This is a genomic window from Vibrio cincinnatiensis DSM 19608, assembly GCF_900167345.1.
In the GTDB taxonomy this organism is placed as follows: Bacteria; Pseudomonadota; Gammaproteobacteria; order Enterobacterales; family Vibrionaceae; genus Vibrio; species Vibrio cincinnatiensis.
In genome coordinates this window covers 185,880-291,673 of sequence record NZ_FUXB01000004.1, presented here as the reverse complement: position 1 = coordinate 291,673, position 105,794 = coordinate 185,880, and the positions used below count along the sequence as shown (strand labels likewise).

The following is a 105,794-nucleotide window of genomic DNA, read 5'->3' as shown; positions in this document are numbered from 1 at the left end:
GCGTTCCCACATCTTTGACCAGCTTAAGCGTTTGAAATCAAAACGTAAGATGTCATTCTGGTACGGTGCCCGCTCTAAGCGTGAAATGTTCTATACGGAAGACTTTGATGGCTTAGCGGCAGAGAACCCGAACTTTGTTTGGCACTGTGCTTTATCAGACCCCATGCCAGAAGATAACTGGGATGGTTACACCGGTTTTATTCACAATGTCTTATATGAGCACTATCTCAAAGATCATGATGCGCCTGAAGATTGTGAATTTTACATGTGTGGTCCTCCGATGATGAATGCTGCCGTGATTGGTATGTTGAAAGATTTGGGTGTGGAAGATGAAAACATTCTGCTGGATGATTTCGGTGGTTAATTTACAATAATCGTCTGTTGATGGCTGGCTCTGATGAGTCAGCCATTCTTTTTCTGCTATAGCAAAATGGATGTTTGTGAGAGGAAATAGGTGTGTTGGTTTTTGTAAAATAGACCTATTTTTTGTCACTTTAGCAAGAGGTATGAGAAAGTGAAAAAGTGGCTGTTTACATTAGTTGCGTTATTGCTGTTATCTGGGTGTGAAAAGTCGGTTGAATTGGTGCATTTATCTGGCCCAACAATGGGGACAACTTATAATATTAAGTACACTCAACAGGTTGGAATACCGTCATCGTCAGTACTTCAAGTCGAAATTGATCGTTTGTTAGAAGAAGTGAATGATCAAATGTCCACTTATCGTGAAAGCTCAGAGCTGAGTCGGTTTAACCGTTATTCAGGTAATGATCCTTTCTCGGTTTCTGAACAGACGGCGATAGTAGTGCAAGAGGCTATCCGATTGAATGAGCTAACGCTTGGGGCACTAGATGTGACGGTTGGGCCATTAGTTAACCTATGGGGATTTGGCCCAGAAGCTCGTCGAGATGTCGTACCGAGTGAGGAGGCTTTAGCACAGCGTAAAGCTAAAACAGGTATTGTACATTTATCTGTTGAGGGGCATACCCTGCGTAAAGATATCCCTGATCTGTATGTGGATTTATCTACAATTGCAAAAGGCTGGGGAGTGGATGTTATTGCCAATTATATAGAGTCTCAAGGGGTTGAGAACTATATGGTTGAAATCGGTGGGGAAATTCGTCTAAAAGGATTGAATCGAGAAGGCGTTCCTTGGCGAATTGCAATAGAGAAACCTGCGACAGAAGAGCGAACGGTACAAGAAATTATAGAACCAGGAGAGATGGCGATAGCGACCTCTGGGGATTATCGTAATTATTTTGAACGTGATGGTGTGCGTTATTCTCATATTATTGATCCTAAAACGGGCTATCCAATTAATAATTATGTCGTTTCAGTTACCGTGTTGGATAAATCCAGTATGACAGCAGATGGGTTAGCAACAGGGTTAATGGTACTGGGAGAGGAAAAAGGAATGGCGATTGCTGAGTTAAATCAAATTCCAGTATTGATGATTGTAAAAACAGAAGATGGTTTTAAGGAAAGGGTTTCCAGTGCATTTAAACCTTATCTCAATCGCTAAATGAATAAGTGAGTCGATATTATGAATACTTTTCTAATGACTTTTGCCATCTTTGTTGCTGTTATTGCGGCAATGGCAGTGGGCTATATTTTTCAAAAGAAAGTGGTGAAAGGTAGTTGTGGTGGCCTAGGGGCTGTTGGCATTGATAAAGTCTGTAATTGTCCAGAGCCTTGTGATGCGCGTAAAAAGCGTGAAGCCCGAGAAGCGGCGCGTGCAGAGCGCATGGCTGCTTGGGAAAAAGATCGTATTGTATAATACGCTACTCTGATCAGAAGTAGCCCAGCTTCGGCTGGGTTATTTTTTGTGTCAATGACGGTATTCCATCGGTATCAGGCACTATACTCAAAGAGTGTTCACCCTTTTGGGAGGTGTTATGGAACTTCATTACCATAGGATGAGTGAATTATTTGAGCAGTTAGGGCTCGGTAGTTCATCAAATGAAATTGAGTATTTTATCGAGACTCATCGCCATCAACGAGACTCAACTCCTCTGTACAAAGCGAATTTTTGGAATGATGCTCAGGCGAACTTTTTACGCCAAGCGATTGAAGAAGATGCAGATTGGTCGGAGCTAGTCGATCAACTCGATGTGATGCTACGCAAATAGCGTTTTTTATCTGGCTTTGCAAAAGCTGTAAACGCTTATATACTTGATACTGTGTTTTTAAACAGTGCTTGAGTGGCAAATGTCAGAGCTGATCAGAAAGATTATCCATATTGATATGGACTGTTTTTATGCTGCTGTTGAAATGCGGGATAATCCTGACTATTGTGGGCGCCCCATTGCCGTTGGTGGGCATGAAAAGCAGCGTGGTGTTCTCAGTACTTGTAACTATGAGGCGCGTAAGTTTGGCCTTCGCTCGGCAATGCCAACGGCACAGGCAATCAAATTGTGCCCCCATCTTTTGGTAGTGCCGGGTCGTATGCCTGTCTACAAATCTGTTTCTCGCCAAATTCATGCTATTTTTTATCGTTATACCGACATCATCGAACCTCTATCGCTTGATGAAGCTTTTCTTGATGTCACGAATGCCACTGCGTGTCATGGTAGTGCGACTCTCATTGCAGAGGCGATTCGCCGAGATATCTGGAATGAGCTCCAACTGACGGCATCGGCTGGTGTTGCCCCTATTAAGTTTTTAGCTAAGGTTGCTTCTGATATGAATAAACCTAATGGTATGTATGTGGTCACCCCTGATGAAGTGCAGGGCGTCGTGGATAAACTCCCGTTAGGAAAAATTCCTGGAGTAGGTAAAGTTAGCTTGGAAAAGCTTAATCAGGCCGGTTTTTTTCTGTGCGAAGATATTAAAAATACCGATTATCGTGAGTTGTTACGCCGTTTTGGCCGCCTAGGTGCTTCCTTATGGAAGAAAAGCCATGGTATTGATAACCGAGAAGTGATCACTGAGCGTGAACGTAAGTCGGTGGGAGTTGAACGTACTTTTAGTGAAAACATTGTCACCTATGATCAATGTTGGGAGGCTATCGAGCAGCGCTTATATCCTGAATTGGATATAAGACTGAGCCGAGCTTCTTCTCATCGGGCAATCATCAAGCAAGGTATTAAAGTAAAATTTGCTGATTTTCAGCTGACGACCATCGAGCATGGGCGCTCTCAGCTCGAATTAGAAGATTTTAAAACCTTATTAATGGAAGTGCTCAAACGGCAAAAGGGGAGAGAGATCCGCTTACTAGGCTTGCACGTGATGCTAAAACCTATACAACCTTTCCAGCAATTAAGTTTTTTTACTTAGCACCATAAAATGACAAAAGGCTAACTTATTTATATGATCTTTTCGATATGGTTATCGAAAATAGTTTTTGGATAAATTATGAATAAATCATTGTTAATACTCGGTTTGTTGTTTAGCCCTGCTTTGTGGGCTTTCCAGTGTCCGGTGGACGTTCAAAATGAACTGCACATCAAAAAATCACAGATAGAAATTCATACTTCCGCTGATGAGCAAGTAATACTGGATGAGGAAAACCAACTTTCTATCGCCGGAAAAAAGTTAACATTAACGGCAGATCAGCAGGCCGCATTAGCTTCTTATCGAGAACAGATTCAAGCGCTATTACCGGAACTTCAGCAGTTAGCCAGGAATAAGTTAGCGGTGGTTGATGAGCTATTGGATGACATGGCCCTTTCCCTAAATACGCCGCAAGCATTTAATAATGTTAAACAGACCATCCACTCTTTGGTGGGGAGTATTGAAGCTCGTTACTATCAAAATGAGGAGTGGATCTTTCCTGCTCATAGTTTTTCATCCATGCATCAAGAGTGGGAAAAAGAATTTGAGCAAGCAAAAGGATTCGTTAGCCAAGAATTTTTTACAGGGGCATTTACTGCATTGAGCCAAAAAATGCAGCAAGAGGGAGGGATTAATTTAACCGAACTTGCTGATCAAATGACTAAATTGAAAGTTCAACTTGAACAACGATTACAAGGATATGCGCAAGATGCTGAACAAGAAGCGAGATCATTATGTCTTTTATTCGATCAGATAAAGCAGCAAGAACAGGCGCTTCACCAGAAAATCCCTCAATTACAAAATTTTCCCGTCTTACTTAAGTAAGAGAGATTAAAAAAGCCCAACCGGAAGAAACGGTTGGGCTTTCTCCATTATTGGTCATTTGTTCTATTAGATAATGTCATTCTCTTTTCTTCTTACCATTGGATGCTTCAACTTTTTATTCTTTTTGATGGTTTTTTCAGCATCTCAACACTCCTACGTCACTAAAAATAGAGAATATGCTGGCTTTTCTCGATTCTGTTAGCAAAGTGTTCTATTAGTGATTGTGAAATCAATTTATTTCTATTATTGTACTAGCCTACTAGTTTGATGGTGTGTGAGTGGTTATGGCACAAAATAGTTCTCGTGAAACATTTGGCTCACGTCTTGGATTTATTCTGGCGGCGGCGGGGGCTGCGGTTGGGCTTGGTAATATTTGGGGTTTCCCTACTCAAGCGGCCAGCAATGGTGGTGGCGCTTTTCTACTGGTTTACTTGATCCTGATCTTTATCGTTGCTTTCCCTATGTTGGTGGTCGAAATGGCAATCGGCCGTTCAGGGCAAGCAAACCCTGTTGATAGTATGCGTTCATTAACGTCTCATTCCCTTGGGAAAAAAGCAGGAGCTTTGGTTGGTTGGGTTGGACTTAGCGTTCCTAGTGCGGTGCTTGCGTTTTATAGTATTGTCGGCGGATGGATCATTTGTTTCTTACTGGCTACCTTTACTGATTTATTGGGGATTGAAGCGGCAAGCCTCTGGCTGAAAGGCTTTTCTGTTGAACGAAACCTATTCGGTACACTTATCTTCTATTTTCTGACGATTTTGATCGTCCGAGGTGGGGTTAAGCAGGGCATTGAAAAGTGGTCAACTCGTTTGATGCCAGCGCTATTTGTATTATTTGGTATTTTGTTTATTTACATCATGATGCAGCAAGGAGCGATGGAGGGGTTAAAGCATTATCTGATCCCTGATTTTGAAAAAGTATTGGATAGAAAGTTAATTCTAGCGGCAATGGGGCAAGGTTTCTTCTCCTTGACGATTGGTGGCTGTTCCATGTTGATTTACGGTTCTTACTTAAGCAAGAAAGAAAACTTACCTAAAATGGCGATGAATGTCACTTTGGTGGATACTAGCGTGGCCTTTATTGCAGGCCTTGTGGTTATGCCCGCGATGTTTGTGGCGATGAATAAAGGTGTTGAAATTTATGCGCAGGATGGCTCACTACTTAGCTCAGATACTTTAGTGTTTACCGTATTACCCATGATGTTTGATAGCTTAGGAATGTTTGGTCAACTGTTCGCAATGGTCTTCTTTTTATTGCTCACCATTGCGGCATTAACTTCATCTATCTCTATGCTTGAGTGCCCAGTTGCGTTGGTAAGTGAACGCTTGAATACATCACGTGGCAGCACCAGTTGGGTTCTTGGTGGCATTATTGCATTTTTTAGTATCATCATTGTGTATAATTTTGCGAGCTTGTTTGGCCTTGTAGCTATGGCAGCGACTCAGTATTTACAACCAACCGCGGCATTACTGTTCTGTCTGTTTGGTGGTTGGGTGTGGAGCCGTAACGGTAAATTTAAAGAGCTGCAACAAGGTTACCCTGAGTTTTCTCAGAGCTTATTTGCGAAAATCTGGCCGAGCTATGTTCGTTTTGTTTGCCCTGTATTAGTTGTAACCGTAATTTGGGCTTCTTTTGCTTAATATTTGACAAAGCCCTTGGATGATAAACCAAGGGCTTTGGAGCTAGGCTGGAGATGGTGGCATGATTTGCCCGGTGGTTAGTGGCTCTAAATCGGTTTCGATGACTTCTTCTATAAAATCACCAACAACTTGCTCAACCATGTCATCACTTTGTCTGAAGTAAGCCAGATGGAAAATCGCATCCCCTTCATTGACCAGTGGTAAGGTTTGCTGGCCAATGACAATCCCTCCTTTATTTGCGGTAATTTCTACTTCTACATTACCAAGTGGAGAGTTGATATAAGCAAGGGTTTGCCCTTTCTCTACTTTGTCACCCAAAGAGACAACGGTTCGTAAGATGCCATCGGCTTCAGCACGTTGCCAACTGGTGGATTTAGCAATGACTGAACTTGGTGTTTTTTTGCGACTAGGGCGCAGCATACCGACAGCTTGCATCACTCGTTTTACCCCAACGATGCCAGCGTTAATGGCTATGGGTTCAAAGCGTAGTGCTTCACCCGCTTCATAAGTTAAGACGGTTATTCCTGCTTTTTCCGCTTCGCTGCGCAGTGAACCATTGCGTAATGGAGAATCAAGAATTACCGGAGTAGCAAAGGCTTGGGCGATACGCAGGGTTTCAGGGTTGCTGAGATCGGCTCGAATTTGTGGCAGATTGGTTCGATGAATAGCCCCTGTATGTAAATCAATAATGTAATCACAATTAAGGGCAACTTGAGAGAAAAAAGTGTGAGCCATTCGAGAGGCCAATGACCCTTTTTCACTACCAGGAAAGCAGCGGTTGAGATCTCGTCTGTCTGGTAAATAACGGGATTTATGGATGAAGCCAAATACGTTAACGATCGGAACTGTGATTAGCGTTCCTCTTAGTTTATTCGGATCAATCGTATTAATCAGTTGGCGTACAATTTCGACGCCGTTAAGTTCATCACCGTGAATCGCAGCATTGACCATGAGTACTGGTCCGGCGAAAGCACCATTAATAATTTCAATGGGGATGGAGAGTGGAGAGTGAGTATAGAGTTTGGCCGCTTCAAGTTCGATGACTCGTTTGCTTGCTGGGGGAATCGCTTCCCCCAAAAATGGATAAGCTTGGTTACGATTAGCCTTTGCCACGTGTTTTTGTCCTTTTACTGGCTGCATTTTTTTCAATAAATTCGACAATCATTCCTGCGATGTCTTTGCCTGTTGCTGCTTCAATACCTTCAAGGCCGGGAGAGGAATTGACTTCCATCACCAGAGGGCCACGTTCAGATCGAAGTAAATCGACACCAGCAACATTGAGTCCCATTATTTTCGCTGCCTCAATCGCCGTTTTGCGTTCCTGAGGGGTGATTTTTACCAGAGATGCTGTTCCACCACGGTGTAAATTTGATCGAAACTCGCCTTCTGCACCTTGGCGTTTCATCGCTGCGATCACTTTATCTCCAATCACAAAACAACGAATATCAGCACCGCCCGCTTCTTTGATATATTCCTGAACCATAATATTGGCTTTTAGCCCCATAAAGGCTTCAATGACACTTTCTGCTGCTTTACGGGTCTCTGCTAACACTACACCGATGCCTTGCGTGCCTTCAAGTAATTTGATCACAACGGGGGCGCCGCCTACCATATCGAGTAGGTCTTTTACGTCATCGGGTTTGCTCGCAAACCCCGTGATCGGCATTCCAATCCCCTTACGAGATAACAATTGCATTGAACGTAATTTATCTCGAGAACGGCTAATAGCCACCGATTCATTGGCTGGATAGACTCCCATCATTTCAAATTGACGTAGAACCGCTGTCCCGTAGAAGGTGACGGAAGCTCCAATACGAGGGATTACCGCATCAAAGCCGGCCAGTTCTTCTCCTTTGAAATGGATCTCCGGTTGTTCTGAATTGATATTCATATAACAGCGTAAAGCATCAATGACTTTGACTTCATGCCCGCGTTGTTTACATGCTTCAATCAAACGTTTAGTGGAATACAGTGAAGCATTACGCGACAGAATACCAATTTTCATTATTTCGACTCCTCGAAAGGGATTAAAAAAGATTGAGTAGGATCAACCATAATTCGATGATGCATCGCCGTTCGGCCTAACAGCATTCGAAATACCATGTTCTCACGATTGGTCAGCGTGATCTCAATAGGCCAAGTTTGCCCACCAAGAGAAATCTCTGATTCAATCACATAGCGTGATTCTTCATGTCCCCCTGAATCTCGTACAATACGCTCATCGATCACTTTTGCTTCACATACTGCAATTTTATCGGAATTATTTTGCAGCGGATGAATCCAAAAACGAACCCAGAGAGCCTCTTCTTTATGGAACGTCTCCATCTTAAAAGCATGGAGACAGGAAGTTCGAGCTCCGGTATCGATTTTGGCTTTTATTTTCTCAATACCTAACCCTGGAAGGCTTAATATTTCACGCCATCCGACAATGATTTTTTCATTCATGGTAATTTCATTTTTGTTGAGCATAGTAGATACGATGTTGGAATTGGTTTATATCAAGAAGTCATCGCCTTCTCCGATATATTCTTTATTCAGTCATCGCTTGAATCGAGTCGGGTGAATAACTCAGGGGAAATTCAAGGACGCGAACTCTAGCAGCAGACCGAGGGTATCGCTAATGAATAAAATTTTTCGTATCGATAAAAAACAGTAATAGGCTTGAGTTTTCTTTCAAGCCTATCTAGTCTAGCTTTTATCTTTAAGCTTTGGCAGGGATATTTTCCAGTAAAGCGATCATTTGTTCCCAGAATAAGGCAACGGTATCAATTTTCACTTTTTCATCCGGTGAGTGAGGGAATTTAATGGTTGGCCCAAAAGAGAGCATATCCATTTCTGGATAGGGTTTTTTGAACAATCCACACTCGAGCCCTGCATGAATGACCATGATGTTGGGTTTATGTCCGTAGAGATCTTGGTATATATCTCGGAAAATGTGCATGATTTCTGAGTCGGCGTCGGGCTTCCACCCTGGATAGCCTCCAGAGAAAGTAATGTGTGCTGCTGCGAGTTCTGCGATTGAAGACAACATGCTTTGTACTTGGCTGCGACCGGAATCAATCAGTGAACGAATCAGGCAGAGTACTTTCACTTGGCTCTCTTCTGTGGTGATGACTCCCACATTCAATGAGGTTTCTACCACACCGTCAATCTCGTCACTCATACGAATCACCCCATTAGGGCAGGCATTGAGTGCGGCAATGAAACGTTGCTGACTGTGCAGAGTAAAGATTGGATAAGTGGTATCAACGGCTTTGTTGAATATGATGATATCTGTTTCAACTTTACCTAATTCGGTCTTTAAGAGTTCACTATAGGTGGTGAACTGTTTATCCAATTGGCTCACCTTCTCAGCAGGCAGTGCCACCGTTACAAATGCTTCACGAGGGATCGCATTGCGCAAACTGCCGCCTCGAAATTCAATCAAACGAAGATCCAATGCTTGTGCATGTTCAGAAAGGAAGCGGATCAACAGTTTATTGGCATTACCTCGGCCAGTGTGAATATCGCAGCCTGAGTGACCACCTTTTAGCCCTTTAAGGGTCAGTTGACGGGTCACAAAACCTGCGGGTTGATCTTCTCGTTGAATATCAAAACTAAGGGCTGCATCGACACCGCCAGCGCAACCCATATAAACTTCACCTTCTTGTTCTGAATCTGTATTCAGTAGAATATCCCCTTCCAACCAGCCCGCTTGTAGGCCAAATGCCCCTGTCATGCCGGCTTCTTCATCGATAGTTAATAGCACTTCAAGAGGGCCATGCTTGATATCATTTGAGGCAAGAACGGCCAAACAAGTCGCCATACCGATACCGTTATCCGCCCCTAATGTGGTTCCTTTGGCGGTTACCCATTCCCCATCAATATAAGGTTGAATAGGATCTTGGGTGAAATCATGAACGGTATCTTCATTTTTTTGAGGCACCATATCGATGTGAGCTTGGAGTACGACTCCTTTTTTATGCTCCATACCTAAGGTGGCTGGTTTTGTGATAAACACATTGCCCGTCGGATCTCGACGAACGTTTAGTCCTTGGTTTGTTGCCCAATCAACAATGAATTGAGCTAAGGCCTCTTCATGTTTAGATGGGTGAGGAATAGAGCATATTTTATCGAAAAACTGCCATACGGGGCTTGGTGATAATTTGCTGATTTCAGAATGGAACTCAGACACAGGAGACTCCTTTTATGTGATTTTCCCGGTGAACATTAGGTTTCTTATTCTATTATTAGATTAATAGACTGAATTCGGGTGATAACATAGTGATGAGAAACAGCATACCACTATGTCCCTAGTGGGAGTAGCGCCTTTATGGATCAATTCTGTTTTTGTTTGCGATTACAAAAAAGCCGCTCACCTAAAAGACAACACCCGTTTCAGTCTGCTGCAAGGATAGGTGAAGTGGAGATAGTCCTTTTAAACATACTGACCATTTTGTAATTTAATTACCAAATAAATGAGATGTAGATCATTTTTATATTTTTATGTGACTTCAATCACGAAACTTGTTGTAATAAAATTTCTTAGTGGTATATTTATAACCAGCTTCATCAGTGAAGAGAAAATGCTCAAAGGATGAGTCCGATTTATCGCCTCCAAGGAACCGAGAAATCAATGAATAGTGTTTGATTTTAATGGTGATAGTTATGAATAAAGGTTTATCGTCTGTAATGTTCTGGAAAAATAACGCTGTATTTACTGGCAACTTTACATACCCATCAAGCTTTGGTTACTAAACTTAAGTTTGGATCTTGAACGGTTTTGTTCACCCCTATATTGGAATTTATTTTTAATCACATTTGATTAGTATAATTCACCGCCACCTACCGTTAGGTGGCGTTTTTTTATGCCTGCGATCTGGAAATACGTGATGATCATCGGTTGAACTTCGCTTCGCCAATAAAGTAACCTTCCTCATCAAACCGTTTGATCTCACCGTGCTCGTAAACGATCGTGATGTAACGGACATCAGAAAATTGCCATTTGCGCCACTGATAGACAAACTTGTCGTTCTTGACCCACCAGTAGCCTTCATCCACGTCGTTAGGGCGCTCAGAAATGCCGATTAGTTTGCCATCGGCTTGCAACGTAATGCGGTAGGGGATGTTAAAGCAGTCTTTGGTTAGCAGTGTCTGGTTGGTCAATAATGCGCGAATTTGCTGGCCATTGAGTGGTGGAGATTCGCACTCTTCCAACCGTTCATTGGGTAAGATCTGTTTGGCGATGCGAGCCAGCTGTTTGATGCCTTCTCGAATATTCTCGGTTCGGATCGACTGAAAGCTGAGCCGAAAACTATTGTTCTTATGGTCACAACAATAGTACTTGGCGCCGTTGTTGATCAAAATACCTTGTTCTTCCGCTAGTCGTTCAAAGCGTTCAGCATCAAATCCCTGTTTGTATTCGATCCAAAATGCCGTTCCCGCCAATGAAGCTACCACTCCAGATTGCGGAAAATAGTAGTTCATCGCTTTTTCCATTGTTAGCCACTTGTCGCGGTAGCGCTTGAGCAGCTTTTGCGCCAGTACATCGTAATAGCCTAGGCTGAGAAACAGAGCGAGTGTTTGGCAGTTACTTTTCGGCGGCAGGCTATGAGTGCGTACTTGGAGCGATTTGATCTGCGCGATCAGCGGCTCGGCGGCAACGATGAAACCGATGCGTAGCCCCGGAGCGATGCTGGAGGTAAAACTGGAGATATAAATGATGCGCTCGCTGTGGTATTCGCAGCGTAGCGGTGGGCAACTATTCTCGATAAAGCTGACGTCGTGCTCAAAATCATCTTCGATGATCAGAAAATCGTGCTGTTCGGCTTGGGTAATCAAAGCATGTCGCCGCTCCGGCGACATGCGTACCGTGGTGGGAAACTGATTGCTCGGTGTGGTGTATACCACATGGCAATCAGCAAGACGTTCATCGATGACTAAACCTTGTTGGTCGACTTCGATCGGCAATACGTTGGCTCGCCGAGCCTGAAATTGATGTAATGCTTCCGGATAACCGGGGTTTTCTATAGCGACCGTGCTCTGTTTGGTGATCAGCAGTTTGCTTAAATAATAGAGGCTGTTTTGGCAACCTAGCGTAATGGCGATGTTGTCTTTGGAGACAAAAATACCGCGTTTGGGGAGTACACGAGTACGGATTTGCTCGATCAGATCCTCGTAATCGTGATCATCGGAAGTCCAACTGCGGTGGTTGCTTTTGTTCAGCGATTGAATGCTGCATTTGCGCCATTCCGATACAGGAAACAGGTCTTCATCGACGATGCCATTGACGAACAAATATGGGTAATCATTGAGATCTTTGACCACTATATCCGTACAGGAGTGTTCGGCATTGAGGTAGTTAAACCAATCCAAACCACTGCTACTGGCGAGGAAAGACCGGTCTTGGTTGGCCGCTGGCGAGCCCAGTTCCAACTGTGGATTGACGTAATAGCCTTTACGTTCAATCGGCACCAATACACCTTCTTCGGCGAGCTGTTCATAGACCCGCAAAATGGTATTGCGTGACACTTTGAGTTTTTCTGCCAGACGACGGGATGACATAATGCTGGTTTGTTTGGGAACAAATCCGGCAAAGATGGCTTTCGCTATATCGCTTTTGATTTGATCTTGTAGCGTGCGCGAATCTTGGGGGTCGATATGAATAAATTGATACAGCATAGCTTTCCTGCACATCAAGCAGTCGCGTTTGATGAGTATCAACGAAGAGGAAGAGAAAACAGATGCACATCACTGCACATCTGTTCAAGGAATCGTTGACGGTCAGATTAGCGACAGCAGTTCCATTTTTATAATATCTAGGCCTTTTGTGATCAGCTCTGACTCGATAGTCAGTGGGGGAAGGAAACGAATCACGTTTGCCTTTACTCCACATGAGAGCAAAATCACGCCTTGGTGATGACACTTTAACACCAATTGTTTGGTCAGGTCTGCAAGTGGCTGACCAGTGGTTGGATCATTAAGTTCAATCGCAATCATTGCACCAACTTGGCGGATATCGCTGATTTTGGGGATTTCCTTCTGCATTTCGATCAAACTTTCTTTAAATTGCAGACCAACGTGTTGCGCTTTCTCACATAAGTTTTCATCTTTGATGATCTTAATGACTTCCAACGCAGCGCGGCAGGCTAGTGGGGAACCGGCATATGTGCCGCCAATACCGCCCGGAGCCGCTGAATCCATGATCTCCGCTTTACCGACGACGCCTGACAGTGGGAAGCCGCCAGCAATGCCTTTCGCCATGGTGATCAGATCCGGTTTGGCATCAAAGTATTCACAAGCAAACAGCTTGCCAGTTCGAGCAAAACCCGTTTGGATCTCATCACAGATCATCACGATACCGTGTTGGTCACACAGTTTACGAAGCGCGCTGACCCAAGCATTTGGCGCTTGGTAGAAACCGCCTTCGCCCTGAATCGGTTCAAAAATGATCGCGGCAACTCGTGAGGGTTCGATGTCGCAGGCAAACAGATCCTGAATCGCGTTGAGGCTCTGCGCTTCGCTGATGCCGTGGTATGCATTGGGATACGGTACGTGATAGATTTCGTTCGGGAACGGACCAAAGCCGATTTTGTACGGTGCGATTTTGCCCGTCAGGCCCATACACAAGTTGGTACGGCCATGAAAACCGCCTTTAAAGGCGATAATGCCGCTGCGCCCCGTGTATGCACGCGCAAATTTGATTGCATTTTCTACCGCTTCCGCGCCCGTGGTGACAAAGGCAGCTTTCTTCTCGAAATCTCCCGGTGCTATCTCAACCACGCTCTCCGCCAGTTCCACAAAGCTGGTGTAAGGTGTCACCATTGAACAAGTGTGACTGAACTGCTCGAGCTGCTCTTTTACCGCCGCGACGATGCGTGGGTGCGAATGACCGGTGTTGTTAACCGCAATACCGGCGGCAAAATCGATGTACTGTTTGCCTTCAATGTCGGTGATCAGCGCGTTTTCTGCTTTTGCTGCGTAAATTGGTGCGAGGTTAGCCATGCCTTTTGCGATGACTTTTTCCTTGCGAGTTTGCCATTCCGTATTTGTCATGTTTGCGTGTCCTAGTGGTGACGTTCGGCAGCTTAAAAGCCACCAAAGCAGAGGTATTTGATATTGAGGTATTCGTCGATACCTTGTTTGGCGCCTTCACGGCCAAAGCCAGACTGTTTTACGCCACCAAAAGGCGCAACTTCATTGGAAATCAGGCCTTCGTTAATGCCAACCATGCCGTATTCCAGCTTTTCGGCGATGTGGAATGCGCGGTGAATATTGGTGGTGTAGAAGTAGCTGGCGAGGCCATAAATGGTGTCGTTGGCGAAGGCCACCAGTTCTTCGTCATGGGTGAAACGGACAATCGGAGCGATTGGTCCAAACAGTTCGGTTTGGACAATGTCCATCTCTTGCGTGACGTTGGTGAGCACGGTAGGTTCTATAAATAGTCCACCAGCGGATTTACCGCCTAGCGCAATGCTAGCACCTTGTTCAACGGCGGTATCAATGTAGCCCAGCACGCTGTTTTTGGCCTTAATATCAATCAGTGGACCAATGTTGACGCCCGGTTCCAAACCATTGCCCATTTTTAGATCGGCAACGGCGACGACAAATTTGGTTACGAACTCATCGTAGACGGCATCTTGCACATAGAAGCGGTTGGCGCACACGCACGTTTGACCGGCGTTGCGGAACTTCGAGGCAATCGCACCTTGTACCGCGGCGTCGATGTCGGCGTCATCAAATACGATAAACGGTGCGTTGCCGCCCAGTTCCATTGACGTCCGTTTAATTGTGCCAGCACATTGAGTAATCAACTGACGACCGACTTGGGTCGAACCGGTGAACGAGAGCTTTTTGATGTCATTGTGAGCACAGAAAATATCGCCAACCACGACAGATGAGTGGTTGTTGAGCACAATCAGTAAATCTTTTGGTAGGCCTGCTTGATAGGCCAACTCGGCGGTAGCATAAGCTGACAATGGTGTTTGGTTGGCAGGTTTGACGATGAAGCTGCAACCGGCGGCTAGCGCTGGCGCGGCTTTGCGGGTGATCATCGCAATCGGAAAGTTCCATGGTGTAATTGCCGCCGCGACCCCAATCGGTTGTTTCACAGTCATTAAACGCTTATTGCCAGCCGGTGACGGAATGGTATCGCCATAGGTACGCTTGCCCTCTTCTGCAAACCACTGAATGAATGCAGCGCCGTACATAACTTCCCCTTTAGCTTCAGCCAGAGGTTTACCTTGTTCTAGAGTCATGATGCGTGCGAGATCGTCGACGTTATCCAACATCAAGTCGTACCAACGATTAAGAATCACGGCGCGCTCTGCGGCGCTTTTTTCTTGCCATGCAAGCTGCGCTTGTTTTGAGCGTGTGATCAATTCGTGGATGGTTTGGGTATCCAGTGAAGGAATGTAAGCCAGTATTTCATCGGTTGCCGGGTTGAGTACGGCAATGGTGTCGTCACTGGCCTCGCAAGTCGCACTCAGTAGGATTTTGTTAACAATGTGCTCCATATTTGTGTCTCTTTTGTAGGCTGATGATGGCATGTTAGACACAAAAGCGGAGCGTACGGAGTACCAGTTAGTCACTAACGTTGGTACCAGAGCGGTGAGTTTGACTGGTACCATAACAACTTTGCCACTGGCTCTATCGCATTCATTTTCCGTTCTTCATATTGAACTAGGAAACAAATCCACAACAAAAGTGTAACGATACAGGAAGAGGGACTTCTATGTTAAGTGTTAAGGGAACCAAACTGGCGAAAGCTTTTATGGCCGCGGCTGCAGGGGTGAGTTTACTGATGTGTTCAACCGCAACCATGGCCGCTCAATACAACTGGCGTTTTGCGAACTTATATGGACGTGGCACTGCGTTTGGTGAAGTGTATGAAGATCTGGCGAAGAACATCGAGACGATGTCTAACGGTCGCATCGCTGTGCAGGTGCTGTATTCCGGTGAAGGTGTCGGAACCAGCGGCATTCTGAGTGCGGTGAAATCGGGCTTGATCACTATGGGGGCTCCATTCCAACCGATGCATGCTGGTGAATTACCTGTCGGTGTGGTGGAAGTGGGCTTGCCGGGCGGTACGTCGGATGTGGCGGAACTGACCACTCTGTTCCACGACAGGGGCTGGGGAAAAGTCCTTAAACAGGCGTACGGCTCACAAGGGTTAGAGTGGTTGGACCCCTACATTCAGCCTCCGGTTTACATCATTACCAAACAACCCATCAATTCGATTGCGGATTTCAAAGGCCTGAAGATTCGAGCGCCAGGCGCGTACGGTAAGTTTCTGCGTAATCTGGGTGCATCGCCGGTGTCTTTGGCGTGGAGCGAAATCTATACCTCGCTGGCGACGGGCGTCATCGATGGTTCTATCGGTTCGAACATGATTGACCACCGCGATGGTAATCACGTGGAAGTGGCGAAATATATGTACCCAGTGCCACTGGCGGGCGCGCAAGTGCTGCCTGTTATCGTCAACAAGAAAGAGTGGAACAAACTGCCGGCTGACTTGCAGGCGATTGTGAAAGCAGCAACGGCGGCGCACGCTCAGAAGCAGATGTCAAAATCAAAACTGTGGGAATCTCAGGCTGTGTCTGAGATGGAAGCTAAAGGTCTGCAATGGAGTCCACAACCTTCAGAGGCGGATCTGAAAGTGTGGAAAGACGCCGGTATGTCACTGGCGAAAGAGTACGCAGCGGAAGACAAGTACTCGAAACAGTTGGTGGATATTCTCGAGCAACAATGATGGACGACACAGGTGAACCCGTTTGGATTCACCTGTTTTTTTATAGGGAGATTTCTATGCTTGAAGCCATTTTACTGAGGTATTGCCAGTTCACGAAGTACGTCGTCAGTCTTATTGGACGCTCAGTGTCGTATTTGCTTCCCGTGCTTGCCGCGATTGTGTTTTACGAAGTGTTTGCCCGTTACGTACTTAACCGCCCGACCATTTGGGGCTACGACACATCGCTGTTTCTGTTTGGCTACATTGCGGCATTAGGCGGCGCGTATGCTCAGCAACGCGAAGCGCACATTAACGTCGATATTATTCACGCCAAAGTATCGGAAAAAACCAGACGCATTTTTGATGTACTGACGAGCATTTTGGCGATGGGGTTTCTGGTTGTCATGGTTAAAACTTGTGGTGGTATGTTTATCGAAAGCCTTGAATTCAACTACAAGACCCAGAGTGAATGGGCACCCGCCATGCATCACTTCTGGTTGATGATTACGGTTTCGGCAGGGGTTTTTATTGCTCAATATTCCACGGAACTGATTGCTAATTTGTTTTTTTTGATCAAAGGCCGCGAATTAAATGGTGAGATTCACCAGCATGTTAATTTGATTGATCAGCCATTTAAGGTTGATAGCGACCAGCTGGATTCCATTTTTGACAAGGAGAGTCCAAATGGGAATTGAGATGTTAACCCTCGTTTTGTTGGGTTGTATTCTGATTGCGTTCGTGCTTGGGGCGCAGGTAGGCTTGGCGCTGGGTGGAATAGCGATGGGCGTTGGTTATCTGGTGTGGGGCGAATCGCTGTTTAATATCATTCCAACTACGGTCGAGAGTACTTTCTTCAATTTTATTCTGCTGGCTATCCCACTTTACATTTACATGGGACAGATTTTGACGCGCTCAGGGATCGGTAATGCGATGTTCAACGCCAGCCAACTGGTAATTGGTCGTGTACGCGGATCGCTGGCGATCAGCGTGATCGGAGTGTGTTCGATGATTGGCGCGATGGTTGGGATCATCGGCGCGGGTATCATGACATCAAGCTCGATTGCTCTCAAACCGATGTTGGATCGCGGTTACGATAAAAAGTTAGCACTTGGTGTAATCATGGCGGGGGGATCGCTGGGTATTTTGATTCCGCCAAGCATTCCAATAATAATGTTTGCTTCTTCGACTCAGAACTCGGTCGGAAAAATGTTTCTTGGGGCGATGGTGCCCGCGTTGATCACCATTTTGCTGTTAATCAGCTACGTAGTGATCAGCTGTAAGCTGCGTCCGGAACGTGCGCCGATGGACATCGACAATGATATCGAAATTCCCAAAGGTTATGAGCTGTTTAAAACCATTCGTGATGGCGCGTCATCGTTTGCGCTGATTGTAGTCGTGCTCGGCAGCATCATTGCTGGAATTGCGACACCAACCGAATCCGGTGCGCTGGGTGTGATGGGCGCGCTTTTGCTCTCGATTTTGTTTAAGCGTTTCAAACCGGAACTCTTAATGCGCTCGGGCATGCAAACGGCGATGCTGGTGAGTGTTGCTATGTGGATTATTTTAGGCGCGTCGGTGTTCAGTAACTTCCATCTATTAATGGGAATTCAAGGTATGGTATCGGGCTTTACCCAGAATCTCGATTTGCCTCCGATTGTTATCATCATTATGTTCCAAGTCATCATGATGCTGCTGGGCTTCATTATCGATGAATTTATCATTGTGTTGATGTGCGCCCCCATTTTTACACCGGTTGCTGTCGCACTCGGTTACGACCCGATCTGGTTTGGCGTGTTGATGATTCTTAACATCGTGATTGCGGTACAAACACCGCCTTATGGGTTCGCACTGTTCTATCTCAAAGGTATTGCACCGAAAGGGGTGACCATGATGGATCTGTATAAATCGGTGATGCCATTCATTCTGGTGCAGTTTGTGGTGCTGGTGATCTGTATGCTGTTTCCTGATCTGGTAACTTGGTTGCCAAACACGGTGATGAATGCCTAAACACGCCGTTTAACTCCGCGAAGATTCACAACCCCTTCCTGATGTGCAGCCAAGCAAAAGGGAGAGGTTGTGCTTATTTATGAATGGCGGTTTTTTGGCTGTTTTTTGGCCGAAGAACCTACTTTTTATGTGTAGCTGTGCATAAATGTTTCTGAGTTTCTGAAAATTCGACGCAAATTCCGTATGGAATTTGTGATTTGATAACTTTATAATCAGCGACCAATCGATTACGCAACCGTTTACTTTATTGTTATTAGGACTCGAACATGCTGGAAAGACTATTTAAACTCAGTGAATATGGCACGAATGTGCGCACTGAGATCATTGCTGGGATCACGACATTCCTGACAATGGCCTACATTATTTTTGTCAACCCGGCGATTCTTTCGGATGCAGGGATGGATCGCGGTGCGGTATTTGTTGCTACGTGTTTAGCGGCCGCAATTGGCTGCTTTATTATGGGGTTTGTGGCCAATTACCCTATTGCACAGGCTCCGGGGATGGGGCTAAATGCCTTCTTTACCTATGTGGTGGTATTGGGCATGGGTTATACGTGGCAAGTCGCACTGGCGGCTGTCTTTTGTTCAGGGATCCTCTTTGTTTTATTGAGCTTGTTTAAAATTCGAGAGTGGATCATCAACTCGATCCCAATGTCGTTACGAACGGGTATCTCTGCGGGTATTGGTCTCTTTTTGGCTTTTATTGCGTTGAAAAATGCCGGTATTGTTGTAGATAACCCAGCCACTTTGGTTTCTATGGGGGCGATTACTTCGTTACCCGCCGTGTTAGGTGCACTCGGCTTCTTCTTCACTATTGCTTTGGTGCATCGTGGAGTGCAAGGGGCGGTAATGATTGCTATTTTAGCGGTTACGGCGATGGGTCTGGTTTTTGGTGATGTGACTTGGGGAGGCGTTATTTCCACACCGCCAAGCCTTGCCCCGACATTCATGCAATTAGACTTCTCCGCCATTTTTGAAGTCGGTATGATTTCTGTTGTCTTTGCCTTTTTATTTGTTGACCTCTTTGATACTGCGGGAACACTCGTTGGCGTTGCCAATAAAGCTGGGTTTATTGGTAAAGATGGTAAAATTCCTCGCTTAAACCGTGCATTATTAGCCGATTCCACGGCCACTTCTGTGGGTGCATTACTTGGAACATCCAATACCACGTCTTATGTCGAAAGTGTTTCTGGTGTGGCCGCTGGTGGGCGGACTGGTTTAACGGCGGTTGTGGTTGGCATTTTATTCCTTCTTGCATTATTCTTTGCGCCATTAGCGGGAATGATCCCCGCTTATGCAACCGCTGGTGCACTTTTTTATGTGGCTATCTTAATGCTTTCTGGTCTTGTGAGCATTGATTGGCGTGATTTGACTGAAGCGGCACCAACGGTGGTAACCTGTTTACTAATGCCGCTAACTTTCTCTATCGCAGAAGGGATTGCACTAGGATTTATTTCTTACGCTCTGATTAAACTACTGAGTGGTAAAGGTCGTCATGTTTCGCTCAGTGTCTGGGCGATGGCGGCGATATTTATTATTAAATTTATTCTTGAGGCGTAAACATACCCAATTTCCAAACAATTAGGTTTAATTACAATGAGTAAAAAATTCGTTATCACTTGGGACAATATGCAGAAATTTTGTCGTGAACTTGCACAGCGCCAAATGCCTGCAGAACAGTGGAAGGGAATCCTAGGTGTCAGCCGAGGTGGCCTTGTTCCGGCAGCAATTCTAGCCCGTGAATTAGGTATCCGCTATGTCGATACGGTATGCATATCCAGTTATGATCATGATCATCAACGTGATATGAGTATCTTAAAAGCCCCAGAGCATGATGGCGAAGGTTTCTTAATTGTTGATGATTTGGTGGACAGTGGCGACACCGCTCGTCAGATTCGTCAAATGTATCCGAAGGCGAAATTCGTTACGGTTTGTGCAAAACCTGCGGGTAAAGATTTAGTTGATGAATATATCGTTGATATTGAACAAGATACTTGGATTGAGCAACCTTGGGATATGGCCCTCTCTTATGTTGAGCCAGTGAATCGTAAACAGAAGTAATAGAATTTTTTATCTGTCACAACTTTTCACTAAGAATGAGAAAATGGCCCTGCAAAGGGCCATTTTTTTGATTACTATGAAAGCTCAATGCCTTACTAACGAGATGTATTATGTCTGAATCAAGCAGTATCAACCTTTCTGAGACGTTATTCCAAAAACATAAACAAGCCAAAGAAACGTCCACTTTGACACAATACATGCCGAGCAGCCATGAGTTTCTTGAGCAAAAAAGGGAAAGCGATCCCTTTGCTTGGTATCGAAATTTACGTCGGTTACAGTGGGCTTGGCTTGGCGTCGATCCTATTGATCAAGAAGAAGTGCTCGCACATATCGCCTCTTCGCAACATTCAAGAACGCATGATAAATGGCTCGATACCGTGATAGGTTACCACAGCGGTAACTGGACCTATGAATGGATCCGATTAGGTTCTCGTTATCATAAACAGAGTGAAGCGTTATCCGGAGATTCGGCGGCAGAACGCATGTTCAGCGCTGCACTTTGCTATGGTATTGCTGGTTATCCACACTTAAAAAATGACACTTTGGCATTACAGGCGAGAGTGTTAGCCAATGAAGCTTATAAACGAGCGGCAGAGCTGACTAAATACACCATCAAAGAATTAGAATTTGAATATCAAGGTAAAAAAATTCTCGGGCATCTTCATTTATCTAACACGGATGAACCACAGCCGGTTGTGATGGTGAGTGCTGGGCTCGACAGTCTGCAAACCGATATGTGGCGATTATTTCGAGATTACCTAGCCAAACGTAATATTGCCATGTTAACCATTGACATGCCTTCTATCGGACATAGCCACCATTGGCCATTGACTCAAGACTCCTCCTGCCTGCATCAAGCGGTATTGAATCAATTATCGACGTTGCCTTGGGTTGATCATCATCGAGTCGGATTAGTCGGATTTCGATTTGGTGGTAATGCTATGGTGCGGTTGTCTTTTTTAGAATCAGACAAGATTAAGGCGTGTGTTTCTATTGGGGCCCCTGTGCATGATGTGTTGGTTTCGCAAACTAAAATGAAATTAATGTCAAAAATGTACTTAGATGTTTTAGCCTCGAGGCTGGGTAAGAATGTGGTAGACATTAATAGTTTATCTACTCAGTTAATGGCATGGTCGTTGAAAGTTCAGGGGATATTGGGTACTCGACGGATAAAAGTGCCTATTTTAGCGCTATCGATGGAAGGGGATCCTGTGTCACCAGCCAGTGATAATCACCTGATTGCGACATTTAGCCAAGGTGGGCAATCAAAGCGAGTAAAAAGTGAAAGTATTACACGAGGATATGAGCAATCCCTCGATTTAGCAATAAAGTGGCTAGAAGAGCAACTCTGTGGATGACTTTTATCATTAATTAGTTAAAAGTGAATGCCATGCATTTTTTAAATGTATGATTATTATAATGAATCGGCATTCTAAACATGGAGAGACAAAATGTCAGACGTGGCAAAGACCCCAACACACCATCGTTTACTTTCAGTATTGAAAGCCATTGGCCCTTATTTACGAGAAGGGCAATGTCAAGAAGGTGTCTACCTTTTTGATTGTTTGGCTGTTTGTATTAACGATAAAAAATCCCCTGAGAAGCGTGAATTTTGGGGGTGGTGGATGGAACTGACCGAAACCGATTCCGGGTTTGAAGCAAACTACCAGATTGGTCGATATAATGTGGCGGGAAACTGGGAAGTGTCATCTCTCCCAGAGCAAGCGATGAGCGATGTAGTAAGAACTCAGCAGGAGTTTCACCAAAAACTCGGGCAAACATTACAAGAACGTTTCTTATTAACCCTCTCTTTGCACCAACAATCTGTCGAATTTGCTTAGATTAATGCCAAGATGAATGAGAGAGTAAAAAAAGAGGCGGTTTAGCCTCTTTTTCCTCTTGTACAACCAGCGCTTGATTGCTAAAACATCACCTCTTAATGTTTTTCATTGCAGAAGAAATCATGACAACGAATCAACCATGCCAAATCACGCCACAAACAGTGGTAGTAAAGTTAGGTACCAGTGTATTAACGGGTGGTACTTTGGCACTTGACCGCGCACATATGGTGGAGTTAGTTCGCCAATGTGCTGAGCTCAGAAAACAAGGCCACAAAGTAGTGATTGTCTCATCGGGAGCCATTGCGGCGGGTCGAGAGCACCTCGGTTATCCAGCTTTACCCCATGCGATTTCCAGCAAACAGCTCTTGGCAGCGGTCGGTCAAAGTCAGTTGATTCAAGCATGGGAGTCTCTTTTTGCTCTGTATGGAATTAAAATCGGGCAAATGCTATTGACCAGAGCCGATTTAGAAGACAGAGAACGCTTTCTTAATGCCCGTGACACCATCAATGCGTTAGTGAATAACGATATTATTCCTATCGTTAATGAAAATGATGCGGTGGCCACCAATGAAATCAAAGTCGGTGATAATGATAACCTTTCGGCTTTGGTTGGGATTTTATGTGGTGCGGATAAGCTGTTATTGTTGACGGATCAAAAAGGTTTATTTACGGCTGATCCGCGTAAAGATCCGAATGCTGAATTGATCAAAGAAGTCAAAACCATTGATGACACCTTGAGAAAAATTGCAGGTGGCAGTGGTACCACACTCGGTACTGGTGGTATGGCGACCAAACTGCAAGCGGCTGATATTGCTCGCCGAGCGGGAATTGAAGTGATCATTGCGGCGGGCCGAGCTCAGAATGTTATTTTTGACTCCTTAAGTGAGCAACCGCAAGGTACACGATTCTTAGCATTGGAAGAGGCATTGGAAAACCGTAAGCGCTGGATATTGGCTGGCCCTGCGGCTTCTGGTGATATTATTATTGACCTTGGCGCAGCCAATGCACTACTGGAGAACGGCAGTAGTTTATTAGCGAAAGGGGTAGTTCGAGTTGAGGGGCAATTTGCTCGAGGGGAAGTGATTCGAGTAAAAGATCAACATCATCATTTAATCGCTCGAGGCATCAGTGCTTATTCAAGTCGTGATTTAGCTCAAATTGCGGGTAAACACAGTAAAATGATCATTGAGATTCTTGGCTATGACTACGGAGCTGAAGTGATCCATCGTGATAATATGGTCGTTATTCAAGAATAGGGAGAAATAGCGTGGATTTAATCCAAATGGGCCAAGCGGCGAAAGCGGCCTCTTTTCAACTCGCCACCACATCAACCGCACAGAAAAACCGTGCATTAGCCATGATTGCTGATGAACTTGAAGCCAATGCGACCGTTATTTTAGCTGCGAATGCACAAGATATTGCCTTGGGTAAAGAGGCGGGGTTGAGTGACGCATTGTTGGATCGCTTACTTCTGAATGAATCTCGCTTAAAGGCGATCGCCTGTGATGTGCGTAATGTGATCAGTTTATCTGATCCTGTGGGTAGCGAAATAGACAGTAAAGTATTAGAAAATGGGATGTCACTTGCACGGCGTCGCGTCCCCCTTGGGGTGGTTGGTGTGATTTACGAAGCGCGTCCTAATGTCACGATTGACATTGCAGCCTTGTGTTTAAAAACGGGTAATGCGGCTATTTTACGTGGTGGAAAAGAGACCTTTTTCTCTAATATGGAACTAGTCAAAGTTATCCAGTCGGCATTAGTTAAAGCACAGCTCCCCATTGCTGCCATTCAGTACATTGAAAACCCATCTCGTGAATGGGTTTCTCAGCTACTTAAGTTAGATGAGTACGTGGATATGATCATTCCACGCGGGGGCGCTGGTTTACATAAAATGTGTAAAGAAAATAGCACAATACCCGTTATTATTGGTGGTTTTGGGATAAGCCACATCTTTGTTGATGACAGTGCCGATCTCGATAAATCGGTTGATGTGATTGAAAATGCCAAAGTACAGCGTCCTTCTGCATGTAACTCTTTAGATACCTTATTGGTTCATGAAGCGATTGCTCAACCGTTACTCAATAAATTGGTGACAAAACTCAATGATAAGGTCACTTTTGTGGCAGAAAATCAAGCCAAAGCCTTGATGAGCGAAGCGAGAGATATTCGCTCAGCTGAGCTGGGTGACTTTGATACTGAGTGGTTGAGTTATACCTTAGGGGTAAAAGTGGTCAAAGATGTACATGAAGCCATTGAACATATGCGTACGCATAATGCTAGCCATTCTGATGCCATTATGACCAATGATCTCTTTAATGCTGAATTGTTTATTAATTCGGCTGGTTCTGCGGCTGTGTACGTTAATGCATCAACGCGTTTTACTGATGGTGCACAGTTTGGGTTAGGCGCTGAAGTGGCGGTATCGACTCAGAAACTTCATGCCCGAGGCCCGATGGGGTTAGAAGAACTGACCAGTTACAAATGGGTCGGTAAAGCCAATTATCTATCACGCCAGTAAACCAAGTAACGTGACGCTGCGTCAAGGTTAACACAATTGTGTTAATAGGTTGAGAAAAGGGGCAAATATGCCCCTTTTCCTTTTGTTCATATTCGCATTTCGGTACACTGAGTATCTTGTTATGGAGGTTATATGCATTGTCCTTTTTGTTCTGAAAACGATACGAAAGTGATCGATTCTCGCTTGGTCGCGGATGGCCATCAAGTGCGCCGTCGTCGGCAATGTTTAGCGTGTAGTGAACGTTTTACGACCTTTGAAACGGCTGAACTCGTGATGCCTAGAGTGATTAAATCCAATGGTAATCGAGAGCCATTTGATGAAGAGAAAATGGTGGGAGGCATGCAACGTGCGTTAGAAAAACGTCCGGTAAGTGCCGATGCGATAGAGCTGGCGATCAGCAATATTAAATCCAAACTGCGCGCCACTGGTGAGCGTGAAGTTCCCAGCCAACTGATTGGTAATTTAGTGATGGAACAACTTAAAGAGTTAGATAAAGTCGCTTACATCCGTTTTGCCTCTGTTTATCGTAGCTTTGAAGATATTCGTGAGTTTGGTGAAGAGATTGCCAAACTGGAAAATTGAACTTGAGGCGTAGTATGTCCAGCTTTACTCGTTTTGATTACCACATGATGGCTCATGCGCTGAAACTGGCGGAGCGTGGTCGCTTCACCACGTCGCCAAATCCTAATGTTGGTTGTGTGATCACGCAAGGTGACAACGTCGTGGGTGAAGGCTTTCACTATCGAGCGGGTCAACCTCATGCGGAAGTTCATGCGCTACGAATGGCAGGAGCGCTGGCGCAAGGGGCAACCGCCTATGTCACGCTAGAACCTTGTTCCCATTATGGAAGAACGCCACCTTGTGCCAAAGGATTAATTCAGGCAGGGGTGAGTAAAGTGATTTGTGCGATGCAAGACCCGAATCCCCAAGTTTCTGGCCGAGGCATTGCGATGTTACGGGAGGCGGGCATTGACGTTGCTGTTGGGTTGCTTGAAAGTGAAGCTAACGCCTTGAACCTAGGGTTCATTAAACGAATGCAAACAGGAATGCCTTTTGTGCAGTTAAAGTTAGCGGCTAGCCTTGATGGACAAACCGCTCTTGCTAACGGTCATAGCCAGTGGATAACCTCACCGCAAGCGCGGCAAGATGTTCAAGCTTATCGTGCTCAGGCTGGTGCCATTTTATCGACCAGTCAAACCGTAGTGAACGATAATGCCTCTTTAGCGGTTCGTTGGTCAGAATTACCCGCTCATATACAGTCAGACTATTCCCAGCACGAACTTCGCCAACCTGTACGTGTGATTTTAGACCGCCAACATCAACTGCACTCATCTTTACGCCTGTATCAAACCGAAGCCCCCGTGTTGCGTGTGGCTCAGCAGCAAGCGGAGGTGTGTGTCGCGTTGGATCCACAAGGTCGATTAGATCTTAGCCAAACCTTGGCAACGTTAGCACAGCAAGAAAATATCAACCATCTCTGGGTGGAAGCTGGGCCAACCTTAGCTAAAACGCTTCTAGAAGAAAAGCTCGTCGATGAGTTAATTATCTATTTAGCGCCTAAGATTATGGGCAGTGATGGACGTGGCTTATTTGGCGCATTAGGCTTAACGGAAATGGGCCAAGTCTTGGAGCTGAACATTAACGATTGTCGAATGATTGGGCCTGATCTTCGGTTAACCGCAACCTTAAAGCAATAAGATACGAAATTATGTTTACTGGAATTATTGAAGCGGTGGGGACATTAACCGCGATGACTCAGCAAGGCGAAGATGTTTCTATCACTGTCAATACTGGAAAGTTAGCGATGGATGATGTCAAGCTCGGGGACAGTATTGCGACGAATGGTGTCTGTTTAACAGTCGTTGCGATGACATCACACAGTTATAGCGCCGATCTTTCACTGGAAACCCTCAATAAATCGGCATTTGCGCATTATCAAGTGGGCGATAAGGTCAATTTAGAAAAAGCCATGTTGCCAACGACTCGATTTGGTGGACATATCGTTTCTGGGCATGTGGATGGTGTCGGGGAAATACTGGAGCAGAACCGTGTAGGGCGGGCCATAGAACTTTGGGTCAGCTTACCTTCTACGCTGAATAAATATGTCGCAGAGAAAGGTTCAATTACGGTTGATGGCATCAGTTTAACCGTTAATGCCTTACGTAAAGGGGCGTTTAAATTAACCATTGTCCCTCATACTTCACAAGAAACCACGATCGAGGCGTTTAAACCCGGCCATAAAGTGAATCTAGAAATTGATGTCTTGGCTCGTTATCTGGAACGATTACTTCGAGGAGACAGCCATGAAGTGGCTCCTCAATCTCGCTTAACGATGGAATTCTTACAACAAAATGGTTTTGCTTAATACCAATGCTGAGCGATGCATTGCGGTAAGCAAAGGCCTGTTCATAGGAAAAGAATGATGGCAATTAGTACCCCTCAAGAAATTATTGAAGATATCCGTTTGGGTAAAATGGTTATCCTGATGGATGATGAAGACCGCGAAAATGAAGGCGATCTGATCATGGCCGCCGAACATATTACCCCGGAAGCGATCAATTTCATGGCCACGCATGGCCGTGGGCTTATCTGTTTAACCATGACCAAAACCCGTTGTCAGCATCTTGGTCTTGCTCCGATGGTTCAAGATAATAATGCTCAATACACAACGAACTTTACTGTCTCTATTGAAGCTGCGGAAGGCGTTACCACCGGAATTTCAGCGGCTGATCGTGCCCGTACTGTTCAAGCGGCCGTCGCCCAAGAGGCGAAAGCTTCCGATTTAGTTCAGCCGGGGCATATCTTTCCATTGGCTGCCCAAGATGGCGGGGTTTTAACCCGTGCCGGGCATACTGAAGCGGGCTGTGATTTAGCGCGATTAGCGGGGTTAGAGCCAGCATCGGTGATTGTCGAAATTCTTAATGAAGACGGCACCATGGCTCGTCGTCCTGATCTGGAAATCTTTGCTGAAAAGCATGGCATCAAATTAGGGACGATTGCTGATCTTATTGAATACCGTAATCATACTGAAACGACGATTGAACGGGTGGCACAATGCCAGCTCCCTACCGAATTTGGTGAGTTTGAGCTAGTGACTTACCGTGATGTGATTGATAACCAGATTCATTTTGCCCTGAAAAAAGAGACCGCATCGACTCAAGCTCCTTTGGTAAGAGTTCATCTGCAAGATACCTTTACGGATTTACTACGGAGTGATCGAAGTGCTGAACGCAGTTGGAGTTTAGATAAAGCGATGAAGCGTATCGGCCAAGAAGGCGGAGTATTGGTGATTCTTGGTAATGAAGAGTCAACCGAACTCTTGTTGCATCGTGTAAAGATGTTTGAGCAACAAGATAAGGGTGAAGCACCGACCTTGGCGAAAAAGCAAGGAACTTCACGCCGAGTTGGGGTGGGCTCTCAGATTTTGGCTGACCTAGGGGTCAGCGAAATGCGCTTACTCTCTTCTGCGAATAAGAAATATCATGCATTAGGCGGTTTTGGCCTTAATGTGGTTGAGTACGTATGTGAATAAGTGAAGATCTTGTCATCATTCAAAAGATGGCAAGATTTCAATTCGACAAATAATGAACATTAAGTGATGTTCGTTGGCTTGAGACTTCTGGTGGTGTAGAGAGGCGTGTCAATTTCCATTAGATATCGCTCACAAATTTGTGCTAGAATCCGGCGATTCTCACTTGATGAATAGAGTTAAAGGAAAGCTTATGAAAGTGATCGAAGGTGGTTTCCCAGCACCCAATGCTAAAGTTGCGATTGTGATTTCTCGTTTCAACAGTTTTATTAACGAAAGTCTATTGTCTGGTGCCATCGATACTTTGAAGCGTCATGGCCAAGTGAGCGACGATAATATTACCGTTGTTCGTTGTCCTGGAGCCGTTGAACTTCCTCTTGTTGCACAACGTGTAGCAAAAACGGGTAAGTTTGATGCGATTGTCTCGCTCGGTTCAGTGATTCGTGGTGGTACACCACACTTTGACTATGTTTGTAGTGAAATGAATAAAGGTCTTGCCCAAGTTTCGATGGAATTTAGCATTCCCGTCGCCTTTGGTGTTTTGACTGTTGATACTATCGATCAAGCTATTGAACGCGCAGGAACCAAGGCTGGTAATAAAGGTGCCGAAGCCGCACTAAGCGCACTTGAGATGATTAACGTTCTTTCTGAAATTGATTCCTAATGGGGGCCAGCGTGAAACCAGCCGCACGTCGTAATGCACGCCAATTTGCACTACAAGCGATTTATTCATGGCAAATTACTAAAGAGAATGTGGCGACTATTGAAGAGCAGTTCTTATCCAGTGGTAAGTACGATGAAGAAGAACATCATGCTGCTGAGCCTGCTCTTGCAGCTCCAGAAACAGATGTTATCTATTTTCGTGACCTTCTAGCCGGTGTTGTTCTTAACCATACTGAATTGGATAGTAAATTGCGTCCTTTTGTTTCTCGACCAATGCAAGATCTTGATATGATGGAACTGGCATTGCTTCGCCTAGCGATGTATGAGATGACTCGACGTGATGATGTTCCCTATAAAGTTGTGATTAATGAAGCGATTGAATTGGCAAAAGTTTTTGCCGCTGAAGATAGTCATAAATTTGTAAATGGGGTGCTGGATAAAGCGGCTCCTCACGTACGAAAAAAAGCGTAAGATTATTAATGAAAGGTCAGCATCTGCTGGCCTTTTTTCTATAGCATGGGTATGGATAAGTGAACGCACATTCACCATTCCCTGTATTCGTAAATTCTATTCGCAAGCCTAGGGATTATTCCGATGTTTGGTGAATTCAACTTAATTGAAAAATACTTCTCTGATCGCCAACCTCAGCGTAAAGATGTTCATTTAGCGCTCGGGGATGATTGCGCCATTCTTCATGTACCTAATCATGTTCGAATTGCGATCAGTACAGATACACTCGTGGCTGGTACTCACTTTCTGGCCGATGCTAACCCTGCTTGGGTTGCTCATAAAGCTTTGGCTTCTAATATCAGTGATTTAGCGGCAATGGGGGCAACACCTGCTTGGGTGTCGATGGCACTGACTTTACCGAGTATTGATGAGCGCTGGTTAGCGCCTTTTTGTACGGCTTTTTTTGAGTTGGCGAATTACTATAATGTCCAATTGATCGGCGGTGATACCACCAAAGGGCCTCTTGCTATCACTTTGACAGTACAAGGATTTATTCCCCAAGATAAAGCATTACTGCGCGATCAGGCGAAGGTGGGCGACTGGATTTATGTCACCGGTGAACTTGGCGATAGCAAAGCCGGGTTAGATGTTATCCTTGACCCTAAGAAACGAGAGCACCCTTTTGCCGCCGAGTTAGAACGGCGCCATTATCTCTCGACTCCTCGAGTGTTGGTTGGTCAAGCCTTGTTGAATATTGCTTCTTCTGCGATTGATATTTCTGATGGTTTAATGGCTGACTTAGGGCATATTTTGCATCGTTCTCAAGTGGGGGCAAGTATTGATGTCAATGCCTTACCTCTTTCTAAAGAACTTAAGCAGTTTGTCGGTGAACTTTCTCTGGCTCAGCAGTATGCTTTGACCAGTGGAGAAGAGTATGAACTTTGCTTTACCGTTCCAGAAGAGAATCGAGGGGCTCTAGAAAGTGCATTAGCACATACCGCTTGTAAAGTGACCTGTATTGGTCAAATTCGTCCACAAGGCATCATTGAATTGACCAGACAAGGCAAGAAACTTGATTGGTCACTAATGGGGTATGATCATTTTAAGGAGCCTGTATGACTAATCCGATTTCACGCCTTTCTATGCGCAACCCTTGGCATTTATTGGCAACAGGATTCGGGAGTGGGTTATCTCCCATCATCCCGGGAACGGTGGGAACATTAGCATCGGTTCCTTTTTATCTGCTATTGGCGCATCTTTCTTTTTGGCCTTATGTGCTATGGGTTCTGCTTGCTTGCTTGATTGGAGTGAAAATTTGCCAAGTTACCTCCACAGATATGCAAGTTCATGATCATGGTTCGATTGTTTGGGATGAGTTTGCAGGTTTTTGGATCACCATGCTTATTGTGCCTTTTCTACAATTATCGGTTTGGGATTGGCGTTGGCCTGTAACGGGATTTGTGCTATTTCGTTTCTTTGATATGGTCAAACCGTGGCCGATTGGTTGGTTAGATAAACGTGTTGAAGGTGGGCTTGGTATCATGCTGGATGATATTGTCGCGGGTATGATGTCTGCAATAATGCTTATCATCGTGGGATCTTGGGCTGGCTGGCTTAACTAACCGGATGAATTTGTAGTATATTGCTGTTTATCAGCCTCAATATAGGCTAGGGGAACACTTCCCCCAGCCTATATTGTGATAAAACGCTTATCTTTAATATTGACCTTTTCTTTTAAGGCGCGAGTTTGGCTACGTTTTCAATTAAACGTTCACGCAGTGCTGTTTCTTCTTCTTCTGTCAATTTTCCCCCGCTGGCGCTAGTGAGAATAAATAAGTCTTCAGCCCGTTCTCCTATGGTGGTGATCTTGGCGGCATGGAGATCAATGCTGAGTTCTGAAAACGTCGCACCAACGGTTGCGAGCAATCCCGGTGTGTCTAACGCCACAAACTCCATTAAGGTGCGTTTCTTACTTTTGGTGGGGAGGAAATCAACCTGAGTACGTACTTTAAAGTGCTGTAAATTACGTGGTATACGTCGAGTTTTGATTTTTGTTGGGCGACCGTCATGTAACACATGCACTAGATGTTTTATTAAGGCTTTATGACGTATCTCTTCAATCGCTTGTCCGTTGTGATCTAAGACCATGAAAGTATCAAGAACGTAGCCATCTTTACTGGTCATGATCTGCGCGTCATGAACGTTAAGGTTACGCCTATCCAGTTCTGCCACTACGGTGGCAAATAATGCGGGTTGGTCTTTGGTGTAAACAAAGACCTCTGTCCCGCCTCGAGTGGCCTTCTTGCTGATCAAAACCAACGGCTGGCTTGGCTCATTATGTGTCAGTAGGTGACTGCCATGCCAAGCGATTTGCTTATGAGTATGACGTAAGAAATAATCGGCTTTGAAACGCTGCCAAAGTAGCTCAATGTCACGGCTTGCAAACCCTTCTTTACGCAGTAAAGCAGAAGCCATCTGTTGATTGTGGCGAATTCGTTCTCGGATATCGACCGGATATTCTAATCCGCGCCGGAGGGCTCGTTGAGTAGAATAGAACAGTTCTGCAAGTAAGGTTCGCTTCCAGCTGTTCCAAAGTTCAGGGTTAGTGGCGCAAATATCTGCAACCGTTAAGCACACTAAATATTCGAGATGTTCTTCATCGCGCACTTTTTTTGCGAACTCAATAATGACATCGGGGTCATAAATATCCCGTCTTTGGGCGGTGACCGACATTAATAAGTGATTTTGTACTAACCAAGCAACCAGCTTACCTTCGTGTTTAGAGAGTCCATGTTCAATACAGAAATCGTAAGCTTCTGCTGCGCCGATTTCAGAGTGATCGCCACCACGCCCTTTCCCAATATCATGAAATATGGCGGCAATAATCAATAGCTCTTTTTTCTGAATTTTAGGGTAGATTTCACAGCAAATAGGATGGTGTTGGTGATTTTTAGGATCGTTAAATAAATTGATGTGTTTGAGTAACCGAATACTATGTTCATCAACCGTATAAGCATGAAACAGATCAAATTGCATCTGCCCAACAATTTGGCTCCATTGAGGAAGATAAGCCGCCAAAACACCTAATTTATGCATCTGACCAAACGCTTTGTGCAGAGCATTGGGATGGCGAGTTAAGGCCATAAATTTTTTTCGTGCCGCTGGAATGGTGTGTAAAAATTTATTCAACCGACGGCGGGCAGTGCGCAGTTGGCGCATGGTAGAAGGAGCGACTCCCTGAATGGTGGAGTCACTCGCCATATGCAAGAACATATCCAAAATGGTTTCAGGCCGAGCTTGAAACAGGGCGGGTTTGCGCGCTTCAATTAATACGCCTCGGCGTTGGAAATCTTCATCGATAATCTCAGGCTCACTCTCTTCGCCATGATTTAAAATGGCTTGGTCAAATAGCTTAAGGAGCATTTTGTTGAGTTCAGCGACGCGTCGTAGCGTGCGATAAAACTCTTTCATCATCATTTCGACTGGGCGATTACCTTCACCAGTAAAACCGAGATGCTCAGCCACTTGTGCTTGATGAGCGAAGGTGAGTCGGTTGTCGTAACGTTTAAGCTCAAGGTGTAAGGCAAAACGGATGCGCCATAGAAAGTCTTGGCATTCGACTAACTCTCGATATTCAGCATCGGTGAGAAAACCAAAGCGGCTCATTTCATACAGGGATTTCGCACCAAAGTGGCGGCGAGCTACCCAGCTCAAGGTATGAATATCTCTTAACCCGCCGGGGGTAGACTTGATATCCGGTTCAAGATTATAGGTGGTGTCATGGTAGCGAGCATGGCGTTCCCGCTGCTCTTGAATTTTGGCTTGGTAGAATGTTTCGCTTGGCCAAAAAGAGTCAGAATCGACGATAGATTTAAGCTGCGAAAAGACCGCTTCACTTCCGCACAATAATCGAGCTTCTTGTAAGTTGGTGGCAACGGTTAAATCTTCACGGCCAATTTCAGCGCATTCGGATAATGTGCGTACCGCATGGCCTACTTCCAACCGTAAATCCCATAATAGAGTAATAAACTCGCTGATCTTACCGCCCAGTTCATCGGCCAGTTTGTGTTCTGACACCACTAAAATATCAATATCAGAGAGGGGATGAAGTTCTCCTCGACCATATCCTCCGACGGCAGCAAGGGCGATTTCTGGATGATGTTGAAAGCCTAAGAATTGCCAAAGTCGATGCAATAACAAATCCATGTATTCTGCACGTCCGAGTACGAGATCGTTAACCGGATGGCGAGCTAAAAATTCCTGACGTTGATAAAGGGAGAAACAGTCGAGTTGCTGCTTTAGTTCATCGACACTCAATTGAGCATCAGTAAAACGGAGAGGGGATAAATAAGGCATAGCATGCGGTCCGTGCAAGAGAGTGAACTCAGGTCTGTTACTGAATCTAACAGAGAACAATCCCCGAGCTCAAGCTCTCCTTTATATCATATCGATAGCGCTGACCGCTTTTTGCTATTAGGCGTTGTGAAAAATACTAGGCGTTGTGAAAAATACGTGGGATGGTTTCTTCTTCACGCAAGGTTAAAATCTCACAGCCATCGGCCGTGACTAACAAGGTGTGCTCCCATTGTGCTGAATTTTTGTTGTCTGCGGTATAAACCGTCCAATTGTCTTCATCATCTAGGCGGCAACCAAATTTACCTGCATTGATCATGGGTTCAATGGTAAAAATCATCCCTTCACGTAGGACGGTGCGATCATTGTTTCGGTAGTGCACCACTTGTGGTTCTTCATGGAATTCAGCCCCAATGCCATGCCCACAGTAATCACGCACAATCGAAAATTTTAAGCGCGGGTTATTTTTATTGTTGGTCTTGATGTGTTTTTCAATCGCCGTACCAATTTCACCTAATTGTACACCCGGTTTGACCTTCTTCAGCGACAGATATAGGCACTCTTGGGCAACCAAACAGAGGCGTTTATCAGCAGGAGAAACATCACCGACAAGAAACATTTTGGAGGTATCGCCATGGTAGCCATCTTTAATCACGGTGATATCGATATTCATAATATCGCCATCTTTTAGCACGGCAGGGCGCAGAATTTGACCAAAATGGCTGTCTTGTGTGGCGGGAATACCATGACAAACAATGTGGTTAATTGAGGTGCAAATGGACTTGGGAAAGCCATGGTAATTAAGTGGGGCGGGAATTGCACCTTGAACTTCAGTGATATATTGGTGGCAAATTTTATCCAGTTCTTCGGTGGTGACCCCTGGTTTGACATGGGGTTCAATCATTTCCAGAACTTGCGCGGCAAGGCGACCCGCGACTCGCATTTTTTCAATTTCTTCAGCATTTTTAATTTTTACAGACATCGGCTTTCTCTACTAATTTTTATGCACACCCGTGCTAATCGCAATATTGTAACAGTGCGAAAAGGAAGCGCAAGAACAGGGTGGAATAAGAATGAGAATGGTAGTGAATAAGTCTGTATTCTTGTTTACTTTCGGGGGGGGGATAGCGAACGACAATGTGAATGCCTTTGGCATAAAGTGAGGTTCAAACCGTAGCTATGATGGATGTTTTGCTCTTTCTCCACCAGAGTCGCGGTAATTTTTACTAGCCATATTAGGGCTAAATATGATATAAAGCGCGCCGGAATCTCGGTCTGTTTTCTTCATTTTGGCGAGATGGACTGGCTCCACACACATTTAACTTTAAATCACACACATTCCGACACGTGTTCCGGGGTGCTTCCAGTGTTTACTGAGAAGTCGGAGGCATGGGGGATGTGGAGGCCTAACCCCATAGAGGATTATATAATGGCAACTGTATCAATGCGCGATATGCTAAAAGCGGGTGTTCACTTCGGTCACCAAACTCGTTACTGGAACCCAAAAATGAAGCCATTCATCTTTGGCGCTCGCAACAAAGTTCATATCATTAACCTAGAAAAAACCGTACCAATGTTCAATGAAGCGCTTGCTGAAATGACTAAAATCGGTGAGAAAAAAGGGAAAGTTCTTTTCGTAGGTACTAAACGCGCTGCCTCTGAAGCTGTTAAAGAAGCTGCAATTGCAAGTAACCAATACTACGTAAACAACCGCTGGTTAGGCGGTATGCTAACTAACTGGAAAACAGTTCGTCAGTCAATCAAGCGTCTAAAAGATCTTGAAGTTCAGTCAACAGACGGTACTTTCGACAAGCTGACTAAGAAAGAAGCTCTAATGCGTACTCGTGAAATGGAGAAATTAGAGAAATCTCTTGGTGGTATCAAAGATATGGGTGGTCTACCAGACGCTCTATTCGTTATCGACGCTGATCACGAGCACATCGCAGTTAAAGAAGCAAACAACCTAGGCATTCCAGTTTTTGCGGTTGTTGATACTAACTCTAACCCAGATGGTGTTGATTACGTTATCCCAGGTAACGATGATGCAATCCGTGCGGTTCAACTATACTTGAACGCGGCTGCTGAATCAGTTAACGAAGGTCGCAATAAAGATGTCGCGGCAGTTGCTGAAAAAGACGGCTTTGTAGAAGCGGAATAATTTGCGGCTCTGAGTCACACTTAGCCTTATGTTTCACATGTGTGCATAGGCTAAGTTATCGTTAGCATTGGGGGCCGAATCGATAGGCCCCTAATTTTTACCATATCCTGAATCAACTGAGGAATAGAGAATGGCTGTTACTGCTGCTCTAGTTAAAGAACTGCGTGAACGTACTGGCGCAGGTATGATGGAATGTAAGAAAGCGCTTGTTGAAACCAATGGCGATATCGAACTTGCTATTGAAAACATGCGTAAAAGCGGCGCTGCTAAAGCGGCGAAAAAAGCAGGCAACATTGCTGCTGAAGGCACAATCATCATCAAAGAAGGTGCAGGTATTGCTGCTTTGGTTGAAATCAACTGCCAAACTGACTTTGTTGCAAAAGATGGTAACTTCCTAGGGTTTGCTAATGAAGTTGCAGAAGCTGCGCTAGCGTCTAAATCTGACGTAGAAGCACTGCAAGCTCAATTTGAAGAAACTCGTATTGCACTTGTGGCTAAAATTGGTGAAAACATCAATATCCGTCGCGTACAGTACATCGAAGGTCAAGACTTGGCTTCATATAGCCATGGTGCTCGTATCGGTGTTGTTGTTGCTGGTGCTGCAGATGCAGAAACACTAAAACACATCGCAATGCACGTAGCGGCTTCTCGCCCAGAATACGTTAATCCTGAAGATGTACCTGCTGATGTTGTTGCGAAAGAACGTGAAGTTCAAGTTGAAATCGCAATGAACGAAGGTAAGCCAAAAGAAATCGCAGAGAAAATGGTTGAAGGCCGTATGAAGAAATTCACCGGTGAAGTTTCTCTGACTGGTCAACCTTTTGTAATGGAACCAAAGAAAACGGTTGGTGAAATTCTAAAAGAAAAAGGTGCTTCTGTGACTTCTTTCGTTCGCCTTGAAGTCGGTGAAGGTATCGAAAAACAAGAAGGCCTAAGCTTTGCTGAAGAAGTAGCAATGGCGCAAAAAGGTTAATCGTTGTTCGATTACGCTATCAAGACCGTAGCCAAGGCTGCGGTCTTTTTACGAATACGGTGAGATTAGTTGTGATGAATATATTTATATAGTAAGTCTATTCATGACTGTTAATTAACAACACTCTTTGGAAGGTAAAGTCCATGACAACAAACCCTAAACCCGCATATCAACGTATTTTGTTAAAATTAAGCGGTGAAGCACTACAAGGCGATGAAGGTTTTGGTATCGACCCTGCTGTACTGGATCGTATGGCACAGGAAGTGAAAGAACTCGTGGAATTGGGGGTTCAAGTGGGGGTCGTCATTGGTGGCGGTAACTTGTTCCGAGGTGCAGGCCTTGCTTCTGCTGGCATGAACCGTGTTGTGGGTGACCATATGGGGATGTTGGCAACCGTGATGAACGGCTTGGCGATGCGCGATGCCCTACACCGTGCGTATGTGAATGCTCGAGTGATGTCCGCCATTCCATTGAAAGGTGTGTGTGACGATTACAATTGGGCCGATGCAATCAGTCAACTGCGCCAAGGACGAGTCGTTATTTTTTCAGCGGGTACCGGTAACCCTTTCTTTACGACAGATTCTGCCGCTTGCCTACGTGGTATCGAAATTGAAGCGGATGTCGTATTGAAAGCAACAAAAGTTGACGGTGTCTACAGTGCTGACCCTGTGGCTAACCCTGATGCTCAACTGTATGATAAACTTGCTTACAGCGATGTACTGGATAAAGAACTGAAAGTGATGGATCTTGCGGCCTTTACCCTGGCACGCGATCACAAGATGCCAATCCGTGTCTTTAATATGAATAAACCTGGGGCGTTACGCCGTGTGGTGATGGGTGAAGCAGAAGGCACGTTAATCAGTGCTGCAGTATAATCACTCTCAAGATGAAATAAGAATTAAGGTGATATTGTGATTAATGAGATCAAAAAAGACGCTCAAGAGCGTATGGAAAAAAGTGTAGAAGCGCTAAAGAACAACCTTTCTAAGATTCGTACTGGTCGTGCTCACCCAAGCCTACTTTCTGGTCTATCGGTTGAATACTATGGTTCGGCTACACCATTGAATCAAATTGCTAACGTTGTGGCTGAAGATGCTCGCACTCTGGCGATTACGGTATTTGATAAAGAGTTGACACCCAAAGTCGAGAAAGCGATTTTGATGTCTGATCTTGGCCTTAACCCAATGTCTGCGGGTACGGTAATTCGTGTACCACTACCGCCATTAACAGAAGAACGTCGCCGTGATCTAGTGAAAATCGTACGGGGTGAAGCGGAAGGCGGTCGTGTTGCTGTTCGTAATATTCGCCGTGATGCTAACAACGATCTTAAAGCACTTTTGAAAGACAAAGAAATTTCAGAAGATGAAGAGCGTAAAGCGCAAGATGAAATTCAAAAGCTAACTGATGTCGCTGTCAAAAAAATTGATGATGTATTAGCGGCAAAAGAAAAAGAGCTAATGGAAGTTTAATTCCATAAAAACTATGTAAAAAAACGCTGTGCTCACAGCCCAGCGTTTTTTTATGCTACCCTTCATCATCTTTTTGTCATCATTACGTTTCTATGCAAAAATCGCCTCTCTCTTCAGATGTACTTCCCAAGCATATTGCAATCATTATGGACGGCAACGGTCGTTGGGCAAAAGCACAAGGTAAACCTAGGGTTTTTGGTCATAAAAATGGGGTTTCGGCGGTACGCAAAACGATTTCAACATCAGCTAAGTTAGGTATCAAGGCTGTTACGTTATTTGCTTTTAGTAGTGAAAATTGGCGACGTCCTGAAGAGGAAGTCGGCGTGTTGATGGAGCTTTTTATCAGTGTTCTGTCTACCGAAGTCAAAAAATTACACAAGAATAATCTACGCCTTCGCATTATTGGGGATAAAAGTCGGTTTAGTGAGCGGTTACAAAGTAAAATAGCTCAGGCTGAAGCCTTGACCCAAGATAATACAGGGATGGTGATTAATATTGCGGCCAATTATGGCGGTAAATGGGACATCACTCAGGCAGTGCGCGATATTGCCGCACAAGTGAGCCGTGGTGATCTTCTGCTGGAAGAGATTGATGAAGCCGTTGTTGCAAGTCACTTAACCATGGCTGACCTTCCTGAGGTGGACTTGCTCATTCGCACCAGTGGTGAGTGTCGAATCAGTAATTTTATGCTTTGGCAATTGGCCTACGCAGAAATGTACTTTACCCCGGTTTTTTGGCCAGAGTTTGGTGAAGAGAGTTTAATTGAAGCGGTGACTTGGTTTGTGAATCGGGAGCGACGGTTTGGTTGTACTGGTGAGCAAATTAAGGCATTGATGACATCATAAAATAGGACGCCTAAGTTTGAAGCAAAGAATTATTACAGCGCTCTTACTTGCCCCCTTGGTTATTGCTGGGATCTTTTTTCTCCCGCTAACCGGATTTATTTTGGCCTTAGCCGTGGTCACTTTTCTGGGCTTTTGGGAATGGACTCAGTTCGTTTCCTCTTCTTCTCGCTATTTAGCATTATTACCGAGTCTCATTGTTGGGGGGGGCAGCTATTTCTTTCTTGCACCTCAACTGACGCTATCGAGTGAACTATCATCAATACAGATCGGGGTGGTAATCATAGGGGCGACTTGGTGGATTTTTTCCAGTGGTCTTGCTATCACCTATCCAAAATCTCGTTGTTGTTGGGAATCATCAAATAGCATTCGTCATCTGTTTGGTTTACTGACCTTATTACCTTTTTTCTGGAGCGTAATTTTTTTACGAGCAGAACATTTTGCTGTCGATAGCTTTCATGGCGCAAAACTCGTCTTATTTGTCTGCCTGATTGTTTGGGCGGCAGATAGCGGAGCTTACTTTGCAGGTAAAAGTTTGGGGAAACATAAAATGGCGCCGGCGGTCAGCCCCAATAAAACCATTGAAGGTCTAATTGGGGGTGTTGTGGCTGCGATGGTGGTGGGGTGGTTCTTTGCTGATGCCTTTTCAATCCAGTTTTCTTCCCCTTTTGTTATGTTACTAACCATTTTGTTGACCGTAGTGATTTCTGTCTTAGGTGACTTAGTGGAAAGCATGTTCAAGCGAGTCTCTGGCATCAAAGATAGCAGTAATATCATTCCTGGACATGGCGGTATTTTAGACCGTATTGATAGCTTAACCGCTGCTTTCCCGGTATTCGCTCTGCTCTACTTCTTATTCTAATGTCGAGTTACGATGCATGACTCGATTTAAACCATGGCGTTTTTCGATATGCGTAAATTAACGATTCTGGGAGCGACGGGATCTATCGGGGCTAGTACTCTTAAGGTGGTTGCTGAAAATCCCGAGCAATTTGTCATCGTCGCTTTAGTGGCTGGACAAAATGTGGTTAAGATGTGTGAGTTGTGTCAAACATGGCAGCCAAAGTATGCTGTGATGGCGGATGCCAAAGCAGCTCAACGCCTGAAGGAACGCTTAACCTCTTTACATCTAAACACGGAAGTGTTGTATGGCGAAGAGGCCATGTGCTATGTGGCCGCTCATGAAGAAGTCGATACGGTAATGGCGGCGATTGTTGGAGCTGCAGGTCTTATTCCAACGATGGCAGCGGTTAAAGCTGGTAAGCGAGTTTTACTGGCAAATAAAGAAGCGTTAGTGATGTCTGGTCAACTGTTTATCGATGCGGTTGATGCGTATGGCGCAACACTGTTGCCGGTTGATAGCGAGCATAATGCGATTTTCCAATGTTTACCCGTTGAGGCTCAATCTCGGTTAGGCCGTTGTGATCTCCCAGCCAGTGGTATTTCTCACATTCTTCTCACGGGGTCTGGTGGCCCTTTTCGCTACAGTGATGTTGCTTCATTGTATGATGTGACTCCTGAGCAGGCGATTGCCCACCCAAATTGGTCCATGGGGCCAAAAATTTCCGTTGATTCGGCAACCATGATGAATAAAGGCTTAGAGTATATTGAAGCTAAATGGCTTTTTAATGCCTCTCGTGAACAGTTGAATGTCCTTATTCATCCTCAATCTGTGATCCATTCTATGGTTCAGTACCAAGACGGATCAGTTATTGCTCAACTCGGTGAACCCGATATGGCAACGCCGATAGCTCAGGCTTTGGCTTATCCTCAACGCATATCGGCAGGTGTTAGCCCTCTCAATTTTACTCGTCTTAGTGAATTGACCTTCATGGAGGTCGATTATCAGCGTTACCCTTGTTTAGCATTAGCGATTGAGGCTTGCTATTTAGGTCAGCATGCGACGACTTCATTAAATGCAGCCAATGAAGTCGCTGTAGATGCTTTTTTGCGAGGTCAAATTCGTTTTACTGATATCGCAACTATTAACGATAGGGTATTGTCTAAAGTTTGTGGAACTCACAGCCCGTTACATTCCTATAACTTGGAAAGCCTACTCGAGCTCGATACAATGGCTCGCAGTTTTGCTAACCAAACCTTAAAAGAGCATATGTTATGAGTGGCATTTTGTGGAACTTCATCGCCTTTGTTGTCGCATTAGGAATTTTAGTTGCAGTACATGAGTACGGACATTTCTGGGTGGCAAGAAAATGCGGTGTGAAGGTTGAAAAGTTTTCAATCGGCTTTGGGCGTTCGATTTGGAAACGAATGGGAAAGGATGGGACTGAATATAGCATTTCGATTATCCCTTTAGGGGGCTATGTCAAAATGCTCGATAGCCGAGTGGCAGAGATCCCACTCGATCAACTCCCCTTGGCTTTTGATAAACAGCCATTATGGCAGCGCTCAGCTATTGTAAGTGCTGGGCCTATTTTTAATTTTTTATTTGCGTTAGTGGCTTATTGGTTAGTCTTTCTCATTGGCGTACCCGCTGTAAAACCAGTCATTGGCGAAGTGACGCCTTACTCCATTGCTGCTGACGCTGGAGTGGTGCCTGGAATGGAAATAAAAGCCGTTTCAGGGATGAAGACTCTGGATTGGGAATCGGTCAATATGGGGCTGATTCGTCATATTGGTAGCCCAAGCTTAACCTTAACGGTCTCTTCGCCAGGCTCCATAGGTGTAGAAGAAATCAAGACTTTTGATTTACAGTCATGGAACTTTGCCCCTGAAACAGAGTCTGCTATGGAAGCGCTAGGATTTAAACCTTTTCTGCCTGCGGTTTCGACAGAATTAGCCAGTATCTCATCCGGTAGTGCTGGGGAACGTGCAGGGTTGCAGGTCGGGGATGTGTTAACTCGAATCAATGGTCAAGCGATTTCCAGTTGGCAACAAGCGGTGTCGGATATTCAAGCCAACCCTCAACGGACATTAATCTTGGAGGTTGAGCGTAATCAGGACGTGGTTGTTTTATCGTTGACGCCAGATAGCAGAAAGCTAAACAATGGTGAGGTTATCGGTTTTGCAGGGATAGCACCTCAAGTCGCTTCATGGCCAGAGGGGTATCGTTTTGAATTACAATTTGGCCCCTTTGAGTCTATTGGTAAAGCGTTTGATAAAACTGGGCAAGTTATTCAGTTAACGCTGAGTATGCTTAAAAAGTTGATTGTCGGCGATGTGGGGTTGAATAATCTCAGCGGCCCGATTTCAATTGCTAAAGGGGCGGGAACCACGGCCGATTATGGGTTGGTTTATTTCTTAGGCTTTCTGGCTTTGATCAGTATCAATCTGGGAATTATTAACTTAGTCCCATTACCGATGCTTGATGGCGGTCACCTACTATTTTTTGCAATTGAAGCAGTAACTCGACGCCCAGTACCAGAGAAAGTACAAGAAATGGGTTATCGAGTCGGGGGAATCATTATTTTCTCACTGATGGCCTTAGCAATATTTAACGATTTTACTCGCCTGTGATAGATAAGCATTAGGCAATGGTTTGTAGTAAGGAATAACTAGAACATATATGGCGATAAAAAAAATCCTGTTAGCGACACTGCTCGCAACGAGTGTATCAGTCAATGGTGCCGAAAAATTTGTTGTTCAGGACATTCAGATTCAGGGATTACAGCGTGTTGCACTTGGGGCTGCATTATTAAGAATGCCAGTGCGTATTGGTGATACGGTTGATTCACAAGATGTGGCTCAAATTATTCAAGCGTTATACGCATCGGGAAACTTTGAAGATATTAGAGTGTTACGCGATGGTTCGGCTTTGGTCGTTCAAGTTCAGGAGCGTCCCACCATCGCCAGCGTTTCTTTTTCTGGCAATAAAGCGATTAAGCAAGAGCAACTTCAGCAAAATTTAGAGGCTTCTGGTATCCGAGTTGGAGAGGCGTTAGATCGAACCACCTTGAGTAATATTGAAAAAGGGCTCGAAGATTTTTATTACAGTGTTGGTAAATACAATGCCAATGTGAAAGCCGTTGTCACGCCTTTGCCTCGTAATCGGGCTGATTTGAAATTTGTTTTTAACGAAGGTGTTTCGGCGAAGATCCAACAGATAAACTTTATTGGTAATGAAGTCTTTAGCAATGAAGAGCTACTGTCTCGTTTTGACCTTAATGTTGACCTCTCTTGGTGGAATTTCCTCTCTGATGACAAATATCAGAAGCAAGTCCTCGCTGCGGATATTGAAGGGCTACGTACATTCTATCTGGATCGCGGATACCTTAAGTTTAGAGTGGAATCGACCCAAGTTTCTATTTCACCGGATAAAAAAGGGGTGTATATCACCCTAAACTTGAATGAAGGTTTACCTTATACCGTTAAAGATGTGCAATTCCGTGGTGAATTGATTGGAAAAGAACAAGAACTTCGTGCGCTAATTCCATTTGAGATGGGAGATACTTACCAAGGTTCTTCGGTTACCCAATTGGAAGAGGGCGTTAAGCGAGTACTTGGTGAAGCGGGCTATGCTTATCCTCAAGTACAAACTATTCCTGAGTTTGATGATGAAACCCAAGAGGTTTCACTGCTGGTACATGTGGAAGCGGGTAAGCGCATGTATGTCCGTGATATCCGTTTTATCGGTAACAATACGACTCGTGATGAAGTTTTGCGACGCGAAATGCGCCAAATGGAAGGCAGTTGGCTTAATTCCAGAGCGATTGATACTGGTAAAGCACGCCTGAACCGTTTAGGTTTCTTTGAAACGGTTGATGTACAAACGGTACGTGTTCCAGGTTCGGACGATCAGGTTGATCTTGTCTACAGTGTTAAAGAAGCAAACTCAGGTAGTATTAACTTCGGGGTGGGTTACGGGACAGAATCTGGCGTAAGTTTCACGGTTGGCTTAACTCAAGATAACTTTATGGGAAGCGGTGATCGGGTGAGCGTGAGCGCAACAACCAATGATTACCAACAAAACGTAACCTTGGAATATCGAGATCCCTACTGGAATATTGATGGTGTTAGCTTAGGTGGGCGCGTATTCTATAATAAATTTGAAGCTTCAGAGGCAGGGATCGTTGACTATACCAACCAAAGTTACGGAACGGGATTAACTTGGGGATTTCCTTTTGATGAATTAAACCGTTTTGAGTTTGGTGTTGGGTATACACACAACAAGATTGGAAATCTCACACCTTACCTGCAAGTGGAGCAATTCCTGTGTAACTTAGGGGATTGCAACCCTGACAATTTGATTACCGACGATTTTGATATCAACGTGGCTTGGACACGCAATAACCTCAATAGAGGCTATTTCCCAACCGCAGGTAACCACCAACGTGCCTTTGCCAAAATGACGGTTCCGGGTTCGGACGCACAATATTTCAAGTTGCAGTATGATGTCCGCCAGTACATCCCTTTGACGAAAAAGCATGAATTTACCCTGCTGCTTCGTGGACGTTTAGGGTATGGTAATGGTTATGGAAAAACCGATGGCAAAGATAACCTTTACCCATTTTATGAGAACTTCTATGCCGGTGGCTTTACTACTTTACGAGGCTTCGGTTCTAACTCTGCAGGCCCTAAAGCGGTGTATCGTGATTATTCTGGTTCAAACAACGGTAATGATACCGCTACCGATGACTCTGTAGGGGGGAATGCGATTGCATTGGCGAGTATGGAATTGATTGTTCCAACACCGTTTGCTTCCGATGAAGCGCGCAGTCAAGTTCGGACTAGCCTATTTATTGATATGGCGAGTGTATGGGATACGGAGTTTGATTATCGTTCTGGTGGTGCCAGTTATGGTAACCGCTATTACTATGATTACTCGGATCCAAGTAAATACCGTTCTTCGTATGGGGTTGCTTTACAGTGGATGTCTCCGATGGGGCCTCTGGTCTTTTCCCTTGCTAAACCCATTAAAAAATACGATGGTGACAATGAAGAATTCTTCACTTTCACTATTGGTCGAACCTTCTAATTTGAGGAAAATATGTTGAAAAATACTATCAAAGCAGCCAGTGTTAGCCTTATTGTTCTTAGCTCAGCGTTATTTGCTCAGGCTGCTGATGCGGCACAAAAAATCGGTTTTATTAACACCGCACAAGTGTTCCAAGCTCTACCTCAGCGTGAAGTGGTTCTTCAGCAAATGCAGGAAGAATTCAAAGATAAAGCCGCGGAACTGCAAAGTTTGCAAGCTCAGGCTAAAACCATGATCGAAAGATTAAGACGTGATTCTGAATTAATGAGCCAAGATGATGTGGATAAATTGCGTATTGAAATTGGCCAATTAGACAGTACGTACAAAATTAAAGCTCAAGCGTTAGAGCAAGCTTCTGCTCGTCGTGAAGCTGAAGAGAAACAGCGATTGTTTAAAATCATCCAAGATGCGGTACAAAAAGTGGCTGAAAAAGAAGGCTATGACATCATTGTGGATGTGAGCGCAATGCAATATGGAAAAGCGCAATACAATATTTCAGAAAAAGTAATTCAAGCAATTAAATAACAATAATTTTTTAAGACTATGAAAACACTGACTTTAGCCGATTTGGCAACCATTACTGGGGGAACGTTGCATGGTGATGCTGATGCAACAGTAAGCGCGGTTGCCCCTATGGATCGAGCACGAGAAGGGAATGTCACCTTTCTTTCGAATTCTAAATACAGCAAACATCTCGCTCAGTGCCAAGCTACCATTATTATGGTGAAAGAGTCTGAACGTGAATTATGCCCATCCAATGTACTTGTGGTTGCCGACCCCTATGTGGCTTTTGCTAAGGTTGCTCAAGCATTGGATAGTACGCCGTTACCCGCTGCCGAAGGTATTGCTGCCAGTGCTGTTGTGGCGGACGATGTGATGCTCGGTCAACATGTTTCTATTGGTGCCAATGCGGTGATTGAATCAGGGGTTGTGCTTGGCGATCATGTAGTCATTGGTGCAGGCTGTTTTGTAGGTAAAAATGCCCAATTAGGTGAACAGACTAAACTATGGGCGAATGTAACGATTTATCATGGCGTTCAAATTGGTAGTCATTGTTTAATTCAGTCAGGTACGGTGATTGGTGCCGATGGATTTGGTTATGCGAATGAACGTGGTGAGTGGATAAAAATTCCACAACTGGGTTCTGTTCGTATTGGCAATCGAGTAGAAATCGGGGCCTGTACCACCATTGATCGTGGTGCGCTTGATGACACTGTGATTGAAGATAATGTCATCATCGATAACCAACTACAAATCGCGCATAATGTACACATCGGATATGGTACAGCAATGGCGGGTGGTACAGTCGTTGCAGGCAGTACTCAAATTGGTAAATACTGCATTATTGGCGGTGCGTCTGTTCTTAATGGCCACATCCGGATCGCTGATGGTGTGACCATTACTGGAATGGGAATGGTGATGCGCAGTATCGAAGAAAAGGGCATGTATTCTTCCGGTATTCCATTGCAAACGAATAAAGAGTGGCGAAAAACGGCGACTCGTGTTCATCGAATTGATGAAATGAATAAGCGGCTAAAAGCGGTTGAAAAGCAACTAGAGCAAAAAGTAGACCGTTAATTTTTGCTGTTTTTCTAAAAAGGCTCGCAATGTGCGAGTCTTTTTCGCCTATAATGCGCCAAGACGAATTTGCTCCACCGATAAAGGTTTGGAGCTCAACCATTTAATCTATTTTAAATAGGAATATGACTTTGACTACTGAAAAGAAAATGATGGATATCACTGAAATTCAGAAGCTTCTTCCGCACCGTTACCCTTTTTTATTGATTGACCGAGTGACCGATTATGAAGAAGGAAAGTATCTTGTCGGACTCAAGAATGTGTCAGTGAATGAACCTCAGTTTACGGGTCATTTCCCTCAGTTTCCCGTTTTCCCTGGCGTGCTTATTCTAGAAGCCATGGCTCAAGCTACCGGACTGTTAGCGTTTAAAACGTTCGGTGCACCTAAAGAAAATGAGCTGTACTATTTTGCCAGTATTGATAATGCGAAGTTCCGTAAACCCGTTGGCCCTGGCGATCAACTGATCATTGAAGTTGAATTTCTAAAAGAACGTCGTGGAATCGCCTTATTTAACGGTGTTGCTAAAGTGGATGGCGGCATTGTTTGTTCCGCTGAATTGAAATGTGCACGCAGAGAGTTTTAAGATGATTCATCCAACGGCACAAATCCACCCAACTGCGGTGGTGGAAGAAGGCGCTATTATTGGTGCTAAGGTAAAAATTGGTCCATTTTGCTATGTCGACAGTAAAGTCGAAATTGGCGATGGAACAGAGCTGCTGTCTCATGTGGTGGTAAAAGGGCCAACTAAAATTGGTCAAGATAATCGTATTTTTCAGTTCGCTTCGATTGGTGAAGCGTGTCAGGATTTGAAATATGCGGGTGAAGATACACAATTGGTGATTGGTGATCGCAATACCATTCGTGAAAGTGTCACCATGCACCGTGGAACCATACAAGATCAAGGTATTACTACTGTGGGTAGTGATAACTTGTTTATGATCAATGCTCACGTTGCCCATGACTGTGTCGTGGGAGATCGTTGTATTTTTGCCAACAACGCCACCCTCGCAGGGCATGTTAAAGTGGGTAACCAAGCGATTATTGGTGGCATGTCTGCCATTCATCAGTTCTGCCAAATTGGGGATCACTGCATGCTGGGTGGGGGCTCTATCGTGGTTCAAGACGTTCCTCCTTATGTTATGGCACAAGGTAACCATTGCGCACCATTTGGTATCAATGTTGAAGGGCTGAAACGTCGTGGTTTTGAAAAAGCGGAGATTCATGCGATTCGCCGAGCTTATAAATCTCTGTATCGTAGCGGAATTAGCTTGGAAGAGGCCAAAGTTGAAATTAGCAAAGAAGTGGATGAATTTCCTGCTGTGAAAATTTTCCTTACTTTCTTGGAAAATTCAACGCGTGGGATCATTCGCTAGTTTTTTCAACGAGTATTTCTCATCTATTAGCTGAAAAAGATCGCCTCGGTTCGGCGATCTTTTGTCTTTTAAGGCAGAGCAAATCTGCAAGAGGAGTGAAGCGTGAAACAACAGCCATTGCGTATCGGTATTGTCGCAGGTGAACTTTCAGGGGATACTTTGGGGGAAGGTTTTATTAAAGCCATAAAGACCCATTATCCTGACGCTGAATTTGTTGGTATCGGTGGTCCAAAAATGATCGCGCAAGGCTGTCAATCCTTGTTTGACATGGAAGAGCTGGCCGTGATGGGCTTGGTCGAGGTCTTAGGGCGGTTACCGAGGTTATTGAAAGTAAAAGCTGAGTTGGTGCGATTTTTTACCGATAACCCTCCTGATGTTTTCGTGGGGATTGATGCGCCGGATTTTAATCTGCGTCTTGAATTAGATCTTAAAAAATCAGGGATAAAAACGGTCCATTATGTGAGCCCTTCTGTGTGGGCTTGGCGGCAAAAGCGCATTGTTAATATTGAGGCTGCAACTCATTTGGTGCTGGCGTTTCTTCCTTTTGAGAAAGCGTTTTATGACAAATTTAATGTGCCGTGTGAATTTATTGGTCATACGCTGGCCGATAGTATACCGATGCAGCCGGATAAACAGGCCGCGCAGCAATTATTAGGGTTAAGCCAAGATAAACGCTGGCTGGCGGTGTTGCCGGGTAGCCGTGGCGGTGAAATGAAGTTATTAGCAGAACCCTTCATTAGAACTTGTCAGCGTTTACACCAAGATGATCCTGAGCTTGGATTTGTTGTTGCCCTCGTTAATTCCCATCGCCGTGAACAGTTTGAGGCCGTGTGGCAGAAGGTCGCGCCTGAATTGCACTTTGTTTTGGTGGATGACACGGCTCGCAATGTCATTACAGCGGCTGATGTTGTCCTACTAGCTTCAGGGACCGTTGCCTTAGAGTGTATGTTGCTCAAACGCCCGATGGTGGTGGGGTATAAAGTGAATGCCATTACGGCATTTCTAGCCAGACGTTTATTAAAAACGCCTTATGTTTCACTGCCCAATATTTTAGCTGGGGAAGAACTGGTTAAAGAGTTACTACAAGAAGAGTGTACGGTTGATAATTTATACCAAGCGGTTTATCCGCTATTACACAGTGACAATCAAGCGTTGATTGATAAGTTTACCGAGATGCATCACTGGATTCGAAAAGGAGCCGATGAACAGGCTGCTCAGGCGGTGCTTTCACTGATAGATAAATAAAAATCATGACAGAGAAAAAAGAGAAAGATCTGGGGCCTTTTGAGATGCCAGCCGGATATTCCTTGATTGCCGGAGTGGATGAAGTTGGACGTGGGCCTCTGGTTGGCGATGTGGTGACTGCGGCAGTCATCCTTGATCCGAACCAACCTATTGCGGGCTTAACGGATTCAAAAAAACTATCAGAGAAAAAGCGTTTAGCGCTTTTCCCTGAAATTCAGCAAAAAGCGCTGGCTTGGTCTATTGGCCGTTGTTCGGCACAGGAAATTGACCAACTGAATATTTTCCAAGCCACCATGCTTGCCATGCAAAGAGCCGTTGCTGGCTTAGCCATTCAGCCGGATTTGGTTCTGATTGATGGCAATAAAGTTCCCACATTACTCATGGAAGCTCAAGCCGTGGTTAAAGGTGACTTGCGTGTTGCTCAAATCAGCGCAGCATCAATTATTGCGAAAGTGGTGCGTGACCAAGAAATGGAAGCGCTTGATAAAATTTATCCCCAATTTGGTTTTGCACAGCACAAAGGCTATCCCACCAAAGCGCATTTTGCAGCCATTGAACAGTATGGGGTGATAGAGCAACATCGCCGCAGCTTTGCGCCCGTAAAACGGGCATTAGGGTTACGGTAACCCTAATGCTGTCTATGATGGTTTAACGTCGATCCGCTTTAACGTAGAATAGCGCCATTGCACGACCTAACCCTAGCATCTAGGATTTTATTGAATGTCAGACCCAAAGTTTATCCACTTACGTATTCATAGTGATTTTTCCATGATGGATGGTTTATCCAAAGTCCCGCCTTTGGTTAAACAAGTGGCAGCAATGGGAATGCCAGCCATGGCGCTGACGGATTTCACGAACCTTTGCGGGTTAGTGAAATATTATGGTACAGCGCACAGTTGTGGTGTAAAGCCGATTGTTGGAGCGGATTTCACCTTACGTTCAGAGGAGTTTGGTGAGGAGCTAACCAAACTCACTATTCTTGCTAAAGATAATCTTGGCTATAAAAATTTAACACTGCTTATATCTGAAGCTTATCTTCGGGGGCATATTCAGCATCAACCCGTTATTGATAAAGCGTGGTTGGTTAAATATGGTCAAGGGCTTATCATCCTTTCAGGGGGAAAAAACGGAGAAATAGGCCAAGCTTTACTGAAAGGAAACCAAGCCTTAGTTGAAAAATGCGTTGAATTTTATCAGACACATTTTGCTGATAATTTTTATTTAGAACTGATCCGAACAGGCCGATCTGATGAAGAAAGTTATCTTCATTTTGCTTTAGAATTGGCTGAGCAAACTCAGTTGCCCGTCGTGGCGACTAATGAAGTTGTCTTTTTAAAGCCAGAACAATTTGATGCCCATGAAATTCGTGTAGCCATACATGATGGCTACACCCTTGAAGATCCTCGCCGCCCGAAAAACTACAGCCCACAACAATACTTGCGAACAGAGCAAGAGATGTGCGAGCTATTTAGTGATATTCCAGAAGCGCTAGAAAATAGTGTGGAAATAGCCAAGCGCTGCAACGTTACTGTGCGTTTGGGGGAATACTTTCTACCGAATTTCCCAACCGATGGCTTACCCATTGAAGAGTTTTTGGTGAAAAAGTCCAAAGAAGGGTTAGAAGATCGTCTGGAATTTCTTTTTCCTGATCCGGTGGTACGAGCGGAACGGCGACCTGAATATGATGAACGGCTGGATATTGAACTTCAGGTTATCAACCAGATGGGGTTTCCGGGCTATTTCTTGATCGTTATGGAGTTTATCCAGTGGTCGAAGGATAACGATATTCCAGTTGGTCCGGGGCGAGGTTCGGGTGCCGGGTCTTTAGTGGCTTATGCACTAAAAATTACTGATCTTGATCCATTAGAATATGATCTGCTTTTTGAACGTTTCTTAAACCCCGAACGTGTTTCGATGCCCGACTTTGACGTTGACTTCTGTATGGATAAACGGGATCGAGTCATTGACCATGTGGCGGATATGTATGGCCGTGATGCGGTTTCTCAGATCATTACATTCGGTACGATGGCGGCAAAAGCCGTGATTCGGGATGTTGGTCGAGTACTGGGACATCCTTTTGGCTTTGTCGATCGTATCTCTAAACTGGTTCCGCCGGATCCCGGGATGACACTGGAAAAAGCCTTTAAAGCTGAGCCGGCACTGCAAGAGCTCTATGATGCGGATGAAGAAGTCAAAGAGCTCATCGATAAGTGCCGAATTTTGGAAGGCTGTACCCGAAATGCAGGTAAACACGCGGGAGGGGTAGTTATTTCCCCTACGGCTATTACTGATTTTGCTCCCCTCTATTGCGATGCTGAAGGTCAGCATCCGGTGACTCAGTTTGATAAAAATGACGTTGAGTACGCAGGGCTCGTCAAGTTTGACTTTTTGGGGTTACGAACGTTAACCATTATCGATTGGGCTTTAGGGCTGATTAACCCTCGTCGTGAAAAAAGAGGGGAACCCCCCGTTCGCATTGAATCGATTCCTCTGGCGGACCCCGCATCTTTCCGTCTTTTACAAAATTCAGAAACCACCGCGGTATTTCAGTTGGAATCTCGCGGGATGAAAGATCTGATTAAACGTCTGCAACCTGACTGTTTTGAAGATATCATCGCTTTGGTGGCGCTTTTCCGTCCGGGGCCATTACAGTCGGGGATGGTGGATAACTTTATTGACCGTAAGCATGGTCGAGAAGCCATTTCCTACCCAGATGAGAAGTGGCAACACGAGTCATTGAAAGAGATATTAGAGCCGACGTACGGCATTATTCTCTATCAAGAACAAGTGATGCAGATAGCTCAGGTGCTGGCAGGCTATACTCTGGGCGGTGCAGATATGCTTCGCCGAGCCATGGGTAAGAAAAAGCCAGAAGAGATGGCCAAGCAACGTGCCGTATTTAAAGAAGGTGCGGAAAACAATGGCGTTGACGGCGAACTGGCCATGAAAATCTTTGACTTGGTAGAGAAATTTGCCGGGTATGGATTTAACAAATCGCACTCTGCGGCTTATGCTTTGGTTTCCTATCAGACTTTATGGCTAAAAACACACTATCCGGCTGAATTTATGGCCGCAGTCATGACCGCGGATATGGATAACACGGAAAAAGTGGTGGGGCTGGTGGATGAATGCCATCGAATGGGGTTAAAAGTGCTTCCTCCAGACATTAACTCAGGGCTATACCGTTTTAACGTGGATGATTCCGGGGCGATAGTTTATGGTATCGGTGCGATAAAAGGTGTGGGTGAAGGCCCGATTGAAGCCATTTTAGAATCACGAAATCAAGATGGGTATTTTAAAGACTTATTTGATTTTTGTGCGCGAATTGATTTAAAAAAGGTCAATAAGCGAGTCATTGAAAAATTGATTTTAGCGGGCGCTTTGGATCATTTAGGGCCACACCGTGCTGCATTAATGGCTTCAGTGGATGACGCGGTGAAAGCGGCCAGCCAGCATCACCAAGCAGAAGCGTTTGGCCAAGCGGATATGTTTGGTGTATTAACGGATGCTCCGGAAGAAGTCGAACGAAAATACATTCAAGTCCCCCCTTGGCCAGAGAAAGTCTGGTTGGAGGGAGAAAGGGAAACACTGGGTCTATACTTAACGGGTCACCCGATTAATCAATGCCTTAAAGAGCTGAGTAAGTACACAAGTTGCCGATTAAACGATGCAACGCCAACGCGACGGGATCAATCATTAACGGTGGCTGGCCTTGTGATTGCAGCGCGGGTGATGACGACCAAACGGGGCAGTCGGATCGGGCTTATGACTTTAGATGATCGATCTGGACGAATGGAAGTTATGCTCTATTCTGATGCATTAGATCGGTATGCAGAATTGCTAGAAAAGGATAAAATTCTGGTGGTTTCTGGACAGGTCAGCTTTGATGACTTCAATGGTGGCCTTAAAATGTCGGCGCGAGAAGTCATGGACTTGGGTAGCGCACGTGAAAAATATGCCCGTGGCTTATCCATTGCGATTGAACAATCTCAAATCGATGAGCGATTTTTTGAGCGCTTTAGTCAAATCTTAGAGCCTCACCGAGCAGGTACGGTGCCTGTCAAGGTATACTACCAGCGGTCAGATGCTAGGGTGCGTTTGACGTTAGGTACAGAGTGGCGAGTAACGCCCAACGATACATTACTAGATGAATTACAACAGTTGCTTGGCAAAGACCAAGTAGAACTCGAATTTAACTAAAATTCAGCTGCGCAATTGACGAGCTGAGTAAAAAAGGATCGGTAGATGAGCCTAAATTTTCTAGATTTTGAAAAACCCATTGTAGAACTTGAAGCAAAAATTCAGGCACTACGTGATGTCTCTCGTCACGGTGGCAGTTCGTCCGTAGATCTTGAAAAAGAGATTGAACAGCTAGAAAAGAAAAGTTTAGAGCTGAAAAAGAAAATTTTTAGTGATCTTGGCGCATGGCAAGTGGCACAGATGGCCCGTCATCCGCAGCGTCCCTATACTCTGGATTACATCAATAATATGTTCACCGAGTTTGATGAGCTGGCCGGAGATCGCGCCTATGCGGATGATAAAGCGATTGTCGGTGGCATTGCCCGCTTAGATGATCGCCCAGTTATGGTTATTGGTCACCAAAAAGGTCGTGAAACGAGAGAAAAAGTGAGACGTAATTTCGGTATGCCTAAACCCGAGGGGTATCGTAAAGCATTGCGTTTAATGCAAATGGCTGAGCGCTTTAATATGCCGATCATCACTTTTATTGATACGGCAGGGGCTTATCCTGGTGTCGGTGCTGAAGAGCGTGGGCAGTCAGAAGCGATCGCTAAAAACCTGAAAGTGATGTCAGGTTTAACCGTTCCCGTTATCTGTAACGTGGTCGGTGAAGGTGGCTCTGGTGGTGCGTTAGCTATCGGTGTTGGGGATTATGTCAACATGTTGCAATACTCCACGTATTCGGTTATCTCTCCTGAAGGATGTGCCTCTATTTTGTGGCGTGATGCAGATAAAGCCCCACAAGCGGCAGAAGCGATGGGGCTGGTGGCTCCTCGTTTAAAAGAGCTCTCTTTGATTGATGAAGTGATTGAAGAGCCACTAGGTGGCGCTCATCGTGATCACGTGCAAATGGCAAAGAACCTGAAAACGATGTTATTACGTCAGCTTTCAGAGTTAGAAGCCTTAGATCAAGAAGCGCTGCTGGAGCGTCGTTATCAGCGTTTGATGAATTATGGTTATTGTTAACGAGCAATACCAAAAAAGGGGCTGGAGATAATCCAGCCCCTTTGGGTTTTTAGGCTCAAGCGGTACACTGGCCTTTATTTATCAAATCAGCTCAAGAATTATGATGGATTTGTACAGTCACTTTTGTCAGCAGTTACGTGAGAGATCGGTTGAGCATCCCGTTTTAGCCTTAAGTGGGGGGGTGGATTCTCGAGTATTACTGCATTTACTTGCTCATTATCACCAACAGTATTCTATCCCTGTCCGAGCAGTACATGTTCACCATGGTTTGAGTATCAATGCCAATCATTGGGTAGAACAGTGTCAACATTGGTGTGATGAATACCAAATTCCTCTGTCTGTTGAGCATGTCTCTCTTGACACGAACAGCGGCGAGAGTATTGAACAACTAGCCCGAGAGGCTCGTTATGCTGTGCTTTCTCAACATATCCAAACACACGAGACCTTACTACTGGGCCATCATGCTGATGATCAATTAGAAACCTTCCTACTTGCGTTAAAGCGAGGAAGTGGCCCTAAAGGATTATCCGCTATGGCGGTTTGGGCTTCTTTTAGCCAAGGGCATTTGCTACGCCCACTGTTACATGTGCCTAGGCAAGTGATTGAATCTTTTGCCAGCCAGCAGCTGCTACAATGGGTGAATGATGAAAGTAACCAAGATGTGCGTTATGAACGCAATTTTTTGCGTCATCGAGTAACGCCCATTCTTTGTGAACGCTGGCCAACCATCCATCAAGCGGTACAACGGAGTGCCGAGCTTTGTGCAGAGCAAGAAGCGGTCATTCATGAGTTACTTGTAAACTTGCTTGCTTCTGCAATCAGCGAACAAGGGGGATTATCCATTTCCCAGCTACAACCGTGTAGTGAAGTGATCAGACGGCAATTAATTCGTCACTGGTTAGCGCAGCAAGGGGTAGTCATGCCCAGCCGGTTGCATACAGAGATGATTTGGCAGCAAGTGGCACTCGCGGAATCATCAGCAAATCCCAAACTGCAATTGAAAGAGTATCAAATACGTCGATTTGATGGTGAGCTTTTTTGTGTGGCCTCCGTAGGGGATATTCGTCACTGGCATCAAGACATTCAGCTCAATCGGCCTCTTATCTTACCAGATCAACTTGGTCGGTTAACGTTATCAACCTGTCAGACCGGCCATATTCTATTACCTAAACAACCGGATGCGTTTTGGGTCTCGTTTAACCCTGAAGGGTTATCTGCTTGTCCTGTTGGACGTGCAGGATCTCGAAAATTAAAAAAACTGTTTCAGGAATATCGCATTCCAAGTTGGCAACGTCGTCGATTACCTATTTTAATGTATAAAGAAAGAGTTGTTGCGATAGCCAGCCTATTTGTGGATCGTGATTTTTCTGGCCAAGAGTGTGAGTTGGTGTGGGAGAGATAAGTTTTTAAGATACACAATTAATGATAACCTGATGGAATAGATGGCATAAATAAGGTTAGTGAATGAATAAAAGATTAGTTGGGATATTGATGATGGGAACCCTATTTAGCAGCCCGCTCTTGGCTGCTGGAGATGCTGTGGCCGGAAAAGCCAAATCGGCTATCTGCGCTACTTGTCATGGTGCTGATGGTATTGCGGTTATCCCCGGTTATCCCAGTTTAAAAGGGCAAAATGAACAATACTTAATCAGCTCGATGAAAGCTTATAAAAATAAACAGCGTACTGGTGGATTGGCCGTGGTGATGCAAGCACAGTCTATGATGTTGAGCGATCAAGATATTGCTGATCTTGCGGCTTATTATGCCAATCTAAAGTAGTGGTAACTTGTCGATTTACCTAACCATCGCTTGGGCTTTTTATTGATTGTTTATATCGTCTAGCTGATAATACCCGCTATCATCTGCTCGGTTCAGAAAACTTTGATTCGATCAGCAAAGAAAAATCAGTAACAAAAACACGTTTAAGGGATGAACATGAAAAAGATCGAGGCCATTATTAAACCATTTAAACTCGATGATGTCCGTGAAGCGCTGGCTGAAGTGGGAATTACCGGAATGACGGTTTCTGAAGTCAAAGGATTTGGACGGCAGAAGGGTCATACGGAGCTGTATCGCGGTGCTGAATACATGGTGGATTTCTTGCCCAAAGTGAAGTTGGAAATTGTCGTGACCGAAGATGTTGCCGACCAATGTGTGGATACGATTATTGAGACGGCACAAACCGGTAAAATTGGTGACGGTAAAATCTTTATCAGTGAGATTGAACGCGTGGTTCGTATTCGAACTGGTGAGGAAGATGAAGACGCGATTTAATCATTTTTTAAGAAGATAGGGGAGCGGCTTGTTCCTTTATCTTCTTATTCGCATTGATGGTCACGGGTTTTTATAATGAAAAAACGCTACCTACTCTTATTCCCCTTCATTGCCATTATTGCAACCCTTTCTATTTTCCATGCGATTTTTACTGTACCGGAACAACCTCAACTTTTCACTATTGGACAAGATGCTCAAGGGCGGGATTTGGTCTGTTACCAAAATTCACATTCATTCCCCCTTGATCATGATGGTCAGTTGAATATTTTGGTATGGAACATTTACAAACAAAAACGGAGTGATTGGGAGAGCGAGCTAACCCGATACAGTCAACAAGCTCAACTATTGTTATTGCAAGAAGCCAATATGACCGATGCATTACGTAATTGGATTGCCCAGCAAGCATGGGATGGCGCTTATGTCGATGCTTTTCGTGTGTTTGGGGAAGCTTCCGGTGTGCTTAACTTAGGGAGTGTTATGCCGAGTTTTGCTTGTGCTTATACGAAAAAAGAGCCTTTGTTAAGATTGCCGAAATCAGGGATTTATGCACACTACCCATTAAGTAATGGCCAACAGTTAGCCGTTGTTAACCTACATGCAGTGAATTTTACTTATGGTTCAAAGGCCTACTTGGAACAACTGGAAGCTCTACTTAAGGCTTTGCGTCAGCATCATGGTCCCATTATTGTGGCCGGGGATTTTAATAGTTGGAGTCAAGAGCGAGTTTCGGTGCTTAAGTCTGCGCTGTTAGCCATTCAGTTACAAGAGGTGGTTTTTTCTGAAGATCATAGAGTGAAATTTCTTACAGGGCTTCCTCTTGATCATGTCTTTTATAAAGGGCTTGAACTAGAAAGAGCAATAGCGCCCGAATCGAGCGCTTCTGATCATAACCCACTATTGGTTTCTTTTCGTTTATTGAATGCTCAATAAAATAAAGGGTTAAACACTGACTTTAGTCACATCAACGTACAGTTTGATTTGCTGTCCCGGTTGTAAGTATTTTTGATTGGAAAGATCATTCCATTTTACAATATCATTGGTGTTCACTTTGAAACGTGAAGCAATATCGCTTAATGTATCACCGCTTCGTACTTGGTAAAATACGGTACGAATAATGGCGCCATCCGTGCTTTTTTTCCAAATAACGATTTTTTGGCCTACTCGCAATGTATCTCTTGGCCCCATTCCATTCCATTTTGCCAAAGATTGGTAAGAGACATTATGAGCCTTTGCTATTGTCCATAAACTCTCACCACTTTTAACCGTATGGTTAAGCTTATACTGCCCACGGGCTAAGGATTGAGTCTTTTCTAAGCGGTTGTTTGCACTAAGTGCATAGGCTTTATCATCACTGACTGAGGTAGGAATCATCAAATATTGGCCAACTCGTATCGTGTGTCCGGTGAGATTATTAGCGGTTTGGATAACTTGAGTTGTTGTATTGTGTTGCCTAGCGATAACACTCAGACTATCACCACTTTTAACGTGGTAGCGAACTAATTTCATTCCCTTACCACGGTTTGTTTCTACTTGCTGGGTAAAGGATTCGACTCGGTCGATTGGAATCAAAAATTGGTGAGGCCCCTCAGGTGCCGTTGCCCACTGATTATAGGCGGGATTATAGCTTTGTAACTCTTTAACGGAGATGCCTGCATAATTAGCCGCAATGGCTAAATCTAACTGTTCTTTGGGATCCACTAAGGCCAGAACGGGTTGATTGGCGATCATCGGTACAGTAATGCCATACTTTTCTTGATTGGCAATAATATCGGCGAGGGCTAACAATTTAGGGACATAGCCACTGGTCTCTTTGGGAAGATCTAACGAGAAAAAGTCGGTTTCTTTACCTAACCGAGTATTTTTACGAATCGCACTCGAAACACGCCCCCCCCCACTGTTATAGGCCGCAATGGCGAGATACCAGTCTCCATCAAAACGAGCATTCAGGCGAGTCAAATACTCTAAAGCGGCATCGGTGGCTGCGACGACATCCCGTCGGCCGTCGTACCAAAAATCTTGTGTTAAGCCAAACATTTTCCCTGTTGCTGGAACAAATTGCCATAACCCAGCGGCGCTTCCATGAGAATAGGCAAATGGGTCAAAAGCACTTTCGACAATGGGTAATAGGGCGAGCTCTAAAGGTAAGTTACGTTGCTCAATTTTTTCCGTAATCAAATAAAGGAAAGGTTCTGCACGTCTAGCAACGGTTGATAAGTGTTGAGGATGTTTGAGGTACCAAGTGCGATAGTAATCCACACTTGGATCATCGGCGATAGGTAAGCTAAGCTGCATAGCAATACGTTGCCAAACATCCTCTTGCTCTTGAGGTGTTAAGACTTTGGGTTGGACAACCGGTGGCTTACTCATGGCAGTAGACGATGTCGTTTTGCTTACAATCTTTGTTTCTGAGATTGAGGCATGATGAGATTCGGCACTGAGATCATTGTCATGCTGGGCAACCTGACATCCTGCTAATAGCAGTACCATTACCCAGCTAAATTGTACTCGCATGTAAAACAGCCTTTCTATAAATTGGCTGCTGATAATACTTGTCGTATGAATCTGATGACAAGCAACAATTCGTTAAAATTCGTTTTTCCACTCACGTAATGCAGTAAAAATAGCTAATGGATCACTTTGTTGCGTGCGATTAGCGACGGATTTCATCACACTGGGAGCGTCAGTTCGTAAGAAAGGATTGATCCATTTTTCTCGGCGTAAGGTGGTAGGTAGGGTTGATTGACCTTGTGCTCTCAAGCGAATCACTTCATCTCGATAAATTTGTAACTGTTCATTATCGGGTTCGACGGCCATGGCAAAGGCGACATTGCTTGCTGTGTATTCATGTGCACAATAAATTTCGGTTTCTCCCGGTAGTGCTTGTAACTTGCTGAGTGAGGTAAACATTTGCTCCATAGTCCCTTCAAATACCCGACCACAACCTGCGGAAAAAAGAACATCGCCACAAAAGAGTTTGCTATCACCAATGTAGCCAATGTGACCAAGGGTATGACCAGGTAGGTCTAAAATCATAAATCGTTCATCAAACAATTCGATTTGATCGCCACCTTGAACGGGGTGGGTAACGGTTGGAATCGGTTCTTGGGTGGGGCCGACTACATTCACATTGGGATATTGATGAACCAGCTCAGCGACACCACCGATGTGATCATGATGATGGTGGGTAATGAGAATGGCTTCTAAGGTGAGTTCATGTTCGGTGAGATAACTCAATACGGGAGCCGCATCACCGGGGTCGACCACGGCACAACGATGATCGCTATTTTCAATCAGCCAGATGTAATTATCGTTAAATGCGGGTATGCTTTTGATGTGTAACATGAGTTGTCTCCGGTCACTTGGGTAAAGCGATTTAGCTATGAAACCAGCATGCAGTCAAAAAAAAATAGAGATCCCTCACTCTTGGTCGCAATTGAAAAACGGCCAGTGGGTTTGTGAATCGATTCAAACCCGAATGGATGAGTGGTGCCCTAAACTTTTCGGTTACCACATGCTAAAACTGGGTGGTTTGAGCTGTGAATTATCGAGTGGCAATTGCAATATTCAACACCAAGTTCACCTCGATATCCAGAACCCTTTGCATAGTTTGATCGCGGATGCTTATGATTTACCCTTTCTTGAAAAAAGTATTGATGTCACGATTCTCGCCCATCAGCTGGATTATTGTGACGATCCGCACCGTATTTTACGTGAAGTAGACCGAGTCTTGATTGATGATGGCTACTTAATTATTACCGGCTTTAATCCCATTAGTTTGACTGGTTTCGCAAGTTTAATGCCTTGGCGCAAGCATAATCTCCCTTGGAGCGGCCACATGTATACTCCTAATCGAATTAAAGATTGGCTGAGTGTTCTTAACTATCAGGTAATTGAGTGCGATCAATATGCGCTCTTTCCTATGCAAAAATACCGCACTTGGTGGACATGGTTAGAAAATGCGTTAGGTGGCTGGGCAAGTCCGGCGGGAAGTCTCTATTTTATTGTGGCACGCAAACGGACTTATCCTTTAAAACCGATTAAACCCCACTGGAACCTTAAGCGGCGTTTTTCTCCCGTTGGATTTAATTATCGTATTAAATCCTCAGAGTAGTGATTGACGAAATCGATGCCATTAAGGCTGATAGCCATGATCCTCTTCGGTGGGATTCTCTGCCGCTGTTCTAGCCAGTTCATCACACATTTCATTTTCTCTATGGCCGGCATGGCCTTTAACCCATCGCCATTCAACATGATGGCGGGCGGTTTCTTTATCTAACCTCTGCCAGAGATCGGCATTTTTTACCGGTTTTTTATCGGCCGTTTTCCAGCCTCGTTGCTTCCAGTTATGGATCCACTGAGTAATGCCTTGGCGTACATATTGGCTATCTGTCGTTAAAATGACCTCGCAAGGCTCTTTTAGTGTTTGTAGGGCCACTACGGCGGCCAACATCTCCATTCGGTTATTGGTCGTTAGCCGATAACCTTTTGATAAGGTTTTCTCTACTTGTTTATAACGCAGCACAACGCCATACCCCCCAGGGCCAGGATTGCCTAAACAAGAACCGTCAGTGAAAATTTCCACCTGTTTCTTCATGATTTGATACTATTGGGTTACGCACACCATTGGCATAGTCTGACATAGATATCCTTATGAATACTAGCAACAATTCTAACTACGATCGTATTGTGGTTCTGGATACCGAAACCACCGGTATGAACTTTGAAGGGGGCCCTCACTATGAAGGGCATCGAATTATTGAAATCGGCGCGGTGGAGATCATCAATCGCAAGCTGACTGGGCGACACTTTCATGTTTATTTAAAACCCGATCGAGATATTCAGCCTCAAGCTATCGAAGTTCATGGGATTACTGATGAATTTCTTATTGATAAGCCTGAATACAAAGATGTTCATCAGGAGTTTTTGGACTTTATTAAAGGCGCTGAGTTGGTGGCCCATAACGCGCCCTTCGACGTGGGGTTTATGGACTATGAATTTGGTAAATTAGGCTCAGCAATCGGTAAAACGGAGCAGTATTGTAAAATCACCGATACGCTGGCGATGGCGAAGAAAATCTTCCCAGGCAAACGTAACAATTTGGATATATTATGTGAACGGTATGGCATAGATAACTCTCACCGAACATTGCACGGGGCATTGCTTGATGCGGAGATCTTAGCTGATGTCTACCTATTAATGACGGGGGGGCAAACCTCCTTACAGTTTTCAGCAGGCAATCAAAATGGTGAGCAAGGGAGTAATACCATTAAACGAGTGACGGGGGAGCGTAAAAAGCTCAAAGTTTTACGAGCATCGGCCGATGAACTACAGGCACACCAAGATCGTTTGGATGTCGTTGAAAAAAAAGGTGTTTGCCTCTGGCGTCAGTAGGAGAAATTATGTGGCGGATAGGAATAGCGATATTAGGGTGGCTATTAAGCGTTAATGTGCTGGCAAGTAATGAGTCTGTGATGTCATTGCTGGATAATCGCTTTCGTGTCGATTCGACCATTTCACAAATTACGTTTGTTATTTATCGAGAAAAAAACTCTCAGCCCGTGGTATTAGTGAGGCCGGATGGTACGAAATATTATGCGAGACATCATCCAGACAACGTTCGTTGGTATGAAGAGCCGTCAATGGATATAGTGTCGATTGATCAGCCAATGCCCGGACCTTGGCAAGCAGTGGGTAAGGTTTCGCCTAAAAATAATATCAGGCTTATTTCTCACTTACAGATGGTCAGCGATGTTTTACCTTCCCGTTTATATCAAGGTGAGGAAATAAAATTTACGGCTCGCTTGCTCTCTGATGGAAAACCCCTGTTACTTAGAGATTTTCTAGACAGGGTGAATTTAACCGTTACTTTCACAAAATACGTTGAAAATGAACAAACGGTGAGTGAAAACGTCCGCCCTTTACCGATAGAAGTGGGTGTTTTTTCTGATGACGGACGAGGGTTGGATGAAAAACCGGGAGATGGGGTTTTCACTGTAGCACTTCCTATCACATTAGAACCGGATAAATATCGTGTGAGAATCACTTCAGGGAATGGCGTCTTTCTACGTGCGCAGGAGCAAGAAGTATTAGTGTATCCTTCACCAATCACGACGACTTTCATCCAATCCCGCTCAGAAAATCAACCACATCAAGTCATATTTAGTGGTGAAAGTGGCATGATTCAACCCGGCTCTCTGGCAGGGCAAGTCACGCATAAAGGGGCCTATCAAGAACCTTTTTTAACGCAAGCTCAGGCTGATGAGCAATCACTTAGCTTAAATTTCTCAATTCCCAATAGTGGTGAGTATGGTCATTACTCTTGGCATGGAATGTTGTACGCAACGGATTTAGGAACGAAAAGGCCACTCATTTTTCCTATTAAAGAGCGGACTTACAGTGTAGTGAGTGAAATCGATCTCTCTACCACTCGTCGTATGCAAGAAGCCGAATTGGAAAATTTACGACGATTGCAGCAAGAACAATTAATTATTCAAATGCGTGAAGAATCACGAAAGAAAGCTTTGATTTACATTGTGCTAGGAAATGTTGCTGTCATTCTTTTCATTTTGATTGGCTGGTTTATTCATCGTAAATTGAAGGCCAAAGCTGCAGCAACCCCAGAATTACAGCTTAATGTCCCGAAAAAGTAACCTTCATTTGAAAAGGCTTTTTTGACTAATAAAGAAGAAAAGGAGGCTTGGCCTCCTTTTCTGTTACCTCCTCTCACTGAACGTTTTCAGGGCTGTTAGGCTACTTCTTCCAGCTTCGGACGTGGTTTTTTTGCCGCGAGTGCTTGTGGAGCAAAATCATCTACGTTGATGGTATATAGGCGATGAGCTTCTGCTTCCGTGAGCAATTGTGCTTCCTGCTCAGTCAGTATTTTTTTCTCTAAACCCAGTTTTGCCCGCTCATCCAAGTGAGTAAAGGGATAGCGTTGACCGAGAGTCTGACACAGCTTAGTGAAAATGGGCTCTGCTTGTAGAATAACGTCAAGCGCTTGTTCTATTTTGCCTACTGGATTGTGTTCCGTTGCTGCTAAATATTGGTGACGCCCTAACCGAGTTCGGGTGGCGCTCGGTGTTTGAATAATTTGGGCAACTTGGCTATCGAGCTTATCGTTAGGGGCTTTTCGCACTCGGCCAAATGGCATGAGAAGTACTCGTAATAGTTTTCCAAGCACCGGGTTTGGGAAGTTAGCAAGGAATTCATCAATCGCCACTTCTGTCTGTTTTAAGCTGTCTTGCAGCCCCCAATGTACTAACGGTAAGTCTTCTTCGGGGCAGCCGTCATTATCGAAACGTTTAAGCGTTGCGGAACTTAGGTAAAGTTGGCTAAGAATATCGCCCAACCGTGCCGATAAGCGTTCTTTTCGTTTAAGAGATCCACCCAGTACAGCCATGGAAATATCGGCCAGCAAGGCTAGGTTTGCACTATAGCGGTTAAGTTTTTGGTAGTAACGTTTGGTGGCATCATGAGTAGGGGAAGAAGACCCATAACCATCGGTGAGGCCAAGCCAAATACTACGTACAAGATTACTGAGGGTAAAGCTAATATGGCCAGCCAATGCTTGATCGAACTGTTCAAGCGCCCCAGATTGCTCAGAGTGAGCCGCCGCCATTTCATCGAGAACATAAGGGTGGCAGCGAATCGCACCTTGTCCAAAGATAATCATTGAGCGAGTGAGGATGTTTGCACCTTCTACAGTAATAGCAATGGGAGAACCTTGATAGCCTCTGGCTAAGAAGTTAGCTGGCCCTAAACAGATACCTTTACCACCCACAATATCCATGGCATCGATAATGGCGCGCTGTCCTCGGTGGGTACAGTGATATTTGACAATGGCTGAAATAACCGAAGGTTTTTCACCTAAATCAATGGCGGCAACCGTTAAATTGCTGGCTGCATCCATAACATAAGCATTACCGGCTAAACGCGCTAGTGGTTCTTCTATGCCTTCCATCTGGCCGATTGGTTGCTTAAATTGGCGACGAATGCGAGCATAAGCACCGGTAGCTAAAGCTGCGGTTTTAATTCCCCCTGTTGAGTTGGATGGCAAGGTGATTCCTCGTCCAACTGAAAGGCATTCCACTAACATGCGCCAGCCTTGTCCGGCCATTTTGGCTCCACCGATAATAAAATCTAAGGGAACAAATAGATCATTGGCTTGGGTTGGACCATTTTGAAAAGGAACATTCAGTGGAAAGTGGCGATTGCCGATTTCAACCCCTGCTAAGTCGGTTGGAATCAAAGCGCAAGTGATGCCGATGTCGGGGGTATCTCCTAATAAGCCGTCGGGATCTTGCAGTTTAAAGGCCAAACCTAATACTGTGGCAACAGGGGCGAGGGTGATATAGCGCTTGTTCCACGTGAGACGCATTCCCAGTACTTCCTTCCCTTCCCACTCTCCTTTACAGACAATCCCAAAGTCAGGGATAGAGCCTGCATCTGATCCTGCTTCTGGGCTCGTTAAGGCAAAACAAGGTATTTCTTTCCCTTCTGCTAAACGTGGCAAATAGTAATTTTTTTGCTCTTCGGTTCCATAATGCTGTAGCAATTCTCCTGGCCCCAATGAATTTGGAACGCCAACGGTGGATGAAAGAACACCGGAAACCCCTGTTAATTTCTGTAATACCAAAGATTGGGCATAGGCTGAAAATTCTAAGCCGCCATATTTTTTCTTAATAATCATGGCAAAGAATTTATTATCTTTAAGATATTGCCACACTTCTGGGGGTAAATCGGCCAGTTCATGAGTGACTTGATAGTCATTGACCATGGCACAGACTTCGTTGACTGGTCCATCCAGAAAAGCTTGTTCTTCTGCACTTAAGGTTGGTGCTTTTATGGTTTTTAATTGTTGCCAGTTTGGCTTGCCTTTAAAGAGTTCAGCTTCCCACCAGACGGTGCCTGCATCCAAAGCCTCTTTTTCCGTTTGTGACATAGCGGGAAGCACTTTTTTAAACATCGTCAGTGCTTTACTGCTGATTAGATTTTGCCGTACTGAGGGAACGATAAACACAACGATAGCGGCAAGGTATAAAGCCCAAGCAAAGAATCCGACCCGCCCCGTTATTGATAGCGTTAACATCGTTAACGTTAGTAAAACTAAAGCGGTGAAAAGAGAGGTTCGATGGTACAAGCATGCGCTTAGCACCACAAAAAAAATCAATAGAGAGAGCAAGATTTCCATAATTATTTTCCTTATCCAGACAACAGGGTTCTCTGATTTAAAAGTGGTCTAACCAGTCTGATTGTAATTAAAAGATTAATGGAATGTAAAATGTAATATTGTCTAAAAAGTGTCCTGGGTGAAAAGAAAACACAAAAATGTGCTGCATACGCCAATTTTATCGAGAAAAAATCAGGTTAATTGACTAATTTGTGGGGGTGTTGCTATCGACAGAGCGAATCGTTTGGGTAAACTCAATTGCGTGTAAGTTTTCTTATGAGAAAACTTTTCTGCCAGCAGAATAACTAAGAGACGAGACCTATGTACCAGGATTTGATTAAACGTGAACTGACGGAAGCGGCGGAAGTGCTGAATGCATTTTTAGCAGATGAGCAGAATATTACCAATATTGAAGCCGCAGCAAAAATGATTGCCAATTCTTTTAAACAAGGGGGAAAGGTCCTTTCTTGTGGTAATGGTGGGTCACATTGTGACGCGATGCATTTTGCCGAAGAGTTGACGGGGCGCTATCGTGAAAACCGCCCGGGTTATCCGGGAATTGCCATTTCTGATCCCAGCCATCTTTCTTGTGTCAGTAACGATTTTGGTTACGATTACGTGTTTTCGCGTTATGTTGAAGCCGTCGGTAGCCAAGGTGACGTTCTCTTCGGCCTTTCGACTTCGGGTAACTCAGGAAATATTTTAAAAGCGATTGAAGCCGCTCAGGCAAAAGGGATGAAAACCATCGCCTTGACCGGAAAAGATGGTGGCAAAATGGCGGGGTTAGCGGATGTCGAGATTCGCGTTCCTCACTTTGGTTATGCAGATCGTATTCAAGAAGTCCATATTAAAATCATCCATATTATTATTCAGTTAATTGAAAAAGAGATGGCATAAACAGGGTGGGCTGACCGTTTATGTTGGCCCTCCGTTAGTGAGATGGTTTAAAGAAGGAGTTGTTTAAACCATGTGTGAATTACTCGGAATGAGTGCCAATGTACCAACTGATATCTGTTTTAGTTTTACGGGGTTGATGCAGCGAGGCGGAAGAACCGGCCCTCACCGAGATGGTTGGGGTATTACCTTTTATGAAGGGCGTGGTTTTCGGACTTTTAAAGACCCGGCCCCCAGTTGTCAGTCACAAATTGCTCAACTGGTGCAAAATTATCCGATCAAAAGCTGTGCGGTGATCAGCCATATTCGTCAAGCGAATCGTGGTGGCGTGAGTTTAGAAAATACACACCCTTTTACGCGTGAATTATGGGGGCGTTACTGGACCTTTGCCCATAATGGTCAACTTGTTGATTACCAACATCTCACTCAAGGTCGTCATCGTCCGGTCGGACAAACGGACAGTGAAGCGGCTTTTTGTTGGTTACTGGATAAGTTAGAACAGCGTTACCCTGCTATCCCTCATAATATGCAGGATGTTTTTTACTATGTGAGCCAGCTTTGTGATGAGTTACGTAATAAAGGGGTATTCAACATGCTGCTTTCCGATGGCGACTACGTGATGAGCTACTGCACGAATCATCTTTATTGGATCACCCGTCGAGCCCCATTTGGCCATGCGGCATTGATTGATGAGGATGTGGAAGTGAACTTCCAAGAAGAAACCACCCCCAACGATGTGGTATCCGTGATTGCGACTCAGCCATTAACCGGTAATGAAACTTGGCAACGAATGAAGCCGGGAGAGTTTAATTTGTTTTATTTAGGTGAGCGAATTGCAACGAATGTTGAGCAATTGAAAGCGGTGGCTTTTGCTGCTCCGAAGCCGGGTAATCAAGCCCCTTAAGCTGAACTTTAATCAATCAAATAAAAAGGGTAGCAGAGCTACCCTTTTTATTTGATTGATACTACGGCCTATTATTGGTCGGCATAACCATGGATCCCCAGAGGTTCTCCATCTAAAAAGGCTTTGCCTTGCTTCATGGCTAAACGCTCTTCCACAAACCACTGCACTACTAACGGATAAATACGATACTCTTGAGTTTGCACTCTCTCTGTTAGTGTTTCAACCGTATCCTCATCAAAAATGGGCACTTTTGCTTGAAGAATGACAGGGCCACCATCCAATTGTTCTGTCACAAAATGGACACTAGTGCCATGTTCTTCATCCCCAGCATGGATGGCTCTTTGATAGGTATTAAGGCCTGGATACTTAGGTAATAGTGATGGGTGAATATTGATCATGCGTCCTAAATAGTGGCGAACAAAATCACTACTGAGAATTCGCATGTAGCCAGCCAAAACGATCAAGTCCGGTTTGTATTCATCGATATGCTTCATTAATGCTTCATCAAAAGCATCACGAGTCTCATAAGCTTTAGGATCAACAAAATGCGCTGCTGCTCCTGCTTTTTTGGCTCGTTCTAAAGCATACGCTGTTGCTTTGTTCGAAAAAACGGCCGTTACTTTGCCACCATGTTTACTTGTCTCACAGGCATCAATGATCGCTTGTAAATTGGAACCATTCCCTGAAACTAAAACAACAATACTTTTCATGAATTATTTGATCTCTACTTGCTCTTCATTGGCTTGTGCCGACGCTATTTCACCGATAACCCACGCGCTTTCGCCTTCTCGCTGTAACAGTTCGACGGCTGCTTGTGCTTGATCTTGCGGTAGGGCAATAATCAGACCGACGCCACAGTTGAAGGTGCGATACATTTCTCGTGTTGCCACATTTCCTTTCTGTTGTAGCCAAGTGAAAATGGCAGGCCATTGCCAACTGTTGCCATCAATGACAGCTTTTGTCCCTTCAGGTAACACGCGAGGGATGTTTTCCCAGAAACCCCCGCCAGTAATGTGCGAAATGGCGTGAATATCGTGTTCAGCAATCAGTTTTAATCCTGATTTGATATAGATTTTGGTTGGTTCTAATAGGTGTTCGCCAATGGTTTTACCTTCCAGCATTTCGCTTTTATCGGCACCGGACACTTCCAGAATCTTACGAACCAGAGAGTAACCATTTGAGTGCGGACCGCTAGAACCGACAGCGATCAGAGCATCTCCCGCTGCCACTTTGCTACCGTCGATGATGTCTTCTTTTTCTACCACACCGACACAAAAACCCGCGACATCATAGTCTTCGCCTTCGTACATTCCGGGCATTTCTGCGGTTTCGCCGCCAATCAGAGCACAGCCCGCTTGAACACAGCCGTCAGCAATGCCAGAGACTACATCTGCTGCTGTCTCTACGTCTAGTTTACCCGTGGCATAATAATCAAGGAAAAAGAGCGGTTCTGCACCTTGCACAATTAAGTCGTTCACACACATAGCGACTAAATCAATCCCAATGGTGTCATGCTTTTTCATATCCAAAGCCAGTCGTAACTTGGTTCCGACTCCATCGGTTCCTGATACGAGAACGGGCTGCTTATATTTGGTTGGGAGTTCGCATAAGGCACCAAAGCCACCAATACCACCCATGACTTCAGGGCGACGAGTACGCTTTACTGCACCTTTAATTCGTTCAACAAGCGCATTGCCTGCATCGATATCTACGCCAGCATCTTTGTAGCTAAGAGAAGTGTTGTTACCGCTCACGGGGAAAGTCCTCGATCTAGTTGGATATGAAAACGAGGCTATTCTACAGGGCTTAAAACAAAAAGGAAAACGTTTGCGTCAGATTTTTTATCGAGATTTTAGGTCGGAAAATCGCAAGAAATGAGTGTATAATCGGAAAGTTTATTTAAATTATGCCGGAGATGGAAATGAAAGTTGTTGAAGTAAAACACCCTCTAGTAAAACATAAAATTGGCCTGATGCGAGAAGGTGATATCAGCACGAAACGTTTTCGTGAGTTAGCAACCGAAGTGGGTAGCCTGTTAACTTATGAAGCGACCTCTGACTTTGAAACAGAAAAAGTGACCATTGAAGGCTGGAACGGCCCCGTTGAAGTTGATCAAATTAAAGGTAAAAAGGTGACGGTCGTTCCCATTTTACGAGCTGGGTTGGGTATGATGGATGGGGTATTGGAACACATACCTAGTGCCCGTATTAGTGTTGTGGGTGTTTATCGAGATGAAGAAACATTAGAACCCGTACCTTACTTCAACAAACTGGCTTCCAATATTGAAGAACGCATTGCGATGGTGGTTGACCCAATGCTTGCCACCGGCGGCTCTATGATTGCGACGATTGATCTACTTAAAGAGAAAGGATGCAACCAAATTAAAGTCTTGGTTTTAGTTTCTGCGCCTGAAGGTATTGAAGCGTTGGCAAAAGCACACCCTGATGTTGAGCTGTATACGGCAGCTATTGATGAAAAACTCAATGATAAAGGTTATATCGTTCCTGGATTAGGGGATGCTGGGGATAAGATCTTCGGGACGAAATAGTTCAGTGATTTTGCAAAGAAGAGGAGCCAATGGCTCCTCTTCTTTATTTTAGTTATTTATTTAGACGCAGCGTTCCGTTTTTTCTGGTGGCATTTGTCGCTGTACTCTTATGGGGGGCGGCTGATGAATCACGATGTGATTTAAATTGTTCACGCCCTTTTTTAGAATTAGGTGCATGGCGATGTTCATGTGCCTCTCGACCTTTAAAGGTTCGATGCGTGACTGGTTTTGAGGTCCGACTATCAAATAATTTAGCATCGGTTGCTTTTTGGATGGTTTGGCCTTTACTGTCCGTTCGGGAGGCTTCTTCGGTAGTGATTGAGCCTTCACACATAGCTAAAATTTCGTTGACTTCAGCTTCTGTTAAATAACGCCATTGGCCGTTAGGAATACCCTCTAAGGTAATATTCATGATCCTGACACGGCGCAATTTAAACACTTCATAACCCAATGCTTCGCACATGCGGCGAATTTGTCGGTTTAAGCCTTGAGTGAGAACAATGCGAAATGCATACTTTGTTTCTTGGGTAATTTTGCAAGGAAGCGTTACTGTATCGAGAATATTCACACCATTGCCCATCTGGTGAATAAATTCCTCGGTGATCGGCTTATTTACCCGCACCACATACTCTTTTTCGTGATTATTCCCTGCGCGGAGAATTTTATTCACAATATCCCCATCGTTTGTTAAAAAGATTAATCCATCTGAGGGTTTATCTAAGCGGCCGATAGGAAAAATACGTTTACTGTGGCCAATGAAGTCAACAATGTTTCCGGGGACATCTCGTTCCGTGGTACAGGTAATCCCCGTTGGTTTATTTAAGGCGATGTAGATGGGCTTTTCTTTATAGCCAACTGGGGAGCCATCAATACAGACGGTATCTTGCTCTGTGACTTTTGTTCCCATCTGGGGAATTTCCCCATTAATGGTGACTCGACCTTGTTCTATTAATTTGTCGGCTTCTCGACGAGAACAAAATCCTGTTTCACTGATGTATTTATTTAAACGTTTTTCATGGGTTGGCATGGTTGCTCCTGACGTTTCGCAACGGAGTGGTCAATTAAAATGATAATGCTATCTGTATAACGCGAGCATTTTACCAGCTATTGTGGGTTAACCAAGCCGTTTTTGGTGGCGTTCTCGGTTATCATCTTTTTGGTTACGACTTTTTCGAAGTAAAAGATAGACCGCTCCCGTTCCACCATGGAAACGTTGTGCGCTATGAACACATTGCACTTCATCGATTTGAGTTAACCAATGGGCGACAAAGCTTTTCATCATCGCTGGTGGGGTAGAACGTTCTCCCCGTCCGTGTATGATTAATAGGGTTCGCATATCCAATTTCATGCAGTGAGCTAGGAAACGGGTAACTTCATCTCGCGCTTGTTTTAGTGTTTTACGGTGTAAGTCTAGCCTCGCCTGAATTGGGTATTTGCCTAAGCGTAATTTCTTATACACACCATCCTGTACGCCATCTTTCTTGTATTCCACCACATCATCGGGCTTTAGCATCGGAGCAGAGTCAATGGAGAGATAGTCGGGATCTTGTTCTGAAAGAGCGATGGCGGATTGACGTTTCGCTAATTGTGCATCAGTCACGGTGTACCCTTTCTTGAGTTCAGCCACATCATGGGTGAGAGGTTTTACCTCTCCCATCATTTGCAGAAACAGGGCTAAATCATCATCGTGAGACATAGTGGTACCTGAAAAGAGCTACTTAATAGCGTGATTATACCGATTCAGATAGCAAAGAGGATCAGAGAGAGAATAAAAAACCGGAGTAGACAAGCTATCTACTCCGGTGCATAGCATGACACTATTATAGAATAGGTGCTAGGCGATCTAGTGAGGAGATTTGTCGTTCATGGCTTAGCTGAAGAAAGCTGTATGAAACAGAGTTAGACTCATCAATGATAACTATCATGGCTGATCATCCGACTGTATTATTCAGAAGGATATTGAATCATTGAGAAATCTATGTTTCCTCTAAAGCGTTGAAGACAGGCCTAGGTTAAGAGATGGCTAAATTTTCAACACTGATCTGGATCAATTGTATGGTCAAGGTTGCGATTATGTTTCTTTTGCTGTGTTATTAATCACACTTTTAGTGTATTTACTCGTCTTTTTCGTTCGAAATAAAGGAAAAAGAGAAAAGCAAAGAAAAGGGCTTGCTTAACAAAGTAGAATGGGTAACATACGCCTCCGTTGTCGGTGAATAGCGCAGTTTGGTAGCGCATCTCCGGTTTTAGGAATAGCGGACCAGAGGGTGACCCTCTTGTCGGATTCTCTAAAAAACCTTGTCGGTGAATAGCGCAGTTTGGTAGCGCATCTCCGGTTTTAGGAATAGCGGACCAGAGGGTGGCCCTCTTGTCGGATTCTCTAAAAAACCTTGTCGGTGAATAGCGCAGTTTGGTAGCGCATCTGGTTTGGGACCAGAGGGTCGGGGGTTCGAATCCCTCTTCACCGACCACTATTTTAAGCCTCAGTCGAAAGACTGGGGCTTTTTACTTTTAGCACTCTTACGGCTGTAATGAGCAAGTTGCCTGCTGACTATGATTTAATTGTGTAATAGCAAAGCCTTGTTTTTTAAGTAAATCTAGTACGTTGTTGTTGCCGACTAAATGCAGTGACCCAACCACGACGACATAATATCCTTTGGGGTTGGAGTAGAAGGCTGGGGTACTGAGCTTTTGGGCCCACTCACGGTTACGTTGGGTGATAAAGGCTTCTCTCATACCTTCAGACATTCCACTATGCTGCATAATGGTTGCTAATTTTTCTTGATCACCTTTTTGCCAGCTTTCAATGAGACAATCGGTCATCGTTTGATTGCTTTCCCATTCATCCAGTAGAGCAACGAGCATCTCTTGCCCATCGTTAGGTAAATTTGTGAATAAGTCGAGCTGATATTGCATACTTTCCAAGCTTATTAGTGGTACCTCTGCTTGGTTTGCTTTTCGAATTAAGTGGGCATCGACGCCTTTATAAGCCGAGTAGCCAAGTTGTTGAAACTGGAGGAACTGTAACAGTAAGGCACTATTCCAAGGAGGAAGCTGTAATAAAGTATCGGTGCTTTGGGACAACTGTTCAGCAATGGTCGCCAACTGTTTTTTCTGAGAAAGTGTTAGGACTTGCTCACTGGTAAATGTGTTTTTTGGGGGAAGAATATTGGGTGAATCTTGAGTATTGGCCTCAATAATCAAGCCATGACTTTTTTCTAATGCTTCATAGATCGGTGTGGGTAATGGATACATATCGGGGATTCCCACATGAATAGAGCCGATCACCATTAATGTTAAATTATCCTTTTCTACCTGCCAATACAGCGGTTCGGCTTGACTTGATAAGGTGACTATCGAGAGTAACCCGATCAGGAATCGAGAGATTTTCAAGTAAGGAGCTCCTGATATTTATGTGCGACAAAAACGTTACTTTAACGGAGTTTAAACAAATTTGACGAAGATAAATGTTCGATGTTTGTCACAAATTAGCGTTTATCTTCTCGAACTTGATGGGAGCCGTGAATAACGAAAGATGAATTTGATCACACCAAGGATTGAAACGGGCTTTGTTTGTGTGATTTTGATCGAATTAATCTCGTCAAAATAGAAATGTCGATTTTGACGGTGATTTTAACTTGTTGATATTAATGTTTTTTATATTTGTTTTGAACGTTAAAGTTTGAGGTTGATCACCTCATTGCTGGATTAATTTTACGGCTAGAAATAACTCGCGTTATGGTGAACGTCATTAAGTGTAGCCATTGGCTGATGTCGTCGTGAGATGTGAAGGGATATATGACCATCCCATCCGTTTTCAACCTAAAAGTAAGGTATTTCTTATGTTGAACAAGAGTGTGATTGCCGTTTCAGTGATAGCAACTTTAGCCGGTTGCTCAATGATGAACTCATCAAACCAGTCTGTAGTTAATTCACTCGCGGATAACCTAGATATTCATTATACCGTTTTCACCAACCATGGTGCGGATGAAGGACTTGAATGCCAAGCATTGGGAGCAGAGTGGGCTTCTTGTAATAAAGTGAATATGACCTTGGTAAACCAAGGTAACGCGGTGGATTCAAAAGATTGGGCCATTTACTTCCACAGTATTCGTTTGATTTTAGATGTAGACAGTGATCAATTTAAAGTGACCCGTATTACAGGAGATTTGCATAAACTGGAACCTACGGAATCATTTATGGGGTTGGCTAAGGGAGAAACCATTACGCTTCCTCTGATTGGTGAATATTGGCAGCTGTTTGAAACAGACTTTATGCCTCGTGCTTTTGTCACGGCACCCAATGCAGAACCCAAAGTGATTGCTTCACTCAATACTGAGGAGGTGGATAGTTTTGTGAGTGGACTATCCGGAAATAATCTAAAACGTACCCCTAGCGATAATAATGTCTTTGCGAATGCGTTGACTCGTTTTGAAAAAAACGCTGATGTAGCTTTGCAAGATGTGTCAAGTTCCTTATTACCGACCCCCATGAAAGTGGAAAAAGGTAATGGAAATTTAGATATCTCGGCGGGTTTAGCACTGCCCAAAGCGGCTTTTGACGAGGCACAACTGGCTGCCATTCAAACACGAGCGATGATTGTTGGCCTGAATGTGAATGGTTCACTTCCGGTTTCTATTGCTGTGACACCAAAGTCATTTAGTGGAGCGTTGGCTAAGTCAGGAGCCTATCAACTGCGCATTAATGATAAAGGTATCGTCATTCATGCATTTGACCAAGCAGGGGTTTTTTATGCCGTACAATCAATTTTGGGGTTGATTGATAGCCAGCAGCCAGACACATTACCTCAACTCTTTATTCAAGATGCCCCTCGTTTTGATTATCGTGGCATCATGATTGACGTTGCCCGCAACTTCCATAGTAAATCAGCAATTTTAGCGACATTAGATCAAATGGCTGCGTATAAAATGAATAAGTTGCATCTACACCTTACTGATGACGAAGGGTGGAGAATCGAAATTCCAGGGTTACCTGAATTAACGGATATTGGTGGGCAACGCTGTTTTGATTTAACCGAGACAGAATGTCTATTACCGCAGTTAGGTTCTGGGCCGACAAGCCATAATTTTGGTTCTGGTTATTTCAGTAAAGAGGACTACATTGAGATTTTGCAATATGCGAAGGCTCGTCATATTGAAGTGATTCCTGAAATCGATATGCCTGCTCACGCACGTGCAGCCGTTGTTTCGATGGAGGCGCGTTATCAGCGTTTAATGCAAGAAGGGAAAGAAGTGGAAGCCAATGAGTACCGTTTGTTGGATCCACAAGACACCTCAAATGTAACTACGGTTCAATTCTATGATCGTTTAAGTTTCATTAACCCTTGCCTTGATTCATCGACTCGCTTCGTGGATAAAGTGATCAGTGAAATTGCTGCCATGCACCAGCAAGCGGGAATGCCGTTAACCACTTGGCATTTTGGTGGTGATGAAGCGAAGAATATTAAGTTGGGTGCTGGTTTCCAAGATATTAATGAGACTGATAAAGTGAGTTGGAAAGGCAATATTGATCTTTCTGCACAGGATAAACCATTTGCTCAATCTCCACAGTGTCAGGCAATGATTGCTAGTGGTGAAGTGAGTGACTTTGCTCATTTACCTAGCCATTTTGCTGAACAAGTGTCGAAGCTTGTGAATCAACAAGGAATTCCCCACTTCCAAGCTTGGCAGGATGGATTGAAATACAGTGATGATGCTGAGTCATTTGCCACTCAGACCACTCGAGTCAATTTCTGGGATGTCTTGTATTGGGGAGGAACATCATCCGCTTATGAATGGGCTGAGAAAGGTTATGATGTAATCATTTCTAACCCTGACTATGTTTATATGGATATGCCTTATGAAGCGGATCCTAAAGAGCGGGGCTATTATTGGGCAACACGTGCTACCGATACGCGTAAGATGTTTGGTTTTGCACCAGAGAACTTGCCACAAAATGCTGAAACCTCACTGGATCGTGATGGCAATGGATTCAGTGGTAAAGGAGAGGTGAAAGCGAAACCATTCTATGGTCTCTCCGCCCAGCTTTGGTCTGAAACGGTACGCAATGATGAGCAATATGAGTATATGGTCTTCCCCCGCGTATTGGCTGCCGCTGAGCGAGCTTGGCACCGAGCCAGTTGGGAGAATCGCTACCGAGTCGGTGTTGAATATTCACAGCAAACCTCTCGTGTTAACCAAAAAGCGTTAACAGCGGACTGGAATCGCTTTGCCAATGTGGTTGGGCAACGTGAGTTAGCAAAATTGGAAAAAGCAGGTATTGATTATCGCCTCCCTGTTCCTGGAGCGGTCATTAAGAACGGACATTTGGCCATGAACGTTCAGTTTCCTGGAGTGACGTTGCAATATTCATTCGATGGTGAGCAATGGCAGAACTTTGATGCGGCGAATGCCCCTAAAGTCAATGGTAAAGTGTGGATTCGTTCACTCTCTACCAGTGGGCAACGAGCAAGCCGTGTTACGATGATTGAATAATCACTCGATACATTGAATTCATTTCACAATCGATTAAGCCTCTCACGTGTGAGAGGCTTTTTTTATGATAAGTCAAGGCTTAACAACTTAGGAAGACATCGACTCGATAGCTACCTTTGTGATCACCCTACACCAATTAATCATCAAAACGGGTTTTAACTAACCGTAGTCGGTTGGCATTACTCACCACGGTAATAGAAGAAAGTGCCATGGCCGCTCCGGCAACTACTGGGCTCAGTAAAAAACCGAATGTGGGATAAAGCACCCCTGCGGCAATCGGAATGCCAAGCGTATTGTAAATAAAGGCACCAAAGAGGTTTTGACGCATATTTTTCAACGTAGCTTTAGAGAGTTCAATGGCATTGACCACGGCTAGTGGTGAGGAGTTCAAGAGGGTCATTTGCGCACTTTCAATAGCGACATCACTGCCGCTACCCATGGCTATTCCAATGTCTGCTTGTGCTAGCGCTGGCGCATCATTGATACCGTCTCCTACCATCGCAACATGCCGCCCTTGCTGTTGCAACGCTTGAATATGTTGCGCTTTTTGATCGGGTAACACTTGAGCGATCACCTGAGCAATGCCTAACTGTTTGGCTATCGCATCGGCAACACTTTGCTGGTCACCAGTCAACATAACGCTATGAATACCCATTTCGTTGAGTGCTCGAACGGCTTTAACGGCGCTTTCTTTAATGGGATCGGCAATCGCAATCAACCCGATTAAGCGGTTATTGCGCGCAATGGCTACCGGTGTCCACGCTTGTTTAGCAAAAGTGTCGATGGCTTGTTGCGCGATGGTGAGATCAACGGCGAGAGAGTGCATGTGAGGTAAAGAGCCAATGACTATCTCATCCTCTTGATACTGTGCTTTTACCCCCTTACCGCGTTGATTTTCAAATTGCTCAATCGGGACTGCATTCACTTGCTGCTGCTTAGCATAATCACAAATTGCTTTAGCTAATGGATGTTCGGAGTGTTGTTCTAGCCCAAAGGCAAGGCTCAGTAAGGTGGATTTATCCCCTTCAAGGCAGAGCACCTGTTGTACGCTCGGTTTGCCTTGGGTCAATGTGCCCGTTTTATCAAAGACGACCGTATCAATGTTACTGGCTGATTGTAAAACGTTAGCATCACGAATCAAAATGCCCATTTCTGCGGCTTTACCCACACCAACGGTAACCGACAGCGGGGTGGCTAAGCCAAGCGCACACGGGCAAGCAATGATCAGTACGGTGGTGGCAACCACTAGCATATAACTGGCTTTAGGGTCCGGGCCAAACCAAAACCACATGGCGGCAGAAAAGAGCGCAATGGCGACCACCACCGGAACAAAGACTGCTGAAATTTGGTCGGCTAATTTGGCGATAGCCGGTTTACTGCTTTGCGCTTGGCGAACCATTTGAATGATACGAGCCAGCATGGTTTGCGAACCAATACCCGTAGCTTGGATCAATAAGCTGCCGTCTTGGTTGATGGTGCCTGCGGATACCGAGTCTCCGACCTGCTTATGAACGGGCAGCGGTTCTCCGGTCAGCATCGCTTCATCTACGTAAGAGTCACCCTCTAACACCATGCCATCAACCGGGGCTTTTTCTCCGGGTTTGATACGTAAAGTCATCCCTTGAGTAATGTCTGCTACCGCAATGATCCGCTCACCGTTTTCGGTCACTTGGGTGGCTTGTTGTGGCTGTAAATTGATTAATGCTTGCAGTGATTGCGTGGTTCTGGCTTTTGCTTTGGCTTCAATATAGTGACCGAGAGAGATAAGCCCAATAATCATGGCAGAAGCTTCAAAGTAAACATGACGGGCCGCCATCGGGAACCAATGAGGAAAGCTCACCACTAACATGGAGTAAAACCAAGCAGAACCGGTACCTAAGGCAACTAAAGTATCCATGGTGGCTCGGCGGTGAGTTAAGGCTTGCCAAGCATTGACATAAAAGCTGCGTCCGGCACTGGCGAGCAGAGCGAGACAGGTAAGCCCAACGATACCCCAGCCAATTTGGTCTTTGCTGCTTGTAATCATCATGCTGCCACCAACGACTCCCCAAGCCATCAGTGGACCGCCCAACAGTAAACCCAGAATAGCGCTGCGTTTATGCTCACGTTGCGAAGCGGCTAATTGCAACTGCTGTTTCGCTTGTTGCTGATTGGGATCGTCAAGAGCTTCTGCCTGATAACCCGCTTGTTTCACTGCGGCTAACAGTTGTTCGGTAAGCGGGTGCTCACTCATGACGAGTGCGCTTTGCTCAGCTAAATTGACTTGAGCTTTTTGAACGCCGGAAACAGACGTTAATGCCTTTTCCACGGAAGAGACACAACTGGCACAGGTCATCCCCTGAATCAGTAAGTGGGTACTTACCTTACTGGTGTCTGGTTGAGCCTCAATATGCGGTGTGGTGAGTGGTGATACCTGTTGTGTCGAGTTGGGTTTGGCTTCGATCTCGACTTTCTCCATTGGTTGCAAGCTTGCCTGATAGCCAACGTGCTGCACCTTGTCGATAATCTCTGCGTCAGTGAGTGTCGTAACTAAGCTGAGACTCGTCTTTGTGATATCCAATCGAGCAATCTGTGGCTCTTGGCTAAGCACTGTGGTGAGTTTATTGACGCACTTACCACAGTTAAGACCAGCTAAGTAAAAGTGTGTAGGTTGGGTGGTTTGATAACCTAACGATTCAATGCTATCCACGACATTATCGAGTGAAACTTCTGTATCCAATTCAATAAATGTTGGCGATAGCGAATGGATTTGAACCGTAAAGTCACTCTCTAGTTGGCGCTCAAGCTTACGGGCACATCCCATACAATTGAGCCCAGATAACGGCAAAGCATAATGGTTCATGGTCATTCCTCCGAAATATTGAGGTAAGGATAAACCTTGACCTAAAGGTAAGGTCAAGGGGGTTTCTTGAAGTTTCTTGGGTCTGTGCAATGGGAGTGATAGAATAACGCGCAAAATTTCGCTCATGCCAACATCCGGCTGAAGTTTCAGAAAAAGGTAATAAATAATGACGGTTAAAACTCGTTTTGCTCCTAGCCCAACGGGCTATCTACACGTAGGGGGAGCTCGTACAGCTCTTTATTCTTGGTTATATGCGAAAAGCCAAGGCGGGGAATTTGTTTTACGTATTGAAGATACCGACTTAGAGCGATCAACTCAGGCGGCGGTTGATGCCATTCTTGAGGGAATGACATGGCTGGGCCTAGAGTGGGATGAAGGCCCTTACTACCAAACGAAACGCTTTGATCGTTATAACGAAGTGGTTGACCAACTGTTAGCGGAAGATAAAGCCTATAAATGTTATGCCTCGAAAGAGCTGCTGGATGAAATTCGCGCAGAGCAAGAAGCCAATAAAGAGATGCTACGTTACGATGCCGATCATCCTAAAATTCAAGCCGTAAATGCTGCGGCTAAAGAGGGCGATCCCTGCGTTATTCGTTTCCGTAACCCGAAAGACGGCAGTGTAGTTTTTGATGACCAAATTCGTGGTCGAATTGAAATTCGTAATGATCAGTTAGATGACTTGATCATTCGTCGTACGGACGGTTCACCGACCTATAACTTTTGTGTTGTAGTCGATGATGTCGATATGGGCATTACTCACGTTATTCGCGGGGAAGATCATATCAACAATACTCCTCGCCAAATCAATATTTATAAAGCGATGGGCGCAACCATTCCAACCTTTGCTCATTGTGCGATGATTTTAGGTGATGATGGCGCAAAACTGTCTAAGCGTCATGGTGCGGTTTCTGTGATGCAGTATCGTGATGAAGGGTATCTGCCTGAAGCTTTGATCAACTATTTAGTGCGTTTAGGTTGGGGACATGGCGACCAAGAGATTTTCACTCGTGAGGAGATGATTAACCTCTTTAGCTTAAATGCGATTTCTAAATCCGCATCCGCCTTTAATACCGATAAATTGTTATGGTTAAACAACCATTACATTAAAACCTCGGATCCTGAATATGTGGCAAAACACCTTGAATGGCACTTTACTCAGCAAGGCATGGATAAAAACCAAGGCCCAGCTATGGCAGACATCGTTCGCCTCGTGGGTGAACGTTGCCATACCTTGGTTGAACTGGCCGAACAGTCTCGCTATTTCTATCAAGACTTTAGTGAGTTTGAAGCCAATGCAGCGAAAAAACATTTACGCGGCGTTGCTAAAGAGCCTCTAGCTTTAGCTTTAAGCAAAATCGAAGCGCTAACGGAGTGGAGTGTTGAAGCGCTCCATCAAGTGATTGCTGACGTTTGTGAAGAACTAGAGATTGGTATGGGCAAAATTGGGATGCCGCTGCGAGTCGCTGTCACCGGTGGTGGTCAATCCCCCTCGGTTGATGCTGTCATGCACTTGATCGGTAAAGAGCGAGTAGTGAAACGTATTCAAATGGCGTTAGATTTTATTGCAGAGCGTGAAGCGAACGCATAATTTCCCTTTCCTCATTGAAACCGTAGCGATGGCTACGGTTTTTTTTGTCCACTAAAAAGACCCGTTAAATCATTTTTATATTGATCCGTGACTAATCGATGGGGTTTATCTTCAAATATCACCTTCAAGTGACAAAAAATTAACACGAATAACCTGTCCCTTTTATATATATTTATTATAGTTATTGAATGTGGTCCGTTGTATCACGGTGGTGTTGGTGTTTTTCCTGTGGCGAAACACTTATGTCGAAATAATGATAATAACAAGTTAAAAGGAAGAGTTATGAAAAAGTTAGTTGCAATGATCTCTGTATCTGTCATGGCGGTTTCATCATCAGCGATAGCGGATGTTTATCTTGGAGGCAAAATGGGGCAAACGTGGCTTGATGACGCATGTCGAGCTGGGGATGTCTGTGAAGACCGAGATGCAACGTTAGGTGCTTATCTCGGCTATAACGTTAATCATTGGTTTGCCATTGAAGCTGGGTATGACATGTTGGGTAAATTTACTGGTGTTGGGCTTAATGATGAGCGTGTCAAAGCCATTACCTTTGCGCCTAAATTTAGCCTGCCCATCTCTCAAAGTGTTGATCTTTATGCCAAACTTGGTGGAGCGTATGTTGATTATGGGAGTGAAAGCGATTATTCCTTTTTAGGTGCAGCTGGTGCTGAATTTTTTGTGACTCCTAATGTCTCGCTCCGTACGGAATATCAACTACTCACTGATATTAATAATGATCAGGTAAGAGCTGAAGCCAATACCGTTTCATTAGGCGTGAGCTATCGGTTTGGTGGAGCCTCACAACCTGCAACCGTGAGTGAAAGTCGACCTGTTGAAGTGGAAGAAGTTATTATTGTTGAAGAAGCACCAGTGATTGATGTTCAACCTAAAATTGTAAAGAAAACGTTTGAATTTCAACAGTTAGACAGCAGTAACTTTGCTGTTAATAGCGCTAAACTCAATGAGGAAAGTAAAGAACAACTCAGTGATTTAGTTCTCTTTTTAAATGAATACCCTCAAGCTAACGTGATCGTCACTGGGCATACAGATTCATCAGGTTCGGCAGCGTATAACCAAACGCTCTCTGAAAAACGAGCGAAAGCTGTTGCGGATGCGATTGTGGAGCGTGGTATTGAACCTTCGAGAATATCTTGGAAAGGGGAAGGTGAGAGCAAACCGATTGCCTCTAACGCCACCGCTCATGGGCGTGAACTTAACCGCCGAGTCGATATTGTTATTCCTGAGTTCGAATATTCAGTAAAGCAGTAAGCCGTATGATGCATTTATGAATGAAAAAAAAGCCCACTTTGGTGGGCTTTGAGTTTATCGATAACCTTATAGCCATTCTTGTCTATTTTAAGTCAATGCTGTTTAAACGCCCCATGTAAATAAGAATATCAAGGTATGCGTTATGGGCATCCAGTAGGGCTTTTTTTGTTTTTGTATAAGCGGCCAACTTACCGTGCTTTTTAATTGAGCAAACTACGCTTTTAAATACACAATTACCTTCATTATCGTAACAGCGCCAAGCGGCAATATAACAGGCGTCACGATAGTCAGGGTTTTCTTTCGTTGGACGAGGTTTGTAAATGATTTTAGGTTCCAAACTATGGGGAAGCCGAGTCATTAAATAGGGGTCTTTAAGGATTTGTCGCCAAAATTTCCCCCACATTTCACGACCTAGCTCATTACGTAACTTAATGGCTTTTTTTAACCCTTTTTTTTCTCCGATACGAATATAACCCACCGACCGATGTAAAACAGTATCATCGGGCGTGTGAATATGAATTTTGTAGGCAGTTTTCGCTTTTGAGATAAAGCGATGGCCAGTATTCGTTTCTAGGTTACTTTTTCTCATACCTATCGCTATAGAGTGTTTTGTTAATAACTGAGTGGCAATAGTAATCGGGATAGCGAAATTAGTCTAAAACAATAAGAGTATAGTACATCAGAAGCGTGTCAGAATTGTGCGAAGATAGTTACCCGAAGTGAGTATTCTTCGTTTAATATCAAATGAGACAGCTTTAGTAAGGGATTATGATGGAAAACAGCGCTCGCCATATAAATCAATGTTTCTGGAAAGGGAAACATTTTCCACAGCTGGTTATTCGTTCAACACAAGATAGCCGACAAGCATATAAAATGCACAGTCATAGTGAGTTTTCGATTGGCATTATGACGGCAGGTAGGACCTGTTTATCCATTAAACAGGAAACAATGATCCTCTCCCAAGGAGAGATCACCCTTATTGAGCCAGAAGAAGTCCATGCTTGTAACCCTATCTCAAGGGAAAGTCGCAGTTATCATATGCTGTATGTTGATCATCGTTGGTGTTTAGACAGCTTATCTCGTTTACATGGTTTTAGGGTTGAACACTTTGTTTGTGATCGGCGAGTTATTCGGCATGCTGCTCTTTTTAAGAAAATCACTCAGTTAATTCCATCACTTATTCTTCATGATAATGATCATTATGTTGAAGAAATGAAAGAGCTGTTACACCAACTGCTTTTCTCCTATTGTTCCCCCCTCATTTCTGAACGCTGTTGTCATCGATTAGCTCATCAGGTTCAACAGCAGTTGTTAAAGGACATCACTCAGCCCCCATTACTCGATACGATTGCTCAAGAGTTCGGTTATTCACAAGAGTCTATCATCCGAATTTTTAAGCAACATTTTGGTATAACTCCAAAAGCCTTTCTTAATAATTATCGAATTGAGCAAGCCAAATTACGGCTACAGTCAGGGATGAAGATTGTCGATGTTGCTTACGATATGGGCTTTTCTGATCAAAGTCAGTTGCACCGAATGTTTGTTAACTATACGGCTTCAACACCTAAGCAATATAAGCATACCGCGTCAATTTTAGACAATAAATAGGGAGTAAAAGAGCCTATAGTGCAAGAAAAACAGTACTATAGGTGGATTATTCATGTCTTTTACTCTCTTTTTTCCTATCGCTTTTCCAGCTCTCGCTCTTGCTCACTTTGTGGCTTTACTTAGCCCCGGACAGGATTTTTTTCTGATTGTCGGGCATGCAATTAGGCATAAACTCAAAGGTAGTGCCTATATTTGTTTTGGTATTGCTTTAGGGAACGCCATTTACATTTTGATTGCTATTCTTGGTTGGGCTCATCTTCGAGATAATCAGCAGGTTTTTTCCACCATCGAAGTGTGCGGTGCGTTATACCTCATGTGGATTGGCTACCAGTTAATGAAGAATCAGGCTAAGCCGTCGCTGGCTAGCAATGGGGCCGAGAGGATACCGTCACGTCTAAAACAGTTGGTTCTCGGGTTTAATTCTGCATTATTAAATCCTAAAAACGCGTTGTTTTATATGAGCTTGATGTCCGTCATTTTAGGAAATGATGTGACCTTACTCCACCAGATAACCTGTGGTGTTTGGATGGTTTTGGTGGTGTTATTGTGGGATTTTTTGATTGCAGGTGTGATTGCGCAGCCAACGGTCCAAAAGTCTTTAGAAAAAAGTATTCCCATTATTGAAAAAATAGCCGGTGCCATACTCATCATGTTTGGGATCGGGCTATTTTTGCAATAATGATGGGGAAAACCAAAAAGGGCTAACTCAAAACTGAGTTAGCCCTTTGATAAATATGGCGCTCCCGACAGGATTCGAACCTGTGACCTGCCCCTTAGGAGGGGGCCGCGCTATCCTGCTGTGCCACGGGAGCGAGGCTCCTATATTACTGAATTATTATCATGAGATCATGTATTATGGCCGAGTTTATAACTGTTTGTGCATTACATCGCCAATTTGAATGCTAGAAGCCAGTTCTGGTTGATCTACTGTTAACTCTGCTTCTTTTTCGTAAACTCGGGTCACGGTTAAAGTAATGTCGCTTTGAGTCACTTTATTCCGAGGGAGTCCATTTTGATCAATAAAAGCGCCAGTATGCCAAAGTTGTAACTTATCTCCTTCCTGAACACCATGAATTCGACCTAAGTCCATACTGAGGGTATTGCCATATTTAGCGACCACCTCAGGTAATGTTATTTTACAAGAGAGATCCGTTTCTAAATCAAGCATGATATTACGGCTGACTCGTAATAACATCTGTCCATAAGTGGATGCCCAAAAACGAGCACTTCGTGTATCGATATTACTGGTTTTTGCAAATGGCCAACTGGAGACTTCACGGTAATTTTTCTTGGATATTTCATGCCCGGTTTTACCGTCAAAGACTTGCAATTCTAAAGCAAATTGTCGATTAATCGTATCATCTCGTAGTAAGTGTTGCTCAATGGTAGAAGTTAAATCCGTAATGGAACCTCCAACAATATAGTGAGCACCAAGATCTTGTGCGATCATCTTTATTCGTGTTGGGTTTCGGCTATCTAAATCATAATCAGTCGTACCGACAGAGACAAAGCTGTGTGCTTCTTGAGCTATCTGTCGATCAAGGACATCGGCAAAATCATCACCTAATTGATAAATTTGCCCCATGACCGCTTGTTGTGGGGAGGCAAGATCAATATTCCCGATCAAAACGGTCTTCTTATACTGGTTGATGTGGCAAGCCGTTGCCGATGGATAGATATCTATTCGTGCAACAATGTTCATGACATTCCTTCGAACCTTACGGCTTTCTACCGAAATGTAACGAATTTCATGGTTATCAAATAAATATTCTTGACGGTCTGTTTCCAGTAGTGGCATTAAGGAGCTGATACTCCCAATGTCACCTCCGGCAAAATTTACCGCTTTGTAGATGGCATCTTCGAGCGCATGTAGCCTTGCTACTTCTTCTGAGGAAACAATGGTCGCAGTTCCGGTGACTTCATACCAGGCTGCATAACTGCTTGGTACCCAAAAGTACATAAAAAGTATTGAAATTAAAGAATAAATATTTTTTTTCATGATAATTTGCCAGTTAGGTACAAAATTTGCTTTACAGATATTAGCTGATGTAGGTATGCCATTCTGAAGCGAAAGCTGATAAAGAAAAGCAAAGAGCGTTCCAGTTTTACCCACATGAATGGATGGGACGTTAGCCTTAGTATATCTGGAGATGAAGAGAATGAAAAAATGGCTTTCCTTAGTGCCTGCGGTTTTCTTGACTGCGTGTGCTTATGCCCCGATTTATAACGGTAAAGAGCCATACAATGGTTCACAATTTATGTTAATGGAGAGTCCTCGCCACACATTGGATTTCTTTATTGATAGTTTGACAGAAGATCTCGTTCAGTCCAACACCAGTGTTACTGCGCGGACGCCGATAGCCGTAACTTCATTTGTTGATCTACAAAATATGGATACGACCAATTGGTTAGGTAATTCAGTATCAGAAGGGTTGATTTATCAATTCCAGCGCCGGGGATTTAAAGTGGTGGATTTTAAAACCACGGGATCGATACAAGTGACACAGCAAGGGGATTTTGCTTTTAGCCGAAACTGGAAAGATTTAGCCCCAGAGCAAGAGATACAATATGTACTGACTGGGACTATGTTACGCCAAGAAGGCGGCGTATTAGTGAATGCCCGAGTGGTGGGGATGCAGTCACGAATTGTGGTTGCGACGGCACAAGGCTTTTTACCTGAAGATCGTATCGGGCGTGATTTGGATACATTGAACACTATCCGTACACAAGATGGGGTATTGATTCGTTCCGATCCAACGATTACTCGCCCGTATAATGTCATCTTACGACCTTAGGAGAGAATAATGAAAGCGGGATTCTTATTTCTTTTGCTTACACTAATGATGTCTGGTTGCCAGCCTTTACAGTCTATGCGTAGCGATGATTGGCTAACGGCGGTAGGGTATGCCAGTATCAGTGAGCAAAGAGGTCGAGATGAAGAAGAAAAACAAGTCAGGGCGATGAGGGCCTCTAAAATTGATGCTTACCGTGAATTAGCTGAGCAAATTTATGGTATGCGAGTGACTGGGCGTGCGGATCTACAGGATCAGCGTCTCGGTACTGAGTTGACTTCTGGTGCTGTTGATGGGGTCATTCGAGGTGCTGAAGTCGTGCGTAGTTATAAAGTCGGAGACAGTTATGTAACGGAACTACGACTCGATATCCGAAAAATGGACCGCTTACGTAGCTATGGTGAAGTACAGCAAGTCCCTGAAAAGCGCCAACAAACGTTATTTTAACTCTTTCTTCTCTCCAGATATAAAACAAGCGGCAATTTGATTGCCGCTTGTTTTATTTTTATCCATTACGCTTTAATAAAATAGAAAGCCTTAAGCTTTTAGGTTCGTGCCCAGCGTCGAGATGGTATGGGTTTGCCCAGTCGCATTATAGGTCATGCCTATTTTCCCGTGGCTTTGCTGCATTAAGTTATTGAGTTTATTAAAGCTAAGTTGGGCTCGAGCTAAGGCTTCACCGTTGATATTGTTCGCTTGTTGGCAGTCATGAACGATGGATCGGATTTGGTTCATTAGGTTATGTAAATGGTCATCTGCTGTTAGGCTCTTAACATCAGGATGCCGAGATATTCGTTGATCAGTTTGTTGCAGTTGGTTGACTAAGGTGATCTTTTTTTTGGCAATCGCCTCAATATCCGCAGAAATTCGGCTAGTAATTGCTCGTTTCTCTTGATCCAATAACGCGGAAAGCTCTTCAGCATTTTTTAATTGGAATTCGATTAAGTCTTTTAATACTGCCATGAGTCACTCACCTTTAATCGCTTATGGATAAGTTGTTAAAAGCCACCGAGCTCCTGTTCAAATTTCATTATGTTGTCCGCCAGCTTTTCTGGGTCGACCACATAGGAACCGTTAGCGATTGCCTCTTTAATCGCCGCAACCTTTGCACTGTCAAAGCTAGGAGTGGCGGCCATTTCATTATGCATCTCGCCAATCGCTTTGCTTTGAGTACTGAGTGAAACCGCGTCTTGCTGTGGGGTCATACTTGCTCGGGCTGTATTGGCCGAGCTGGATGATGTTGAGTTTGTATCTGAACGAGCAGGTGCACGACTGGTTGTCGTTAGCGAATGACCTGAACGTATATTATCAATACCTGCCATAAAAGAGCCTTTAAAAATGATCAACGTGTACCGTCAATATCGACGAATTAGGATGAAACTTTAGTACTTTATTTCAGCATAAGGCAAATTATTTACCCGTTAGCTTGTGAGTATACGGTTAAAATCGAACGGCAACTTCACCCATGCCGATGACTTGTGCATCGATTATACGGTTTGAACGTTCATTTTTCACTTTTATCTGTTCACCTAAGTTCCCATCAGAAAGTGCCGTTCCTTTAGTTGTGATGTTCATCCCATTACTTCCGGCTCGGATCAACACGCTTTCATTACGGCAAACCACGCATATATCATTGTGGTTAATTACATCCCCTAGTTGTAGGTTTTTCTTTGTTTTTGCCCCAATAACCATATCTTGTGAGGAAAATCCTTGCCGTCTAAAGCGTAGCAGATCTACCATACTAATAGTAACATCATGTTCTGTGATTATTTGGCCGCGTGAGAGCGCGTTAGCGGTGGTGACCATGGGGACGGTAATCGTCAGTCTGACGGGAACATACACTCGCCAACCATCGGCTGGACATTCGACAAGAACCGTAATATTACTGGCAGAACCGTTGTAAGATGAGGATGAGGTGTATAATTCCTCAGGGCAATCGGTCGCAAAAATACGTTCATCTATGTTGGCTGCATTAACAACCAATTCTCCACCTGGTGGCTTATCTACCGTATTGATAACATGATTTTGAGCAGCTTGTTGAATCTGCTCTATCTGTTCTAAAGTGGCGGAGAATGTAGAAAGGCTAAAGAAAAACAATAAAAAGCCGATAGAGTTATAAAAAAAGTGGTAGAAAGCTCTACACTTAACAGTGATATATAAATATAAACGGGTTTTCGAAAACATAGTTCGCTTCTCTAGTTTCTTTGTTGCCTGATTTAGACTATCACTTTTCCTTGTAAAAAGTTTGAGATGGAGATGAGCTTATGACGGGTATTCTTGATTCTGTGAATCAACGTACGCAACTTGTCGGTCAAAACCGAATGGAACTACTGACTTTCCGTCTTAACGGGCGTCAGCGTTATGGTATTAACGTCTTTAAGGTTAAAGAGGTTCTCCAATGCCCTAAGCTTACTGCCATGCCTAACTTACACCGTTTGGTGAAGGGAGTGGCCCATATTCGAGGTCAAACCGTTTCTGTGATTGACCTCAGCCTGGCGGTAGGTGGTCGTCCAACCGTTGACATCGATAAAAGCTTTGTCGTTATTGCTGAATTCAACCGAACCATCCAGGCTTTTTTAGTCAGCGCTGTCGAACGTATTGTTAATATGCATTGGGAGGCGGTCTTACCCCCTCCTGAAGCGGCTGGGAAAGGCAACTACCTGACTGCGGTGACGAATATTGATAATGAATTAGTCGAAATTCTCGATGTTGAAAAAATTCTAGCAGAAATCGCGCCAGTTAATGAAACGATGGATGCGAGCATTGGGGAAGAGATAGCTCAAGCGGAACAAGAGAAACAAATTGTTCGCCGAATTCTCATTGCAGACGATTCCAGTGTTGCTCGCAAACAAGTGCAAAGAGCGATAGAGTCGATTGGTTTTGAATGTATCTTAACCAAAGACGGTAAAGATGCGTATGAGAAGCTGCTTAGTATGGCGAAAGAAGGCAGTATTTATGAGCAAATCTGTTTAGTCATTTCTGATATTGAAATGCCTGAAATGGATGGTTACACATTAACGGCAGAAATTCGTCGTCATAATGATTTGAAAAACCTTTATGTAATTCTTCATTCATCATTGAGTGGAGTCTTTAACCAAGCGATGGTCGAAAGGGTTGGAGCGAATAACTTCATTGCTAAATTTAATCCTGATGAACTGGGGAATGCGGTGAAAGCTGCACTAGTAGAATAAAGAGAACTGAATGACTGCTATTACTATCAGCGATCAAGAGTATCGTGATTTTTGTCGGTTTTTAGAATCCCAGTGCGGTATTGTACTGGGAGACAGTAAGCAATATTTGGTGAGAAGTCGCCTTAGCCCACTCGTGACCAAATTTAAGTTAAGCTCTCTTTCAGATCTGCTACGTGATGTTGTGACAGGGCGAAATCGAGAGTTACGTGTTGCTGCCGTTGATGCCATGACAACCAATGAAACGTTATGGTTTCGTGATACTTATCCTTTTACGGTATTAGCGGAACGTTTATTGCCTGAAATGGCAAAGAATAAACGTCCCATTAAAATTTGGTCTGCGGCCAGTTCCTCCGGCCAAGAGCCTTATTCAATGGCGATGACCATCCTTGAAGTCCAGCAAAAACGACCAGGAATGTTGCCAAGCGTTTCGATTACAGCCACAGACATATCCAATAGTATGTTGGATATGTGTCGTGCAGGTATTTATGATAATTTAGCGTTAGGAAGAGGGCTCTCACCGGAACGTCGTCGTGCTTTCTTTGAGGAAGTCGGGGATGGGCGTATGAGAGTAAAAGATAACGTCAAGCGTTTGGTGAATTTCCGTCCTCAGAACTTGATGGAAAGTTATGCATTGCTGGGTAAGTTTGACATTATATTTTGTCGCAATGTGCTGATTTACTTCTCTCCCGATATGAAAGCGAAGGTGCTTAACCAAATGGCGAACAGCTTAAATCCGGGAGGGTATTTATTGCTTGGTGCCTCGGAGTCATTGACGGGGTTGACGGATAAATTTGATATGGTGCGTTGTAACCCTGGCATCATCTACAAATTGAAATAATGTAAACCCGGACGTGTTCCGGGTTTTCTTCCCCTTCCTTTCTCGATCATCTGGTCTAAATTTTGCCTTAAGGTTTTCATTACAGAAACGCATATTTGGCTCTTCTGGTCGATATGAGTATTCGTGAGGCGATAACTTCCAAAGTTGGTATGTTAATTGCTTTATCTATTCGGTAACAGTCAGTTCTTAGTAAAGAGGCAAACATGTCTATTTCTTTTGATAAAGCACTCGGTATTCACCAACACACTGTTGGTGTGCGTGAGCGTAATGCTGAGGTCATCTCGACCAACATTGCTCAAGCCAATACTCCAGGCTTTAAAGCAAAAGGAATGGATTTTAAACGGGCATTGCAAGCGGCAAGTTCAGGGGCAAGTATTAGTCTTAGCCGAACGGATGGTCGGCATATTCCTGCCTCAAAGACAGTCACAGGGGAAATGCTTTACCGCACGCCGACTCAACCGGATACAGGAGATGGCAATACGGTGGATGTGGATTTGGAGCGTAATTTATTTATGCAAAACCAGTTACGTCATCAAGCGTCTCTAGACTTCTTAGGAAGTAAGTTTAAGAACTTAACAAAAGCAATTACGGGAGGTAACTAGATGAGCTTATTTAATGTATTCAATGTGACTGGTTCTGCCATGAGTGCTGAATCTGTTCGTCTAAATACAACCTCAAGTAACTTGGCTAATGCAGACAGTATCAGTAGTTCAGCGAAAGAAACGTACAAAGCCAGACACGCCGTGTTTGGTGCTGAACTCAGTAAAGCTCGTTACCACCGTGATCCCAATATTCCTGTAAAAGTATTAGGTATTGTGGAGAGCGATAAACCACTTACGGCAGAATTTAATCCAGACCATCCTTTGGCAAATGATGAAGGCTATATCTACAAACCGAATGTCAATGTCATGGAAGAAATGGCCAATATGATTTCTGCTTCTCGTTCATACCAAACGAATGTGCAAGTCGCGGATGCAAGTAAACAAATGCTGCTGCGCACGTTGCAGATGGGTCAATAAGGGTAGGAGGTAGCAGATGGCCGGAATCAATAATATTGGTCAAAGCGGATTGTCCTATGTCGACCAACTCAAAGCGCTTCAAGAGCAGAAGAAAACCGCTGAGACAACAGGAAAGCAAGATCTTAAACAAGAAGATTTTCTTTCTTTGTTAACAAAACAATTGGCACAACAAGATCCATTCAAACCAGTCAGTAATGACCAAATGATCGCTCAGATGGCATCCTTTGCGACGGTGGATGGTATTGGAAAAATGAATGATCAGTTTGAAAGTCTTAACTCTTCAATGACCTCAAACCAAGCCTTACAGGCTTCATCACTTGTTGGTCGTGATGTGCTGATTCCTGGTGCAGCTGGCATAAAAACCGGGAGTACTATGGCGGCAATGGTGAAGCTTCCTCAATCAATAGAGAATCTCTTTGTGCGAATTGAGAATGAAGCTGGTCAACTGGTTCGTACCTTTAATGTCGGCTCTAAACTCGGTGGTGATAACCGTGTTGAATGGGACGGCAATGATGAAAACGGTAATCCTTTGCCGGATGGAAAATACAGAGTTAAAGCATCGGGTTTACTGGATGGACAGAATACTGAATTTGGCGTGTCAACGTATGCCAATGTCAACAGTGTCCTTCTTGGTAAAGGCGATGGTAACGTACTGCTCAATCTGGCTGGTTTTGAATCACCAGTGCGACTTGCTGAAGTACTAGAAGTTGGCAAAGCATAACCATGCTAGCTAGATAGGAGAATTTGTCATGTCATATATATCTCTTAGTGGTTTATCTGCCGCTCAGTTAGATCTTAATACCACCAGTAATAACATTGCGAACGCCAATACCTACGGCTTTAAAGAGTCTAGAGCTGAGTTTGGGGATGTGTATTCTACATCCCTATTTACTAACTCGAAGACCACGCCGGGGCAAGGTGTTCAAGCGAACAAAGTTGCTCAGCAGTTTCATGAAGGTTCTAGTATCTACACGAATAACCCTATGGATTTGCGTATTGCGGGTACGGGTTTTTTTGCTGTTGCTAAAGATCGTCTTATCCCTCAACAAAACGAATTGACACGTAATGGTGCTTTCCATCTAGATAAAAACAACTACATGGTGACGTCGAATGATCAATTCTTATTAGGTTATGAAGTGAATGCCGATAATGGGGAAGTGCTTTCTTATGAGCCGAAGCCTATCAACATTCCCGCACAATTTGGTAAACCTAAACAGACATCTAGCATCGAAATATCAGCAAACCTTCCGGCGAATGGGGATCTAAAAGATCCTAATTTGTTTGATTTCAGTAATCCAGATACTTATAACCGAACTACGTCCTCAACCATTTATGACTCAATGGGGCAGCCATATAAATTAACGACTTATTATTTGAAAGATCAAAATGAGAATAATAAGTGGAATACGTATTACACGGTGACGGATAAAACCGGTGAGAAGCCGATCAATATTGTGAATGGTGATGCTACCTCGCCTTCTGGGCATGTTGGTCATACCTTGCGTTTTAATAATGATGGTACGTTAGCAAGCCTGAATAGTGGGCAACCGATAGTTTCTTCACCACTGGGTGAAGGTGACAACCCCATTGATTTAAATGGCGCTGATGGTAGCCAAACTTTATCCTTTGACTTAAATGGCGCGACGCAATTTGCCGCACCTTTTGAATTAACCAAATTTGATCAAGATGGGGCCACCACAGGGTTCTTAACTAAGATTGATTTTGATGAATACGGTAGTGTTCTAGCCACGTATTCAAATGGGCAGAACGTCACTTTAGGTCGTGTCGCTATGGTTCGCGTAGCCAATGAGCAAGGGCTGGATAAAAAAGGTGGCACCCAGTGGGATGCGACTCAACAGTCTGGGGTGAAAATCTGGGGTGAATCCAGTAAAGGTTCATTTGGTACCATCAGTAATGGCGTTCTGGAACAATCGAATATTGATATGACTCAAGAGCTTGTTGATCTTATTTCCGCTCAACGGAATTTCCAAGCAAACTCCCGAGCGCTAGAAGTGCATAGCCAGCTACAGCAGAATATCTTACAAATTCGTTAATCGATTTCTTCAAGTCATCGATAAATGGCTTTAACCACTCGAACTGGCAATGGCTGGTTCGAGTTTTCTTTCTCCTCTTTTCCTCCTTTCCGTTTTTCTCCCCTATTGCCGGTTTGCCGCATGGTCGTCGCATTTACAGTAACTTATTGATTATTAATCATTTGATATATTGGCACGTCAATTGCTTATCTGTTAGTCATTGATGATTGTGGAGAACACCAAATGGATCGCGCACTGTTTCTTGCCATGAGTGGCGCCAAGCAAAATATGCAGGCGATGCAGCTAAGAGCAAACAACCTCGCTAACGTAAGTACGACGGGATTTCGTGCCGATTTAGAGCAGGCTCGCTCAATGCAGGCTTATGGAGAAGGGCTTCCTAGCCGAGTGTTCAGTATGACTGAGCGGCCAGGAAACCGTTTTGATCAAGGCAGTGTGATCACTACCGGTCGGGATCTGGATATCACCATTCAAGGTGATGGTTGGATTTCGGTATTGGATAAAACGGGTAAAGAAGGTTTGACCCGCAACGGCAATCTACGCATTGATGAAAATGGTTTATTACTCAATGGTAATGGCCATCTCGTTCTCGGTGAAACCGGAGCGCCGATTACGTTACCGATTCCTTTAAATAAGGTTGAAATTGGTAACGATGGTACGATTTCGGTTCGCCCGCAAGGTGCTCCTGCTGAAGCGATGGAAATCGTGGATCGTATTAAGTTGGTTCGTCCAGACAATCAATCACTTTTTAAAGATATTAATGGATTATTTAGATCTAAAGATGCGAACACCGAATATGAAGCAGAGGCTAGCGTAAAAATTCTTACGGGAGCCCTTGAAGGAAGTAATGTGAATGCTGTTGGTGAAATGACCAGTTTGATCGATTTACAACGTCAGTTTGAAATGCAAGTCAAAATGATGAGTACCGCAGAAGAGATGGATAAGTCATCTGACTCTCTGCTTCGTATGAGCTAAGTGAGAGGAGTTCAATATGCAACCTGCATTATGGGTAAGTAAAACTGGTCTTGATGCGCAGCAAACTAACATTGCGACCATCTCGAACAACTTAGCAAACGCCTCAACCGTTGGTTTTAAAAAGAGCCGAGCTGTTTTTGAAGATCTCTTCTATCAAAATATTAACCAGCCTGGTGGCCAGTCATCACAAAATACCGCTTTGCCGAGTGGTTTGATGTTGGGGGCGGGCTCAAAAGTGGTGGCAACGCAAAAGGTGCATACAAATGGTAATGCGCAGACCACGAATAACAGCTTGGATATGATGATTGAAGGTGATGGTTTTTTTCAAATCTTAATGCCTGATGGAAATATTGGTTATAGCCGTAATGGTCAGTTCACGCTGAATGCTGAAGGCGCTATTGTGACTTCAGGTTCAGGCTACCTACTTCAGCCAGAAATTGTGGTTCCTGAAGATGCCATTTCCGTTACAGTTGGTAATGACGGTGAAGTTTCTGTTCGCTTACGCGGCCAGCAAGAAAACCAAGTGTTAGGCCAGATCACGACCGTCGATTTTATCAATCCGGGGGGGCTTGAGCCGGTCGGACAAAACTTATATTTACCAACCGGAGCCAGTGGTGACCCGCAAGAAGGGGTTCCTGGGTTGGATGGATTAGGGAATATTCGCCAGTCTATGTTAGAAAGCTCCAATGTGAATGTCACTGAGGAGTTGGTTAACATGATAGAAGCTCAACGAGTCTATGAAATGAACTCAAAAGTGATTTCTGCCGTCGATAAAATGATGAGTTTTGTTAACCAACAACTTTAATGACTGACTAAGAGACCATTGTTATGAAACATCTATTCAGTTTACTTTTTATTACATTCCTCTCTGGATGCAGTTTGTTACAGCCTTCTCTTGAAACGGCAGAAACCATTCAAGGAACCACGGTAGTGGATGCGGTTGAAGGGGATAAGTCATCGGATTCTAGCTCAGGGTTAATGGATGCACTTCGTAACCGTGTGGATCCGGTCGCAGGGGATCCTGCATGGGCTCCTATTTACCCTAAAGCTAAACCAGAGCACTATGCCGCAGAGACAGGGTCTTTGTTTAATCTTGCTCGAGCAACCAGTCTTTATGATGATACAAAACCGCGTGGAATTGGTGACATTATTACGGTTAATTTGAATGAAAGCACGAAAGCGGCAAAAAGTGCTGATGCCGATTTATCCAAAAATAATGACGCGAGTATGGATCCCCTCAATGTTGGTGGGCAAGAACTCAACATCGGTAACTACAATTTTTCCTATGCTTTAAAGAATAATAATAAATTTTCAGGTAGTGCAGAGGCAAATCAGAGTAACAGTATTAAAGGCTCCATTACGGTTGAAGTCATCGATGTACTTGCGAACGGTAATTTAGTGATTCGTGGCGAAAAGTGGCTAATGCTGAACACGGGAGATGAATATATTCGCCTGAGTGGAACCATTCGACCTGACGATATTGATGCGGAAAATACCATTGCTTCTAACCGAATTTCTAATGCTCGGATCCAGTATTCAGGTACGGGGAGCAATCAAGATATGCAAGAACCGGGATTCTTGGCACGATTTTTTAATGTCTCGTTGTAAAGGTTATTTCTTCGTCGATATTTTGGCTGTGTAAAACAGTTTTTCAGCGCGGCATTGGATAAAAAGAAAGGGTTACTCACCATGAAAAAATTCACTGTGTTATTAATGATGCTGGTTGCCACCAGTGCCCATGCCGTTCGTATTAAGGATGTGGCTCAGGTTGCTGGTGTTCGTAGTAACCAACTGGTGGGATATGGCCTTGTGACGGGGTTACCTGGAACCGGAGAGTCAACGCCTTTTACGGATCAAAGTTTCAATGCCATGTTACAAAATTTCGGCATTCAATTGCCGCAGGGAACAAAGCCAAAAACGAAAAATGTTGCCGCTGTGATTGTGACTGCAGAATTACCTCCTTTTTCGAAACAAGGGCAAACGATAGATGTGACGGTTTCTTCTATCGGTTCTGCTAAAAGTTTACGTGGCGGAACATTAACCCAAACCTTTCTTAAAGGCTTAGATGGGCAGGTGTATGCGGTGGCACAAGGGAATTTAGTGGTGAGTGGTTTTAGTGCCACTGGAGCGGATGGTTCAAGTTTAGTGGGAAATAACCCGACGGTGGGCATTATCTCTAGCGGGGCAATTGTTGAGCGAGAAATTCCTACCCCTTTCAGCCGTGGTGATTTTATTACCTTTAATTTATTTCAATCAGATTTTACTACAGCACAACGGATGGCGGATGCCGTTAACCAATTCTTAGGTCCAGAGATGGCTTCTGCGATTGATGCGACTTCCGTTCGGGTTAGAGCTCCAAGAGATGTGAGCCAACGAGTTGCCTTTTTATCTGCGATAGAAAACATTGAATTTGATCCTGCGGATATGGCGGCGAAAATCATAGTCAACTCCCGAACTGGCACCATTGTGGTTGGGCAGCATGTTCGTTTAAGGCCTGCGGCGGTTACTCATGGTGGCATGACGGTTGCCATTAAAGAGAATTGGAATGTTTCTCAGCCTAACCCATTGGCTGGGGGAAATACGGCAATTATTCCTGATACCGATATCGAAGTGAGTGAGAAACAGGGGAAAATGTTCAAATTAGAACCTGGAGTTACACTGGATGATTTGGTTCGTGCGGTGAATGAAGTTGGCGCTGCTCCGTCTGATCTCATGGCGATTTTACAAGCCTTAAAAAATGCAGGGGCTATCCAAGGTCAACTGATCATTATCTAAGAGGTTTATGATGATTAATAACTCAAACGATATTGGCTTTATTCATGATCTTGCTAGCTTGGATAAGCTTCGCCAAAAAGCCGTGAGTGGTGACGAAGGGGCTGAAAAAGATGCTTTGACAGCGGCGGCTCGGCAATTTGAATCTATTTTTACCTCAATGATGTTAAAATCTATGCGCGAAGCAAACTCGTCATTTAAATCGGATCTGTTTAGCAGTCAGAATGAAGACTTTTATAGGCAAATGCAGGATGAGCAGATGATTAGTCAGCTTAGTGCGTCGGGGTCACTGGGCTTGGCCGATATGATAGTTGCACAACTTTCCGCGGCACAAAGCGGTGTGGCGACAGAGCAAAGCCAAAGCCGTGATGACTATTTCCAAGATATGATGCAACGTGTTCAAATGGCTCGTGAATCAGCCGCTCGTCGCCCTCATGAAGCCGTGAATGATACACCATCGTTAGCGAATAAAAACGCATTTGATTCACCTCAATCGTTCGTTTCATCCTTAAAACCTTATGCAGACAAAGTGGCTAAGACATTGGGAATTGATGCCTCTTTACTACTTGCACAAGCGGCTTTAGAAACGGGCTGGGGGCAAAAAATGGTGGCTAACGCACGAGGCAGTAGTAACAATTTATTCAATATTAAAGCAGATAGAAGTTGGCAAGGGGAGCGCGTTACCACACAAACCCTAGAGTATCATGATCAAACACCGGTCATGGAAAATGCCGCTTTTCGCTCCTATGCGACTTTTCAAGAAAGCTTTGCCGATTATGCTCGCTTTTTGGCCCGTAACCCTCGCTATCAGACAGCTTTGCAACATGGTGGGGATAATGAAGCCTTCATTCGAGGTATTCATCAAGCTGGTTATGCGACTGATCCCCAATATGCCGATAAAGTTTTACGTGTGAAAGCTCAAATTGATCAGATGGATTCCATCTAGTTTTACTCCCTTCCTCTCTAGGGATGTTGTCCTCATATTTAGGCCAGCATCCCTCATTGATTATTATTTTATCCTTTATTTTCCTTTGGTTAGCTTTATTTTTATTGTGGCATATATATTGCATTCTTCTCTATTAGTAGGCCAGAGAACACTGGCATCTTAGGGCTTTTTTGGGGGCAATATGGCGTCTGATCTTCTGAATATGGGTGCGCAAAGCGTATTAACTGCTCAGAGACAACTCAACACCACGGGTCATAACATTGCTAATGCGAATACCGAAGGATACAGTCGGCAATCCGTTATTCAAGGCACGAATGCCCCACGACAATATGGTGGCCAAACCTATGGTATGGGCGTGCATGTGGAAAATGTTCGCCGCTCTTGGGATCAGTTTGCCGTGAAAGAGTTAAACCTTGCCACTACCGATTATGCCTTCAAAGAAGATACCGAGGAAAATTTGGATATGCTATCCAAACTGCTTTCTTCTGTGGCATCAAAAAAAATACCAGAAAACTTAAATGAATGGTTTGATGCTGTGAAGTCACTGGCAGATACCCCTAACGACGTCGGTACTCGTAAAGTCGTTTTAGAGAAAGCGGAATTAATTACTCAAAACTTAAATGATTTCCATGAGACCGTTCGACGCCAATTTGATGTTACCAATAAAGGGTTAGATGTTGGTATTGAACGTATTAATCAGTTGGCGCTAGAAATTCGTGATGTACAGCGGCTGATGATGAAAACACCTGGCCCCCACAATGACCTTATGGACCAACATGAAAAATTAGTTTCTGAACTTTCTCAGTACACTAAAGTGACGGTAACCACTCGTAAAAATTCGGAAGGGTTCAATATACATATTGGTAGTGGCCATACTTTGGTATCGGGAACCGAAGCAAGCCAACTGAGAATGATTGATGGTTATCCCGATGTTAAACAACGTCGTTTAGCGATTGTGGAAGGCAATACTCTCAAACCTATTTCTGAGAAAGAGATTGGTGGAAAATTGGCCGCTCAATTTGAGATGAGAGATGAACACATTCCTTATTTAATGGATGAGATTGGCCGACTGGCTGTTTCCTTCTCTCACGAAGTTAACCAGTTACAAAACCAAGGGTTAGACTTGCGTGGTAATGTTGGAGAAAACTTGTTCAGCGACATAAACTCAGATTTTATTGCCCATTCTCGTGTCGTCACTTCCAGCAATTCGAACACGGATATGGCAGTATATATTGATGACTTAAGCCAGTTAAAAGGCGGTGAATTTTCACTGTCGTACAATGGTAACCAATATATCGCCTCTTTTCCTGATGGGCAGCAAACAGCGTTAACACCAAATCAAGGTCATCTCTATCTGAATGGACTAAAAATACAGGTGAATACTCCTCCTGAAATGGGTGAGCGAGTCATTATCCGTCCAACGCGTAATGGGGCGGCAGATATTAAGATGGCAACGAATGATGCGACAAAGATTGCCGCACAAAGCTACCAAGCTTCTACCTCCTTTGCACAAGGCAATGCCAAATTTACGATTGCTCAAGTTGGAGATATTAAAGAATTTGAAGCTTATGTCGTGCCCACGTCTGGCGGCGCTGGCAATGAGATGGAAGTCCGGGTGGTTAATAAAGATGGTCAATTATTGGCGATCCAACCTTATCAATTTTCTGAGGGTGAACAAGCGTTAAGTGTGGTGATTCCTGCGCAAGTACCGGGAGGGCAAGCGACAGCATTTAACTTAACAAGAGGCGCAATCGTTAATGATAAGTTCACGGCTAACCTAAACCCCGCTGAAGGGGATAACGGTAACTTGCGGAAGATGATTTACCTGCAAACCAGCAAAAATATGAACGATCATGAATCGACCATTATCAGCTTATATCATAATTTAAATACGGATTTTGGCCTGAAAATCTCGACGGCTTCTCGTCTCTCTGATGTGGCCCGTTTAGAACGAGATGCTGCACAGGCAAGAATTGCATCGGTATCAGGGGTTAACCTTGATGAAGAAGCTGCCAATATGATGAAGTTTCAACATGCTTATATGGCTTCATCACGCATCATGCAAGCCGCTAATGATACCTTCAACACTATTTTACAATTAAGGTAAAGGGGAGAGATAAATGCTCAATCGTATTTCTAGCTTCCATAATTATCAATCGGTGCAGAATGATCTTCGTCGTCAAGAAAACAAGCTACACCATAACCAAGCGCAGTTGGCCTCTGGTAAAAAGTTACTCTCCGCAGGGGATAACCCTCTGGCCACGCATTACATTCAAAATGTCACTCAACAAGAAGAACAGCTGCGCCAATACCTCGATGCCATCGTATTGGTTCGTAATCGTTTAGAACACCAAGAAGTGATTATCTCTAATACCGAAGATTTTGCGGATAAAACCAAACGTATGGTCATGGAAATGATCAATGGTTCCTTGTCACCAGAAGACCGGGCTGCTAAAGCACGTGAAATTGAAGAGATCTCTAATAACTTTTTCAATCTAGCGAATGTGCAAGATGAATCAGGCAACTATATCTTTGCTGGAACAAAACCCAAGAACCAGCCTTTCTTTCGAGATAATTCGGGGAATGTTAGCTACTACGGGGATGGCTATCAGCGGAAAATGAAAATATCCAGCAGCTTAGAAATTCCGTTTAATACACCTGGCAATCATATTTTTATGGAAATCGATAACCCATTTGGTGATTTTGAACCAGATTATGAGTTGCGTGAGGGTTCGGAACTCTTGCTTGAACGTGCCACGAATGCTGATACTGATGATAACGCCAGTTATAAAGTGACCTTTGTGGATATGCAAAATGGTGATTTTGCCTACCAGTTAGAGCGAAATGGTGAAGTGGTTGCTATTGATGACCTGAACCCAAGAGAGGGTATCCAGTATCAAGGGCTGACCATTCATATTAAAGGGCAGATCACCGCAGGTGATTCTATTTCCCTCACTCCGCGTAAAACATTTAGTATTTTTGATAGTTTTAAGAAAGCGATTGATTTATCGGAAGGTTCCGTTTCGGATGCTTCCAATACCGCTAAGTTGCATCAAATCACAGAAGAGTTCCATACCGCTTTTATTCACTTGAATAAAGCTCGGACGGAAGTCGGGGCTCGCCTGAGTACTTTAGATATTCAGGAAGATCAGCACGAAGATTTTAAAATTAGCTTGGCGAGATCGAAAAGTCAGTTTGAAGACTTAGATTATTCACAAGCGGTGATTGAATTTAACGAAAACTCCCGAGCGCTACAAGCCTCTCAGCTAGCGTTTGGGAAAACCAAGGATTTGACGCTTTTTAATTATCTCTAAATGTCTATAAATCTCCCTCACTACCGTCGTTTCTCTCATGCCATATGTGCAATGCCGTATGTGCCAGAGTGTGGTAGTAAAGAGGTTCTGACTGTTTATTGATTAAACCATTGAATAGGTCAGTGGAGAAAAAGCGGCAACAGAGCGGCAATTAGGTCGGTTAATTCAGTCTTTGCTTGACTTTTTAGGTGTTGGAATAATTTTGTTATTTTAAATTTCAATAAAAAACAGATAGTTATAGTGTTTATTTTGTTTTTGAAAAAGTTGGCATATAAATTGAATTACTTAATTCAGAGTTGATACAACCCGTTCTTAAATATGCCGGAAGGCGTATTTGGCAAGTGATTTACGGTCAGTGCTTCCAAGAGAGTAAAGCTGACCGCTTCGCAAAGGCTTGCGAACTCGATAGGAGAGCAAAGTATGACCATTAACGTAAATACCAACGTATCGGCAATGACAGCCCAACGTTACCTAAACAAATCGAGCAATGATTTAAATACCTCGATGGAGCGTCTTTCTTCTGGTAACCGCATTAACAGTGCCAAAGATGATGCCGCTGGTTTACAAATTTCAAACCGCTTAACTGCGCAATCGCGTGGTCTTGATGTCGCCATGCGAAATGCCAACGATGGTATTTCTATTGCACAGACAGCAGAAGGGGCGATGAATGAGTCAACCAGTATCTTACAGCGTATGCGTGACTTGGCTCTGCAATCAGCTAACGGCACCAACTCTTTATCAGAGCGTCAAGCACTGAACGAAGAAACATCAGCTCTACAAGATGAGTTAAACCGTATTGCGGAAACAACCTCATTTGGTGGACGTCGATTACTGAATGGTTCATTCGGTGAAGCCTCATTCCAGATCGGTTCCAGCTCAGGTGAAGCGATTATTATGGGCTTGACGAGTATTCGTGCCGATGATTTTCGTATGGGTGGACAGTCTTTTGTTGGCACGGAAGGCAAAACAAAAGATTGGAGCGTACCAGAAGCATCGAATGATCTTAAGTTGGAATTCAACAATAAAGCAGGGGATCCGGTTTCTATCGATATTTTGGTTAAAGCGGGCGATGATATTGAAGAAGTGGCGACTTATATTAATGGCCAAACCGATCAGCTTATTGCCTCTGTTGATCAAGATGGGAAATTACAAATTTTTGTTGCTGAGCCTAACATTGAAGGCGATCTAACCATCTCTGGTGGTTTAGCGACAGAGTTGGGATTGGTGGGCGGTCCTGGGGAAAAAACCACAGTACAAGATATTGATATCACGACTGTTGGTGGCTCACAGAACGCCGTTGGCGTAATTGATGCAGCGCTTAAATATGTCGATTCCCAACGTGCGGATTTGGGGGCAAAACAAAACCGTTTGAACCACAGTATTAACAACTTGGCCAATATCCAAGAAAACGTTGAAGCCTCGAAGAGTCGAATTAAAGATACCGATTTTGCAAAAGAAACGACGCAATTGACGAAATCACAAATACTGCAACAGGCTGGAACCTCGATTCTGGCTCAAGCTAAACAGTTGCCAAACTCTGCAATATCATTATTGCAGTAGTCCCTTGGTGTTTCATTAATAAGCTCAGACGTGAGTGTGTAATGAAAATACCTTGGCAAAGTATGGCTATTGGCCGTTGATAAGCTCTCTCAGATATACCTGCTTATTGGCTAAAAATAGTCATACATTCAGGTTAGCCTAAGTGTGTTCATTTCTCTTGATCTCCACATTGGTCATGGCTGCCTACCATAGCCCCGGTTCTCTCAAAGGAAAAGGGGCTTTTTCTTTTTAGCCTGCATTGTTCATCGCCTATTCTCTTTCCTTCTCCCCGACCACTTTCCAAAAAACTTTAGTCTTGTTTTATTATTTTTTAGCCATTTGTGCTGGAAAGCTCAGTTTTCAACCCTTTGGAATCTTTTTCAGTAATAAAGCATGATTTTACTAAAGATAAGTCTCCACTCGCCGTTAATAGAAGTAACTTTGAGAGAACTACGTGGTATTCCGAGACGTCGGAAACCGTTCGGGCAGTTCCGCTACGTCTAAAAATAAATAGGAGACACCAATATGGCGGTCAATGTAAATACCAACGTGTCAGCAATGACAGCACAACGCTACCTAAACAGTGCAACCAGCGCCCAACAAACGTCAATGGAACGTTTGTCTTCTGGATTTAAAATTAACAGCGCTAAAGATGATGCTGCTGGCTTACAAATATCGAACCGTTTGAACGTACAAAGCCGTGGTTTAGATGTGGCGGTACGTAACGCCAATGATGGTATCTCAATGGCACAAACTGCTGAAGGTGCGATGAACGAAACCACCAACATCTTACAACGGATGCGTGATCTCTCGCTACAATCTGCAAACGGCTCTAACTCTAAATCTGAGCGTGTTGCGATTCAAGAAGAAGTCGGCGCGCTCAATAAAGAGTTGAACCGTATCGCTGAAACCACATCATTTGCAGGCAACCGACTATTAAACGGTACGTTCCAAACTAAAGCGTTCCAAATCGGTTCACAAAGTGGTGAAGCGGTCATGCTGACCATGAAAGACATGCGCAGTGATAACGAAATGATGGGTGGTAAGAGCTATATCGCACAAGATCTTGCTGCTGGTGAAAGCTGGAAAGATTGGCGTGCGGCTGATGGTGATACACTAGAAATAAGCATCAATGGTGCAGATCCTATTACCATTAATGCGAAAGCGGGTGATGATATTGAAGAACTTGCTACTTACATCAATGGTCAAACGGATGCGGTACAAGCTTCTGTTAATGAAGATGGTAAGCTACAAGTCTTTGCTAGCAATAAAGATGGTGTTGAAACCGTTGACTTTAGTGGTGGGTTGGCTGCAGACTTCGGTATGTCTGGTCCATCTGAAGTAACGATCAATAGTATTGATGTAACCACCGTTGGCGGCGCACAAGAAGCGGTAGCCGTTGTGGATGCAGCGCTTAAGTATGTGGATAGCCACCGTGCTGAACTGGGTGCATTCCAAAACCGTTTTGGTCATGCTATCAATAACCTAGACAACATCAATGAAAACGTGAATGCGTCTAAGAGCCGAATCAAAGATACTGATTTTGCGAAAGAGACAACGGCATTAACGAAAGCACAAATCCTGGGTCAAGCATCAAGTTCAGTACTTGCTCAAGCGAAACAAGCACCCAATGCGGCATTAAGCCTGCTTGGCTAATAGAGTCAAATGACAAAAATCCAGCTTCGGCTGGATTTTTTTATACCTGAAAATTATCTAGCACTTTTTTGCTTTATAGATCAATAAATTATCACAAGATTGTTACTGTGTTTCTGGCTAGTATTACCTCTAAACCTAGTAAATCTTGATTGAAAAGAGGCTGAATGATCTTAGGTGTGGTCGTTTATTGTTAAGTTATGATGCTCTCCACTTCCTCCTATTCATCCTCTCAGTGATTAAATGATAAGTTGAACGAAGCCTTGTCACGGTAAAAAGAGCCATAGCACTCAACGATGCTTTGGGTGATAGGATATGGTTGGAGGGAGATGACTGAATAGAAAAAACAAAACCCAGCCTAAGCTGGGTTGTTTAATGATGGTGCGGAAGGAGAGACTTGAACTCTCACACCTTGCGGCGCCAGAACCTAAATCTGGTGCGTCTACCAATTTCGCCACTTCCGCACAAATT

The 105,794-nt window shown here is 44.2% G+C and carries 97 protein-coding genes, 3 tRNA genes and 1 pseudogene; 75 read left to right on the top strand and 26 right to left on the bottom strand.

The features are described from left to right. From B5D54_RS05590 to B5D54_RS05560, 7 genes and pseudogenes are all read left to right on the top strand, one after another. Positions 1–364: pseudogene (locus B5D54_RS05590) on the top strand (NADH:ubiquinone reductase (Na(+)-transporting) subunit F); the annotation flags it as partial. 150 nt (positions 365–514) lie between these two features. Beyond that, the gene (locus B5D54_RS05585) at positions 515–1,519 is read left to right on the top strand and encodes an FAD:protein FMN transferase (protein WP_078925521.1); all 1,005 of its coding nucleotides are present in this window, start codon (positions 515–517) and stop codon (positions 1,517–1,519) included. A 21-nt stretch (positions 1,520–1,540) separates the two neighbouring features. Continuing rightward, positions 1,541–1,774, top strand: a complete 234-nt coding sequence (nqrM, locus tag B5D54_RS05580) for a (Na+)-NQR maturation NqrM (protein ID WP_078925518.1) — start codon at positions 1,541–1,543, stop codon at positions 1,772–1,774. A 118-nt stretch (positions 1,775–1,892) separates the two neighbouring features. Beyond that, entirely contained in the window at positions 1,893–2,126 is a 234-nt protein-coding gene (locus B5D54_RS05575; RefSeq protein ID WP_078925515.1) for a DUF2789 domain-containing protein, read from the top strand. Positions 2,127–2,205: 79 nt separating this feature from the next. Further along, positions 2,206–3,273, top strand: coding sequence for a DNA polymerase IV (dinB, locus tag B5D54_RS05570; protein ID WP_078925513.1), 1,068 nt, complete (start codon positions 2,206–2,208; stop codon positions 3,271–3,273). A gap of 78 nt (positions 3,274–3,351) precedes the next feature. Continuing rightward, positions 3,352–4,095 carry a DUF2884 family protein gene (locus B5D54_RS05565; RefSeq protein ID WP_078925510.1) on the top strand — a complete coding sequence of 248 codons (744 nt, stop codon included), beginning with the start codon at positions 3,352–3,354 and terminating at the stop codon, positions 4,093–4,095. Positions 4,096–4,379: 284 nt separating this feature from the next. Then, on the top strand, positions 4,380–5,735 hold the full coding sequence (locus tag B5D54_RS05560; protein WP_078925508.1) for a sodium-dependent transporter: 1,356 nt from the start codon (positions 4,380–4,382) through the stop codon (positions 5,733–5,735). Between the two features lie 42 nt (positions 5,736–5,777). On the opposite strand, the gene B5D54_RS05555 is transcribed toward B5D54_RS05560, so the two are convergent. The 4 genes from B5D54_RS05555 to B5D54_RS05540 form a co-directional block, all read right to left on the bottom strand. After that, the gene (locus B5D54_RS05555) at positions 5,778–6,875 is read right to left on the bottom strand and encodes a succinylglutamate desuccinylase/aspartoacylase family protein (protein WP_078925506.1); all 1,098 of its coding nucleotides are present in this window, start codon (positions 6,873–6,875) and stop codon (positions 5,778–5,780) included. Beyond that, on the bottom strand, positions 6,835–7,740 hold the full coding sequence (gene rimK, locus B5D54_RS05550) for a 30S ribosomal protein S6--L-glutamate ligase (protein ID WP_078925503.1): 906 nt from the start codon (positions 7,738–7,740) through the stop codon (positions 6,835–6,837). Before rimK ends, B5D54_RS05555 begins: the two co-directional genes overlap by 41 nt. Next, positions 7,740–8,180 (bottom strand): ATP-dependent zinc protease family protein, encoded by a 441-nt coding sequence (locus B5D54_RS05545; protein ID WP_078925501.1) that lies wholly within the window; start codon positions 8,178–8,180, stop codon positions 7,740–7,742. The genes rimK and B5D54_RS05545 overlap by 1 nt, the downstream gene beginning before the upstream one ends. A gap of 256 nt (positions 8,181–8,436) precedes the next feature. Continuing rightward, positions 8,437–9,909 (bottom strand): aminoacyl-histidine dipeptidase, encoded by a 1,473-nt coding sequence (locus tag B5D54_RS05540; protein WP_078925499.1) that lies wholly within the window; start codon positions 9,907–9,909, stop codon positions 8,437–8,439. 461 nt (positions 9,910–10,370) lie between these two features. On the opposite strand from B5D54_RS05540, the gene vcdP reads away from it, so the two are divergent. Beyond that, the gene (gene vcdP / locus B5D54_RS17540; protein WP_497012642.1) at positions 10,371–10,472 is read left to right on the top strand and encodes a small protein VcdP; all 102 of its coding nucleotides are present in this window, start codon (positions 10,371–10,373) and stop codon (positions 10,470–10,472) included. A gap of 138 nt (positions 10,473–10,610) precedes the next feature. Here vcdP and B5D54_RS05535 read toward each other — a convergent pair whose 3' ends face one another. From B5D54_RS05535 to B5D54_RS05525, 3 genes are all read right to left on the bottom strand, one after another. Then, complete coding sequence (locus tag B5D54_RS05535; protein WP_078925497.1) at positions 10,611–12,395, bottom strand: aminotransferase-like domain-containing protein; 1,785 nt, start codon at positions 12,393–12,395, stop codon at positions 10,611–10,613. 102 nt (positions 12,396–12,497) lie between these two features. Then, positions 12,498–13,769 carry a 4-aminobutyrate--2-oxoglutarate transaminase gene (gabT, locus tag B5D54_RS05530; RefSeq protein ID WP_078925495.1) on the bottom strand — a complete coding sequence of 424 codons (1,272 nt, stop codon included), beginning with the start codon at positions 13,767–13,769 and terminating at the stop codon, positions 12,498–12,500. Between the two features lie 32 nt (positions 13,770–13,801). Further along, positions 13,802–15,229: an NAD-dependent succinate-semialdehyde dehydrogenase gene (locus B5D54_RS05525; RefSeq protein WP_078925493.1), complete on the bottom strand. Its 1,428-nt coding sequence runs from the start codon at positions 15,227–15,229 to the stop codon at positions 13,802–13,804. A gap of 218 nt (positions 15,230–15,447) precedes the next feature. On the opposite strand from B5D54_RS05525, the gene B5D54_RS05520 reads away from it, so the two are divergent. From B5D54_RS05520 to pgpA, 17 genes are all read left to right on the top strand, one after another. Further along, positions 15,448–16,464 (top strand): TRAP transporter substrate-binding protein, encoded by a 1,017-nt coding sequence (locus B5D54_RS05520; protein WP_078925491.1) that lies wholly within the window; start codon positions 15,448–15,450, stop codon positions 16,462–16,464. A gap of 56 nt (positions 16,465–16,520) precedes the next feature. Continuing rightward, positions 16,521–17,138, top strand: a complete 618-nt coding sequence (locus tag B5D54_RS05515; RefSeq protein ID WP_078925489.1) for a TRAP transporter small permease subunit — start codon at positions 16,521–16,523, stop codon at positions 17,136–17,138. After that, complete coding sequence (locus B5D54_RS05510; RefSeq protein ID WP_078925487.1) at positions 17,128–18,450, top strand: TRAP transporter large permease; 1,323 nt, start codon at positions 17,128–17,130, stop codon at positions 18,448–18,450. The genes B5D54_RS05515 and B5D54_RS05510 overlap by 11 nt, the downstream gene beginning before the upstream one ends. Positions 18,451–18,716: 266 nt before the next feature. After that, positions 18,717–20,009: an NCS2 family permease gene (locus B5D54_RS05505; RefSeq protein WP_078925485.1), complete on the top strand. Its 1,293-nt coding sequence runs from the start codon at positions 18,717–18,719 to the stop codon at positions 20,007–20,009. Between the two features lie 36 nt (positions 20,010–20,045). Next, complete coding sequence (gene gpt / locus B5D54_RS05500) at positions 20,046–20,510, top strand: xanthine phosphoribosyltransferase (protein WP_078925483.1); 465 nt, start codon at positions 20,046–20,048, stop codon at positions 20,508–20,510. A 110-nt stretch (positions 20,511–20,620) separates the two neighbouring features. Further along, positions 20,621–21,868, top strand: a complete 1,248-nt coding sequence (frsA, locus tag B5D54_RS05495) for an esterase FrsA (protein WP_078925481.1) — start codon at positions 20,621–20,623, stop codon at positions 21,866–21,868. A 93-nt stretch (positions 21,869–21,961) separates the two neighbouring features. After that, complete coding sequence (crl, locus tag B5D54_RS05490) at positions 21,962–22,351, top strand: sigma factor-binding protein Crl (protein ID WP_078925478.1); 390 nt, start codon at positions 21,962–21,964, stop codon at positions 22,349–22,351. Between the two features lie 122 nt (positions 22,352–22,473). After that, positions 22,474–23,607 carry a glutamate 5-kinase gene (gene proB, locus B5D54_RS05485; RefSeq protein ID WP_115174046.1) on the top strand — a complete coding sequence of 378 codons (1,134 nt, stop codon included), beginning with the start codon at positions 22,474–22,476 and terminating at the stop codon, positions 23,605–23,607. A gap of 11 nt (positions 23,608–23,618) precedes the next feature. Next, positions 23,619–24,869: a glutamate-5-semialdehyde dehydrogenase gene (locus tag B5D54_RS05480; protein WP_078925475.1), complete on the top strand. Its 1,251-nt coding sequence runs from the start codon at positions 23,619–23,621 to the stop codon at positions 24,867–24,869. Positions 24,870–25,001: 132 nt separating this feature from the next. After that, on the top strand, positions 25,002–25,451 hold the full coding sequence (nrdR, locus tag B5D54_RS05475; protein WP_078925473.1) for a transcriptional regulator NrdR: 450 nt from the start codon (positions 25,002–25,004) through the stop codon (positions 25,449–25,451). A gap of 14 nt (positions 25,452–25,465) precedes the next feature. Next, on the top strand, positions 25,466–26,566 hold the full coding sequence (gene ribD, locus B5D54_RS05470; protein WP_078925471.1) for a bifunctional diaminohydroxyphosphoribosylaminopyrimidine deaminase/5-amino-6-(5-phosphoribosylamino)uracil reductase RibD: 1,101 nt from the start codon (positions 25,466–25,468) through the stop codon (positions 26,564–26,566). Between the two features lie 11 nt (positions 26,567–26,577). Next, positions 26,578–27,234: a riboflavin synthase gene (locus tag B5D54_RS05465; protein WP_078925469.1), complete on the top strand. Its 657-nt coding sequence runs from the start codon at positions 26,578–26,580 to the stop codon at positions 27,232–27,234. 57 nt (positions 27,235–27,291) lie between these two features. Next, entirely contained in the window at positions 27,292–28,401 is a 1,110-nt protein-coding gene (gene ribBA / locus B5D54_RS05460) for a bifunctional 3,4-dihydroxy-2-butanone-4-phosphate synthase/GTP cyclohydrolase II (RefSeq protein ID WP_078925468.1), read from the top strand. Between the two features lie 190 nt (positions 28,402–28,591). Continuing rightward, positions 28,592–29,062: a 6,7-dimethyl-8-ribityllumazine synthase gene (ribH, locus tag B5D54_RS05455; RefSeq protein ID WP_078925467.1), complete on the top strand. Its 471-nt coding sequence runs from the start codon at positions 28,592–28,594 to the stop codon at positions 29,060–29,062. Continuing rightward, a complete protein-coding gene (nusB, locus tag B5D54_RS05450; RefSeq protein WP_078925466.1) occupies positions 29,062–29,532 on the top strand; it encodes a transcription antitermination factor NusB in 471 nt (156 codons plus the stop codon). Before ribH ends, nusB begins: the two co-directional genes overlap by 1 nt. Before the next feature lie 123 nt (positions 29,533–29,655). Beyond that, on the top strand, positions 29,656–30,630 hold the full coding sequence (gene thiL / locus B5D54_RS05445; RefSeq protein ID WP_078925465.1) for a thiamine-phosphate kinase: 975 nt from the start codon (positions 29,656–29,658) through the stop codon (positions 30,628–30,630). Beyond that, the gene (gene pgpA / locus B5D54_RS05440; protein ID WP_078925464.1) at positions 30,627–31,133 is read left to right on the top strand and encodes a phosphatidylglycerophosphatase A; all 507 of its coding nucleotides are present in this window, start codon (positions 30,627–30,629) and stop codon (positions 31,131–31,133) included. Before thiL ends, pgpA begins: the two co-directional genes overlap by 4 nt. A 112-nt stretch (positions 31,134–31,245) precedes the next feature. On the opposite strand, the gene glnD is transcribed toward pgpA, so the two are convergent. Together glnD and map are read right to left on the bottom strand one after the other, a co-directional pair. Continuing rightward, positions 31,246–33,867, bottom strand: a complete 2,622-nt coding sequence (gene glnD / locus B5D54_RS05435) for a bifunctional uridylyltransferase/uridylyl-removing protein GlnD (RefSeq protein WP_078925463.1) — start codon at positions 33,865–33,867, stop codon at positions 31,246–31,248. Between the two features lie 136 nt (positions 33,868–34,003). After that, on the bottom strand, positions 34,004–34,846 hold the full coding sequence (gene map, locus B5D54_RS05430; RefSeq protein ID WP_078925462.1) for a type I methionyl aminopeptidase: 843 nt from the start codon (positions 34,844–34,846) through the stop codon (positions 34,004–34,006). Between the two features lie 447 nt (positions 34,847–35,293). On the opposite strand from map, the gene rpsB reads away from it, so the two are divergent. The 21 genes from rpsB to B5D54_RS05325 all read left to right on the top strand — a co-directional run bounded on the left by rpsB (position 35,294) and on the right by B5D54_RS05325 (position 57,844). Further along, the gene (gene rpsB / locus B5D54_RS05425; RefSeq protein ID WP_115174047.1) at positions 35,294–36,022 is read left to right on the top strand and encodes a 30S ribosomal protein S2; all 729 of its coding nucleotides are present in this window, start codon (positions 35,294–35,296) and stop codon (positions 36,020–36,022) included. Positions 36,023–36,152: 130 nt separating this feature from the next. Then, on the top strand, positions 36,153–36,995 hold the full coding sequence (tsf, locus tag B5D54_RS05420) for a translation elongation factor Ts (RefSeq protein WP_078925460.1): 843 nt from the start codon (positions 36,153–36,155) through the stop codon (positions 36,993–36,995). A gap of 143 nt (positions 36,996–37,138) precedes the next feature. Further along, the gene (gene pyrH, locus B5D54_RS05415; protein ID WP_078925459.1) at positions 37,139–37,870 is read left to right on the top strand and encodes a UMP kinase; all 732 of its coding nucleotides are present in this window, start codon (positions 37,139–37,141) and stop codon (positions 37,868–37,870) included. Between the two features lie 36 nt (positions 37,871–37,906). Beyond that, positions 37,907–38,464: a ribosome recycling factor gene (gene frr / locus B5D54_RS05410; protein ID WP_078925458.1), complete on the top strand. Its 558-nt coding sequence runs from the start codon at positions 37,907–37,909 to the stop codon at positions 38,462–38,464. 92 nt (positions 38,465–38,556) lie between these two features. Beyond that, positions 38,557–39,309 (top strand): polyprenyl diphosphate synthase, encoded by a 753-nt coding sequence (gene uppS / locus B5D54_RS05405; RefSeq protein WP_078925457.1) that lies wholly within the window; start codon positions 38,557–38,559, stop codon positions 39,307–39,309. Positions 39,310–39,325: 16 nt separating this feature from the next. Continuing rightward, positions 39,326–40,168, top strand: a complete 843-nt coding sequence (locus B5D54_RS05400) for a phosphatidate cytidylyltransferase (RefSeq protein WP_078925456.1) — start codon at positions 39,326–39,328, stop codon at positions 40,166–40,168. A 48-nt stretch (positions 40,169–40,216) separates the two neighbouring features. Beyond that, positions 40,217–41,425 carry a 1-deoxy-D-xylulose-5-phosphate reductoisomerase gene (gene ispC, locus B5D54_RS05395; RefSeq protein ID WP_078925455.1) on the top strand — a complete coding sequence of 403 codons (1,209 nt, stop codon included), beginning with the start codon at positions 40,217–40,219 and terminating at the stop codon, positions 41,423–41,425. Continuing rightward, positions 41,422–42,780, top strand: coding sequence for a sigma E protease regulator RseP (gene rseP / locus B5D54_RS05390; protein WP_078925454.1), 1,359 nt, complete (start codon positions 41,422–41,424; stop codon positions 42,778–42,780). Before ispC ends, rseP begins: the two co-directional genes overlap by 4 nt. A 49-nt stretch (positions 42,781–42,829) precedes the next feature. After that, positions 42,830–45,238, top strand: a complete 2,409-nt coding sequence (gene bamA / locus B5D54_RS05385) for an outer membrane protein assembly factor BamA (protein ID WP_078925453.1) — start codon at positions 42,830–42,832, stop codon at positions 45,236–45,238. Between the two features lie 15 nt (positions 45,239–45,253). Continuing rightward, a complete protein-coding gene (locus tag B5D54_RS05380) occupies positions 45,254–45,763 on the top strand; it encodes an OmpH family outer membrane protein (RefSeq protein WP_078925547.1) in 510 nt (169 codons plus the stop codon). A gap of 18 nt (positions 45,764–45,781) precedes the next feature. Further along, the gene (lpxD, locus tag B5D54_RS05375) at positions 45,782–46,816 is read left to right on the top strand and encodes a UDP-3-O-(3-hydroxymyristoyl)glucosamine N-acyltransferase (protein ID WP_078925452.1); all 1,035 of its coding nucleotides are present in this window, start codon (positions 45,782–45,784) and stop codon (positions 46,814–46,816) included. Positions 46,817–46,968: 152 nt separating this feature from the next. Beyond that, on the top strand, positions 46,969–47,400 hold the full coding sequence (gene fabZ / locus B5D54_RS05370) for a 3-hydroxyacyl-ACP dehydratase FabZ (RefSeq protein ID WP_172459893.1): 432 nt from the start codon (positions 46,969–46,971) through the stop codon (positions 47,398–47,400). Between the two features lies 1 nt (position 47,401). Further along, positions 47,402–48,190 carry an acyl-ACP--UDP-N-acetylglucosamine O-acyltransferase gene (gene lpxA, locus B5D54_RS05365; protein ID WP_078925450.1) on the top strand — a complete coding sequence of 263 codons (789 nt, stop codon included), beginning with the start codon at positions 47,402–47,404 and terminating at the stop codon, positions 48,188–48,190. Between the two features lie 102 nt (positions 48,191–48,292). After that, positions 48,293–49,435: a lipid-A-disaccharide synthase gene (lpxB, locus tag B5D54_RS05360; protein WP_078925449.1), complete on the top strand. Its 1,143-nt coding sequence runs from the start codon at positions 48,293–48,295 to the stop codon at positions 49,433–49,435. A gap of 5 nt (positions 49,436–49,440) precedes the next feature. After that, complete coding sequence (gene rnhB, locus B5D54_RS05355) at positions 49,441–50,061, top strand: ribonuclease HII (RefSeq protein ID WP_078925448.1); 621 nt, start codon at positions 49,441–49,443, stop codon at positions 50,059–50,061. A 94-nt stretch (positions 50,062–50,155) separates the two neighbouring features. Continuing rightward, positions 50,156–53,635 carry a DNA polymerase III subunit alpha gene (gene dnaE, locus B5D54_RS05350; RefSeq protein ID WP_078925447.1) on the top strand — a complete coding sequence of 1,160 codons (3,480 nt, stop codon included), beginning with the start codon at positions 50,156–50,158 and terminating at the stop codon, positions 53,633–53,635. Between the two features lie 45 nt (positions 53,636–53,680). Continuing rightward, positions 53,681–54,640 carry an acetyl-CoA carboxylase carboxyl transferase subunit alpha gene (accA, locus tag B5D54_RS05345; protein ID WP_078925446.1) on the top strand — a complete coding sequence of 320 codons (960 nt, stop codon included), beginning with the start codon at positions 53,681–53,683 and terminating at the stop codon, positions 54,638–54,640. Between the two features lie 100 nt (positions 54,641–54,740). Then, on the top strand, positions 54,741–56,042 hold the full coding sequence (gene tilS / locus B5D54_RS05340; RefSeq protein ID WP_078925445.1) for a tRNA lysidine(34) synthetase TilS: 1,302 nt from the start codon (positions 54,741–54,743) through the stop codon (positions 56,040–56,042). Positions 56,043–56,131: 89 nt separating this feature from the next. Continuing rightward, positions 56,132–56,419: a c-type cytochrome gene (locus B5D54_RS05335; protein WP_407834914.1), complete on the top strand. Its 288-nt coding sequence runs from the start codon at positions 56,132–56,134 to the stop codon at positions 56,417–56,419. 156 nt (positions 56,420–56,575) lie between these two features. Further along, positions 56,576–56,914, top strand: a complete 339-nt coding sequence (gene glnB / locus B5D54_RS05330; RefSeq protein ID WP_078925443.1) for a nitrogen regulatory protein P-II — start codon at positions 56,576–56,578, stop codon at positions 56,912–56,914. 75 nt (positions 56,915–56,989) lie between these two features. Then, a complete protein-coding gene (locus B5D54_RS05325; protein ID WP_078925442.1) occupies positions 56,990–57,844 on the top strand; it encodes an endonuclease/exonuclease/phosphatase family protein in 855 nt (284 codons plus the stop codon). Positions 57,845–57,853: 9 nt separating this feature from the next. Here the strand turns inward: B5D54_RS05325 and B5D54_RS05320 are convergent, their stop codons facing one another. Beyond that, entirely contained in the window at positions 57,854–59,425 is a 1,572-nt protein-coding gene (locus B5D54_RS05320) for a LysM peptidoglycan-binding domain-containing protein (RefSeq protein ID WP_078925441.1), read from the bottom strand. A 72-nt stretch (positions 59,426–59,497) separates the two neighbouring features. Next, positions 59,498–60,256 (bottom strand): hydroxyacylglutathione hydrolase, encoded by a 759-nt coding sequence (gene gloB, locus B5D54_RS05315; RefSeq protein WP_078925440.1) that lies wholly within the window; start codon positions 60,254–60,256, stop codon positions 59,498–59,500. 37 nt (positions 60,257–60,293) lie between these two features. Between gloB and B5D54_RS05310 the strand changes: the two genes are divergently transcribed. Beyond that, positions 60,294–61,025: a class I SAM-dependent methyltransferase gene (locus tag B5D54_RS05310; RefSeq protein WP_078925439.1), complete on the top strand. Its 732-nt coding sequence runs from the start codon at positions 60,294–60,296 to the stop codon at positions 61,023–61,025. Between the two features lie 21 nt (positions 61,026–61,046). Here the strand turns inward: B5D54_RS05310 and rnhA are convergent, their stop codons facing one another. Next, positions 61,047–61,508 carry a ribonuclease HI gene (gene rnhA / locus B5D54_RS05305; protein ID WP_078925438.1) on the bottom strand — a complete coding sequence of 154 codons (462 nt, stop codon included), beginning with the start codon at positions 61,506–61,508 and terminating at the stop codon, positions 61,047–61,049. A 56-nt stretch (positions 61,509–61,564) separates the two neighbouring features. Here rnhA and dnaQ point away from each other — a divergent pair, with 56 nt between their 5' ends. Then, positions 61,565–62,305 (top strand): DNA polymerase III subunit epsilon, encoded by a 741-nt coding sequence (dnaQ, locus tag B5D54_RS05300; RefSeq protein ID WP_078925437.1) that lies wholly within the window; start codon positions 61,565–61,567, stop codon positions 62,303–62,305. Between the two features lie 8 nt (positions 62,306–62,313). Continuing rightward, positions 62,314–63,564 (top strand): TIGR03503 family protein, encoded by a 1,251-nt coding sequence (locus tag B5D54_RS05295; RefSeq protein WP_078925436.1) that lies wholly within the window; start codon positions 62,314–62,316, stop codon positions 63,562–63,564. 95 nt (positions 63,565–63,659) lie between these two features. Here B5D54_RS05295 and fadE read toward each other — a convergent pair whose 3' ends face one another. After that, complete coding sequence (gene fadE, locus B5D54_RS05290) at positions 63,660–66,104, bottom strand: acyl-CoA dehydrogenase FadE (RefSeq protein ID WP_078925435.1); 2,445 nt, start codon at positions 66,102–66,104, stop codon at positions 63,660–63,662. A gap of 300 nt (positions 66,105–66,404) precedes the next feature. Between fadE and lpcA the strand changes: the two genes are divergently transcribed. Then, positions 66,405–66,980, top strand: coding sequence for a D-sedoheptulose 7-phosphate isomerase (gene lpcA, locus B5D54_RS05285; protein WP_078925434.1), 576 nt, complete (start codon positions 66,405–66,407; stop codon positions 66,978–66,980). A 70-nt stretch (positions 66,981–67,050) separates the two neighbouring features. After that, on the top strand, positions 67,051–67,881 hold the full coding sequence (locus B5D54_RS05280; protein ID WP_078925433.1) for a class II glutamine amidotransferase: 831 nt from the start codon (positions 67,051–67,053) through the stop codon (positions 67,879–67,881). Between the two features lie 71 nt (positions 67,882–67,952). Here the strand turns inward: B5D54_RS05280 and purN are convergent, their stop codons facing one another. Beyond that, entirely contained in the window at positions 67,953–68,591 is a 639-nt protein-coding gene (purN, locus tag B5D54_RS05275) for a phosphoribosylglycinamide formyltransferase (RefSeq protein ID WP_078925432.1), read from the bottom strand. Between the two features lie 3 nt (positions 68,592–68,594). Further along, positions 68,595–69,635, bottom strand: coding sequence for a phosphoribosylformylglycinamidine cyclo-ligase (purM, locus tag B5D54_RS05270; protein WP_078925431.1), 1,041 nt, complete (start codon positions 69,633–69,635; stop codon positions 68,595–68,597). A gap of 167 nt (positions 69,636–69,802) precedes the next feature. Between purM and upp the strand changes: the two genes are divergently transcribed. Further along, positions 69,803–70,429, top strand: coding sequence for a uracil phosphoribosyltransferase (gene upp, locus B5D54_RS05265; protein ID WP_078925545.1), 627 nt, complete (start codon positions 69,803–69,805; stop codon positions 70,427–70,429). 52 nt (positions 70,430–70,481) lie between these two features. Here the strand turns inward: upp and rluF are convergent, their stop codons facing one another. Both rluF and smrA read right to left on the bottom strand, forming a co-directional pair. Then, positions 70,482–71,456, bottom strand: coding sequence for a 23S rRNA pseudouridine(2604) synthase RluF (rluF, locus tag B5D54_RS05260; RefSeq protein ID WP_078925430.1), 975 nt, complete (start codon positions 71,454–71,456; stop codon positions 70,482–70,484). An 87-nt stretch (positions 71,457–71,543) separates the two neighbouring features. Then, positions 71,544–72,125 carry a DNA endonuclease SmrA gene (gene smrA / locus B5D54_RS05255; protein ID WP_078925429.1) on the bottom strand — a complete coding sequence of 194 codons (582 nt, stop codon included), beginning with the start codon at positions 72,123–72,125 and terminating at the stop codon, positions 71,544–71,546. 698 nt (positions 72,126–72,823) lie between these two features. On the opposite strand from smrA, the gene B5D54_RS05250 reads away from it, so the two are divergent. Next, a tRNA-Pro gene (locus tag B5D54_RS05250) sits at positions 72,824–72,900 on the top strand. 49 nt (positions 72,901–72,949) lie between these two features. Here the strand turns inward: B5D54_RS05250 and B5D54_RS05245 are convergent. After that, the gene (locus B5D54_RS05245; protein WP_238843270.1) at positions 72,950–73,822 is read right to left on the bottom strand and encodes a TraB/GumN family protein; all 873 of its coding nucleotides are present in this window, start codon (positions 73,820–73,822) and stop codon (positions 72,950–72,952) included. A gap of 449 nt (positions 73,823–74,271) precedes the next feature. Between B5D54_RS05245 and B5D54_RS05240 the strand changes: the two genes are divergently transcribed. Continuing rightward, entirely contained in the window at positions 74,272–76,923 is a 2,652-nt protein-coding gene (locus tag B5D54_RS05240; protein ID WP_078925427.1) for a beta-N-acetylhexosaminidase, read from the top strand. 136 nt (positions 76,924–77,059) lie between these two features. Here B5D54_RS05240 and B5D54_RS05235 read toward each other — a convergent pair whose 3' ends face one another. Then, on the bottom strand, positions 77,060–79,765 hold the full coding sequence (locus B5D54_RS05235) for a heavy metal translocating P-type ATPase (RefSeq protein WP_078925542.1): 2,706 nt from the start codon (positions 79,763–79,765) through the stop codon (positions 77,060–77,062). A gap of 166 nt (positions 79,766–79,931) precedes the next feature. Between B5D54_RS05235 and gltX the strand changes: the two genes are divergently transcribed. Together gltX and B5D54_RS05225 are read left to right on the top strand one after the other, a co-directional pair. Continuing rightward, positions 79,932–81,356, top strand: coding sequence for a glutamate--tRNA ligase (gene gltX / locus B5D54_RS05230; protein ID WP_078925426.1), 1,425 nt, complete (start codon positions 79,932–79,934; stop codon positions 81,354–81,356). A 282-nt stretch (positions 81,357–81,638) separates the two neighbouring features. Next, entirely contained in the window at positions 81,639–82,625 is a 987-nt protein-coding gene (locus tag B5D54_RS05225) for an OmpA family protein (protein ID WP_078925425.1), read from the top strand. Positions 82,626–82,707: 82 nt separating this feature from the next. On the opposite strand, the gene B5D54_RS05220 is transcribed toward B5D54_RS05225, so the two are convergent. Next, positions 82,708–83,214: a Fe3+-citrate ABC transporter substrate-binding protein gene (locus tag B5D54_RS05220; protein ID WP_078925424.1), complete on the bottom strand. Its 507-nt coding sequence runs from the start codon at positions 83,212–83,214 to the stop codon at positions 82,708–82,710. 179 nt (positions 83,215–83,393) lie between these two features. Here B5D54_RS05220 and B5D54_RS05215 point away from each other — a divergent pair, with 179 nt between their 5' ends. Together B5D54_RS05215 and B5D54_RS05210 are read left to right on the top strand one after the other, a co-directional pair. After that, a complete protein-coding gene (locus B5D54_RS05215) occupies positions 83,394–84,233 on the top strand; it encodes an AraC family transcriptional regulator (RefSeq protein ID WP_229601047.1) in 840 nt (279 codons plus the stop codon). Positions 84,234–84,285: 52 nt separating this feature from the next. Further along, positions 84,286–84,912, top strand: coding sequence for a LysE family translocator (locus B5D54_RS05210; protein WP_078925422.1), 627 nt, complete (start codon positions 84,286–84,288; stop codon positions 84,910–84,912). Between the two features lie 56 nt (positions 84,913–84,968). Here the strand turns inward: B5D54_RS05210 and B5D54_RS05205 are convergent. Both B5D54_RS05205 and B5D54_RS05200 read right to left on the bottom strand, forming a co-directional pair. Continuing rightward, a tRNA-Arg gene (locus B5D54_RS05205) sits at positions 84,969–85,045 on the bottom strand. 53 nt (positions 85,046–85,098) lie between these two features. Continuing rightward, a complete protein-coding gene (locus B5D54_RS05200; protein WP_078925540.1) occupies positions 85,099–86,232 on the bottom strand; it encodes a flagellar assembly protein FlgT in 1,134 nt (377 codons plus the stop codon). A 160-nt stretch (positions 86,233–86,392) separates the two neighbouring features. Between B5D54_RS05200 and B5D54_RS05195 the strand changes: the two genes are divergently transcribed. Both B5D54_RS05195 and flgP read left to right on the top strand, forming a co-directional pair. Further along, positions 86,393–87,028 carry a FlgO family outer membrane protein gene (locus tag B5D54_RS05195; RefSeq protein ID WP_078925421.1) on the top strand — a complete coding sequence of 212 codons (636 nt, stop codon included), beginning with the start codon at positions 86,393–86,395 and terminating at the stop codon, positions 87,026–87,028. A gap of 9 nt (positions 87,029–87,037) precedes the next feature. After that, positions 87,038–87,472 carry a flagellar assembly lipoprotein FlgP gene (gene flgP, locus B5D54_RS05190; RefSeq protein WP_078925420.1) on the top strand — a complete coding sequence of 145 codons (435 nt, stop codon included), beginning with the start codon at positions 87,038–87,040 and terminating at the stop codon, positions 87,470–87,472. A 90-nt stretch (positions 87,473–87,562) separates the two neighbouring features. Here flgP and B5D54_RS05185 read toward each other — a convergent pair whose 3' ends face one another. The 3 genes from B5D54_RS05185 to flgA form a co-directional block, all read right to left on the bottom strand. Further along, positions 87,563–87,988, bottom strand: coding sequence for a flagella synthesis protein FlgN (locus tag B5D54_RS05185; RefSeq protein ID WP_078925419.1), 426 nt, complete (start codon positions 87,986–87,988; stop codon positions 87,563–87,565). 35 nt (positions 87,989–88,023) lie between these two features. Beyond that, positions 88,024–88,347 carry a flagellar biosynthesis anti-sigma factor FlgM gene (flgM, locus tag B5D54_RS05180; RefSeq protein ID WP_078925418.1) on the bottom strand — a complete coding sequence of 108 codons (324 nt, stop codon included), beginning with the start codon at positions 88,345–88,347 and terminating at the stop codon, positions 88,024–88,026. Positions 88,348–88,465: 118 nt separating this feature from the next. Continuing rightward, positions 88,466–89,209, bottom strand: coding sequence for a flagellar basal body P-ring formation chaperone FlgA (gene flgA / locus B5D54_RS05175; RefSeq protein ID WP_078925417.1), 744 nt, complete (start codon positions 89,207–89,209; stop codon positions 88,466–88,468). A gap of 80 nt (positions 89,210–89,289) precedes the next feature. Between flgA and B5D54_RS05170 the strand changes: the two genes are divergently transcribed. The 15 genes from B5D54_RS05170 to B5D54_RS05100 all read left to right on the top strand — a co-directional run bounded on the left by B5D54_RS05170 (position 89,290) and on the right by B5D54_RS05100 (position 105,326). Then, positions 89,290–90,216 carry a chemotaxis protein CheV gene (locus B5D54_RS05170; RefSeq protein ID WP_078925416.1) on the top strand — a complete coding sequence of 309 codons (927 nt, stop codon included), beginning with the start codon at positions 89,290–89,292 and terminating at the stop codon, positions 90,214–90,216. Between the two features lie 10 nt (positions 90,217–90,226). Continuing rightward, complete coding sequence (locus tag B5D54_RS05165; protein WP_078925415.1) at positions 90,227–91,054, top strand: protein-glutamate O-methyltransferase; 828 nt, start codon at positions 90,227–90,229, stop codon at positions 91,052–91,054. Positions 91,055–91,257: 203 nt separating this feature from the next. After that, positions 91,258–91,656 carry a flagellar basal body rod protein FlgB gene (gene flgB, locus B5D54_RS05160; RefSeq protein WP_078925414.1) on the top strand — a complete coding sequence of 133 codons (399 nt, stop codon included), beginning with the start codon at positions 91,258–91,260 and terminating at the stop codon, positions 91,654–91,656. After that, positions 91,657–92,073, top strand: coding sequence for a flagellar basal body rod protein FlgC (flgC, locus tag B5D54_RS05155; protein ID WP_078925413.1), 417 nt, complete (start codon positions 91,657–91,659; stop codon positions 92,071–92,073). It abuts the gene before it with no gap. 16 nt (positions 92,074–92,089) lie between these two features. Continuing rightward, the gene (locus B5D54_RS05150) at positions 92,090–92,794 is read left to right on the top strand and encodes a flagellar hook assembly protein FlgD (RefSeq protein ID WP_078925412.1); all 705 of its coding nucleotides are present in this window, start codon (positions 92,090–92,092) and stop codon (positions 92,792–92,794) included. A 28-nt stretch (positions 92,795–92,822) separates the two neighbouring features. Further along, a complete protein-coding gene (flgE, locus tag B5D54_RS05145) occupies positions 92,823–94,127 on the top strand; it encodes a flagellar hook protein FlgE (protein ID WP_078925411.1) in 1,305 nt (434 codons plus the stop codon). 222 nt (positions 94,128–94,349) lie between these two features. After that, the gene (flgF, locus tag B5D54_RS05140) at positions 94,350–95,099 is read left to right on the top strand and encodes a flagellar basal-body rod protein FlgF (protein ID WP_078925410.1); all 750 of its coding nucleotides are present in this window, start codon (positions 94,350–94,352) and stop codon (positions 95,097–95,099) included. 16 nt (positions 95,100–95,115) lie between these two features. Continuing rightward, on the top strand, positions 95,116–95,904 hold the full coding sequence (flgG, locus tag B5D54_RS05135) for a flagellar basal-body rod protein FlgG (protein WP_078925409.1): 789 nt from the start codon (positions 95,116–95,118) through the stop codon (positions 95,902–95,904). A gap of 23 nt (positions 95,905–95,927) precedes the next feature. Further along, on the top strand, positions 95,928–96,707 hold the full coding sequence (flgH, locus tag B5D54_RS05130) for a flagellar basal body L-ring protein FlgH (RefSeq protein WP_078925408.1): 780 nt from the start codon (positions 95,928–95,930) through the stop codon (positions 96,705–96,707). An 81-nt stretch (positions 96,708–96,788) separates the two neighbouring features. Continuing rightward, positions 96,789–97,874, top strand: coding sequence for a flagellar basal body P-ring protein FlgI (locus tag B5D54_RS05125; RefSeq protein WP_078925407.1), 1,086 nt, complete (start codon positions 96,789–96,791; stop codon positions 97,872–97,874). A 10-nt stretch (positions 97,875–97,884) separates the two neighbouring features. Further along, positions 97,885–98,817 (top strand): flagellar assembly peptidoglycan hydrolase FlgJ, encoded by a 933-nt coding sequence (gene flgJ / locus B5D54_RS05120; protein ID WP_078925406.1) that lies wholly within the window; start codon positions 97,885–97,887, stop codon positions 98,815–98,817. 181 nt (positions 98,818–98,998) lie between these two features. After that, on the top strand, positions 98,999–100,924 hold the full coding sequence (gene flgK, locus B5D54_RS05115) for a flagellar hook-associated protein FlgK (RefSeq protein ID WP_078925405.1): 1,926 nt from the start codon (positions 98,999–99,001) through the stop codon (positions 100,922–100,924). 13 nt (positions 100,925–100,937) lie between these two features. After that, positions 100,938–102,131: a flagellar hook-associated protein FlgL gene (gene flgL / locus B5D54_RS05110; protein ID WP_078925404.1), complete on the top strand. Its 1,194-nt coding sequence runs from the start codon at positions 100,938–100,940 to the stop codon at positions 102,129–102,131. A gap of 420 nt (positions 102,132–102,551) precedes the next feature. Beyond that, complete coding sequence (locus B5D54_RS05105) at positions 102,552–103,691, top strand: flagellin (RefSeq protein WP_078925403.1); 1,140 nt, start codon at positions 102,552–102,554, stop codon at positions 103,689–103,691. Between the two features lie 504 nt (positions 103,692–104,195). Then, a complete protein-coding gene (locus B5D54_RS05100) occupies positions 104,196–105,326 on the top strand; it encodes a flagellin (RefSeq protein WP_078925402.1) in 1,131 nt (376 codons plus the stop codon). 376 nt (positions 105,327–105,702) lie between these two features. On the opposite strand, the gene B5D54_RS05095 is transcribed toward B5D54_RS05100, so the two are convergent. Continuing rightward, positions 105,703–105,787 (bottom strand) — tRNA-Leu (locus tag B5D54_RS05095). Between the last annotated feature and the right edge of the window lie 7 nt (positions 105,788–105,794).

What these genes read in the sequence shown, in the direction of transcription:
- nqrM (WP_078925518.1), top strand. Translation starts at nt 1,541, where the DNA reads ATGAATACTTTTCTAATGACTTTTGCCATCTTTGTTGCTGTTATTGCG.
- B5D54_RS05575 (WP_078925515.1), top strand. Translation starts at nt 1,893, where the DNA reads ATGGAACTTCATTACCATAGGATGAGTGAATTATTTGAGCAGTTAGGG.
- dinB (WP_078925513.1), top strand. Translation starts at nt 2,206, where the DNA reads ATGTCAGAGCTGATCAGAAAGATTATCCATATTGATATGGACTGTTTT.
- B5D54_RS05565 (WP_078925510.1), top strand. Translation starts at nt 3,352, where the DNA reads ATGAATAAATCATTGTTAATACTCGGTTTGTTGTTTAGCCCTGCTTTG.
- B5D54_RS05560 (WP_078925508.1), top strand. Translation starts at nt 4,380, where the DNA reads ATGGCACAAAATAGTTCTCGTGAAACATTTGGCTCACGTCTTGGATTT.
- B5D54_RS05555 (WP_078925506.1), bottom strand. Translation starts at nt 6,875, where the DNA reads ATGCAGCCAGTAAAAGGACAAAAACACGTGGCAAAGGCTAATCGTAAC.
- rimK (WP_078925503.1), bottom strand. Translation starts at nt 7,740, where the DNA reads ATGAAAATTGGTATTCTGTCGCGTAATGCTTCACTGTATTCCACTAAA.
- B5D54_RS05545 (WP_078925501.1), bottom strand. Translation starts at nt 8,180, where the DNA reads ATGAATGAAAAAATCATTGTCGGATGGCGTGAAATATTAAGCCTTCCA.
- vcdP (WP_497012642.1), top strand. Translation starts at nt 10,371, where the DNA reads ATGGTGATAGTTATGAATAAAGGTTTATCGTCTGTAATGTTCTGGAAA.
- B5D54_RS05535 (WP_078925497.1), bottom strand. Translation starts at nt 12,395, where the DNA reads ATGCTGTATCAATTTATTCATATCGACCCCCAAGATTCGCGCACGCTA.
- gabT (WP_078925495.1), bottom strand. Translation starts at nt 13,769, where the DNA reads ATGACAAATACGGAATGGCAAACTCGCAAGGAAAAAGTCATCGCAAAA.
- B5D54_RS05525 (WP_078925493.1), bottom strand. Translation starts at nt 15,229, where the DNA reads ATGGAGCACATTGTTAACAAAATCCTACTGAGTGCGACTTGCGAGGCC.
- B5D54_RS05520 (WP_078925491.1), top strand. Translation starts at nt 15,448, where the DNA reads ATGTTAAGTGTTAAGGGAACCAAACTGGCGAAAGCTTTTATGGCCGCG.
- B5D54_RS05515 (WP_078925489.1), top strand. Translation starts at nt 16,521, where the DNA reads ATGCTTGAAGCCATTTTACTGAGGTATTGCCAGTTCACGAAGTACGTC.
- B5D54_RS05510 (WP_078925487.1), top strand. Translation starts at nt 17,128, where the DNA reads ATGGGAATTGAGATGTTAACCCTCGTTTTGTTGGGTTGTATTCTGATT.
- B5D54_RS05505 (WP_078925485.1), top strand. Translation starts at nt 18,717, where the DNA reads ATGCTGGAAAGACTATTTAAACTCAGTGAATATGGCACGAATGTGCGC.
- gpt (WP_078925483.1), top strand. Translation starts at nt 20,046, where the DNA reads ATGAGTAAAAAATTCGTTATCACTTGGGACAATATGCAGAAATTTTGT.
- frsA (WP_078925481.1), top strand. Translation starts at nt 20,621, where the DNA reads ATGTCTGAATCAAGCAGTATCAACCTTTCTGAGACGTTATTCCAAAAA.
- crl (WP_078925478.1), top strand. Translation starts at nt 21,962, where the DNA reads ATGTCAGACGTGGCAAAGACCCCAACACACCATCGTTTACTTTCAGTA.
- proB (WP_115174046.1), top strand. Translation starts at nt 22,474, where the DNA reads ATGACAACGAATCAACCATGCCAAATCACGCCACAAACAGTGGTAGTA.
- nrdR (WP_078925473.1), top strand. Translation starts at nt 25,002, where the DNA reads ATGCATTGTCCTTTTTGTTCTGAAAACGATACGAAAGTGATCGATTCT.
- ribD (WP_078925471.1), top strand. Translation starts at nt 25,466, where the DNA reads ATGTCCAGCTTTACTCGTTTTGATTACCACATGATGGCTCATGCGCTG.
- B5D54_RS05465 (WP_078925469.1), top strand. Translation starts at nt 26,578, where the DNA reads ATGTTTACTGGAATTATTGAAGCGGTGGGGACATTAACCGCGATGACT.
- ribBA (WP_078925468.1), top strand. Translation starts at nt 27,292, where the DNA reads ATGGCAATTAGTACCCCTCAAGAAATTATTGAAGATATCCGTTTGGGT.
- ribH (WP_078925467.1), top strand. Translation starts at nt 28,592, where the DNA reads ATGAAAGTGATCGAAGGTGGTTTCCCAGCACCCAATGCTAAAGTTGCG.
- nusB (WP_078925466.1), top strand. Translation starts at nt 29,062, where the DNA reads ATGGGGGCCAGCGTGAAACCAGCCGCACGTCGTAATGCACGCCAATTT.
- thiL (WP_078925465.1), top strand. Translation starts at nt 29,656, where the DNA reads ATGTTTGGTGAATTCAACTTAATTGAAAAATACTTCTCTGATCGCCAA.
- pgpA (WP_078925464.1), top strand. Translation starts at nt 30,627, where the DNA reads ATGACTAATCCGATTTCACGCCTTTCTATGCGCAACCCTTGGCATTTA.
- glnD (WP_078925463.1), bottom strand. Translation starts at nt 33,867, where the DNA reads ATGCCTTATTTATCCCCTCTCCGTTTTACTGATGCTCAATTGAGTGTC.
- map (WP_078925462.1), bottom strand. Translation starts at nt 34,846, where the DNA reads ATGTCTGTAAAAATTAAAAATGCTGAAGAAATTGAAAAAATGCGAGTC.
- rpsB (WP_115174047.1), top strand. Translation starts at nt 35,294, where the DNA reads ATGGCAACTGTATCAATGCGCGATATGCTAAAAGCGGGTGTTCACTTC.
- tsf (WP_078925460.1), top strand. Translation starts at nt 36,153, where the DNA reads ATGGCTGTTACTGCTGCTCTAGTTAAAGAACTGCGTGAACGTACTGGC.
- pyrH (WP_078925459.1), top strand. Translation starts at nt 37,139, where the DNA reads ATGACAACAAACCCTAAACCCGCATATCAACGTATTTTGTTAAAATTA.
- uppS (WP_078925457.1), top strand. Translation starts at nt 38,557, where the DNA reads ATGCAAAAATCGCCTCTCTCTTCAGATGTACTTCCCAAGCATATTGCA.
- ispC (WP_078925455.1), top strand. Translation starts at nt 40,217, where the DNA reads ATGCGTAAATTAACGATTCTGGGAGCGACGGGATCTATCGGGGCTAGT.
- rseP (WP_078925454.1), top strand. Translation starts at nt 41,422, where the DNA reads ATGAGTGGCATTTTGTGGAACTTCATCGCCTTTGTTGTCGCATTAGGA.
- bamA (WP_078925453.1), top strand. Translation starts at nt 42,830, where the DNA reads ATGGCGATAAAAAAAATCCTGTTAGCGACACTGCTCGCAACGAGTGTA.
- lpxD (WP_078925452.1), top strand. Translation starts at nt 45,782, where the DNA reads ATGAAAACACTGACTTTAGCCGATTTGGCAACCATTACTGGGGGAACG.
- fabZ (WP_172459893.1), top strand. Translation starts at nt 46,969, where the DNA reads ATGGATATCACTGAAATTCAGAAGCTTCTTCCGCACCGTTACCCTTTT.
- lpxA (WP_078925450.1), top strand. Translation starts at nt 47,402, where the DNA reads ATGATTCATCCAACGGCACAAATCCACCCAACTGCGGTGGTGGAAGAA.
- rnhB (WP_078925448.1), top strand. Translation starts at nt 49,441, where the DNA reads ATGACAGAGAAAAAAGAGAAAGATCTGGGGCCTTTTGAGATGCCAGCC.
- dnaE (WP_078925447.1), top strand. Translation starts at nt 50,156, where the DNA reads ATGTCAGACCCAAAGTTTATCCACTTACGTATTCATAGTGATTTTTCC.
- accA (WP_078925446.1), top strand. Translation starts at nt 53,681, where the DNA reads ATGAGCCTAAATTTTCTAGATTTTGAAAAACCCATTGTAGAACTTGAA.
- tilS (WP_078925445.1), top strand. Translation starts at nt 54,741, where the DNA reads ATGATGGATTTGTACAGTCACTTTTGTCAGCAGTTACGTGAGAGATCG.
- B5D54_RS05335 (WP_407834914.1), top strand. Translation starts at nt 56,132, where the DNA reads ATGATGGGAACCCTATTTAGCAGCCCGCTCTTGGCTGCTGGAGATGCT.
- glnB (WP_078925443.1), top strand. Translation starts at nt 56,576, where the DNA reads ATGAAAAAGATCGAGGCCATTATTAAACCATTTAAACTCGATGATGTC.
- B5D54_RS05325 (WP_078925442.1), top strand. Translation starts at nt 56,990, where the DNA reads ATGAAAAAACGCTACCTACTCTTATTCCCCTTCATTGCCATTATTGCA.
- B5D54_RS05320 (WP_078925441.1), bottom strand. Translation starts at nt 59,425, where the DNA reads ATGCGAGTACAATTTAGCTGGGTAATGGTACTGCTATTAGCAGGATGT.
- gloB (WP_078925440.1), bottom strand. Translation starts at nt 60,256, where the DNA reads ATGTTACACATCAAAAGCATACCCGCATTTAACGATAATTACATCTGG.
- B5D54_RS05310 (WP_078925439.1), top strand. Translation starts at nt 60,294, where the DNA reads ATGAAACCAGCATGCAGTCAAAAAAAAATAGAGATCCCTCACTCTTGG.
- rnhA (WP_078925438.1), bottom strand. Translation starts at nt 61,508, where the DNA reads ATGAAGAAACAGGTGGAAATTTTCACTGACGGTTCTTGTTTAGGCAAT.
- dnaQ (WP_078925437.1), top strand. Translation starts at nt 61,565, where the DNA reads ATGAATACTAGCAACAATTCTAACTACGATCGTATTGTGGTTCTGGAT.
- B5D54_RS05295 (WP_078925436.1), top strand. Translation starts at nt 62,314, where the DNA reads ATGTGGCGGATAGGAATAGCGATATTAGGGTGGCTATTAAGCGTTAAT.
- fadE (WP_078925435.1), bottom strand. Translation starts at nt 66,104, where the DNA reads ATGGAAATCTTGCTCTCTCTATTGATTTTTTTTGTGGTGCTAAGCGCA.
- lpcA (WP_078925434.1), top strand. Translation starts at nt 66,405, where the DNA reads ATGTACCAGGATTTGATTAAACGTGAACTGACGGAAGCGGCGGAAGTG.
- B5D54_RS05280 (WP_078925433.1), top strand. Translation starts at nt 67,051, where the DNA reads ATGTGTGAATTACTCGGAATGAGTGCCAATGTACCAACTGATATCTGT.
- purN (WP_078925432.1), bottom strand. Translation starts at nt 68,591, where the DNA reads ATGAAAAGTATTGTTGTTTTAGTTTCAGGGAATGGTTCCAATTTACAA.
- upp (WP_078925545.1), top strand. Translation starts at nt 69,803, where the DNA reads ATGAAAGTTGTTGAAGTAAAACACCCTCTAGTAAAACATAAAATTGGC.
- rluF (WP_078925430.1), bottom strand. Translation starts at nt 71,456, where the DNA reads ATGCCAACCCATGAAAAACGTTTAAATAAATACATCAGTGAAACAGGA.
- smrA (WP_078925429.1), bottom strand. Translation starts at nt 72,125, where the DNA reads ATGTCTCACGATGATGATTTAGCCCTGTTTCTGCAAATGATGGGAGAG.
- B5D54_RS05240 (WP_078925427.1), top strand. Translation starts at nt 74,272, where the DNA reads ATGTTGAACAAGAGTGTGATTGCCGTTTCAGTGATAGCAACTTTAGCC.
- B5D54_RS05235 (WP_078925542.1), bottom strand. Translation starts at nt 79,765, where the DNA reads ATGAACCATTATGCTTTGCCGTTATCTGGGCTCAATTGTATGGGATGT.
- gltX (WP_078925426.1), top strand. Translation starts at nt 79,932, where the DNA reads ATGACGGTTAAAACTCGTTTTGCTCCTAGCCCAACGGGCTATCTACAC.
- B5D54_RS05225 (WP_078925425.1), top strand. Translation starts at nt 81,639, where the DNA reads ATGAAAAAGTTAGTTGCAATGATCTCTGTATCTGTCATGGCGGTTTCA.
- B5D54_RS05220 (WP_078925424.1), bottom strand. Translation starts at nt 83,214, where the DNA reads ATGAGAAAAAGTAACCTAGAAACGAATACTGGCCATCGCTTTATCTCA.
- B5D54_RS05215 (WP_229601047.1), top strand. Translation starts at nt 83,394, where the DNA reads ATGATGGAAAACAGCGCTCGCCATATAAATCAATGTTTCTGGAAAGGG.
- B5D54_RS05210 (WP_078925422.1), top strand. Translation starts at nt 84,286, where the DNA reads ATGTCTTTTACTCTCTTTTTTCCTATCGCTTTTCCAGCTCTCGCTCTT.
- B5D54_RS05200 (WP_078925540.1), bottom strand. Translation starts at nt 86,232, where the DNA reads ATGAAAAAAAATATTTATTCTTTAATTTCAATACTTTTTATGTACTTT.
- B5D54_RS05195 (WP_078925421.1), top strand. Translation starts at nt 86,393, where the DNA reads ATGAAAAAATGGCTTTCCTTAGTGCCTGCGGTTTTCTTGACTGCGTGT.
- flgP (WP_078925420.1), top strand. Translation starts at nt 87,038, where the DNA reads ATGAAAGCGGGATTCTTATTTCTTTTGCTTACACTAATGATGTCTGGT.
- B5D54_RS05185 (WP_078925419.1), bottom strand. Translation starts at nt 87,988, where the DNA reads ATGGCAGTATTAAAAGACTTAATCGAATTCCAATTAAAAAATGCTGAA.
- flgM (WP_078925418.1), bottom strand. Translation starts at nt 88,347, where the DNA reads ATGGCAGGTATTGATAATATACGTTCAGGTCATTCGCTAACGACAACC.
- flgA (WP_078925417.1), bottom strand. Translation starts at nt 89,209, where the DNA reads ATGTTTTCGAAAACCCGTTTATATTTATATATCACTGTTAAGTGTAGA.
- B5D54_RS05170 (WP_078925416.1), top strand. Translation starts at nt 89,290, where the DNA reads ATGACGGGTATTCTTGATTCTGTGAATCAACGTACGCAACTTGTCGGT.
- B5D54_RS05165 (WP_078925415.1), top strand. Translation starts at nt 90,227, where the DNA reads ATGACTGCTATTACTATCAGCGATCAAGAGTATCGTGATTTTTGTCGG.
- flgB (WP_078925414.1), top strand. Translation starts at nt 91,258, where the DNA reads ATGTCTATTTCTTTTGATAAAGCACTCGGTATTCACCAACACACTGTT.
- flgC (WP_078925413.1), top strand. Translation starts at nt 91,657, where the DNA reads ATGAGCTTATTTAATGTATTCAATGTGACTGGTTCTGCCATGAGTGCT.
- B5D54_RS05150 (WP_078925412.1), top strand. Translation starts at nt 92,090, where the DNA reads ATGGCCGGAATCAATAATATTGGTCAAAGCGGATTGTCCTATGTCGAC.
- flgE (WP_078925411.1), top strand. Translation starts at nt 92,823, where the DNA reads ATGTCATATATATCTCTTAGTGGTTTATCTGCCGCTCAGTTAGATCTT.
- flgF (WP_078925410.1), top strand. Translation starts at nt 94,350, where the DNA reads ATGGATCGCGCACTGTTTCTTGCCATGAGTGGCGCCAAGCAAAATATG.
- flgG (WP_078925409.1), top strand. Translation starts at nt 95,116, where the DNA reads ATGCAACCTGCATTATGGGTAAGTAAAACTGGTCTTGATGCGCAGCAA.
- flgH (WP_078925408.1), top strand. Translation starts at nt 95,928, where the DNA reads ATGAAACATCTATTCAGTTTACTTTTTATTACATTCCTCTCTGGATGC.
- B5D54_RS05125 (WP_078925407.1), top strand. Translation starts at nt 96,789, where the DNA reads ATGAAAAAATTCACTGTGTTATTAATGATGCTGGTTGCCACCAGTGCC.
- flgJ (WP_078925406.1), top strand. Translation starts at nt 97,885, where the DNA reads ATGATTAATAACTCAAACGATATTGGCTTTATTCATGATCTTGCTAGC.
- flgK (WP_078925405.1), top strand. Translation starts at nt 98,999, where the DNA reads ATGGCGTCTGATCTTCTGAATATGGGTGCGCAAAGCGTATTAACTGCT.
- flgL (WP_078925404.1), top strand. Translation starts at nt 100,938, where the DNA reads ATGCTCAATCGTATTTCTAGCTTCCATAATTATCAATCGGTGCAGAAT.
- B5D54_RS05105 (WP_078925403.1), top strand. Translation starts at nt 102,552, where the DNA reads ATGACCATTAACGTAAATACCAACGTATCGGCAATGACAGCCCAACGT.
- B5D54_RS05100 (WP_078925402.1), top strand. Translation starts at nt 104,196, where the DNA reads ATGGCGGTCAATGTAAATACCAACGTGTCAGCAATGACAGCACAACGC.